The organism is Roseateles agri, assembly GCF_034043675.1.
Taxonomy (GTDB): domain Bacteria; phylum Pseudomonadota; class Gammaproteobacteria; order Burkholderiales; family Burkholderiaceae_C; genus KK5.
In genome coordinates, this window is record NZ_JAXCLA010000001.1 from 113,644 (window position 1) to 225,312 (window position 111,669).

At 67.9% G+C, this 111,669-nt stretch carries 108 protein-coding genes and 1 tRNA gene (2 of these 109 cut by a window edge); 48 read left to right on the forward strand and 61 right to left on the reverse strand.

Annotated elements, in window-relative coordinates; translation table 11 throughout:
- Positions 1-13, reverse strand: partial view of a hydroxyisourate hydrolase gene (gene uraH / locus SNE35_RS00490; protein WP_320420766.1) — the start only. 344 nt of this gene lie to the left of the window's left edge; 13 of the gene's 357 nt are visible here — the first part of the coding sequence; its start codon is at positions 11-13; its stop codon lies beyond the left edge, outside the window.
- 97 nt (positions 14-110) lie between these two features.
- Here uraH and SNE35_RS00495 point away from each other — a divergent pair, with 97 nt between their 5' ends.
- Genes SNE35_RS00495 through SNE35_RS00515 form a run of 5 tightly spaced genes read left to right on the forward strand, consistent with a single transcriptional unit; the run spans position 111 to position 5,262 of the window.
- On the forward strand, positions 111-803 hold the full coding sequence (locus SNE35_RS00495) for a GntR family transcriptional regulator (RefSeq protein WP_320420767.1): 693 nt from the start codon (positions 111-113) through the stop codon (positions 801-803).
- Positions 800-1,756: an allantoinase PuuE gene (puuE, locus tag SNE35_RS00500; RefSeq protein ID WP_320420768.1), complete on the forward strand. Its 957-nt coding sequence runs from the start codon at positions 800-802 to the stop codon at positions 1,754-1,756. Before SNE35_RS00495 ends, puuE begins: the two co-directional genes overlap by 4 nt.
- A complete protein-coding gene (gene uraD, locus SNE35_RS00505; protein ID WP_320420769.1) occupies positions 1,753-3,525 on the forward strand; it encodes a 2-oxo-4-hydroxy-4-carboxy-5-ureidoimidazoline decarboxylase in 1,773 nt (590 codons plus the stop codon). Before puuE ends, uraD begins: the two co-directional genes overlap by 4 nt.
- Positions 3,522-4,748, forward strand: coding sequence for a M20 family metallopeptidase (locus SNE35_RS00510; RefSeq protein ID WP_320420770.1), 1,227 nt, complete (start codon positions 3,522-3,524; stop codon positions 4,746-4,748). The genes uraD and SNE35_RS00510 overlap by 4 nt, the downstream gene beginning before the upstream one ends.
- Positions 4,749-4,758: 10 nt before the next feature.
- Positions 4,759-5,262: a cupin domain-containing protein gene (locus SNE35_RS00515; protein WP_320420771.1), complete on the forward strand. Its 504-nt coding sequence runs from the start codon at positions 4,759-4,761 to the stop codon at positions 5,260-5,262.
- On the opposite strand, the gene metE is transcribed toward SNE35_RS00515, so the two are convergent.
- Positions 5,232-7,577, reverse strand: a complete 2,346-nt coding sequence (metE, locus tag SNE35_RS00520) for a 5-methyltetrahydropteroyltriglutamate--homocysteine S-methyltransferase (protein ID WP_320420772.1) — start codon at positions 7,575-7,577, stop codon at positions 5,232-5,234. The two genes, SNE35_RS00515 and metE, sit on opposite strands and share 31 nt — an antisense overlap.
- A gap of 100 nt (positions 7,578-7,677) precedes the next feature.
- Here metE and SNE35_RS00525 point away from each other — a divergent pair, with 100 nt between their 5' ends.
- The 4 genes from SNE35_RS00525 to SNE35_RS00540 all read left to right on the forward strand — a co-directional run bounded on the left by SNE35_RS00525 (position 7,678) and on the right by SNE35_RS00540 (position 11,937).
- Positions 7,678-8,601 (forward strand): LysR family transcriptional regulator, encoded by a 924-nt coding sequence (locus SNE35_RS00525; RefSeq protein WP_320420773.1) that lies wholly within the window; start codon positions 7,678-7,680, stop codon positions 8,599-8,601.
- Between the two features lie 49 nt (positions 8,602-8,650).
- Positions 8,651-9,031: a DUF2946 family protein gene (locus SNE35_RS00530; protein WP_320420774.1), complete on the forward strand. Its 381-nt coding sequence runs from the start codon at positions 8,651-8,653 to the stop codon at positions 9,029-9,031.
- A gap of 67 nt (positions 9,032-9,098) precedes the next feature.
- Complete coding sequence (locus SNE35_RS00535; RefSeq protein WP_320420775.1) at positions 9,099-11,429, forward strand: TonB-dependent receptor; 2,331 nt, start codon at positions 9,099-9,101, stop codon at positions 11,427-11,429.
- A gap of 10 nt (positions 11,430-11,439) precedes the next feature.
- Positions 11,440-11,937, forward strand: a complete 498-nt coding sequence (locus tag SNE35_RS00540; protein WP_320420776.1) for a YcnI family copper-binding membrane protein — start codon at positions 11,440-11,442, stop codon at positions 11,935-11,937.
- Between the two features lie 42 nt (positions 11,938-11,979).
- On the opposite strand, the gene SNE35_RS00545 is transcribed toward SNE35_RS00540, so the two are convergent.
- Positions 11,980-13,038 (reverse strand): lysylphosphatidylglycerol synthase transmembrane domain-containing protein, encoded by a 1,059-nt coding sequence (locus SNE35_RS00545; RefSeq protein WP_320420777.1) that lies wholly within the window; start codon positions 13,036-13,038, stop codon positions 11,980-11,982.
- Between the two features lie 98 nt (positions 13,039-13,136).
- Here SNE35_RS00545 and SNE35_RS00550 point away from each other — a divergent pair, with 98 nt between their 5' ends.
- Both SNE35_RS00550 and SNE35_RS00555 read left to right on the forward strand, forming a co-directional pair.
- The gene (locus SNE35_RS00550) at positions 13,137-13,970 is read left to right on the forward strand and encodes an urease accessory protein UreD (protein ID WP_320420778.1); all 834 of its coding nucleotides are present in this window, start codon (positions 13,137-13,139) and stop codon (positions 13,968-13,970) included.
- A gap of 292 nt (positions 13,971-14,262) precedes the next feature.
- Positions 14,263-15,939, forward strand: coding sequence for an MFS transporter (locus SNE35_RS00555; protein ID WP_320420780.1), 1,677 nt, complete (start codon positions 14,263-14,265; stop codon positions 15,937-15,939).
- Here SNE35_RS00555 and SNE35_RS00560 read toward each other — a convergent pair.
- Positions 15,936-16,847 (reverse strand): LysR family transcriptional regulator, encoded by a 912-nt coding sequence (locus SNE35_RS00560; protein WP_320420781.1) that lies wholly within the window; start codon positions 16,845-16,847, stop codon positions 15,936-15,938. The two genes, SNE35_RS00555 and SNE35_RS00560, sit on opposite strands and share 4 nt — an antisense overlap.
- A gap of 122 nt (positions 16,848-16,969) precedes the next feature.
- On the opposite strand from SNE35_RS00560, the gene SNE35_RS00565 reads away from it, so the two are divergent.
- The gene (locus SNE35_RS00565; RefSeq protein WP_320420782.1) at positions 16,970-17,872 is read left to right on the forward strand and encodes an aldo/keto reductase family oxidoreductase; all 903 of its coding nucleotides are present in this window, start codon (positions 16,970-16,972) and stop codon (positions 17,870-17,872) included.
- Here the strand turns inward: SNE35_RS00565 and urtE are convergent.
- The 7 genes from urtE to SNE35_RS00600 all read right to left on the reverse strand — a co-directional run bounded on the left by urtE (position 17,850) and on the right by SNE35_RS00600 (position 25,966).
- Positions 17,850-18,566, reverse strand: a complete 717-nt coding sequence (gene urtE, locus SNE35_RS00570) for an urea ABC transporter ATP-binding subunit UrtE (RefSeq protein ID WP_320420783.1) — start codon at positions 18,564-18,566, stop codon at positions 17,850-17,852. The genes SNE35_RS00565 and urtE overlap by 23 nt on opposite strands.
- A 7-nt stretch (positions 18,567-18,573) precedes the next feature.
- Positions 18,574-19,452 (reverse strand): urea ABC transporter ATP-binding protein UrtD, encoded by an 879-nt coding sequence (urtD, locus tag SNE35_RS00575; RefSeq protein WP_320420785.1) that lies wholly within the window; start codon positions 19,450-19,452, stop codon positions 18,574-18,576.
- A complete protein-coding gene (gene urtC / locus SNE35_RS00580) occupies positions 19,449-20,576 on the reverse strand; it encodes an urea ABC transporter permease subunit UrtC (RefSeq protein ID WP_431312691.1) in 1,128 nt (375 codons plus the stop codon). The genes urtD and urtC overlap by 4 nt, the downstream gene beginning before the upstream one ends.
- Before the next feature lie 604 nt (positions 20,577-21,180).
- Positions 21,181-22,764, reverse strand: coding sequence for an urea ABC transporter permease subunit UrtB (gene urtB, locus SNE35_RS00585; RefSeq protein ID WP_320420786.1), 1,584 nt, complete (start codon positions 22,762-22,764; stop codon positions 21,181-21,183).
- Between the two features lie 16 nt (positions 22,765-22,780).
- On the reverse strand, positions 22,781-24,043 hold the full coding sequence (gene urtA / locus SNE35_RS00590) for an urea ABC transporter substrate-binding protein (protein WP_320420787.1): 1,263 nt from the start codon (positions 24,041-24,043) through the stop codon (positions 22,781-22,783).
- A 139-nt stretch (positions 24,044-24,182) separates the two neighbouring features.
- Positions 24,183-24,650 carry a nuclear transport factor 2 family protein gene (locus SNE35_RS00595; RefSeq protein WP_320420789.1) on the reverse strand — a complete coding sequence of 156 codons (468 nt, stop codon included), beginning with the start codon at positions 24,648-24,650 and terminating at the stop codon, positions 24,183-24,185.
- Between the two features lie 59 nt (positions 24,651-24,709).
- Positions 24,710-25,966 carry a class I SAM-dependent methyltransferase gene (locus SNE35_RS00600; RefSeq protein ID WP_320420791.1) on the reverse strand — a complete coding sequence of 419 codons (1,257 nt, stop codon included), beginning with the start codon at positions 25,964-25,966 and terminating at the stop codon, positions 24,710-24,712.
- A 110-nt stretch (positions 25,967-26,076) separates the two neighbouring features.
- On the opposite strand from SNE35_RS00600, the gene SNE35_RS00605 reads away from it, so the two are divergent.
- The gene (locus tag SNE35_RS00605; protein WP_320420792.1) at positions 26,077-27,009 is read left to right on the forward strand and encodes a prohibitin family protein; all 933 of its coding nucleotides are present in this window, start codon (positions 26,077-26,079) and stop codon (positions 27,007-27,009) included.
- 59 nt (positions 27,010-27,068) lie between these two features.
- Here the strand turns inward: SNE35_RS00605 and SNE35_RS00610 are convergent, their stop codons facing one another.
- The 3 genes from SNE35_RS00610 to SNE35_RS00620 all read right to left on the reverse strand — a co-directional run bounded on the left by SNE35_RS00610 (position 27,069) and on the right by SNE35_RS00620 (position 29,274).
- Complete coding sequence (locus SNE35_RS00610) at positions 27,069-27,554, reverse strand: hypothetical protein (protein ID WP_320420793.1); 486 nt, start codon at positions 27,552-27,554, stop codon at positions 27,069-27,071.
- Between the two features lie 205 nt (positions 27,555-27,759).
- Entirely contained in the window at positions 27,760-28,515 is a 756-nt protein-coding gene (locus SNE35_RS00615; RefSeq protein WP_320420794.1) for a lipoprotein YafT, read from the reverse strand.
- Between the two features lie 87 nt (positions 28,516-28,602).
- Positions 28,603-29,274: a histidine phosphatase family protein gene (locus SNE35_RS00620; RefSeq protein WP_320420795.1), complete on the reverse strand. Its 672-nt coding sequence runs from the start codon at positions 29,272-29,274 to the stop codon at positions 28,603-28,605.
- A gap of 75 nt (positions 29,275-29,349) precedes the next feature.
- Here SNE35_RS00620 and SNE35_RS00625 point away from each other — a divergent pair, with 75 nt between their 5' ends.
- From SNE35_RS00625 to SNE35_RS00635, 3 genes are read left to right on the forward strand one after another with little or no spacing between them, the layout of a single operon-like run.
- Complete coding sequence (locus SNE35_RS00625; RefSeq protein WP_320420796.1) at positions 29,350-30,015, forward strand: ion channel; 666 nt, start codon at positions 29,350-29,352, stop codon at positions 30,013-30,015.
- A 10-nt stretch (positions 30,016-30,025) separates the two neighbouring features.
- Positions 30,026-30,496 carry a GNAT family N-acetyltransferase gene (locus tag SNE35_RS00630; protein WP_320420797.1) on the forward strand — a complete coding sequence of 157 codons (471 nt, stop codon included), beginning with the start codon at positions 30,026-30,028 and terminating at the stop codon, positions 30,494-30,496.
- On the forward strand, positions 30,493-31,161 hold the full coding sequence (locus tag SNE35_RS00635) for an alpha/beta hydrolase (RefSeq protein WP_320420798.1): 669 nt from the start codon (positions 30,493-30,495) through the stop codon (positions 31,159-31,161). Before SNE35_RS00630 ends, SNE35_RS00635 begins: the two co-directional genes overlap by 4 nt.
- 19 nt (positions 31,162-31,180) lie before the next feature.
- Here SNE35_RS00635 and SNE35_RS00640 read toward each other — a convergent pair whose 3' ends face one another.
- The 8 genes from SNE35_RS00640 to SNE35_RS00675 form a co-directional block, all read right to left on the reverse strand.
- Positions 31,181-31,792 (reverse strand): OmpA family protein, encoded by a 612-nt coding sequence (locus SNE35_RS00640; protein ID WP_320420799.1) that lies wholly within the window; start codon positions 31,790-31,792, stop codon positions 31,181-31,183.
- Between the two features lie 106 nt (positions 31,793-31,898).
- Complete coding sequence (locus SNE35_RS00645; protein WP_320420801.1) at positions 31,899-32,621, reverse strand: gamma-glutamylcyclotransferase; 723 nt, start codon at positions 32,619-32,621, stop codon at positions 31,899-31,901.
- Positions 32,622-32,851: 230 nt separating this feature from the next.
- On the reverse strand, positions 32,852-33,922 hold the full coding sequence (locus SNE35_RS00650; RefSeq protein ID WP_320420802.1) for a response regulator: 1,071 nt from the start codon (positions 33,920-33,922) through the stop codon (positions 32,852-32,854).
- A gap of 4 nt (positions 33,923-33,926) precedes the next feature.
- A complete protein-coding gene (locus SNE35_RS00655) occupies positions 33,927-37,256 on the reverse strand; it encodes a hybrid sensor histidine kinase/response regulator (protein ID WP_320420804.1) in 3,330 nt (1,109 codons plus the stop codon).
- 729 nt (positions 37,257-37,985) lie between these two features.
- Complete coding sequence (gene gloA / locus SNE35_RS00660) at positions 37,986-38,525, reverse strand: lactoylglutathione lyase (protein WP_320420805.1); 540 nt, start codon at positions 38,523-38,525, stop codon at positions 37,986-37,988.
- The gene (locus SNE35_RS00665; RefSeq protein ID WP_320420806.1) at positions 38,522-38,878 is read right to left on the reverse strand and encodes a ribbon-helix-helix domain-containing protein; all 357 of its coding nucleotides are present in this window, start codon (positions 38,876-38,878) and stop codon (positions 38,522-38,524) included. Before SNE35_RS00665 ends, gloA begins: the two co-directional genes overlap by 4 nt.
- 12 nt (positions 38,879-38,890) lie before the next feature.
- On the reverse strand, positions 38,891-40,459 hold the full coding sequence (locus SNE35_RS00670) for a GMC family oxidoreductase (protein WP_320420807.1): 1,569 nt from the start codon (positions 40,457-40,459) through the stop codon (positions 38,891-38,893).
- 16 nt (positions 40,460-40,475) lie between these two features.
- Entirely contained in the window at positions 40,476-41,105 is a 630-nt protein-coding gene (locus SNE35_RS00675) for a twin-arginine translocation signal domain-containing protein (protein WP_431312692.1), read from the reverse strand.
- A 193-nt stretch (positions 41,106-41,298) separates the two neighbouring features.
- Here SNE35_RS00675 and ureA point away from each other — a divergent pair, with 193 nt between their 5' ends.
- The 8 genes from ureA to SNE35_RS00715 all read left to right on the forward strand — a co-directional run bounded on the left by ureA (position 41,299) and on the right by SNE35_RS00715 (position 49,552).
- Positions 41,299-41,601 (forward strand): urease subunit gamma, encoded by a 303-nt coding sequence (ureA, locus tag SNE35_RS00680; RefSeq protein WP_320420808.1) that lies wholly within the window; start codon positions 41,299-41,301, stop codon positions 41,599-41,601.
- A gap of 19 nt (positions 41,602-41,620) precedes the next feature.
- Positions 41,621-42,184: a HupE/UreJ family protein gene (locus tag SNE35_RS00685; protein WP_320420809.1), complete on the forward strand. Its 564-nt coding sequence runs from the start codon at positions 41,621-41,623 to the stop codon at positions 42,182-42,184.
- Entirely contained in the window at positions 42,181-42,492 is a 312-nt protein-coding gene (locus tag SNE35_RS00690) for an urease subunit beta (protein WP_320420810.1), read from the forward strand. Before SNE35_RS00685 ends, SNE35_RS00690 begins: the two co-directional genes overlap by 4 nt.
- Positions 42,492-44,213 carry an urease subunit alpha gene (gene ureC / locus SNE35_RS00695; RefSeq protein WP_320420811.1) on the forward strand — a complete coding sequence of 574 codons (1,722 nt, stop codon included), beginning with the start codon at positions 42,492-42,494 and terminating at the stop codon, positions 44,211-44,213. Before SNE35_RS00690 ends, ureC begins: the two co-directional genes overlap by 1 nt.
- Positions 44,214-44,426: 213 nt before the next feature.
- Positions 44,427-45,839 carry a cytochrome c gene (locus SNE35_RS00700; protein ID WP_320420812.1) on the forward strand — a complete coding sequence of 471 codons (1,413 nt, stop codon included), beginning with the start codon at positions 44,427-44,429 and terminating at the stop codon, positions 45,837-45,839.
- Positions 45,840-45,841: 2 nt separating this feature from the next.
- Positions 45,842-46,399 carry a sugar dehydrogenase complex small subunit gene (locus SNE35_RS00705; RefSeq protein ID WP_320420813.1) on the forward strand — a complete coding sequence of 186 codons (558 nt, stop codon included), beginning with the start codon at positions 45,842-45,844 and terminating at the stop codon, positions 46,397-46,399.
- Positions 46,396-48,033, forward strand: a complete 1,638-nt coding sequence (locus tag SNE35_RS00710) for a GMC family oxidoreductase (RefSeq protein WP_320420814.1) — start codon at positions 46,396-46,398, stop codon at positions 48,031-48,033. The genes SNE35_RS00705 and SNE35_RS00710 overlap by 4 nt, the downstream gene beginning before the upstream one ends.
- A 115-nt stretch (positions 48,034-48,148) precedes the next feature.
- A complete protein-coding gene (locus tag SNE35_RS00715; RefSeq protein WP_320420815.1) occupies positions 48,149-49,552 on the forward strand; it encodes a hypothetical protein in 1,404 nt (467 codons plus the stop codon).
- A gap of 12 nt (positions 49,553-49,564) precedes the next feature.
- Here SNE35_RS00715 and fusA read toward each other — a convergent pair whose 3' ends face one another.
- The gene (fusA, locus tag SNE35_RS00720) at positions 49,565-51,673 is read right to left on the reverse strand and encodes an elongation factor G (RefSeq protein ID WP_320420816.1); all 2,109 of its coding nucleotides are present in this window, start codon (positions 51,671-51,673) and stop codon (positions 49,565-49,567) included.
- Positions 51,674-51,734: 61 nt separating this feature from the next.
- The gene (locus tag SNE35_RS00725; RefSeq protein WP_320420817.1) at positions 51,735-52,898 is read right to left on the reverse strand and encodes an MFS transporter; all 1,164 of its coding nucleotides are present in this window, start codon (positions 52,896-52,898) and stop codon (positions 51,735-51,737) included.
- 131 nt (positions 52,899-53,029) lie between these two features.
- Here SNE35_RS00725 and ureE point away from each other — a divergent pair, with 131 nt between their 5' ends.
- The 6 genes from ureE to SNE35_RS00755 all read left to right on the forward strand — a co-directional run bounded on the left by ureE (position 53,030) and on the right by SNE35_RS00755 (position 57,976).
- Complete coding sequence (ureE, locus tag SNE35_RS00730; protein ID WP_320420818.1) at positions 53,030-53,620, forward strand: urease accessory protein UreE; 591 nt, start codon at positions 53,030-53,032, stop codon at positions 53,618-53,620.
- An 8-nt stretch (positions 53,621-53,628) separates the two neighbouring features.
- Entirely contained in the window at positions 53,629-54,324 is a 696-nt protein-coding gene (locus SNE35_RS00735) for an urease accessory protein UreF (RefSeq protein ID WP_320420819.1), read from the forward strand.
- 188 nt (positions 54,325-54,512) lie between these two features.
- Complete coding sequence (locus SNE35_RS00740; protein WP_320420820.1) at positions 54,513-55,010, forward strand: Csu type fimbrial protein; 498 nt, start codon at positions 54,513-54,515, stop codon at positions 55,008-55,010.
- A 103-nt stretch (positions 55,011-55,113) separates the two neighbouring features.
- Entirely contained in the window at positions 55,114-56,676 is a 1,563-nt protein-coding gene (locus SNE35_RS00745) for a methyl-accepting chemotaxis protein (RefSeq protein WP_320420821.1), read from the forward strand.
- 96 nt (positions 56,677-56,772) lie between these two features.
- On the forward strand, positions 56,773-57,531 hold the full coding sequence (locus tag SNE35_RS00750) for an SDR family oxidoreductase (protein WP_320420822.1): 759 nt from the start codon (positions 56,773-56,775) through the stop codon (positions 57,529-57,531).
- 37 nt (positions 57,532-57,568) lie between these two features.
- Positions 57,569-57,976 (forward strand): cupin domain-containing protein, encoded by a 408-nt coding sequence (locus tag SNE35_RS00755; RefSeq protein WP_320420823.1) that lies wholly within the window; start codon positions 57,569-57,571, stop codon positions 57,974-57,976.
- A gap of 96 nt (positions 57,977-58,072) precedes the next feature.
- On the opposite strand, the gene SNE35_RS00760 is transcribed toward SNE35_RS00755, so the two are convergent.
- From SNE35_RS00760 to secA, 6 genes are all read right to left on the reverse strand, one after another.
- Positions 58,073-60,970 carry a S8 family serine peptidase gene (locus SNE35_RS00760; RefSeq protein WP_320420824.1) on the reverse strand — a complete coding sequence of 966 codons (2,898 nt, stop codon included), beginning with the start codon at positions 60,968-60,970 and terminating at the stop codon, positions 58,073-58,075.
- Between the two features lie 76 nt (positions 60,971-61,046).
- Entirely contained in the window at positions 61,047-61,760 is a 714-nt protein-coding gene (locus tag SNE35_RS00765; RefSeq protein ID WP_320420825.1) for a PEP-CTERM sorting domain-containing protein, read from the reverse strand.
- Between the two features lie 265 nt (positions 61,761-62,025).
- Positions 62,026-63,258, reverse strand: coding sequence for a bifunctional glutamate N-acetyltransferase/amino-acid acetyltransferase ArgJ (gene argJ, locus SNE35_RS00770; RefSeq protein WP_320420826.1), 1,233 nt, complete (start codon positions 63,256-63,258; stop codon positions 62,026-62,028).
- A 118-nt stretch (positions 63,259-63,376) separates the two neighbouring features.
- On the reverse strand, positions 63,377-63,970 hold the full coding sequence (locus SNE35_RS00775) for an FxDxF family PEP-CTERM protein (RefSeq protein WP_320420827.1): 594 nt from the start codon (positions 63,968-63,970) through the stop codon (positions 63,377-63,379).
- A gap of 18 nt (positions 63,971-63,988) precedes the next feature.
- On the reverse strand, positions 63,989-64,540 hold the full coding sequence (locus tag SNE35_RS00780; RefSeq protein WP_320420829.1) for an FxDxF family PEP-CTERM protein: 552 nt from the start codon (positions 64,538-64,540) through the stop codon (positions 63,989-63,991).
- A 223-nt stretch (positions 64,541-64,763) separates the two neighbouring features.
- Positions 64,764-67,526: a preprotein translocase subunit SecA gene (secA, locus tag SNE35_RS00785; protein ID WP_320420831.1), complete on the reverse strand. Its 2,763-nt coding sequence runs from the start codon at positions 67,524-67,526 to the stop codon at positions 64,764-64,766.
- 206 nt (positions 67,527-67,732) lie between these two features.
- Between secA and SNE35_RS00790 the strand changes: the two genes are divergently transcribed.
- Positions 67,733-68,071, forward strand: coding sequence for a hypothetical protein (locus SNE35_RS00790; RefSeq protein WP_320420832.1), 339 nt, complete (start codon positions 67,733-67,735; stop codon positions 68,069-68,071).
- 48 nt (positions 68,072-68,119) lie between these two features.
- On the opposite strand, the gene SNE35_RS00795 is transcribed toward SNE35_RS00790, so the two are convergent.
- From SNE35_RS00795 to petA, 6 genes are all read right to left on the reverse strand, one after another.
- Positions 68,120-68,195 (reverse strand) — tRNA-Thr (locus SNE35_RS00795).
- Between the two features lie 50 nt (positions 68,196-68,245).
- Positions 68,246-68,794, reverse strand: a complete 549-nt coding sequence (locus SNE35_RS00800; RefSeq protein WP_320420834.1) for a ClpXP protease specificity-enhancing factor — start codon at positions 68,792-68,794, stop codon at positions 68,246-68,248.
- A 13-nt stretch (positions 68,795-68,807) separates the two neighbouring features.
- On the reverse strand, positions 68,808-69,425 hold the full coding sequence (locus SNE35_RS00805; RefSeq protein ID WP_320420836.1) for a glutathione S-transferase N-terminal domain-containing protein: 618 nt from the start codon (positions 69,423-69,425) through the stop codon (positions 68,808-68,810).
- Positions 69,426-69,575: 150 nt separating this feature from the next.
- Complete coding sequence (locus SNE35_RS00810; protein ID WP_320420838.1) at positions 69,576-70,355, reverse strand: cytochrome c1; 780 nt, start codon at positions 70,353-70,355, stop codon at positions 69,576-69,578.
- A gap of 25 nt (positions 70,356-70,380) precedes the next feature.
- Positions 70,381-71,793: a cytochrome b gene (locus SNE35_RS00815; RefSeq protein WP_320420840.1), complete on the reverse strand. Its 1,413-nt coding sequence runs from the start codon at positions 71,791-71,793 to the stop codon at positions 70,381-70,383.
- Positions 71,794-71,841: 48 nt separating this feature from the next.
- Positions 71,842-72,438 carry a ubiquinol-cytochrome c reductase iron-sulfur subunit gene (gene petA, locus SNE35_RS00820; protein WP_320420841.1) on the reverse strand — a complete coding sequence of 199 codons (597 nt, stop codon included), beginning with the start codon at positions 72,436-72,438 and terminating at the stop codon, positions 71,842-71,844.
- Positions 72,439-72,607: 169 nt separating this feature from the next.
- On the opposite strand from petA, the gene mscL reads away from it, so the two are divergent.
- A complete protein-coding gene (gene mscL / locus SNE35_RS00825; protein WP_320420843.1) occupies positions 72,608-73,045 on the forward strand; it encodes a large conductance mechanosensitive channel protein MscL in 438 nt (145 codons plus the stop codon).
- Positions 73,046-73,221: 176 nt separating this feature from the next.
- Positions 73,222-75,588 (forward strand): DUF1631 family protein, encoded by a 2,367-nt coding sequence (locus SNE35_RS00830; RefSeq protein WP_320420845.1) that lies wholly within the window; start codon positions 73,222-73,224, stop codon positions 75,586-75,588.
- 1 nt (position 75,589) lies between these two features.
- Here SNE35_RS00830 and pdxA read toward each other — a convergent pair whose 3' ends face one another.
- On the reverse strand, positions 75,590-76,591 hold the full coding sequence (gene pdxA / locus SNE35_RS00835) for a 4-hydroxythreonine-4-phosphate dehydrogenase PdxA (protein ID WP_320420846.1): 1,002 nt from the start codon (positions 76,589-76,591) through the stop codon (positions 75,590-75,592).
- The gene (locus SNE35_RS00840; RefSeq protein WP_320420847.1) at positions 76,588-77,337 is read right to left on the reverse strand and encodes a Nif3-like dinuclear metal center hexameric protein; all 750 of its coding nucleotides are present in this window, start codon (positions 77,335-77,337) and stop codon (positions 76,588-76,590) included. The genes pdxA and SNE35_RS00840 overlap by 4 nt, the downstream gene beginning before the upstream one ends.
- A 19-nt stretch (positions 77,338-77,356) precedes the next feature.
- Here SNE35_RS00840 and SNE35_RS00845 point away from each other — a divergent pair, with 19 nt between their 5' ends.
- The gene (locus tag SNE35_RS00845) at positions 77,357-78,520 is read left to right on the forward strand and encodes a S1C family serine protease (protein ID WP_320420848.1); all 1,164 of its coding nucleotides are present in this window, start codon (positions 77,357-77,359) and stop codon (positions 78,518-78,520) included.
- On the opposite strand, the gene tatC is transcribed toward SNE35_RS00845, so the two are convergent.
- The 12 genes from tatC to argB all read right to left on the reverse strand — a co-directional run bounded on the left by tatC (position 78,517) and on the right by argB (position 85,758).
- Positions 78,517-79,308, reverse strand: a complete 792-nt coding sequence (gene tatC, locus SNE35_RS00850) for a twin-arginine translocase subunit TatC (RefSeq protein WP_320420849.1) — start codon at positions 79,306-79,308, stop codon at positions 78,517-78,519. The genes SNE35_RS00845 and tatC overlap by 4 nt on opposite strands.
- Before the next feature lie 12 nt (positions 79,309-79,320).
- On the reverse strand, positions 79,321-79,800 hold the full coding sequence (tatB, locus tag SNE35_RS00855) for a Sec-independent protein translocase protein TatB (RefSeq protein ID WP_320420850.1): 480 nt from the start codon (positions 79,798-79,800) through the stop codon (positions 79,321-79,323).
- Between the two features lie 14 nt (positions 79,801-79,814).
- Positions 79,815-80,027, reverse strand: coding sequence for a Sec-independent protein translocase subunit TatA (gene tatA, locus SNE35_RS00860; RefSeq protein ID WP_320420851.1), 213 nt, complete (start codon positions 80,025-80,027; stop codon positions 79,815-79,817).
- A 92-nt stretch (positions 80,028-80,119) separates the two neighbouring features.
- Positions 80,120-80,479: a histidine triad nucleotide-binding protein gene (locus SNE35_RS00865; RefSeq protein WP_320420852.1), complete on the reverse strand. Its 360-nt coding sequence runs from the start codon at positions 80,477-80,479 to the stop codon at positions 80,120-80,122.
- A 1-nt stretch (position 80,480) separates the two neighbouring features.
- Positions 80,481-80,804: a phosphoribosyl-ATP diphosphatase gene (locus SNE35_RS00870; protein ID WP_320420853.1), complete on the reverse strand. Its 324-nt coding sequence runs from the start codon at positions 80,802-80,804 to the stop codon at positions 80,481-80,483.
- A complete protein-coding gene (gene hisI / locus SNE35_RS00875; RefSeq protein ID WP_320420854.1) occupies positions 80,801-81,190 on the reverse strand; it encodes a phosphoribosyl-AMP cyclohydrolase in 390 nt (129 codons plus the stop codon). Before hisI ends, SNE35_RS00870 begins: the two co-directional genes overlap by 4 nt.
- A gap of 16 nt (positions 81,191-81,206) precedes the next feature.
- A complete protein-coding gene (locus tag SNE35_RS00880) occupies positions 81,207-81,656 on the reverse strand; it encodes an NUDIX domain-containing protein (RefSeq protein ID WP_320420856.1) in 450 nt (149 codons plus the stop codon).
- Entirely contained in the window at positions 81,649-82,581 is a 933-nt protein-coding gene (locus SNE35_RS00885) for an ATP-binding protein (protein WP_320420858.1), read from the reverse strand. Before SNE35_RS00885 ends, SNE35_RS00880 begins: the two co-directional genes overlap by 8 nt.
- A 33-nt stretch (positions 82,582-82,614) precedes the next feature.
- Positions 82,615-83,265 (reverse strand): nucleoid occlusion factor SlmA, encoded by a 651-nt coding sequence (slmA, locus tag SNE35_RS00890; protein WP_320420860.1) that lies wholly within the window; start codon positions 83,263-83,265, stop codon positions 82,615-82,617.
- A gap of 81 nt (positions 83,266-83,346) precedes the next feature.
- The gene (locus tag SNE35_RS00895) at positions 83,347-84,015 is read right to left on the reverse strand and encodes a response regulator transcription factor (RefSeq protein WP_320420861.1); all 669 of its coding nucleotides are present in this window, start codon (positions 84,013-84,015) and stop codon (positions 83,347-83,349) included.
- Positions 84,016-84,166: 151 nt separating this feature from the next.
- Positions 84,167-84,841, reverse strand: coding sequence for a pyrimidine 5'-nucleotidase (locus SNE35_RS00900; RefSeq protein ID WP_320420863.1), 675 nt, complete (start codon positions 84,839-84,841; stop codon positions 84,167-84,169).
- On the reverse strand, positions 84,841-85,758 hold the full coding sequence (argB, locus tag SNE35_RS00905) for an acetylglutamate kinase (RefSeq protein WP_320420865.1): 918 nt from the start codon (positions 85,756-85,758) through the stop codon (positions 84,841-84,843). The genes SNE35_RS00900 and argB overlap by 1 nt, the downstream gene beginning before the upstream one ends.
- Before the next feature lie 114 nt (positions 85,759-85,872).
- Here argB and SNE35_RS00910 point away from each other — a divergent pair, with 114 nt between their 5' ends.
- Entirely contained in the window at positions 85,873-86,754 is an 882-nt protein-coding gene (locus SNE35_RS00910) for a cation diffusion facilitator family transporter (RefSeq protein WP_320420866.1), read from the forward strand.
- A complete protein-coding gene (gene dtd / locus SNE35_RS00915; protein WP_320420867.1) occupies positions 86,751-87,188 on the forward strand; it encodes a D-aminoacyl-tRNA deacylase in 438 nt (145 codons plus the stop codon). The genes SNE35_RS00910 and dtd overlap by 4 nt, the downstream gene beginning before the upstream one ends.
- 263 nt (positions 87,189-87,451) lie before the next feature.
- On the opposite strand, the gene SNE35_RS00920 is transcribed toward dtd, so the two are convergent.
- A complete protein-coding gene (locus SNE35_RS00920) occupies positions 87,452-88,438 on the reverse strand; it encodes a tripartite tricarboxylate transporter substrate-binding protein (protein ID WP_320420868.1) in 987 nt (328 codons plus the stop codon).
- Between the two features lie 102 nt (positions 88,439-88,540).
- Between SNE35_RS00920 and SNE35_RS00925 the strand changes: the two genes are divergently transcribed.
- Positions 88,541-89,095: a hypothetical protein gene (locus SNE35_RS00925; RefSeq protein ID WP_320420869.1), complete on the forward strand. Its 555-nt coding sequence runs from the start codon at positions 88,541-88,543 to the stop codon at positions 89,093-89,095.
- A gap of 1 nt (position 89,096) precedes the next feature.
- Here the strand turns inward: SNE35_RS00925 and SNE35_RS00930 are convergent, their stop codons facing one another.
- The 8 genes from SNE35_RS00930 to SNE35_RS00965 are packed head-to-tail and all read right to left on the reverse strand — an operon-like array spanning position 89,097 to position 97,564.
- Positions 89,097-90,368: a phenylacetate--CoA ligase family protein gene (locus tag SNE35_RS00930; RefSeq protein ID WP_320421590.1), complete on the reverse strand. Its 1,272-nt coding sequence runs from the start codon at positions 90,366-90,368 to the stop codon at positions 89,097-89,099.
- Between the two features lie 11 nt (positions 90,369-90,379).
- Entirely contained in the window at positions 90,380-90,688 is a 309-nt protein-coding gene (locus SNE35_RS00935; RefSeq protein WP_320420870.1) for a hypothetical protein, read from the reverse strand.
- Positions 90,689-90,707: 19 nt separating this feature from the next.
- Positions 90,708-91,520 carry an ABC transporter ATP-binding protein gene (locus tag SNE35_RS00940; RefSeq protein WP_320420872.1) on the reverse strand — a complete coding sequence of 271 codons (813 nt, stop codon included), beginning with the start codon at positions 91,518-91,520 and terminating at the stop codon, positions 90,708-90,710.
- A 1-nt stretch (position 91,521) separates the two neighbouring features.
- Positions 91,522-92,811, reverse strand: coding sequence for an ABC transporter substrate-binding protein (locus SNE35_RS00945; RefSeq protein ID WP_431312704.1), 1,290 nt, complete (start codon positions 92,809-92,811; stop codon positions 91,522-91,524).
- Positions 92,812-92,852: 41 nt separating this feature from the next.
- Positions 92,853-93,917 carry a branched-chain amino acid ABC transporter permease gene (locus tag SNE35_RS00950; RefSeq protein WP_320420875.1) on the reverse strand — a complete coding sequence of 355 codons (1,065 nt, stop codon included), beginning with the start codon at positions 93,915-93,917 and terminating at the stop codon, positions 92,853-92,855.
- Positions 93,918-93,921: 4 nt separating this feature from the next.
- Positions 93,922-94,854: a branched-chain amino acid ABC transporter permease gene (locus SNE35_RS00955; RefSeq protein ID WP_320420876.1), complete on the reverse strand. Its 933-nt coding sequence runs from the start codon at positions 94,852-94,854 to the stop codon at positions 93,922-93,924.
- The gene (locus tag SNE35_RS00960) at positions 94,854-95,636 is read right to left on the reverse strand and encodes an ABC transporter ATP-binding protein (RefSeq protein ID WP_320420877.1); all 783 of its coding nucleotides are present in this window, start codon (positions 95,634-95,636) and stop codon (positions 94,854-94,856) included. Before SNE35_RS00960 ends, SNE35_RS00955 begins: the two co-directional genes overlap by 1 nt.
- Positions 95,633-97,564 (reverse strand): AMP-binding protein, encoded by a 1,932-nt coding sequence (locus tag SNE35_RS00965; RefSeq protein WP_320420879.1) that lies wholly within the window; start codon positions 97,562-97,564, stop codon positions 95,633-95,635. Before SNE35_RS00965 ends, SNE35_RS00960 begins: the two co-directional genes overlap by 4 nt.
- A gap of 194 nt (positions 97,565-97,758) precedes the next feature.
- On the opposite strand from SNE35_RS00965, the gene SNE35_RS00970 reads away from it, so the two are divergent.
- The 3 genes from SNE35_RS00970 to SNE35_RS00980 all read left to right on the forward strand — a co-directional run bounded on the left by SNE35_RS00970 (position 97,759) and on the right by SNE35_RS00980 (position 99,798).
- Positions 97,759-98,172, forward strand: a complete 414-nt coding sequence (locus tag SNE35_RS00970) for an MbcA/ParS/Xre antitoxin family protein (RefSeq protein WP_320420880.1) — start codon at positions 97,759-97,761, stop codon at positions 98,170-98,172.
- A 160-nt stretch (positions 98,173-98,332) separates the two neighbouring features.
- Positions 98,333-99,019 carry an RES family NAD+ phosphorylase gene (locus SNE35_RS00975; protein ID WP_320420881.1) on the forward strand — a complete coding sequence of 229 codons (687 nt, stop codon included), beginning with the start codon at positions 98,333-98,335 and terminating at the stop codon, positions 99,017-99,019.
- Between the two features lie 56 nt (positions 99,020-99,075).
- Positions 99,076-99,798, forward strand: a complete 723-nt coding sequence (locus SNE35_RS00980; protein ID WP_320420883.1) for a Crp/Fnr family transcriptional regulator — start codon at positions 99,076-99,078, stop codon at positions 99,796-99,798.
- 3 nt (positions 99,799-99,801) lie between these two features.
- On the opposite strand, the gene SNE35_RS00985 is transcribed toward SNE35_RS00980, so the two are convergent.
- Positions 99,802-100,401, reverse strand: a complete 600-nt coding sequence (locus SNE35_RS00985; protein ID WP_320420884.1) for a GNAT family N-acetyltransferase — start codon at positions 100,399-100,401, stop codon at positions 99,802-99,804.
- Positions 100,402-100,638: 237 nt separating this feature from the next.
- Here SNE35_RS00985 and SNE35_RS00990 point away from each other — a divergent pair, with 237 nt between their 5' ends.
- The 8 genes from SNE35_RS00990 to SNE35_RS01025 all read left to right on the forward strand — a co-directional run bounded on the left by SNE35_RS00990 (position 100,639) and on the right by SNE35_RS01025 (position 111,388).
- Positions 100,639-101,925, forward strand: coding sequence for a sensor domain-containing phosphodiesterase (locus SNE35_RS00990; RefSeq protein WP_320420885.1), 1,287 nt, complete (start codon positions 100,639-100,641; stop codon positions 101,923-101,925).
- A 96-nt stretch (positions 101,926-102,021) separates the two neighbouring features.
- Positions 102,022-102,771 (forward strand): translesion DNA synthesis-associated protein ImuA, encoded by a 750-nt coding sequence (imuA, locus tag SNE35_RS00995; protein WP_320420887.1) that lies wholly within the window; start codon positions 102,022-102,024, stop codon positions 102,769-102,771.
- Positions 102,731-104,056 (forward strand): Y-family DNA polymerase, encoded by a 1,326-nt coding sequence (locus SNE35_RS01000; protein ID WP_320420889.1) that lies wholly within the window; start codon positions 102,731-102,733, stop codon positions 104,054-104,056. Before imuA ends, SNE35_RS01000 begins: the two co-directional genes overlap by 41 nt.
- Positions 104,053-107,244: an error-prone DNA polymerase gene (locus SNE35_RS01005; RefSeq protein WP_320420891.1), complete on the forward strand. Its 3,192-nt coding sequence runs from the start codon at positions 104,053-104,055 to the stop codon at positions 107,242-107,244. The genes SNE35_RS01000 and SNE35_RS01005 overlap by 4 nt, the downstream gene beginning before the upstream one ends.
- A gap of 36 nt (positions 107,245-107,280) precedes the next feature.
- Complete coding sequence (locus tag SNE35_RS01010; protein WP_320420892.1) at positions 107,281-108,057, forward strand: substrate-binding periplasmic protein; 777 nt, start codon at positions 107,281-107,283, stop codon at positions 108,055-108,057.
- 1 nt (position 108,058) lies between these two features.
- Entirely contained in the window at positions 108,059-109,276 is a 1,218-nt protein-coding gene (locus SNE35_RS01015; protein ID WP_320420893.1) for a nucleotide disphospho-sugar-binding domain-containing protein, read from the forward strand.
- 44 nt (positions 109,277-109,320) lie between these two features.
- Positions 109,321-110,655, forward strand: a complete 1,335-nt coding sequence (locus SNE35_RS01020; RefSeq protein WP_320420895.1) for a chloride channel protein — start codon at positions 109,321-109,323, stop codon at positions 110,653-110,655.
- 115 nt (positions 110,656-110,770) lie between these two features.
- A complete protein-coding gene (locus tag SNE35_RS01025) occupies positions 110,771-111,388 on the forward strand; it encodes a PEP-CTERM sorting domain-containing protein (protein ID WP_320420896.1) in 618 nt (205 codons plus the stop codon).
- A gap of 18 nt (positions 111,389-111,406) precedes the next feature.
- On the opposite strand, the gene SNE35_RS01030 is transcribed toward SNE35_RS01025, so the two are convergent.
- Positions 111,407-111,669 carry the 3' portion of a carboxypeptidase M32 gene (locus SNE35_RS01030; RefSeq protein WP_320420898.1) on the reverse strand. 1,234 nt of this gene lie beyond the right edge of the window, so the window shows 263 of its 1,497 coding nt (coding positions 1,235-1,497); its start codon lies beyond the right edge, outside the window — the gene reads right to left on this strand; its stop codon occupies positions 111,407-111,409.

Below are 111,669 nucleotides of genomic sequence, written 5' to 3' on the forward strand. Positions count from 1 at the left end.
TGAGCTTGCCCATCGATGGACCCTTTCGTCATTCGCTTGGAAATTTAGCGAAACGCAAACCCCCGAAGGGGCTTTGCGTTTTCAGCAAAGTGTATACACTTCAGCACACAATGTCAGCCACAGCAAAAACGAAAGCTGCCGCTCCGGCCTCGTCGACCGACCGCATCGCCGCCTCGATCACGCAGGCGATCGTCGAGCGACGCCTGATGCCCGGCACCAAGCTCGCCGAGCAGAAGCTCGCCGACATCTTCAAGGTCTCGCGCACACTGGTGCGCCAGGCGCTGAACCAGCTGAGCCGCGACCGGCTCGTCACGCTGACGCCGGCGCGCGGTGCCTTCGTGGCGGAGCCCAGCGTACAGGAGGCGCAGCAGGTCTTCGAGGTGCGGCAGATGCTCGAGTGCGCCATGATCACCAAGCTCGCCAAGACGATCACGCCGGCCCAGGTCGCGCAGTTGCGCAAGCACCTGAAGGACGAGGTCGAGGCGCTGAAGGTCACCGACGTGCCCGGCCGCACGCGGCTGCTGGCCGATTTCCACGTGATCCTCGCTCGCATGCAGGGCAACGACGTGCTGGCCCAGTTGCTGACCGACCTGCTCTCGCGCAGCTCGCTGATCTCGCTGATGTACCAGAGCTCCCACTCGGCGGCCGAATCGCACGCCGAGCACGAGGCCATCGTCGCTGCGCTCGAAGCGCGCGACGCGAAGGCCGCCGTCAAATTGCTGGGCTCGCACCTCGGCAATGTCGAATCCAACCTGAGGCTGAAGCCTCGTGTCGATGACCTGGCAAAGGTGTTGTCCTTATGAGCAGTCCCACGAGCAATCGTTATCCGCGTGACCTGATCGGCTATGGCGAGAACCCGCCCCACGCCCAGTGGCCCGGCAACGCACGCATCGCCGTGCAGTTCGTCCTCAACTACGAAGAAGGCGGCGAGAACTCCGTGCTGCACGGCGATGCCGGCAGCGAGCAGTTCCTGTCCGAGATGTTCAACCCGCCGGCCTTTCCGGCGCGGCACCTGAGCATGGAAGGCATCTACGAGTACGGCTCGCGCGTCGGCGTCTGGCGCCTGCTGAAGGAATTCGAGAAGCGCGCGCTGCCGCTGACGGTGTTCGGCGTCGGCATGGCGCTGGAGCGGCATCCGGAGCTGACGCAAGCCTTCGTCGAGCTGGACCACGAGATCGCCTGCCACGGCTGGCGCTGGATCCACTACCAGAACACCGACGAGCAGACCGAGCGCGAGCACATGCAGCGCGGCATGGAGGCGATCCAGAAGCTGACCCTGAACCGCGCCCTCGGCTGGTACACCGGCCGCGACAGCCCCAACACGCGGCGCCTGGTGGCCGACTACGGCGGCTTCGAGTACGACAGCGACTACTACGGCGACGATCTGCCCTTCTGGCTCAACGTGCGCAAGACCGACGGCAATCTGGCGCCGCACCTCGTCGTGCCCTACACGCTGGACTGCAACGACATGCGCTTCGCGCTGCCGCAGGGCTTCAGCCACGGCGACCCGTTCTTCCAGTACCTGAAGGACAGCTTCGACGTGCTCTACGCCGAGGGCGACGAGGCGCCGAAGATGATGAGCATCGGCATGCATTGCCGCCTGCTCGGTCGCCCCGGCCGAATGCGCGCGCTGCAGCGCTTTCTCGACCACATCGAAAGCCACGACCGCGTCTGGATCTGCAAGCGCGTGGACATCGCAAGGCACTGGCGCGAAACGCATCCGTTCGACGCATCCAAGGCTTTCATCTGGGAATGACGATGAATCTCGACACACTGAACGCCGCGGCGCCGGACGAATTCGTCCGCATGCTGGACGGCACTTACGAACACTCACCCTGGATCGCCGAGCGCGCGGCCGCTCGCCGCCCGTTCGCGAGCCTCGCCGCGCTGAAGCACGCGCTGGCCCAGGTCGTCCGCGAATCGACGCGCGAGGAACAGCTGGCCCTGGTCCGTGCCCACCCGGAACTGGCCGGCAAGGCCATGGTCAGCAAGACGCTGACGGCCGAGTCCACCAACGAGCAGACCAAGGCCGGCCTCACCGATTGCACGCCCGAGGAGTTCGCCCGCATCCAGCAGCTGAACGCCGACTACAACGCGCGCTTCGGCTGGCCCTTCATCCTCGCCGTGCGCGGCCCGCGCGGCCGCGGCCTGCCCAAGGCCGAGATCATCGCCACCTTCGCGCGGCGGTTGGAAGGCCACCCGGACTTCGAGCTGGCCGAGTGCCTGCGCAACATCCACCGCATTGCCGAGATCCGGCTGAACGACAAGTTCGCCACCAGCCCGGAGCTGGGCAATCTGGTGTGGGACTGGGCCGAGGAACTGGCCGTCCACTCCGACCCCGGCTTCAAGGAAAAGGGTCAGCTCACCGTCACCTACCTGACCGAAGCTCACCAGGCCTGCGCCGAGCAACTGCGCCGCTGGATGCTGCACGACTGCGGCTTCGACGAGGCGACGATCGACTCTGTCGGCAACGTCGTCGGCGTCTATCACGGCACCGATCCGAACGGAAAGCGCCTGCTGACCGGCTCGCACTTCGACACCGTGCGCAACGGCGGCAAGTACGACGGGCGCCTCGGCATCTTCGCGCCGATGGCCTGTGTGCGCGAACTGAAGCGCGCCGGCCGCCGCCTGCCCTTCGGCTTCGAGGTGGTCGGCTTCGCCGAGGAGGAAGGCCAGCGCTACAAGGCGACCTTCCTCGGCTCCGGCGCGCTCACGGGTGACTTCGATCCCGCTTGGCTCACGCAGTGCGACGCCGATGGCGTGACGATGCGCTCCGCGATGCTTGCCGCCGACAAGCCGGCCACGCTGGAATCGGTGGCGCCGCTGAAGCGAGATCCGTCCCGCTACCTCGGCTATGTGGAGGTCCACATCGAGCAGGGCCCGGTGCTCAACGAGATTGACCTGCCGCTGGGTATCGTCACCTCGATCAACGGCAGCAAGCGCTATGTCGGCGAGGTGATCGGCCAGGCCTCGCATGCCGGCACCACGCCGATGGACCGCCGGCGCGACGCCGCCGCGGCCGTGGCCGAGCTGATCCTGTTCGTCGAGAAGCGCGCGGCCTCGGTCGAGCATGTGGTCGGCACCGTCGGTATGCTGGAGGTGCCCGCCGGTTCGATCAACGTCGTGCCCGGCCGCTGCAAGTTCAGCCTCGACCTGCGGGCGACGAACAACGAAGCCCGCGACGCGATCGACGCGGACGTGAAGGCCGAGCTGAAAGCCATCTGCGAACGCCGTGGCCTGCACTGGACGCTGACGCAGACCGTCGCCGCCGACGCCGCGCCCAGCGCGCCCGTGTGGCAGGCCCGCTGGGAAGCCGCCGTCGCCGCCCAGGGCCTGCCGATCCACCGCATGCCCTCGGGCGCGGGCCACGATGCGATGAAGATCCACGAGATGCTGCCGCAGGCCATGCTGTTCCTGCGCGGCGGCAACTCCGGCATCAGCCACAACCCGCTCGAAACCATCACCAACGACGACGCGGAGCTGTGCGTCCGCGCCTTCCAGCACCTTTTGGAAAACCTGCAATGAGCAACTACGAACGACTCGACGCCTGGATCGATGCCCACTTCGACGAGGAAGTGAAGTACCTGCAGGCGCTGGTGCAGGTGCCCACCGACACGCCGCCCGGCAATAACGCGCCGCATGCCGAGCGCACGAAGGAACTGCTGGCCGGCATGGACCTGAAGGCCGATGCCTACCCGGTGCCCGCTGCCGAGGTGAAGGCCTACGGCCTGGAGTCGATCACCAACCTGATCGTGCGCCGCCGCTACGGCGACGGCGGCCCGGTGATCGCGCTGAACGCGCACGGCGACGTGGTGCCGCCCGGAGAGGGCTGGACCCACGGGCCCTACTCCGCCGAGATCGTCGACGGCAAGCTCTACGGCCGCGCCGCCGCCGTCAGCAAGAGCGACTTCGCCACCTTCACCTTCGCGCTGCGCGCGCTCGAATCGCTGGGCGCACCGCTGCAGGGCGGTGTCGAGCTGCACTTCACCTACGACGAGGAATTCGGCGGCGAACTGGGCCCCGGCTGGCTGTTGAAGAACAAGCTGACGAGGCCCGACTTCCTGCTGGCCGCCGGCTTCAGCTACCAGGTCGTCACCGCACACAACGGCTGCCTGCAGATGGAAGTCACCGTGCACGGCAAGATGGCCCACGCCGCCATTCCCGACACCGGCGTCGACGCGCTGCAGGGCGCCGTCGCGATCCTGAACACGCTGTACGCGCAGAACACGAAGTACAAGCAGGTGACGAGCCAGGTCGAGGGCATCAAGCACCCGTACCTGAACGTCGGCCGCATCGAGGGCGGCACCAACACCAACGTCGTGCCCGGCAAGGTGGTGCTGAAGCTGGACCGCCGGATGATCCCCGAGGAAGACCCGACCGTCGTCGAGACCGACATCCGCCAGGTGATCGCCGACGCGGCCGCCAGCTACCCGGGCATCACGGTCGAGATCAAGCGCATGCTGCTGGCCCGCTCGCTGAAGCCCTCGCCGGACAACAAGCCGCTGGTCGAAGCGCTGCAGAAGCACGGCGAGGCGGTGTTCGGCGAACCCATCCCCACCTCCGGCACGCCGCTGTACACCGACGTACGCCTGTACGGTGAGGCCGGCATCCCGGCGGCGATCTACGGCGCCGGCCCGCGCACGGTGTTCGAAAGCAATGCCAAGCGCTCGGACGAGCACCTGGTGCTGGAGGACCTGCGCCGTGCGACCAAGGTCGTCGCGCGGATGCTGCTGGACATGCTGAGCTGAAGGAAACGCCATGGGCGCGACGCCGAAGCCGTTCGTGAATCTCGCCGACGTCGAGTTCGACGACATCGAGGACAACGGCTACTACACCTCGCGGCGCGCCCGCTTCAGCACGTCGATCGGCGCCCGCCAGCTCGGCTACAACCTGACCGAACTGCCGCCGGGCGCGGCCCAGTGCCCCTTCCACGCGCACCGCGCCGAGGAAGAGATGTTCCTGATCCTCGAAGGCGAAGGCGAGCTGCGCTACGGCAACGAGCGCCACGCCATCCGCAAGCACGACGTGATCGCCTGCCCCACCGGCGGCCCCGAGTCCGCGCACCAGATCATCAACACCGGCAGCACGACGATGCGCTACCTGGCGCTGTCGAACGTCGCGGCGGTGGAGGTCTGCGAATACCCGGACGGCGGCAAGATCGGCGTCTTCGCCGACGCACCCGGCGCGCAGCACCTGCGCAGCCTGCACCGCGCCGGGGAGGCGGTGGACTATTACGACGGCGAGAGCACGGCCAAGCCTTGAGGTGAGGCCGCGGCCCGCAGCTCGCGCGCCGCCTCCACCATCTCCTTCAACGCCGCCGTCACCTCCGGCCACTGCCGCGTCTTCAATCCGCAGTCCGGGTTGATCCAGAGCCGGTCGGCCGGGATCACCTCGGCGGCCTTGCGCAGCAGGCGCAGCATCTCGCCGCGGCCGGGCACGCGCGGCGAATGGATGTCGTAGACGCCGGGGCCGATCTCGTTGGGGTAGCGGAAGCTGCCGAAGCCGCGCAACAGCTCCATGTCGGAGCGGCTGGTTTCGATGGTGATCACGTCGGCATCCATCGCTGCGATGGCCGGCAGGATGTCGTTGAACTCGGCGTAGCACATGTGGGTGTGGATCTGCGTGTCGTCGCGCACCGGGCTCGCGGCGATGCGGAAGGCGCACGTCGCCCAGCCGAGGTAGGCATCCCACTGCGCGCGGCGCAGCGGCAGGCCCTCGCGGATCGCGGGCTCGTCGATCTGGATCGCGGCGATGCCTGCCTGCTCCAGGTCGGCCACCTCGTCGCGGATCGCTAGCGCGATCTGCAGCGCGGTGTCGGCGCGCGCTTGGTCGTCGCGCACGAAGGACCACTGCAGGATCGTGATCGGCCCGGTCAGCATGCCCTTCATCGGCCGAGGGGTCAGGCCTTGCGCATAGCGGCTCCACTCGACGGTCATCGCGCGCGGCCGCGCCACGTCGCCGTACAGCAAGGGCGGCTTCACGCAGCGCGAGCCGTAGGACTGCACCCAGCCGTTGGCGGTGAAGGCGAAGCCGTCGAGCTGCTCGCCGAAGTACTCGACCATGTCGTTGCGCTCGGCCTCGCCGTGCACCAGCATGTCCAGGCCCAGCTCCTCCTGGCGATGCACGGCCAGCGCGATCTCGCGCTGCATGGCCTCGCGGTAAGCCGCCTCATCCAGCTCGCCGCGCTTGAAGGCGGCGCGGGCTGCGCGGATCTCGGCCGTCTGCGGGAAGGAGCCGATCGTCGTCGTCGGGAAGGCCGGCAGTTGCAGCCGCTCGCGCTGGGCCTGCTGGCGCACAGCGAAGGGCGAAGCGCGGCGATCCGCCTCGGCCGGTAGCGCGCGCAGGCGCTCGGCCACCGCCACGCGGCGCACGCGGGGGCTGGCCGCCCGGGCTGCCCGCGCCGCGCGCGAGGCGGCCAGCTCGGCCGCGACGCTGGCCTCGTCGCCCCACAGCGCGCGCTTGAGCACGCGCAACTCGTCGAGCTTCTCCTCCGCGCCGGCCAGCCAGAGGCGCAGTTCCCCGTCCACCGCTGCGTCGTCGCGCAGGCGCAGCGGCACGTGCAGCAGCGAGCAGGAAGGCGCCACCCAGAGCCGGCCGCCGCGCAGCTCCAGCACCTCGCGCAGCCGGGCCAGCGCGGCATCCAGGTCGGCGCGCCAGACATTGCGGCCGTCGATGATGCCGACCGACAGCACGCGCTCGCGCGGCAGCCGACGGGCCACGTCCAGCAGTTCCTCGGGCGCGCGCACCGCGTCCACGTGCAGGCCGCCCACCGGCAGCTCGCAGGCCAGGGCCAGGTTCTGCTGCAGCGGCGAGAAGTAGGTGGCCAGCAGGAGCTGCTGCTGCGGCTCGGCCGTGGCCAGCCGCGCGTAGGCGCTGCGCAGTGCCTGCTGCCAGCGCTCGTCCAGGTCCAGTCCCAGCACCGGTTCGTCCAACTGCACGCAGGTGACGCCGCGTGCGGCCAGGCGCAGCAGCAGCTGCTCGTAGACCGGCAGCAGCCGCTCCAGCAGGCCCAGGCGATCGAAGCCGGCCACCTTGCTCTTGCCCAGGTGCAGGAAACTGACGGGGCCCAGCAGCACGACCTTCGGGCTCGCCGGCAGGGCGATGGCTTCGCCCACCTCGGCCAGCAGACGCTCGGCATGCAGGCTGAAGGCCGTGGCCTCGTCGAACTCGGGCACGAGGTAGTGGTAGTTGGTGTCGAACCATTTGGTCATCTCGAGCGCCTGCGGGTCGGTGGCGCCGCAGCCGCAACCCTCCGCGTGCGCGTGCGTCGGCGCACCGCGCGCCATCGCGAAGTAGCGCTGCAGCGGCGGCTCGCTGCCGTCGAAGCCGAAACGCGCCGGCTCGCAGCCGAACAGCTGTATCAGGCTGGCGACGTGGTCGTACAGCGCGAAGTCGCCGACGGCGACGAAGTCCAGCCCGGCCTGCTGCTGCAGGCGCCAGTGCGCGGCACGCAGGCGGGCGGCCGTGGCTTCCAGCGTGTCGGTATCGATCTCGCCGCGCCAGTGGCGCTCCAGTGCGAACTTCAGCTCGCGCTGCGCGCCGATGCGCGGGAAGCCGAGGACATGGGTCTTGATCATGGTGTCTTGCGCGAGGCTTTTCATGGGAAGACCGCGATGATCCGGATTCCACCTCTATGATTCAAACGAAAAATTCAATGATTCATTCTGAATTTCTCTCATGCAAACAATCCTCGAACTGCGCCACCTGCGCACGCTGCTGGCGCTGCGCGAGACCGGCAACCTGTCGCGCGCCGCGCAGTTGCTGAACCTCACGCAGTCCGCGCTGTCGCATCAGTTGAAGGGGCTGGAGGCGCACTACGGCGCCGAGCTGTTCGAGCGCAAGTCGAATCCGCTGAGCTTCGGCGTTATCGGCCAACGCCTGCTGAAGCTGGCCGACCAGGTGCTGCCGCAGGTGGACGAGGCCGAGCGCGACGTGGGCCGGCTGGTCGACGGCTCGGCCGGGCAGTTACGCATCGCGGTCGAGTGCCACACCTGCTTCGACTGGCTGATGCCCTCGATGGACGCGTTCCGCCAGCGCTGGCCGGAGGTGGAGCTGGACATCGTCTCGGGCTTCCATGCCGATCCGGTGGGCCTGCTGCACCAGGACCGCGCCGAGCTGGCGATCGTTTCCGCGGTCGATGACGACGAAGCCGATGTAGCCGTCCATCCGCTGTTCGCGTTCGAGATCGTCGCGCTGCTGCCCAACGGCCATCCGCTGCTGGCCAAGCCCTGGCTGGAGCCCGACGACTTCACCGCCGAGACGCTGATCACCTACCCGGTGCCCGACGAGATGCTGGACCTGGTGCGCCAGGTGCTGCAGCCCGCCGGCATCTCGCCGCCACGCCGCACCAGCGAGCTGACGGTGGCGATGCTGCAGCTCGTGGCCAGCGGCCGCGGTCTGGCCGCGCTGCCGATCTGGGCGGTGGAGGGCTATCTGGCGCGCGGCTACGTCGCACGCCAGCGCATCGGTGCCGACGGCCTGACCGGCCGGCTCTACGCCACCAGCACCGCCGCGCTGGCCTGCAAGCCCTTTCTGGCCGACTTCGTCTCCATCATGAGGGAGACCTCGCTGCGCAGCCTGGCCGGCGTACGCTTGCTGTGAGCCTCTAGAATCCGCGCCGACCCCACTGCTTCCACTTCAACCGAAGTCCGTGACCTCCCGCCGCCGCCATCGCCTGCAATCCTGGTTCGCCCTCGCGATCCTGGTGCTGGGCATGCTCGCGCCGGGCATCAGCGCGGCGCTGAGCCACGCGCGCGGCGACTTCGCGCTGCAGGACATCTGCTCGGCCGGCAGCCCCAAGAGCAACAGCAGCGATCCGGTGCAGAACCCGGCGCTGGACATGCTGACCCTGGGCCACTGCGCGATGTGCCACGCCCATGCGGCGGACTTCGCGCCGCCGCCCCTCCCCGCCGCCGCAGCGCTGCTGCGCAGCGACCTGGGCTTCGCGATGCCCGAGCGCTTCTACAGCGCCCCGGTCACCGCCCACGGCTGGCGCACCGCGCCGGCCCGCGCACCACCCGCTTCCGCCTGAGTCCTCCCGGTACCGCGCCTGCCGCCATCGGCAGCGCGCGGCCTGCCCGCACTCATCCGGAAGTCCCATGCAACGACAAGAGAAATTCCCCCTGCGCGCGCTCGCCTGCGCCGCCGCATCGCTGTTCGCCCCTTACGTATTCGCTGCCGACGACGGCGCCGCCGCACCGGTCCGCCAACTGGGCCTGGTCACCATCGAGGGCAACGGCGCCCCCAGCTCGCTGCCGACCAATCTGCCGACAACGATCGAAGGCATCAGCGGCGCCGAGATCGAGCGCAGCATCAATGCGAACGACGCCGAAGACGCGCTCAAGTACCTGCCCAGCCTGCTGGTGCGCAAGCGCTACGACGGCGACTACAACCACGCGGTTCTCTCCACCCGCGCGTCCGGCACCGGCAACAGCGCCCGCTCGCTGGTCTTCGCCGACGGCATCCTGCTGTCCAACCTGCTGGGCAACGGCGCGACCTTCGCGCCGCGCTGGGGCCTCGTCACGCCAGAGGAGATCGAGCGCGTGGATGTGCTCTACGGCCCGTTCTCGGCCGCCTATGCCGGCAACTCGGTCGGTGCCGTCGTCGACTACCAGACGCGCATGCCCCGCGCCTTCGAGGCGCACGTCAAGGCCAGCATCGAACGCCAGCCCTTCGATCTCTACGGCGCGCACGACACCTACGGCAGCCACTCGCTGAGCGCCTCGCTGGGCGACCGCGCCGGCGCCCTGAGCTGGTGGATCAACGTCAACCGGCTCGACAGCGACGGCCAGCCGCTGAGCTTCGTCACCAAGCCAGTTTCGACGACGGCCTACACCGGCTCCACGCCCGTCACCGGCGCGGTCGATGGCGCAGACAAGAGCAACGTCCCCTGGAAGATCCTCGGCACCACCACGCAGTACGACACGGTGCAGGACCACGCGAAGATCAAGCTCGCCTACGACATCGCCCCGGCGCTGCGCGCCAGCCTGACACTGGGCCTGTGGCGCAACGACTCCGCGGGCTCGCCGCAAAGCTGGCTGCGCGACGCCGCCGGCAACGCCGTCTACAGCGGCAGCGTCGGCATAGCCGGCAAGGCCTACACGCTGGCCGCCACCGATTTCGGTATCAGCCGCGAGGCGCTGGAGCACCGGATGGCCGGCATCTCGCTGAAGCAGAACGCGCACGGCGTGTTCGACTGGGAACTCACCGCCAGCGCCTACGACTATGCGAAGGACCAGGCGCGCACGGCGCTCGTCGCACCGCCGGTGGCGACTACGACCGGTGGCGCCGGCCGCCTCACCGACCTCGCCGGCACCGGCTGGACCACGCTCGCCGCACGCGGCGTGCTCCGCCCCGAGGGCAGCGCACACACGCTGGACTTCGGCGCCCAGCTCGATCGCTACCGCTACCGCCAGCGCGTCTCCAACACCGCCGATTGGGACGATGGCACGCCCACCAGCCTGTTCACCGCCTTCGGCGGCGACACCGCGCTGACCAGCCTCTATGCGCAGGACAGCTGGAGCCTGCCGGCCTCCGGCATCAAGACGATGCTGGGCCTGCGCGCCGAGCACTGGCAGGCCGACAGCGGCAGCAAGACCGCGTCCGACGGCCGCACCGTCGGCTTCGCCTCGCGCAGCGAGACCGACCTGTCGCCCAAGGCCGCCATCGGCTGGCAGGCGGGGCAAGACCTGGCCCTGAAGCTGTCCACCGGCCGGGCCGTGCGTTACCCGACCGCCACCGAGCTGTACCAGGGCGGCCTCAGCAGCAGTGGCGCCTACGTGCCCGGCGACCCGGTCACCAACCCCGACCTGCGGCCCGAGAAAGGCTGGACGACCGAGCTGGCCGCGCTGTGGAACATGAGCGGCCAGCAACTGCGCCTGAGCCTGTTCCGCGAGGACACGCGCGACGCGCTGTACTCGCAGTCCACCGTCGTCGGCACGCAGACGGTCGCCAGCGTGCAGAACATCGGCCGCATCGTCACCAACGGCGTCGAGGCCGTGCTGCAGGCGAGCGACCTGGGCGCCCGCGGCTTCGACCTCAGCGCCTCGCTGACCTACGCCGATTCGACGATCCGTTCCAACGACGGCTTCGTCGCCGTGCCCGGCGACACGATCGGCAAGCAGCAGCCACGCGTTCCGCGCTGGCGCGCCTCGCTGCTGGCCAGCTACGCCATCACGCCGGACCTCGACGCCAGCTTCGGCGCCCGCTACTCGGGCCGCCAGTACGGCACGCTGAACAACAGCGACCCGAACGGCTTCGCCTACATGGGCTTCTCGAAGTTCTTCACCACCGACGTGCGCGTGCACTGGCGCATCGACCGCCAATGGAGCCTGGCCGCCGGCATCGACAACCTGAACAACTACCGCTACTGGGCCTTCCACCCCTATCCGCAGCGCAGCTACAACGCCGAGCTGCGCTTCGACCTCTGAGGAGCACACGATGACCAAGCAACAGATCCTGGGCCTCGCCCTGCTCGCCGCCACCGCCGCGCAGGCCCACGTCACGCTGGACCAGGGCGAGGCGCCCGCCGGCTCGTCCTACAAAGCCGTGTTCAAGGTCGGCCACGGCTGCGAAGGCGGCCTCGCCACCCGGCAGATCACCGTCACGCCGCCACCCGGCCTGCGCAATGCCAAGCCGATGCCCAAGGCCGGCTGGACGCTCGCCATCGCAGCGAACGGCGACATCAGCTGGACGGCCCGGACGGAAGCCGACTACCTGCAGGACGCCTGGTACGACGAGTTCACGATCCGCACCACGCTGCCCGAGGAGCCGGGCGTGCTGTGGTTCAAGGTGCGGCAAGGCTGCGTCGGCGGCGAGGCCAACTGGGCCGACGTACCGCCTGCCGGCAGCGACAGCCCCAAGGGCCTGAAGCAGCCGGCAGCGCGGCTGCTCGTCACGCCGCGCGCGGCGGCGATGCCGGAGGGGCATCACCACTGATAGCCCTCGTCGTTCAGGGCCGCGCGCGAGCTTGCGGCGGGCTCAGCCGCAGCCTCTCCTTCGCAACTGGTTGTACTCGAAGGCAAGAATGATGGGGCCGGACATGGCCAGCGGGATGAGCAGGTACAGCAGTCGCCAGACCAGCAGTGCGGCCATCACCGAGGTCGCACCGATGTCCGGCATCAGTGCCAGGAACACGGCCTCCATCACGCCGACCCCTCCGGGGACCTGCGCCACCAGCCCGACGGTGAAGGAGATCAGGAATGCACCGAGCACAACCGGGAAGCCCGGGTTGCCGCTGTGCGGCAGCGCGAAGAAGACGATCGCCGCTGCCGCCAGCAGTTCGATCGGCCCGGCGATCGTCTGCCTGGCGACTACGCCCGGGCTCGGATACGAGATCTCGATGCGACCGATACGCAGCGGCTTCAGGCGCAGCAGAGACCCCAGGATGTAGAGCAGGCAGATGCACAGCAAGCCGCCACCGATCACGCGGATTCCCGGCTCCAGCGTCGCCAGCAGCGGCACCGTCCGAGCCAGTGGGGCAACGAGTTCGGGCGCGAACAGCAAGACCACGCCGAGCAGCAACGCGACGCCATAGCCGAATGTGAAGCTGCCCATCGCCACCAGGCTTGCGACCTCGGTCTTGGCCAGGCCCTTGGCCGAATAGGCTCTCAGACGTACCGCACCGCCGGACAGGACCGATGCGCCGACGTTGTGGCCCAGCGCGTAGGCGACGAACGAGCTGAGGCAGACGTAGGGCCAGGACACGTCCTTCAGCCGGCCGAGGTGCATCAGCGAAATCCGGTCGTACCAGGCCAATGCCGCGTAGGCGACCAGCGTCGCCAGCCCGGAGAAGAGATAGCCCTCCCACGGGATCTGCATAAGCCGGGCGATGATCGCGTCCGAGACCACTCGCATGTCATCCCAGAACGCGCCCTCGGCGAGAGCGGCCCTGACGACCGGATCCGACGAGACCTCGGCCTCCAGCTTGACCTGGAGCATCCAGAGCGACACCGCGATGAATGCCAGGGAAATGACGGGCCAGGCAAGATTGCCGGCGATTTGGCCCCAGGACCGCCCCGAGTTCTTGTCGTTCGACATGCGCTGTAGCTTCCTCGTTCTTCGGCTGTGTGCAGGCCGCTTCGTTCGCGCAGAGGGTATCCCAGGAATCTGCCGCATGCTTCTTGCTACGCTCGGGCATGGCTTGGCATGGACACCTGACCCTCGACTACCGGCTCGATGCCGAAGGCCGCACGACGGCGCACGATCGACATGAGGGGCCGCTGCGCGTGCTGCAGCGGCTCTACCCCGAGGGGCCGGCTGTGTGCCACCACGTGCTGGTGCATCCGCCGGGCGGCATCGTCGGCGGTGACACGCTGGACCTGGACATCCGGCTGGCCGGCGCCAGCCATGCCCTGATCACCACGCCGAGCGCCACGCGCTTCTATCGCAGCGCCGGCGAGACCGCCGTGCAGTCGGTGCGCGCGCGGCTCGATGCTGGCGCGCGGCTCGAATGGCTGCCGCTGGAGGCGATCGTCTACGACGCCGCGCTGGCCGAGAACCGGCAATGCTTCGAGCTGGCGCCGGGGGCCGAGATGATCGGCTGGGATATCGCCGCGCTGGGCCTGCCCGGCGCGGGCAAGCCCTTCACGCGCGGAAGCTACCTGCAGCAGCTGGAGCTGCCCGGCCGCTGGCTGGAGCGCGGCCGCATCGATGGCGGCGACCGGGCGCTGCTGGATTCGCCGCTGGGCTTCGCCGGCCACACGGTGCTGGCGACGATGTGGTTCGCCGGGGGTCAGGACTTGCCCGCCGCAAGGCGCGAGGCGCTGCTGGACGCCGCGCGGCAGTGCTGCGCCGGCCATCCACTGGCCGCCAGCGCCGGGGCGACGGCGCCGCAGGACAGCACCGTCGTGCTGCGCCTGCTGGCCGGGCGGGTGGAGCCGGCCGCCGAGCTGCTCGTCCAGGTGTGGCGCGAGTGGCGCCGGATCGCCTGGGACCTGGCGCCCTGCCCGCCGCGGATCTGGCGCACCTGAGGAGGTCAAGAACCCCTGCGAGCAGTTTTGGCGGTGTTTTGACCGCCAATTAGAAGGCTGGAATCCGCCGCGCTGATCGGCGTTTTGATGCCGGCGGAGCTGCCCGATCATTGCGTCCGTTGCCAAGCGCTAAGCAAAAAGCTCCACACCGCGGCCCCACGTTGCCAGTCAGCCGACGACGACGTCCCGGGCGGTGTCCTGCGCCCTTCCCGGCCCGATGCGATCCATCGGGCCGGGTTTTCTATGGCCACTGTCATAGCCCCCACTCTGCGCCGGCAGAATGGCGCCCACCATGCGCCTGCCCAACCTGCTCGCCACCCGCCGTGGCCGCCTCGCCGCCTTCTTCTGCCTCTACATGACCGAGGGCATGCCGCTCGGCTTCGCGGCCACCGCGGTGGCCACGCAGCTGCGGCGCCTGGGCGTCGGGCCGGCCGAGATCGGCGCCTTCGTCGCCTCGTTCTATCTGCCCTGGGCTTTCAAGTGGGCCTTCGGTCCCTTCATCGACACCTTCGCCTCCGAGCGCCTGGGCCGGCGCCGCGGCTGGGTGCTGGGCACGCAAGTGATGATGGCGCTGACGCTGGTCTCGCTGATCTTCGTGCCGCTGCCCGCGCAGCTGCCGCTGTTCACCGCGATCCTGCTCGTGCACAACACTTTCGGCGCGATGCAGGACGTGGCCATCGACTCGATGGCCTGCAACGTGCTCCCCGAGGACGAGCGCGGCACGGCCAACGGCCTGATGTTCGCCGGCGCCTACACGGGCCAGGCGATCGGCGGCAGTGGCGTGCTGTTCTTGAGCGGCATCACCGGCTTCGGGCCCAGCTACCTCGTGGTGGCGGCGGCGATCCTGCTGGTGACGGCGCTGGTGGTGCTGCCGATGAAGGAAGCCGTCGTCGGCGAAGCGCGGCCCAAGGCGGGTTCGCTGCGCGCGGCGGGTGCCGAGATGCGCGACTTTGCTGTGCAGTCTTTCCGCGCGTTCCTGGGTACTCGTGCCGCCTTCTCCGGCCTGCTTTACGCGCTGCTGCCGGCTGGCGCCATGTGCCTGGGCCTGGCGCTGCAGACCAATCTCAGCGTCGAACTGGGCCTGAATGACAACCAGGTCGCGCTGATGCAACTGTGGAGCACCTTGCTCAGCGCCGCCTTCTGCGTGGCGGGCGGCTGGCTGTCGGACCGATTCGGCCGCCGCCGGATGCTGGCGTTGTTCCTCGCGCTGATGAGCATCCCCGTGGCGCTGCTGGCCCTGCAGATGCAGTCGGTCGGCTGGATCATGCCGCGCGCTGTCGGCCCCGGCAGCGCAGTGGCGCCGGCCGCACTGATCGCCGGTCTGTGGATCGCCACGCTGAGCTACAACGCGTTCCAGGGCTTGATGTACGGCAGCAATACCGCCGTGTTCATGGACATCACCCGCCCCGCTGTCGCGGCCACGCAGTTCACCGCCTACATGGCGCTGTGCAACCTGGCGATCTCGTACAGCGCCGCCTGGCAGGGAGCCGCCGTCGAGGCCTGGGGCTATCCGGTAACGATGGGCATCGATGCTGCGTTCGGCCTGCTCGGCATCGCGCTCTTGCCCCTGATGAAGCGCAGCGGCAAGACCGACGATGCCTTCGACGACGGCCGCGCCGCCGGCCGGGCCCGCATGCTGGCCGGCGTGCTCGCGCTGGGCTGCATCGGCTGGCTGGCGGCGCATGCGGCCGGCCTGGACAAGAACGCGGCCATCGCCGGCACGGCGTTCACGCTGATTTTCGTCGCGAGCGGATTGTTCCTGCTGGCCGGCGCGGCGCTGCTGCGCGGCGGCCGGCCCTGGGCGCGGATCGTGATGGCCCTGCTGCTACTGGCGATGGGCCTGCGGCAGCAGCTCGGCCTCCCGGAGCCGCTGCTGCTGGCGCTGCCGGCAATGGGTGCGGCGATGCTGGCGCGGCTGGCGATGCGGCGCTGGGACGAACTGGCCGTCACCACCGCGGCTGCGGCCTAGGGCTGGGCCGCCTTCACGAACTCGACAAAGGCCCGCAGCGGCGCCGGCAGATAGCGCCGGCCCGGGTAGTACAGGAAGGGCCCGTTGAACGAGAGCCACCAGTCTTCGAACAGCGGCACCAGGGCGCCACTGGCCAGATGCGGGCGCATCCACTCTTCGAAGATCTGGATGAGGCCGCAGCCGGCCACGGCCGCGTCGATCGCCAGGTCCACGCCACCACCGATGCCCACGGTCAACGGCGCCTCGGGCTCCAGGCTGATGACTTCGCCGTCGCGTTCGAACTGGAAGGCAGGCATCGCTCCGCTCGGGAAACGCCCACGGATGCAGCGATGCGATAGCAGATCGCGAGGATGGGCCGGCATGCCGTGCTTCGCGAGGTAGCTGGGCGAGGCCGCCGTCGCGATGCGCTGCCTTCGCGGGCCGATGGGGATGGCGATCATGTCCTGCTCGAGCCGCTCTTCGTAGCGGATGCCGGCATCGCAACCGGCGGCCAGCATGTCGACGAAGCTTTCGTCGACAGTGACCTCGACCCGTATGTCCGGATAGGCCTCCAGGAACGGCGGGATGATCGCCGGCAGCACCAGGCGCGCGGCGCTGGCCGGTACGTTGAGCCGCAGCGTGCCCACAGGGCGATCCCGAAAGCCGTTGACGACATCCAGCGCCGCCTGGACCTCGCCCAGCGCCGGGCCGAGCCTGTCCATCAGCCTCATGCCGGCCTCGGTCGGCGCCACGCTGCGCGTGCTGCGGTTGAGCAGCCGAACGCCCAGTCGCGCTTCCAGCCGCCTCACCGCCTCGCTCAGGCCGGAGGCGCTCTGCCCCAGTTGCCGGGAGGCCTCACGGAAGCCTCCGGCGCGGGCGACGGCCAGGAAGGCCGAGAGTTCACCGAGGTCCGCCGCTGTGTCAGCCATGTTTGCTCACTGTCCTGAATTTCGCACAGCCCGTGCGAATTGAAGGCTCTTATCGTACGAGCCCGGCCTGCCTACATTCCTTCCAACGACACCTCCGCAACGGACATTGAAAGGAAGCACTGATGAGCAACCCTGGCACCTTCAAGATGGGCACGCGTACCGTCAAGCGCATGGGCTACGGCGCCATGCAACTGGCCGGCCCCATGGTCTTCGGCCCGCCGAAGGACCGCGCCGCCGCCGTCGCGCTGCTGCGGGAGGCCGTGGAGCTGGGCATCGATCACATCGACACCAGCGACTTCTATGGCCCCCACGTCACCAACCAGATCATTCGGGAAGCCCTGCACCCGTACCGTGCGGACCTGACGATCGTGACCAAGGTCGGCGCACGTCGCGGCGACGATGCGTCGTGGCTGTTGGCGCAGTCGCCGGAGGAGCTGGCCAGCCAGGTCCATGACAACCTGCGCAACCTCGGCGTGGAGGTGCTGGACGTCGTCAACCTCCGCAGCATGCTGGACGTGCATGGCCCGGCGGAAGGCTCGCTGGAGCCGCAGGTGAACACGCTGGCCGAGTTGCAGCAGCGTGGACTGATCCGCCACATCGGCCTCAGCAACGTGACGGCAACTCAGGTCAGGGACGCACGCAGGATCGTCGACATCGTCTGCGTGCAGAACCAGTACAACCTCGCGCACCGCGGCGACGACGCACTGCTGGACGAACTGGCCAGCGAAGGCATCGCCTTCGTGCCCTTCTTCCCGCTGGGCGGCTTCACGCCGCTGCAGTCGAGCGCCTTGTCGGAGGTGGCGAACGAACTCGCCGCGACGCCGATGCAGGTGGCACTGGCCTGGCTGCTGCAGCGCTCACCGAACCTGCTGCTGATCCCGGGGACCTCGTCGATCGATCACCTGAAGCAAAACCTGCGGGCGGCCGATCTGAAACTTCCGGCGGCGCTCGTGCACAGGCTCGACGCGATGGGCGGTATCGGTATCGATATCGGGCACCAGGTCAAACCGCAATCAGCTGCCTGATGCCCTTTTCCTGCATCTCGCTGCCGCGACCGCGGGCGATGATCTGGCCGCGTTCCATCACCAGGTACTGGTCGGCCAGTTCCTCGGCGAAGTCGTAGTACTGCTCGACGAGGATCACGGCCATGCGCTGGCGCTTGCCGTCGATCTCCAGGCCCTCGTCGGCCAGCAGGCGCAGCACGCGGCCGATGTCCTTGATGATGCTGGGCTGGATGCCTTCGGTCGGTTCGTCCAGGATCAGCAGGCGCGGGCCGGCGGCGAGCGCGCGGGCGATGGCGAGCTGCTGCTGCTGGCCGCCCGACAGGTCGCCGCCACGCCGGTGCAGCATCTGCTTGAGCACCGGGAACAGCTCGAACAGCTGCGGCGGGATGCGTGTGCCGGCCGGCTTGTAGGCCAGGCCCATCAGCAGGTTGTCCTCCACCGTCAACCGGCCGAAGATCTCGCGGCCCTGCGGCACGTAGCCGATGCCGCGGCGCACGCGCTCATAGGGTGTGTCCTTGGTGATCGCCGTGCCGTCCAGGCTCAGCTCGCCGCTCTTGATCGGCACGACGCCCATCAGGCTCTTCATCAGCGTCGTCTTGCCGACGCCGTTGCGGCCCAGCACGACGGTGATCTCGCCTTCCAGGGCCTCGAAGCCGACGCCGCGCAGGATGTGCGAGCCGCCGTAGTACTGCTGGATATCGCTTGCTTTCAGCATGATCGTTTCATCGTCCCAGGTAGACCTCGACCACGCGCTCGTTCGCTTGCACGTCGCTCAGCAGCCCCTCGGCCAGGACCGAGCCCTCGTGCAGCACCGTCACCGTCTTCTTCCCTTCGGTCAGCTGGTCGACGAAATGCATGTCGTGCTCCACGACGACCAGCGAGTGCTGGCCTTCCAGCGAGAGGAATAGCTCGGCGGTGCGCTCGGTCTCTTCGTCGGTCATGCCGGCCACCGGCTCGTCCAGCAGCAGCAGCTTGGGGTCCTGCATCAGCAGCATGCCGATCTCCAGCCACTGCTTCTGGCCGTGCGACAGCAGGCCCGCTTGGCGCTGTGCCTGCTGGCCCAGGTGGATCAAGGTCATCACCTCGCCGATCCGGTCCAACTGCGCGCCGGTGAGGCGGTGCCAGAGGCTGGCGCGAGGGCGGCGATCGGCCTTCAGCGCCAGCTCCAGGTTCTCGAACACCGAGAGCTGCTCGAACACGGTGGGCTTCTGGAACTTGCGGCCGATGCCGATCTCGGCGATCTCGTTCTCGCGCAGGCGCAGCAGGTCCACGTTCTGGCCGAAGCTCACCGTGCCCGAATCGGGCCGGGTCTTGCCGGTGATGCAGTCCATCATCGTCGTCTTGCCCGCGCCGTTGGGGCCGATGATGCAGCGCAGCTCGCCGACCTTGATCATCAGGTTCAGCTTGTTCAACGCCTTGAAGCCGTCGAAGCTGACGGTGATGTCGTCGACGTAGAGGGCCACGCCGGTGCCGAAGTCCGGCGTCAGGCCATGGACCGGCCGGCCGAAGGAGGCACTGCCGCCGGAGCTGTCCTTCTGCACATCCGCTTCCGCATGCCGGGTCAGCGCCTCGGCGCCGGCTTCCATCAGTTCGGGTGTCATGACTGTTGTTCCCCCTTCTTCTTGAACAGGCCCACGATGCCGTTCGGCAGGAACAGCGTCACCGCGATGAACAGCGCGCCGAGGAAGTACAACCAGAACTCGGGGAAGACCTGCGTGAACCAGCTCTTCGCGCCGTTGACGAAGAAGGCGCCGACGATCGGCCCGATCAAGGTCGCGCGGCCACCCACCGCCGCCCAGATCGCGATCTCGATCGACGCGGCCGGGCTCATCTCGCCGGGGTTGATGATGCCCACCTGCGGCACATAGAGCGCGCCGGCCACGCCGCACATCAGCGCGGAGAACACCCAGATGCCCAGCTTGTACGACAGCGGGTTGTAGCCGGTGAACATCACGCGGCTCTCCGCATCGCGGATCGCCTGCAGCACCCGGCCGAACTTGCTGGCGACGATCCAGCGCGCCATCAGGTAGAAGCCGATCAGCACCAGCCCGGTGATGACGAACAGCACCATGCGCGTTGTCGTCGAGGTGGCCGAGTAGCCCAGGATGCGCTTGAAATCGGTGAAGCCGTTGTTGCCGCCGAAGCCCGTCTCGTTGCGGAAGAACAGCAGCATCGCGGCATAGGTCAGCGCCTGCGTGATGATCGAGAAATACACGCCCTTGATCCGCGAACGGAAGGCAAAGAAGCCGAACACCCAGGCCAGCGCGCCCGGCACCAGCAGCACCAGCAGCATCTGCAGCACGAAGGAATCGCTGACGGCCCAGTGCCAAGGCAGCGTCTTCCAGTCAAGGAAGACCATGAAGTCCGGGAGATCGCTCTGGTAGTTGCCGTCACGGCCGATCTGCCGCATCAGGTACATGCCCATCGCATAGCCGCCCAGCGCGAAGAACAGGCCGTGGCCCAGCGAGAGGATCCCGGTGTAGCCCCAGATCAGATCCATCGCCAGCGCGCAGATGGCGTAGCACATGATCTTGCCGATGAGGCCGACGAGGTAGTCGCTGAGATGCAGCGGGCTGCCTTCTGGGATCAGCAGGTTAAGCACCGGCACGAGGACGGCGACGATGAGGATGGCTGCGAGGACGGTGAGCCAACCTTTCGGTGTGAGCAGCGTTGGCCGCTGTGGCAGCAACGCAGGAACTGTGGTGGGTGGGTTCATCATGTTCATCGGGTGCTGCGGTTGTCGATCGCCACGGTGCCGGGACTCGCCCCGGCGGGCGACTCACTTTCTTGGGCGCCCAAGAAAGTAAGCAAAGAAACCGCCCCTGCTGCGTCGCCCTCCGCTTCGCTACGGATCCCCTGCGATGCTCGAAGCCCGGGGCCGCGCCAAACTCGCTGCGCTACGCTCCGCTCAGACAAACGGCGCGAAGCATGTCTACGAAGCGCGCTTCGCTCGCGCCCCGGACTTCTGCGCTTCTCGGCGGCGCAGAAGGGGAACCCCGTAACAGCCGACGGCCGCATACCCGACGAGTCGCCGCGCTTCGTGCATTCGGCTGTTCGGGCCCCTTGTGCAGCCGCCGAGAAGCACAGCGGCTTGGGACCGTGAGCGAAGCGAACCTCGTGATCTGACTTCGCGCCGTCTGTCTGAGCGGAGCGTAGCGCAGCGAGTTTGGCGCGGGGCCCAAGTTGCGAGCATCGCAGGGCACCCGACCGTAGGGAGGGCGGCGGAAGCAGGGTCGCCTTTCTTTGCTTACTTTCTTTGGCGAAGCAAAGAAAGTGAGTCGCCCGCCGGGGCGAACTCCCGGCACCGTAGCGAAAGACAAAAGCAGCATTCATGCTTCCGCGCTCCGCCCCTTCATCGCGAACAAGCCCTGCGGCCTCTTCTGGATGAACACCACGATGAAGACCAGCACCATGATCTTCGCCAGCACCGCCCCGGCCACGCCTTCGAGCAGCTTGTTCAGCACCCCCAGGCCCAAGGCCGCGATCACCGTGCCAGCCAGTTGGCCAACGCCGCCCAGCACCACCACCATGAACGAGTCGACGATGTAGCTTTGCCCCAGGTCCGGCCCCACGTTGCCGACCTGGCTCAGCGCGCAGCCGGCCAAACCGGCAATACCGGCGCCCAAAGCAAAAGCATAGGTATCGATCCGCGCCGTGTTCACCCCCATGCAGGCCGCCATCCGCCGGTTCTGCGTGACCCCGCGCACGAACAGGCCCAGCCGCGTCCGCGCGATCATCGCGGCCACGCCGCCGAGCACGAGGAAGGCGAAAGCGATGATCGCGATGCGGTTGAAGGGCAGCACCAGATTGCTCAGCACGGAGACCCCGCCCGACAGCCAGGCCGGGTTCTCGACCGGCACGTTCTGCGCGCCGAAGGTCGAGCGCACGAACTGCATCAGCACGAGCGAGATGCCCCAGGTGGCCAGCAGCGTTTCCAGCGGCCGGCCGTAGAGCCAGCGGATCACGCTGCGTTCCAGGATCGCGCCGACCAGGGCCGCCGCGAGGAACGAGGCCGGGATCGCGGCGACGACATACCAGTCGAAGGCCCCCGGCAGGTAGTGGCGGAACAGGTTCTGCACGACGTAGGTCGCGTAGGCGCCGACCATCATCAGCTCGCCGTGCGCCATGTTGATGACGCCCATCAGGCCGTAGGTGATGGCCAGGCCCAGCGCCACCAGCAGCAGGATGCTGCCCAGGCTGATGCCGCTGAAGATCAGGCCCAGCCGCTCGCCCCATGCGAGATGGCGGTCCAGTGCGGCGAGCGCGGAGTTCAGTGCGGCCTTGACCTCGGCATCGGGCTCGACGGCGATGCGGTCGATCAGCAGGCTCTTGACAGCTGGATCGCTGGCATCGGCCAGCTGCTGCGCGGCAGCCAGGCGCTTGGCGCGGTCCGGCGAGGCAACGACGAGACCGGCGCGCAGGATGCCCAGCTTGGCCTTGAGCGCCGCGTCGGTCTCCGCCGCCAGGGCCTTGTCCAGCAGCGGCAACTGCGATTCGTCCAGCGCATCCTTGCCCAGCGAGGCCACCGCCTCGCGGCGCTGGGCCACGTCCGGCGAGAACAGCTTCAGCGCTGCCAGCGCCTGCTGCAGCGCGCCGCGCATGCGGTTGTTGTTGACGACGTCCTCGGCCGTCTCCGGCAGTTGTGCCGGCTTCGAGGTGATCGCGTCCTTGACGTTGCCATCGGCGTCCATCACCAGCACCTGCTCGGGCGTCAGCTTGACGGCATCGTCCAGCAGCGCCTGCACGAAGGGCGCCAGCCCGCGCTCGCCGGTGGCGGCCGCGGCGTTGAGCGCGGCGATACGGTCATCCGTCTCGCCGGCAGCGATCGCGCGGGCTTGCGCGGGGGTCAGGGCTTGCGCGTGGCTGCAGATCAGCAGCCACGCGCTTGCCAGCAGGAGCAGGCGCGTGAGCATCTGGACGGACCTTTTCTTACTTCGTTACCGGCTCGTCTTTTTTACCTTTGTTCTCGGGGATGTACGGGCTCCACGGCTGGGCCTTGACCGGGCCCGGCGTCTTCCAGACCACGTTGAACTGGCCGTCCGCCTTGACCTCGCCGATGAAGACGGGCTTGTGCAGGTGGTGGTTCTTCGGGTCCATCGTCGAGGTGAAGCCGCCCGGGGCCTTGAAGGTCTGGCCGGCCATCGCGGCGATCACCTTGTCGGTATCGGTGCTCTTGGCCTTCTCGACCGCCTGCGCCCACATGTGAATGCCGATCCAGGTCGCTTCCATCGGGTCGTTGGTCAGCGGCTTGTCCTTGTGGCCCGGAATGTTCTTGGCCTTGGCGTAGTCGCTCCACTGCTTGATGAAGGCGGCATTGGTCGGGTTCTTGATCGACATGAAGTAGTTCCATGCCGCCAGGTGGCCGACCAGCGGCTTGGCGTCGACGCCGCGCAGCTCTTCCTCACCCACCGAGAAGGCCACGACCGGAACGTCGGTCGCCTTCAGGCCCTGGTTGCCGAGTTCCTTGTAGAAGGGCACGTTGGAGTCGCCGTTGATCGTCGAGACCACGGCCGTCTTCTTGCCTTCGGCCGAGAACTTCTTGATCTTGGCGATGATGCTCTGGTAGTCGGAGTGGCCGAAGGGCGTGTACTCCTCCATGATGTCTTCGTCCTTCACACCCTTGCTGTGCAGGAAGGCGCGCAGGATCTTGTTGGTGGTGCGCGGGTAGACGTAGTCGGTGCCCAGCAGCACGAAGCGCTTGGCGCTGCCGCCGTCCTTGCTCATCAGGTACTCGACGGCAGGGATGGCCTGCTGGTTCGGCGCGGCGCCCGTGTAGAACACGTTCTTGCTGAGCTCTTCACCCTCGTACTGCACCGGGTAGAACAGCAGCGAGTTGGTTTCCTCGAACACCGGCAGCACCGACTTGCGGCTGACGGACGTCCAGCAGCCGAAGACCACGGCCACCTTGTCCTGCGTGATCAGCTGCTTGGCCTTCTCGGCGAACAGCGGCCAGTTGGAGGCCGGGTCGACGACGACCGGCTCGAGCTTCTTGCCCAGCACGCCGCCCTTGGCATTGATGTCGTCGATCGCCATCAGCACGGTGTCCTTCAACACCGTCTCGGAGATCGCCATCGTGCCGGACAGGCTGTGCAGCACGCCGACCTTGATGGTGTCGGCCGCGAAGGCGGGCAGGCCGGCCGTGGCCAATCCGACGGACAGGGCGACCAGGGAACGACGGGAAATCTTGGACATGACGGGGGCTCCTCAGCGGATTTGGGTTGAGTCAGTCGTTGCTTGAACTGCTGGACTCAGTCTGAGGAAGCCCCCCGGAATCAGGAATACGCCAGTTGGCGTAGGTGTCGATCAGGCGCCACGATGCGTGGCGCGGCGATCAGAGCCCCAGATCACTCAGACCGGGATGGTCGTCCGGCCGGCGGCCTTGGGGCCAGTGGAACTTGCGGTCCGCGGCCTTGATCGGCTGGTCGTTGATGCTGGCGTGGCGGTGGGTCATCAGGCCGTTCTCGTCGAATTGCCAGTTCTCGTTGCCGTGGCTGCGGTACCAGTTGCCGGCGTCGTCATGCCATTCGTAGGCGAAGCGCACGGCGATGCGATTGCCCTCGAAGGCCCACAGTTCCTTGATGAGCCGGTAGTCCAGCTCGCGCACCCACTTGCGCTCCAGGAAGGCCTGCGCCTCGGCGCGGCCGCGGGGGAACTCGGCCCGGTTGCGCCACTGGGTGTCGGGGCTGTAGGCCAGCACGATGCGGGCAGGGTCGCGGCTGTTCCAGGCGTCTTCGGCGAGGCGGATCTTCTGGATGGCGGTTTCGCGCGTGAACGGGGGAAGCGGGGGACGGGTTTCCATGGCGAGCTCCTTTGTGAGGTGAAGTTCGCCGCGATTCTGTCGCAAGTAGACAGATCTGTCTACACGGCACAGGCATCCGCAAGCAACAGACTTTCCAGCGCCTGTTCGCTGATCCCGTAGAAGCGCTTGATCTCGGCGATCTGCGCCAGCACCTCGGGCTTCTTCTTCTCGGCCGCGGCGAGCGCCGCGCCCTGCTTCTTCACCGCCAGGATCATCTTGTTCTTGCTGGTGTGCTCCAGCGCGACGAATTCGAACACCTGCGTCTCATAGCCCTCGGCCTCCAGCAGCAGCGCGCGCAGCGAGTCGGTCACCATCTCGGCTTCCTGGCCCAGGTGGATGCCGTGCTGCAGCAGCGGACGCAACACCGGCGGCATCTTCATCTGCGGGCGCACCTGCTTGTGGCAGCAGGGGCTGCACATGATGATGGCGGACTTGGCGCGCAGGCCCAGGTGGATCGCGTAGTCGGTGGCGATATCGCAGGCATGCAGCGCGATCATCACGTCCAGCCGGGCGGGCGTGTAGTGGCGCACGTCGCTCTGGTCGAAGCGCAGCCCTGCCATGCCGTGCTTCGCGGCAGCGGCGTTGCAGAGCTTCACCATGTCCTCGCGCAGCTCGACGCCGGTGACCTCGGCGCGCTTGCCCTGGCTGGTCAGCCAGTCGTGCATCGCGAAGGTCAGGTAGCCCTTGCCCGAGCCGAAGTCGGCGACGAACACGTCCGGGCTCGCGGCGAGCGCCGAGGCCTTCAGCGCCGCACCGAAGATCTCGATGAACTTGTTGATCTGCTTCCACTTGCGCGACATCGCCGGCACCAGCGCGCGCTCGCCGCGCACCTCGTGCGCGACGCCCAACTCGGTCCAGAAAGGCTTGCCGAGTTCCAGGTAGCGCTGCTTTTCCTTGTCGTGCGCCACGGCCGCGGCCGCCTCATCGCCGGCCAGCTTGGTCACCCGCAGGCTCGGCTTGCCCTTGCGGCTGAAGGCGAGTTGCACTTCCTCCGACGGCGTGTGCAGGTGTGCATTCTGGAACTGCGTGCCGAGCAGCCCGGCGATCTCCGTAACGCCTTCCTTCAGCGGATGGTTCTTCGTCACGTCCTTGGTCTGATGCCGCCACAGGAAGGACAACTGACGCTCACCGCGCAGCGCCACTTCGCGCACCGTCAGCCGCTCGACGCTCTTGTCCTCGCCGCTGGGCTTGCTCAGCAGCAGCTTGACGAGGCGGCCCTCGGCCAGCGCGGTATCCAGCAAGCGCAGGAAGCGGGCCGCGGCGTCGGGCTTGTTGTCGCCTTCATTGGCGGCAGGAATCAGGTCGGTGAACAGCATCTTCCAATTTTCGCAGTGTTCCTATTCACACAGGGCCGGCCGGGATCCTGATGCTTTCCATACAGGCGGGGCGATACAAGGTGCGCACCTTCACTTCAAGGCAAGGAATCATGCTTTTCAAGAGTCTTTCGTCGGACGCAGGAATGCCGGACCGCCGCCCCGCACTGCTGGGCAAGCTGGCGCTGGGCCTGATCGTGCTGCTGCTCGTCGCCTTCCTCTGGCCGCTGCGCACGGTGCCCACCGGCTCGCGCGGCGTCATCACCGTCGGCGGCGCGATCAAGGGCATCGAGGCCGAGGGCTTCCTGCTGGTCGCGCCGTGGCAGAAGCTGAACATCTTCAGCGTCCGAGCCGAGGAAGCCACCGTCGAAGGCGCCGAGGGCAGCACCAGCGACACCCAGCCGGTCAAGGTGAGCCTGACGGTGCGCTACAGCATCCAGACCAACCGCGTCGCCGAGGTGTTCGAGAAGTACAGCCACGACGGCAATCTGCAGAGCTACGTGCAGACCGCCACGCAGGAGGTGTTCAAGGCGGTGACCGCCCGCTACAACGCGCCGGACCTGATCGCCAAGCGCGCCGTCGTGTCGGGCGACATCCTCACCGCGCTGCGCACGAAGCTGGACCTGTACGGCGCGCAGGTCATCAACGTGGACATGCGCAACTTCGCCTTCAGCCCCAGCTACATGGCGGCGATCAACGACAAGGTGACGCAGGAGCAGCTGCGACTGGGCGCCGAGAACAAGCTGAAGACCGTCGAGGCCGAGCAGAAGCAGAAGGTCGCTGTGGCCGAGGCGGACGCCTCCGCCGCGCGTGCCACCGCCGACGGCCAGGCCTACGCCCAGCTGAAACTGGCCACCGCCCAGGCCGAGGCCCTGAAGGTGCAGAACGCCGCGCTGGCGCAGAACCGCGACGTGCTGGAGCTGCGCCGCATCGAGGTGGAACGGGTCAAGGCCGAGAAGTGGAACGGTCAGCTGCCGACGGCGATCTACGCCGGCGCGCCGATTCCGTTCTTCAATCCGCAGGGAGCTTCGAGCGGGAAGCAGTAGGCAGACGAGGGGGAGCGCTCCCCCTCGCGCGAAGTAGCCGTCAACGCGGGATCCTGGATCTATTTCGGACCGAAACGTTCCAGGGACAAGCGCTCGAAGCACAGCAGGCAGCTGAACTCGAACAGCAAGACACCGAGCAGCCCGAGCCCCGCCAGCAGGGCCAGGTACATACCTGCGGCAAAGTACTCCGCGCCACTCTCCGTATGCGAGGTCATCAGTGCTCGCATCAGCGGACGGCTCGCCCAGCTCAACGCCGTCCCCAGCGCGCCGACATAGAGGGCAAACATGCCCAGCTTGCGCATGAGCGATGCGACGCCTGATGCAGCAAGCGAGCCGAGCGTGGTGGGGAAGCGCGCGACGAGATAGACGCGATAGCCGCCGATGACGAGCAGAAGGAGCGGACCGACGAACGGGATAACGCTGAGCAAGCCCGGTCCTCTGGCCATGGCGACCCAACTCGATGCAGCCACGCCGACGGGCAAGACGGCACCGAGGACGACAACGCAATACGCGACTCGTAGCGCCAATGACGGCATCTGGAACATCAATTACTCCCTCTCGGCCCGGCCCCCTATGCCTGACGATGGATCAGAGGGGCTCAGACTCGCGGCCGATTATGGATGGCCGACTTCCTCGCAAGGCTCGAAAACGCCTGAGTCACTCTTTTGGGTGAGTCGGCCCGATCAAGCAGGTCGCCTGTCGACGCTGCTCGTGCGTGGCGCCCAGATCGGGCCGGAAGGGCTACGCATCTCAACGCTCGAAGCGTTGCCTCAACGACTCGACCGCCGTGGCATAGCCTCGGTCCTTGAGCTGCGCGACCAGCGTCTGATCGACGTCGCGCCGGCTGAGCACGCTGGAGAGCGCATCGTCTGCGACCGGCGGCGGCTCCAGCATCTCCCACTGGCCGCTGGCCACGTCGATCAGGGCCAGGCGCAAGCGGATGCGCATGTGTTCGCGCTCGTCGGGCAGGACCCAGCCGATGACAGGCACCCAGGACACGTTCGAGGCGACGTTGTTCTTCCGCGCACTCTCCAGCACGCCCCAGTAGACCAGCACCTTGTCGAAGCCGCCCTGGGCCGCGGCCAGGCGCATCGACCGCGCATAACTGACAGCATCGACGACATCAGCGGTCGACCCCTTCGCCTGCCAGGGCCGCATGCCGGAAAAGCTGCCCACCGTGTAGCGCGCGGCCAGCGCATCCCGCATCGGCGCGTCCGGGAAGGCCGAGCCGGACTGGATCAGCAGCAAGCGGCTGGCGTGGTCCAGCCTCAGGACGCGCGGGCGGGCCAGCGCGGCGGCGATGTCGGCATCGTTGGGCCGTGCATCGCGCGCTATGCCGAGTACGTCGAACTCACTCAATTCCGCGGGCGCGTTCGCCTCGCAGCCGTAGCTGCGGCTGGAATCGCAGCCGGCATTGGAGATCGAGCGCGTGGCGCAGCCACCCAGCACCAGCATCAGACCGAGCAGGAGGGTGCCGAGAGATCTCGTGCCTGTAGTTCTGTTCATCCCGGCATGCTGCGCATGGCGGGACCTACGGTCATCGGCGAATACCCCGCCGGAACCGCCCCAATGGTGATCAGTTGTTACCGCGACTCAGGAGTAGCTCACCATCGCCGCGCCCTCGACCGAGTCCAGGTGCGGCAGCGTGTTGAAGGTCACCAGCATGTGACGCTTCGGCGTGAACGCGAACTCGGTGACCGAGCTGTTGCGGATGCGCAGGTTCAGCTCGATCGTCATGTCCGGCGGGGTGTGCAGCACCTGGCCCACCGCCGTCGAGATCGGGCCGCCGCTCGAGACGATCAGCACCGAGCCGCCGTGGTGGTGCTGCCGCACATGGTCCAGCGCCGCCGCGATGCCGGCCGAGAACTCGGTATAGCTGGGCATGCCGACCGGCTGCGTCGCGCCGCGGATCCAGGCCTGCAGGCCCTCGCGCAGCAGGCGGAAGTGGTGGCGGTATTCCTCGGGGCCGTTCGGCTTGCCCAGCGGTTCGGGATGGATCGCGCCGATCACCGCGTGGCTGTCGTACTCGTTGAGGCCGGGCCACACCAGCGGCTGCGGCACCTCGCCCAGGCCCTCGGCGATGCCCGCGAAGGACTGCGCATGGCGCTTCAGCGAGCCGGTCAGCACCGCGTCGAACTTCAGGCCGCGTGCGCGCCAGTACTGGCCCAGCGCAACGCACTGGCGGTGGCCCAGTTCGCTGAGCTGGTCGTAGTCCTCGGCTCCGAAGGAGGCCTGGCCGTGGCGGACGAGATAGAGAGTACCCATGGCCGGCATGATGCCAGCGCCCACGCGCCGGGATCTGTCGCGCGGGCGACCGCCGGCACGGACGAGAATGCCGCCATGTTCCGCTACCTCGCCCTCACCCGCCGCCATCCGTCGGCGATCCTGCTGGTCGTGCAGCTGGTCGGCCTGCTGCTGTACCCGCTGCTGGAATCGACGCGCGCCGGCCCGCTCGCCTTGAGTGCCTTCGGCATCGCGGTGCTGGTGTTCACCACGCGGATGGTGCGGCGCACGCCGGGCCTGACCTGGCTCAGCGTCGGCATCGCGCTGCCGGTGATCGTGCTGCTGCTGATGCAGGCGATGCTGGACATGCCCTGGCTGCAGCCCTGGTCGGCGGGGCTCGAAGCGGTCTTCTACTTCTACGCCGCGGGCAGCCTGGTGGCCTACATGATGGCCGACCTGCATGCGACGACCGACGAACTGTTCGCCGCCGGCGCCACCTTCACCTTGCTGGCCTGGGCCTTCGCCTACAGCTTCGTCGTGCTGCAGCACCTGCAACCGAACAGCTTCGCCGCGGCCGTCGATCCGCAGCTACCTCGCACCTGGACCGAGCTCATGTTCCTGAGCTTCGCGCTGCTGTCGTCCACCGGCATCGGCGACGTGATCCCGGTGCGGCCGATGGCACGCGCGCTGTGCACGCTGGAGATGTTCGTCGGCGTGATGTACCTGGCCGCCGTCGTCTCGCGCCTGATCGGCCTCACGCTGATCCGCCGCGAGAACACCTGACAATGCGCCGATGAACGATCGCTTCTGCCTTCGCCTGCTGACGCCCGCCGATCTGCCCGAGATCTGGCGCGTGCGCCACGCAGTGCAGGAGAACAGGCTGGCGCCCGACCACACGATCACCGTTGCCGACGTGATCGAGCGGATGGCGCCTCCCGGCCGCGGTTGGGGCGTCGAGCTACCCGGCGGCAAGCTGGCCGGATTCGCGATCGCCTGCGGCGCCCGCGAGGGCGCGGACGCCGGCCGCATCTGGGCGCTGTTCGTCCACCCCGATCACGCCGCCCAGGGCCACGGCCGCCGGCTGCACGACGAGATGGTCGGCTGGCTGCGTGGCCAGGGCCTGACGCGCCTGTGGCTCAACACGCAGCGCGGCAGCCGCGCCGAAACTTTCTATCGCCTGTCGGGCTGGGTCGATTGCGGCCCGCGCGCCGATGGCCACGACGACGAAACCCGCTTCGAACTCCCTCTTACAACCGCACCATGAGCACACTGCTGCAAACCGTCGAAATCGAAACCGCGCCGAACCCGACCGCCGCGATCATCGTCCTGCACGGCCTTGGCGCCGACGGCAACGACTTCGTGCCGATCTGCAATGAACTGGACCTGGACGCCGTCGGACCGGTCCGTTATGTGTTCCCGCACTCGCCGCACCGGCCGGTGACGGTCAACGGCGGCATGGTGATGCCCGCCTGGTACGACATCAAGGGCTTCGGCCTGGTCGACCAGGAGGACGAGGCCGGCCTGCGCCAGTCGCAGGCGCAGATCTCGGCGCTGATCGAGCGCGAGATCGCGCGCGGCATCCCGCCGCAGCGCATCGTGCTGATGGGCTTCTCGCAAGGCTGCGCGATGACCCTGATGACCGGCCTGCGCTACCCGGAGCGGCTGGCCGGCCTGGTCTGCCTCTCAGGCTACCTGCCGCTGGCCTCGAAGCTGGCGGCCGAGCGCCATGCCGCCAACGCCGACGTGCCGATCTTCATGGGCCACGGCCGCATGGACCCGGTCGTCCAGATGGCCCGCGGTACCGCCACCCGCGACGCGCTGGCCAAGCTCGGCTACGCGGTCGAGTGGCATGAGTACCCGATGCAGCACTCGGTGCATCCGCAGGAGATCGCAGACTTGAATCGCTGGCTGGTGGCCCGCTTGGGTTGAGGCCACCGCCGCCGATCGTTCAGCGCATCACGATCAGCTGAACACGCCGGTTCGTGCTGCGGCCTTCGCGCGTGTTGTTGTCGGCCAGCGGCGCGGTTTCGCCATAGCTGATGGTGCTCATGCGCGCCACGGGCAGGCCGGCGCGGGCCAGGTACAGGCGCACCGCTTCGGCGCGCTTGAGGCCCAACTGCTGGTTCACCGCATCGCTGCCCGTCGCGTCGGTGTGGCCCTGGATTTCGATGAACACCGGCTGGTTGTCGGCCTTGAGCTTGGCGACGAACTGATCGAGCTCCTGGCCGGCCTGGTCGGTGAGCTGGGCGCGGCCCGAGCTGAACTTGATCTTGTCGTCGGTCAGCAGGGTGGTCATCAAGAGGGTCGGCGGCGCCGGCAGGTTCTTGGCAGCCTGGGCTCGCGCCGCAGCCTCCTGCTCCAGGGCCTGGATGCGTGTCTCGCTGCCTTGCACCCGGCCATCCAGCGCCTTGAGTCCATCGTCATGCGCCTGCACGCGGGTGCCAAGGCCGTCCACGCTGGTCTGCACCGGCGCGACGGTCTCTCTGACGAAATCCTGAGTGGCGCAAGCGCTCAGCAGCACGACGCTGCTGGCAGCGATGAGGGGCAGAAGTTTTGTCATCGGTGGACTCGTGAGAAATAAGGATGTGCGACTCTAGGCAGTCCTTCACGGAAGGTCGTAAGGGGCTGTAAGCAATCCTTGCGTCATTAACAGGTCGAACAAAGCCTTACCGTTCTGCACTGCCTTGCACTCGAGAACGGCAGCGATATGCCGGCGGCACGGCCTTCTGCGATGACCCGAACTTCTCCGCGTGCAACGCGTTCACCAATGAGGCCAGACGCTCCAATTGGGGGTCATGGATGCCGTTGGCATGCAGGCTATCGCGAGTGCGGAAGAGGTAATCGGCGCAGCTTCCAAGGCCGCCAGAAGCCGTCGCCAGCCTGCGTACTGCGACGGCTTCGTCGAGGCCACCGGCGTACTGCGGATGATCGGCATCGATGGTGAATGCGATGGCCCAGCCGAACGGCTCGCTCTCGTTGTCCTTGAGCTGGACCCAGCGCGGCACATACGCACCGCAAGCCATTTCCCTGCGCCAGAGCAACTGCAACTCGCACTCGACATCCTCTTCCGCAAGCCGGTAAGCGGCGCCGTGGCAGGAGCCGCCGCGATCCAAGGCCAGCATGAGACCGGGACGATCGACCGTGCCCCGCAAGGCAGTGATCGAGAGACAGAAAGATCGATGCCAGCCGTCGATCCTCGCGATACGCCTTTCCAGCGAGTCGATTGCCGAATTCCAGATCAGCGATCCATAGCCGAAGACCCAAACATCGCCCGGCGGCCGAGTCGCCAGCATCTCGCGAAGTGATGCCATGCGTTGCGCCTCGGTAAGAAGCTCCAGGCCGGGCGAGTCAATGGCAATCAATGCCTCGATGCTGGCTCTCTCCAGCATTTGCCGGTTCATCACTGGCGCTGAACCGTGTCCTTCGCTGGGAGCCGAGCTTCGCGGCGAAGAAAAGATAGTGGCCATGTCACCTCATCGGTACTTTCGGCCATGCGCGTAAATCTGGCCGGCGCTTTGCCGCGACTTTGCCGATGAGGTCGCGCCCGGCCACCCCGGTTCTTGCGACCGAAATCAATAACTTCGTCGGCAAGCGCCATGGCGGCGCGATCGAGCGGCGATCAGCGGCCCGCTTCGAGCCCCCGCACCTTCCCCATCGCCATCGCCGCAGCGGCCGTGCGGGTCTCCACACCCAGCTTCTCGAACACATGCTCCAGATGCTTCTGCACCGTGCGCGGGCTGCTGCCGAGGATGTCGCCGATGTCGACGTTGGTCTTGCCCTTGACGACCCAGTAGAGCACCTCGGCCTCGCGGGCGGTGAGCTTGAAGCCGTGCATCAGGCCGTCCATCAGCGCGGCGTCGTCGGCCTCGCGCATCACGATCAGCCACTGGCCTTCGCCGAGCGCGTCGGGGTCGACGGCGTGCAGGGTGAACGAGAGCCGCTTGGCGCCGCGCGCCATCACGGCGCTGGCCGATACCGGCTCGCCGCCCTTGGGCGGCGGCAGCACGGTCAGGCCGGCGGGCTCGGCGCCGGCGCGGCGGCGCAGCGCCTCGCGGTGCAGCCAAAGCATCATCTCGGGCGGCAGCCGGCCGCGCTCGAAATGGCCGCCGCTGAAGTATTCGGCCATCAGCGAGCGGGCCAGCGCGGTCTGCCAGACGCAGCGGCCGCTGAGCTCGTGCACGGCCATGCTGGCGTGGCCGAAGGCATCCAGCGCGTTGCGGGCCTGGCGCTGCGCGCGGGCGCCGCGCAGGTGGGCGGCGATGCGCGCCAGCACCTCGCGCGGGCGGATCGGCTTGGTGACGTAATCGACGCCGCCGGCGGCGAACGCAGCCTCGACGTGCTCGGTGTCCGACAGGCCGGTCATGAAGATGATGGGCACGGCCGCGGTGGCGGGGTCGGCCTTCAGCCGGCGGGCCACTTCGAAGCCATCGATCTGCGGCATCAGCGCGTCGAGCACGACGACGTCGGGATGGATCTCCGCGGCGATGCGCAGCGCGGCCTCGCCGCTGGTGGCAACCAGCACCGTGTAGCCGGCCTCGTCCAGCGCGTCGTGCAGCAGCGCAAGGTTGTCCGGCACATCGTCGACGATCAAGACGCGCTCGGCATGGCTCGCGACCGGCGGGCTGGCCGGCAGCGCGGCATCGATCTCTTCGTGATGGGGGTGACGCTCGACGGCGGGAGGGCTGGGCATGTGCTCAGTCAGCTTGCAAGGCGCGTGCCACGAGACGCTCGATCGCCTGCAGCTGGAAATCGCGAGCCAATCCGCGCAACTCCGTCACGAACGGCTCGCTCGCCGGCCCGGTTTCCAGCATGCGATCGAGCTGCTGATGGATGCCCTTGACGTGGCCGCGCCGCGCGAATTGCTGCAGGATTTCCAGCTGCTCGCGCGGCGGTGCGGGCCACGCTGGAACTGGGGCCGGGGCGGCCACCACAGGCGGCGCTGCGGTCTCCTCCTCGTGCTCCCGCAGCCGCCAGCGCAGGTCGAGCCGGCGGCCCAGCCAGTCCAGCAGTTCGTCGGGCCGCACCGGCTTCAGGATGAAGTCGCGCGCCTCGATGGCCAGGCCGTTCTCGAGGCCGCGGTCGAAGGCGTTGGCCGAGACGATGGCGGCCGGCATGCCGGGGCTCAGCCGGCGGATCGCGGCCAGGGTCTGCCAGCCGTCCATGCCGGGCATGGCCAAATCCAGCAACACGGCGTCGGGCGGCCAGTCGGGGATCAGCGCCAGCGCCTCGGCGCCACCGGCCGCCGTGCGCACCTCGAAGCCCAGCGGCTCCAGCAGCGCTCGCATCAGCTGCCGGTCGGCTTCCTGGTTGTCCACGGCCAGCAGGCGGCGCGCCGGACCTTCGAAGCCGATGCGGGCGGCGCGGCGTTGCTGCTGCTCGATCGCGCCGGCGTGCAAGGTCGGTAAAAACAGCAGCAGCTCGAAGCGCGTGCCCTGCCCCGGCCGGCTCCAGACCTTCAGCTCGCCGCCCATCAGGTCGGCCAGCATCTTCGAGATGGTGAGGCCCAGGCCCGTGCCGCCGCTGGTCTCGGCGGCGGCGCTGCCGCGCTCGAAGGGCTCGAACACGCGCGCCAGTTCCAGCTCGCTCATGCCGGGCCCGGTGTCCTCGATCTCGAAGCGGGCCATCTCGCGCTGGTGGCGGATGCGCAGGGTCACCGTGCCCTCGGCGGTGAACTTCACCGCATTGCCGACGATGTTGATCAGGATCTGCTGCACCCGTTTGGCGTCCGCCCGCACCCATTGCGGGAGCCTTGCATCGGGCTGGTAATCGAACGCCAGGCCCTTGGCCGCCGCCTGCGGGCCGAGCAGGCCGGCCAGGTCGTCCATCGCCTCGGCGAAGGCCCAGGCCTTGGGCTCCAGCTTGAAGCGGCCGGCCTCGATGCGCGCCAGGTCCAGGCTGCCTTCGATCAGCGACAGCAGGTGCTCGCCGCCGCGGCGGATCACCTTGATCGCCTGGCGCCGGTGCTCGGGCATGCGGGCATCCTCGTCCATGATCTGCGCGTAGCCGAGGATGGAGTTCAGCGGCGTGCGCAGCTCATGGCTGATGCTGGTGATGTAGCGGGTCTTGGCCTCGTTGGCGGCATCGGCCTGGCGCTTGGCGAGCTGCAATTGCGCGTCGGTCTCCTTGTGTGAGGCGATCTCGGAGAACAGCGCCTGGCTCTGGCGGCGCGACTCCTCCTGCGCCACCTGCCGGCTCTTGTGCGTCAGCACCAGCCACCAGCCGACCACGCCCGACAGCAGCAGCAGCACGACCAGCGAACGCGCATAGAACAGCAGCGCCAGCACCGGCATCACCAGCGCCATCAGGCCCAGGTACTGGACCAGCCCGTTCTCCAGCAGCGGATGGAAGCGCGCCGGCACGAGCCGGTGCAGCAGCGCGCGGCTCTGCGCGCCCAGCCGCGCGTGCGGCTTGCAGAGGTCGTCGCAGCGGGCGTCCAGCGAGCAGCACAGCGAGCAGATCGGGCCTTGGTAGGCGGGGCAATGCGCCATGTCGGCGCCCTCGTACTCGCGCTCGCAGATGCAGCAGATGCGCGCCTGGCGGACCTGCACGTCGGCCTGCCGGGCGATGTAGTAGCGGCCCTTCGTGGCCCAGGCGATCAGCGGCGAGCAGACCATCGCCGCGACCAGTGCGATCAGCGCCGAGAAGGCCTGCGCCATCGGCCCGAAGAAGCCCAGGTGCGCCGTCACGCTGAGGATCGACGCCATCGCCATCGCGCCGACACCCACCGGGTTGATGTCGTAGAGGTAGGCGCGCTTGAACTCGATGCCGGGCGGCGACAGGCCCAGCGGCTTGTTGATCACAAGGTCGGCCACCACCGTCATGATCCAGGCGATGGCGATGTTGGCGTACAGGCCCAGCACGCGGTCCAGCGCCTGGAACAGCTCCATCTCCATCAGCAGCAGCGCGATCAGCGTGTTGAACACGACCCAGACCACGCGGCCCGGGTGGCTGTGCGTCAGCCGCGCGAAGAAGTTGCTCCAGGCCAGCGACCCGGCATAGGCGTTCGTCACGTTGATCTTCAGCTGCGACACCAGCACCAGCAGCGCCGTCGCGGCCACCGCCCAGCCGGGCCGGCTGAACACGGTGTCGAAGGCCACCAGGTACATCTGGTTCGGATCGACCGCCCGGTCGGTCGGCACCATCAGGCTGATCGCCAGGTAGGCCAGCAGCGCACCGCCGAGCATCTTGGCCACGCCCGGCACCACCCAGCCCGGACCGCCGGCGAACACCGCCGCCCACCAGCGCCAGCGGCGGCGCCCCGGTTCCGGCTCGGGCATGAAGCGCAGGTAGTCGGCCTGCTCGCCCATCTGCGTGATCAGCGCGATGCCCACGGTCGTCGCCGCGCCGAACAGCGGCAGCTTGAACTCGCCACCGGTCCCGTGCACGCCCGGGTAGCCGCGCACCTGGGCCACCAGATCCGGATAGCGCGTGAACACGAAGCAGTAGGGCAGCACCAGCAGCGCCAGCCACAACGGCTGCGTCCAGGCCTGCAGCTTGGCGATGGCCGTGACCCCGTGCGTCACCAGCGGCAGCACCACCAGCGCGCAGAGCAGGTAGCCCCAGCCGGGTGGGATATCGAAGGCCAGGTCCAGCGCGTAGGCCATGATGGCGGCCTCCAGCGCGAAGAAGATGAAGGTGAAGCTCGCGTAGATCAGCGAGGTCAGCGTGGAGCCGATGTAGCCGAAGCCGGCACCGCGCGTCAGCAAGTCCATGTCCACGCCATAACGCGCCGCATAGACGGAGATCGGCCAGCCGGCCAGCAGGATCACCAGGCCGGTGGCGAGGATCGCCCAGAAGGCGTTGACGAAACCGTACTCGACCAGCAGGGTCGCGCCGACCGCTTCGAGCACCAGGAATGACGCGGCGCCGAAGGCGGTGTTCGCCACTTGGCGGCCGGACCAGCGGCGGGACGCATGGGGCGTGAAACGCAGCGCGTAGTCCTCCAGCGTTTCGCTGGCGACCCAGGCGTTGTAGTCGCGGCGGATCTTGATGACGCGCTGGACGGGTTCGGTGCTGGTCGACATGGTGCGGATGCACCATCAAGAAGCGTGCCGGTGGGGATGGGGCTTGATCTTTCGTTTCCGGCTCACGCTCGGGGCATGGATGCACCAATTCGTGTTGTTAGCGCGCGCTTCCGGTGCTTGTCTTCTTCCACGGTGCCGGGATTCGCCCCGGCGGGCGAGTCCCTTTCTTGGGCGCCCAAGAAAGGAACCAAAGAAACCGCCCCTGCTGCGCCGCCCTCCCTTCGGTCGGGTGCCCTGCGATGCTCGAAGCCCGGGGCCGCGCCAAACTCGCTGCGCTACGCTCCGCTCAAACAGACGGCGCGAAGCATGTCTACGAAGCGCGCTTCGCGCGCGCCCCGGACTTCTGCGCTTCTCGGCGCCGCAGAAGGGGAACTCGATTCGGCTCGCTGCGCATCGCCTTGGTGGGGCACTCGCGCAGCGGCGCCCTTGGAGGCGATGCGCAGCGAGCCGTTCAGGCTGACCCCTTGTGGCTTCGCCGAGGAGCGCAGCGGCTTGGGACCGTGAGCGCAGCGAACCTCGTGCACTAACTTCGCGCCGCATGTCTGAGCGGAGCGTAGCGAAGCGAGTTCGGCGCGGGGCCCAAGTCGCGAGCACCGCAGGGCACCCGCAGCGCAGCGGAGGGCGAAGACAGTAGGGGCGGTTTCTTTGCCTACTTTCTTGGGCGCCCAAGAAAGTAGGTCGCCCGCCGGGGCGAGTCCCGGCACCGTCCCACCAAACAAACGCTACACATCACCGCCCCAACTGCTTCAAGCGCCCCGGCTCCACGATCTCGATCCAATACCCATCCGGGTCCTTGATGAACGCCACATCCTTCATCTTCCCCTGCTCCGGCCGCTTCACGTACACCACGCCATGCGAGTCGAACCAGGCCACCGCAGCATCCAGGTCCGGCACCGAGAAGCAGATGTGCCCGAAGCCCTGCGGCTGCGCATTGCCGTCGTGGTACTTGAACTCCGGATCCGACTCCGTACCCCAGTTGTGCGTCAGCTCCAGAATGCCGCGCTGCGAGAAGGTCCAGGCAGTGCGCTCGCCGACATCCTCGGGCGCGTCAGCCACGTCGCGGGCGAGGAAGTACAGCGAGAACTTCATCTCCGGAAAGTCCAGCTTGCGCAGCACACGCATGCCGAACACGCGGGTGTAGAAGTCCAGCGAGACCGCCGGGTCCTTCACGCGCAGCATCGAGTGGTTGAAGACGAAGCCGCGCGTCTCTTCGGCCGGCGGCTCGGCGCTGACGCCGGGGTGGCGTTCGGTGTCGAAGCTGCCACTCATGACACGGCCCTGCGCAATGCCGGCATTGGCAGCACCCGCGCCGGTTCCGGCTCGACCGACGGGTCGCGCTGCAACTGGCGTTCGGCCTCGTTGGCGCGGCGCTGCAGGTAGCGCATGCAGGTCACGCGCAAGAAGGAGGCGAAGTTCGGCACCTCCCCGCGGTGGGCCAGGATCTCGTCGTGGAAGGTCGAAATCAGCGCGTTGGTCGTGCAGCCCTCGCGCTCGGCCATCTCGGCGAGGATGTCCCAGACCATGTTCTCCAACCGCAGGCTGCTGAGCACACCGTGCATGCGCACGGTGCGCGTTCGCTGCTCGTACTGGATGGGGTCGGCTTTGACGAAGAATTCGCACATGGGGCATTCCTCCTAGATTGCTCGGGCTGTCATCTGCTGCGCGATGTACTCGGCCTGGCGGATCGCCAAGGTGACGATCGTCAGCGTCGGATTCTCCGCCCCGCCCGACGTGAACTGGCTGCCGTCGGAGATGAAGAGGTTCGGAATGTCGTGCGTCTGGCCGTGCGCGTTGCAGACGCTGTCGGCGGGGCTGGCACCCATGCGGCAGGTGCCGAGGTTGTGCGTGGACGGGTATGGCGGCGTGCGGAAGCTCTTGATCGCGCCGGCCGCCTCGTAGACACGCTGGCCCTGACGGAAGGCGTGCTCGCGCATCGCGAGGTCGTTCGGGTGGTCGTCGAAATGGACGTTGGGCACCGGGTTGCCCCAGCGGTCCTTGACGCTTGAATTCAGCGTTATGCGGTTGGTCTCGCGCGGCATGTCCTCGCCGACCAGCCACATGCCCGCCAGGCGCGTGTAGTTGTCCATGTACTCGGTGAACTCGCTGCCCCAGCCGCCCGGGTTCAGGAAGGCGGCCATGAAGGGGATGCCCAGCGACAGCGTCTCCATCTCGTAGCCGCCGACGAAGCCGCGCTTGGTGTCGTGCACGGCCTCGTCGCGGATGATGCCGGCCATGGTCGTGCCGCGGTACATGTTCACCGGCTGCTTGAACATCGCGTAGACGGAGCCGGTCATGTGGCGCATGTAGTTGCGTCCGACCTGGCCGGAGCTGTTGGCCAGGCCGTCCTTGAACATGCTCGACGCGGACAAGAGCAGCAGCCGCGGCGTCTCGATCGAGTTGCCGGCCACGCAGACGATGCGGGCCTTCTGGCGTTGCTCCTGGCCGGCCTTGTCGCGGTAGACGACACCGGTGACGCGGCCCTTGGCATCGTGCTCGATGCGGGTGACGTGGCTCTCGGGCCGCAGGTCCATATTGCCGGTAGCCTCGGCCTTGGGTAGCTCGGTGTAGAGCGTCGACCACTTGGCGCCGCTCTTGCAGCCCTGGAAGCAGAAGCCGAGCTGCATGCAGCGGCCGCGGTCGTCGCGCGGCTGGCTGTTGATGGCCATATTGCCGGTGTGCACTTCGCGGTAGCCGAGCTTGGTGGCGCCGGCGTACATCACCTTGAAGTTGTTGTTGCCGGGCAGGCCGGGGATGCCGTTAGTGCGGGTGACGCCCATCTTGTCCTCGGCGCGGGCGTAGTAGGGCTCCAGCTCCCTGAGCGTCACCGGCCAGTCCATCAGGTTGGCGCCAGCGAGGCCGCCGTAGGTAGTCTTGACCTTGAACTCGTGCTCCTGCAGCCGCAGCGAGGCGCCCGCCCAGTGGGTGGTCGTGCCACCCACGGTCTTACAGATCCAGGCCGGCAGGCCCGAGAAGTCCTTCGCCACGCGCCAGCTGCCGCTGGTGGTGCGCGGATCCAGCCAGGCGAGCTGGGAGAAGGATTTCCACTCGTCGTTGATGAAGCTCGCGTTGCTCTGCATCGCGCCGGCCTCCAGCACGACGACCTTGATGCCCTTCTGGCAGAGCTCGTTGCACAGGGTGCCGCCGCCGGCACCGGAGCCGATGATGAGGACGACCGAGTCGTCGTCGAAGTCGAATTTGGCCATGGATGTTCTCCTCGGTTCAGCCGAAGTACGGCGGTGGGCTGGCTTCCGCGGGCGGGGCGGGCAGCCAGCTCAGGTCCTGGAAGCCGCGGGTGATGTAGCCGCCCTTCTCCCAGGCCGAGCCGGGGTAGCCGAACACGGCGAAGGCCATGTCGTTGTCGTACAGCGAGGTCACGCACTGGCCGCGCACGGTGGCGAAGAAGGGCTGGCCTTCCATGGCCTTCACGATCTGCAGCTTCTTCGCGGCGCTGGCCTTGCGGAAGCTGCCGCCGGCCGCCTTGTCGAGCGCGGCGATGCCTTCGCTCTGTTGCGTGGCGGCGGCCGGGTCGGCGGAGGCCTTGGCATCGAGGTCCTTGGCCAGCAACGCGTAAACCGCATCCGGCAGCTTCTTGTGCGGGAACAGCGTGCGGCCCATGGCCATCAGCGTCTCGCCCTGGGCCTTGGTCAGCGTCTTCAGCGGCAGTGCCCAGGCGGTGGACGGCGCCAGCGCCGCCAGCACGCTGCCGGCGGCCAAGGTGCCCACCAGCACGCCGGAGCCCTTGAGGAAGCCGCGCCGGGCCAGCGGCAGTTGGCTCATGTCCGGCACGTGGCCGTCGTACTCGTCTCCGCAACCGGACGTCTTCGCCGGCGCGATCGGAATGGTGCGCATGGTGCTTGTCTCCTGTCGTTGTCGGCGGGTCCTTGGCGCCCGTCGTGAATCCAGTGTTGCACCGGGCCTCCTGCACCGGGTGATAGCGGCTTACCTACAGGGAAAGCCCCTGGTCGGTGCATGCACAGGCCTCCGAAGATCGGCGGGCATGGCTTTTGCGCCAAGCTGACCAACAAGGATTGAGTGGAGCGAAATGGACTTATCGCCAAGAGACAAGGACAAGCTGCTGATCTTTACGGCGGCGTTGCTGGCCGAGCGCCGCAAGGCCCGTGGCCTGAAGCTCAACTACCCCGAGGCGGTGGCGCTGATCAGCGCCGCCATCATGGAAGGCGCCCGCGACGGCAAGACCGTCGCCGCGCTGATGAGCGAGGGCAAGACGGTTCTCACGAAGGCCGATGTGATGGACGGCATCGCCGAGATGATCCCGGAGATCCAGGTCGAGGCCACCTTCCCCGATGGCACCAAGCTGGTGACCGTGCACCAACCGATTGCATGAGAGAAAAGGACGCACCGAGATGAAGAAAAACAGTCTGCTGATCGCACTGGCTCTTTCCGTGGCCAGCGGCCTGGCCTCGGCCCACGTGGGCACGGATGGCGCGGCCCACCACCACGGTTTCGTCGACGGCCTGGTGCACCCGTTCACCGGCGTCGATCACCTGGCCGCGATGCTGGCCGTGGGCATCTGGAGCGCCGGTGCCTCGGTGCAGCGGCGCTGGACCGCTCCGCTGATGTTCGTCGCCATGCTGCTCGTCGGCGCGCTGCTGGCGCGGGCGGGCGTGGTCTTCCCTGCCGTTGAGACGATGATCGCCGGCTCGCTGCTGGCCGCCGGCGCCTTGCTGCTGGCGCCGAAGCAGCTGCCGCTGGGCGGCCTGGTGATGGGCGGCTTCGCCTTGTTCCACGGCGCGGCGCATGGCGTCGAGCTGGCAGGTGATGCGGCGCTGGGCGGCATGGTCATCGGCACGGCCACGCTGCACCTGCTGGGTATCGGCCTCGGCCTGCAGATGCGCCGGCACTCACTGCTGTTGCCGCGAGTGGCCGGTGCCGCTATCGCACTGCTGGGCCTGGGGCTGCTCGCATGACCCCGGGCGAACTGCTGATCGACGACGAGTCCGCGGTCCATGTCCTGAACCCCGGCCGTCGCACGCTCACCCTCGTCGTCGAGAACACCGGCGACCGCCCGATCCAGGTCGGCTCGCACTACCACTTCGCCGAGACCAATGCCGCCCTGAAGTTCGACCGCGCCGCCGCGCGCGGCATGCGGCTGAACATCGCCTCCAGCCTGGCCGTGCGCTTCGAGCCGGGCCAGCAGCGCACGGTGGAGCTGGTCGATTACGCCGGTGCCCGCGAGGCCTGGGGCTTCCGCGGACAAGTGCAAGGAAAAATCTGATGGCAACGTTTGGACGGCGTGCCTACGCCGAGATGTTCGGGCCCACCGTGGGCGACCGGCTGCGGCTGGCGGATACCTCGCTGGTTATCGAGGTCGAGCAAGACCTGACCCTGCGCGCGGGCGGCTACGGCGAGGAGGTGAAATTCGGCGGCGGCAAGACCATCCGCGACGGCATGGGCCAGAGCCAGCGCGCGAACGGTCCCGGGCCCGGCGACGCGATGGACTGCGTGATCACCAACGCGCTGATCGTCGACCACTGGGGCATCGTCAAGGCCGACATCGGCCTGCGCGGCACCCGCATCGCCGCCATCGGCAAGGCCGGCAACCCCGATGTGCAGCCGGGCGTGGACATCGTCATCGGCCCCGGCACCGAGATCATTGCCGCCGAGGGCATGATCGTCACCGCCGGCGCGGTGGACACACACATCCACTTCATCTGCCCGCAGCAGATCGAAGAGGCCATGATGAGCGGCGTCACCACGATGATGGGCGGCGGCACCGGCCCCGCCACCGGCACGCTGGCCACCACCTGCACGCCGGGCCCCGAGAACATCAAGCGCATGCTGCAGGCGGCCGACGCGTTCCCGATGAACCTGGGCTTCCTCGGCAAGGGCAACGCCAGCCGACCCGAGGCCGGGCTGCAGCAGATCGGCGCCGGCGCGATCGGCCTGAAGCTGCACGAGGACTGGGGCACGACGCCGGCGGCCATCGACATGTGCCTGCAGGTGGCTGAGCAGACCGACACACAGGTCTCCATCCACAGCGACACGCTCAACGAGAGCGGCTTCGTCGAGGACACGATCGCCGCGACGAAAGGCCGCACGCTCTGCGCCTTCCACACCGAGGGCGCCGGCGGCGGCCATGCGCCGGACATCATGCGCGTCGTCGGCGAGGCGAACTTCCTGCCCTCGTCCACGAACCCGACCATGCCCTACACCGTCAACACGGTGGACGAGCACCTGGACATGCTGATGGTCTGCCACCACCTGGACGCCAGCGTGGCCGAGGACCTGGCCTTCGCCGAGAGCCGCATCCGCCGCGAGACCATCGCCGCCGAAGACGTGCTGCACGACATGGGCGCGATCTCGATGTTCTCGTCCGACAGCCAGGCCATGGGCCGCGTCGGCGAGATGGTGCTGCGCTGCTGGCAGACGGCGCACAAGATGAAGCTGCAGCGCGGCGCCTTGCCCGGGGACAGCGAGCGCAACGACAACGAAAGAGTGAAGCGTTACATCGCCAAGCTGACGATCAACCCGGCGTTGTCGCATGGTGCGGCGCACGAGATCGGCTCGATCGAGGTCGGCAAGTGGGCCGACATCGTCTTGTGGCGCCCTGCCTTCTTCGGCGTCAAGCCCAGCCTGATCCTGAAGGGCGGCTTCATCGCCGCCTCGCTGATGGGCGACGCCAACGCCTCGATCCCGACGCCGCAGCCGGTCCACTACCGGCCGATGTTCGGCGCCTTCGGCGGCGCGCTGCACGCGGGCTCGCTGACCTTCGTCTCGCAATCGGGTGCCGCTGAAGTCGAGGGTTACGGGCTGAAGAAGCAGATCGCCACCGTGCGTGGCAACCGCAAGGTGACGAAGCGGGACATGGTGCGCAACGCCTATCTGCCGAAGATGGAGATCGATGCGCAGACCTACGAGGTGCGAGCCGACGGGGCTTTGCTGACCTGCGAGCCGGCCAAGGAATTGCCGCTGGGACAGCGCTACTTCCTGTTCTGAGCCATCTGGCGAACAGTGCCGGGCGCCCACCGCGCCCCGCACTGTTCGCAGCACCGCAACGCGCGTTGCGCGCACGCCGGTTTTTCTTGCGGGCCGCCCGGCATACATTGCTGGCGACGATCTACCGCACGGGCAGTCACGCTGCCCACAAGCCCCGACCCGCCGAGCGCGCGCGCTTCGGGGCGTCAACCAGGGCACGCAGTACGGGCCACGATGAAATCCCCCAAAGTTCTCTACATTGCCATGCGGCTTCTCCAGTCGGCCGCCCTGGCGGCCCTCGGCGTGGCCGGCTCCGCGCAGGCCCAGGGCAGCGATGCCGCCCTGATCGAGCAAGGACACCGGCTCGCGATTGCCGCCGATTGCGCGGCCTGCCACACGACGCCCAAGACCGGCGCAGCCTTCGCGGGCGGCTACCCGATCGTCTCGCCGCTGGGCACGATCTACGCGTCGAACATCACGCCGTCGAAAGCGAACGGCATCGGCGACTACACGCTCGAGGAGTTCCAGGCCGCGCTGCGCCAGGGCGTCCGCAAGGACGGCGCGCATCTCTACCCGGCGATGCCCTACACCTCGTACACGCAGCTCAGCGATGCGGACACCGCGGCGCTCTACGCGTACTTCATGCACGGCGTGAAGGCGGTGGACCAGCCGGCGCCACAGACCTCGCTGCCCTTCCCGTTCAACCTGCGCAGTTCGATGGCGGTGTGGAACGCGATGTTCCTGAAGGACTCTCGCTTCGTGCCCGATGCATCGAAGAGCACCGAGGTGAACCGCGGTGCCTACCTGGCCGGCGCGCTGGCGCACTGTAGTGCCTGCCACACGCCGCGCAACGCGCTGATGGCCGAGGACGGCACGAAGCCGCTGGGCGGCGGTTCGCTGGGCCCGTGGTTCGCGCCGAACATCAGCGCCGATCCGAACAGCGGCATCGGCGCCTGGACCGAGGCGGAGCTGGTGCAGTACCTGAAGACCGGCCGGGTGCACGGCAAGGCCCAGGCCGCCGGCCCGATGGCAGAGGCGATCGAGCACAGCCTGCAGTACCTGCCCGACGAAGACCTGAAGGCCATCGCCGTCTACCTGAAGCAGACCGCGGCCATCTCGGACGGTCAGTCCAAGCCGCGCTTCGACCATGGCGAGGCGTCGGCGAGCGAGACCGAGATGCGCGGCCGGGCGACCGATGTCGACGCCGGCTGGCGCATCTTCAGCGGCAGCTGCGCCGCCTGCCACCAGGCCAATGCCACCGGCACGGGCAACGAGGCCTATCCCTCGCTGTTCCACAACACGACCACCGGCGCCGACCGGGCCGACAACCTGATCGCCACCATCCTGTTCGGCGTGGACCGCACGGTCGACGGGAAGCCGCATTTCATGCCGGCCTTCGGCGATGCGGCCTCGTTCACCGACCGACTGGGCGACCAGGAAGTCGCCGACGTCGCCAACTACGTGCTGAGCCACTACGGCAACGCCGCCGTCAAGGTCAGTGCGCAGGACGTGCAGACCGCGCGAGCCGGCGGCAAGGCGCCGCTGCTGGCGACCTTGCAGCCCGCCATCGCCCCGGCGCTCGGCGTCGTGCTGATCGTCCTCATCCTTCTCGTCGTGCGTGGCTCGCGGGCCCGCAGGAAGCACTGACCATGTCCCACCTCCTGAACGAATCACCCGGGCTCTCGCGCCGCACGGTGCTGGCCGGCGCCATCCTGACCGGCGGCGCGCTGGCCCTCGGCGGGGCGGCGGTGTTCGGCAGCCGCGGCGCCTTCGCGGCCGTCGCCTCGCCGGCCGACTTCCAACGCCTGTCGGAGTTCCTCACCGGCGGCCAGCCGCTCGCCACCGGCCTCGCGGCGCGCTTCCAGGCGGCGCTGGCCCGCCGCGACACGAGCTTCAACGACAAGGTCCAATCGCTGCAGGCCTACGTGGACGCGGCCAAGGCGCCGTCGATCGACGATTTGCTGGCGCGCCCGGACCTCTCCGAGCCGCTGCGCAAGACCATCACCCAGATCGTCTCGGCCTGGTATCTGGGCATCGTTGGCGATGACGACAAGACCGAGCTGGTCAGCTACGCACAGGCCCTGATGTACCGGCCGACGCAGGACGTGCTGGTCATCCCCACCTATGGCGGCGGCCCCGATTCCTGGGGCGAGAAGCCGACGCCCGCGCCGACGCCGGCACCTACGAACGAGAAGCAAGCCGCATGAGCAGCAGTACCGAATTCGATGCAGACCTGATCGTGATCGGATCGGGCGTGATGGGCGGCCTGGTCGCCAGCCGCCTGGCCAAGGCGGGCAAGTCCGTCATCATTCTCGAAGCCGGGCCGCGCGTGCGCCGGGCCGACATCGTCGAGACCTTCCGCAACGCGCCGGTCAAGCTCTCGCTGGCGAACATGAAGGCGCAGGGCGCCGGTTCGCCCTTCCCGAACCCGCCGCACATCCCGTCCACCTACGGCAAGTACCTGAAGCAGACCGGGCCGGTGGCCTACCCGGCCAAATACCTGCGCGTGGTTGGTGGCACGACCTGGCACTTCGGCTCGGCGCTGTGGCGAATGATCCCGAACGACTTCAAGCTGCGCACCTTGTACGGCCGCGGCCGCGACTGGCCGATCGGCTACGACGAGCTGGAGCCCTACTACTGCGAGGCCGAGGCCGAACTGGGCGTCTCCGGCGTCGACGGGCAGGATGAGAGCGGCCACGGCGGCGAGGCCTGGCCGCCGCGCTCCAAGCCCTTCCCGATGAAGGGCCTGAACGAGCCCTACTTCATGAAGCGCGCCGCGGAGATGCTGGCCCCGGGCGGCTACCACCCGGTCATCGAGCCGCATGGCCGCGCAAGCCGCCCCTACGGCAACCGGCCGGTCTGCGCGGGCAACAACAACTGCAACCCGGTCTGCCCGATCGGCGCGAAGTACGACGGCTCGATGCACATCGACGAGGCCGAGCGCCACGGTGCCAAGCTGCTGGACAACGCGGTCGTCTACAAGATCGAGGCCGGCGCCGACGGCAAGATCACGCGAGTCCACTACAAGACGCCGGACGGCAGCTCGCACCCGCTGACCGCGCGTCACTTCGTGCTGGCCGCCTATGCGATCGAGGGACCGAAGCTGCTGCTGATGTCCACGTCCGAGAAGTACCCGAACGGCATCGCCAACTCGTCCGACCAGGTCGGCCGCAACCTGATGGGCCATACCGGCATCAGCGCCAACGTGATGATGAACGAGGACGTCTGGCCCGGCCAGGGCCCGACCGAGCTGCTGGTCTACCTGAACTACCGCGACGGCGAATTCCGCAAGGACATCCCGAGCTACAAGACCAAGTTCCGCAACACCGTCCCCACCTCGCAGATCGCGTCCGACCTGCTCGCCAAGGGCTACCTGGGCAGCAAGCTGGATGCCGAGATCCGCCGCCAGTCGGCCCGCTCGCTGAACATCGCGGTCGACCTGGAGACGGAAGCGCAGCCGCAGAACCGCATCGTGCCGAGCAAGACGACGGTCGACGCTCTGGGCCTGCCGGTGCCGGAGATCTACTACAGCGTCAACGACTACTGGAACGCCGGCCGCGACTTCGCGGTGAAGGACCTGACGAAGATGGCTGGGCTGATGAACGCCGACATCCTGAAGATGGACACCGGCCACCAGGATCGCCAGCACATCATGGGCACGACGATCATGGGCGACGACCCGAAGAACTCCGTCGTCGACCGCGACTGCCGCACCCACGACCACCCGAACTTCTTCATCGCCGGCACCGGCGTGATGTCTTCGGCCTCCTGCATGAACCCGACGCTGACCGGCGCAGCGCTGAGCCTGCGCATAGCCGACACCTTGCTCAAGGAAATGTGATCGCGCGCGGCAGTAGTAGCCGCTGAATCCTGGCGTTATTCTTCGGACCGCAGCCTGTGTGAGGGCTGCAAGATCGAGGCCGCAAAGCTCCGACCGAAAAGACAAGCCGCCACTCATGGATCGCCTTCCCGAGCAAGTGGTGACCTGGCACAACCAGCACCCGCTCGCCAAACGCATCAGCATCTACGACGTCCACACGATTGGCGTTGTGGCGCTGCCGTTCATGCGCAGCGGCCCGCCCCCGCGCGGGCCGGTGGAGCCGGTGCTGACGGACGAGGTGTCCGACGAGAGCCTGGCTGCCTGGGGCAGCGAGGACAGCACCGTCGCCGCGAACACAAACGCGGCCCACCTGGACGCCCTGGCCGACCAGGAAGACGTGGAGACGCCGCCCTCGGCCGCGCCGGGCCGGCCCGGTTGGCGCGAGCGCCTGATGGGGCTGCTGGGCTTACTGGGACGAGGCGGCAAGGGCAAGACACCTGACGAGGGCTGGCCGGCCTTCAGCGAGCGCTTCATCGACGGCCTGTCGGCCCGGCGCGTTGCCCGCTTCGCGCTGGAGCACGGCTACAGCGCCCGCCCCGGCGACGAGAGCTGGCCGCATCGCGTGATCCCGATCGACGAGAAGAAGATGAGCGGCGACGGCGTGGCCGGCGGCGCCTGGCCCTTCGAGATCTACCTGGTGAGCACGGCGATCGACGCCGGCAGTTCGCGCAGCCGCATCCTGGCCGGGCGCAGCGCCGGCGCCGCGCTGCCACCGATGCTGGGCAAGCGCTGCCTGGATCCGAAACGCGTGGGCGTGGCGGCGCTGGTACCGCTGTGCATCGTGGCGGCGGCCGGGGGGCTGCTCTGGCACCGCAGCGCGCCGGACGGCGCGACGCTGGAAGCCGCGGCCGGCGCAGCGTCGGCACCGCCGCCGGCGAGCAGCGGCGCGGCGAGCGGCACGGTCATGGTGGCCACCGCGCCGGCTTCGGCAGCTTCAGAAGCGGAGCCGGCGGCGGCGAGCGCGCCGATGGCGGAGTCACATGTAGCCGAGGCCGAGGTCGCACCCGCCGCAAGCGCGGCCGCGTCGGAGCCGGTGATCGACATCCGGCCAAAACTGGTCGAGGGCGGTGCCAGCAGGCCTGCGGCGCCACCGCTGATGGCGCAAGTCAGCAGCGCCCCGCCGCCAACAGCCGCGCCGGCCCCCCCGGTCCCGACAGCGGCGGCATCCGAGACACCGACGCTGCCAGTCGCCAGCGTCCGGCCCGACCTCAAGCAGGCGGCGCAGAAGGGCACGCCGGTCGTCGCCCTGGTGGCGCCGCCAACGCGCAACAAGGCCGAGGCCGAGGCGATGCTGGCGAAGATGCAGGAACTGGTGAAGCCGCTGCAGCCGAACGATTCGGCGACGATGCAGGCGCAACTCTTCGAATCACCGGAGGGCTGGCGCGCCGCGATCTGGCCTTTCGGCAGCCGCGTCGAGGCTCAGATCATCAACGCGACGCTGGTCGCCCGCGGCCTCCATACGAAGGCCGTGGACTTCTGACGGGACTGTTCGTCAGCCCTTCGAGCCGCGCGCCGTGATGATGGCGTCCGCCACGTTCTTCGGCGCTTCGCTGTAGTGCTTGAACTCCATCGTGTATGTGGCACGGCCTTGCGACATCGAACGCAGCGTCGTCGAGTAGCCGAACATTTCCGACAGCGGGACTTCGGCCTTGATGACCTTGCCGCCACCGACCATGTCGTCCATGCCCTGCACCATACCGCGACGGCTGGACAGGTCGCCCATCACGTTGCCGGCGTAGTCTTCAGGCGTCTCGACTTCCACGGCCATCATCGGCTCCAGGATCACCGGGCTGGCCTTGCGGCAAGCTTCCTTGAAGCCCATCGACGCAGCCATCTTGAACGCGTTTTCGTTCGAGTCGACCTCGTGGTACGAGCCGAAGGTCAAGGTGACCTTGACGTCCACCACCGGGAAGCCCGCGAGCACACCATTCGGCAAGGTGTCGATGACGCCCTTCTCGACCGCGGGAATGAACTCACGCGGCACGACGCCACCCTTGATCGCGTCGACGAACTCGAAGCCCTTGCCCGGCTCCTGCGGCTCGACGGTAAGCACGACGTGGCCGTACTGGCCCTTGCCGCCGGACTGGCGCACGAACTTGCCTTCGACGTCGGTCGCGGTCTTGCGGATCGTTTCGCGGTACGCAACTTGCGGCTTGCCGACGTTGGCCTCCACGCCGAACTCACGCTTCATGCGGTCGACAATGATTTCCAGGTGCAGCTCGCCCATGCCGGAGATGATGGTCTGGCCCGACTCTTCATCGGTGCGCAGGCGGAAGGAAGGGTCTTCCTTGGCCAGGCGGCCCAGGGCGATACCCATCTTTTCCTGGTCGGCCTTGGTCTTGGGCTCGACAGCCTGCGAGATCACCGGCTCCGGGAACACCATCTTTTCCAAGGTGATGATCGAGTCCGGATCGCACAGCGTTTCACCGGTCGTCACGTCCTTCAGGCCCACGCAGGCGGCGATGTCTCCGGCCAGAATTTCCGAGATTTCTTCACGCTGGTTGGCGTGCATCTGCAGGATCCGGCCGATGCGTTCCTTCTTGTCGCGGATCGGGTTGTAGACGCTGGCACCCGACTGCAGCACGCCCGAGTAGACGCGCACGAAGGTGAGCTGACCCACGTACGGGTCCGTCATCAGCTTGAAGGCCAAGGCGGAGAACTTCTCGTTGTCGTCGGCATGGCGCACGACTTCCTTGTCGTCCTCGTCATGGCCGGGCACCGGCGGGATGTCCACCGGCGAGGGCAGGAAGTCGATCACGGCGTCGAGCATGCGCTGCACGCCCTTGTTCTTGAAAGCGGTGCCGCACAGCATCGGCTGGATCTCGCCAGCAATGGTGCGCAGGCGCAGGCCCTTGATGATGTCCGCCTCGGGCAGGTCGCCGTTCTCCAGGTAGGCGTTCATCAGGTCTTCGTTCGCCTCGGCGGCGGACTCGACCATCTTCTCGCGCCATTCCTCGGCCGAGGCCTGCAGCTCGGCGGGGATTTCCTCGTAGTTGAACTTCATGCCCTGCGAGGCTTCGTCCCAGTAGATGGCCTTCATCTTCAGCAGGTCGACGACGCCGGTGAAGGCATCCTCGGCGCCGATCGGCAGCACCACCGGCACGGGATTGGCGCGCAGGCGGTCGACCATCATCTGGCGCACGCGGAAGAAGTCGGCGCCGATGCGGTCCATCTTGTTGACGAAGGCCAGGCGCGGCACCTTGTACTTGTTGGCCTGGCGCCAGACGGTCTCGCTCTGCGGCTGCACGCCGCCGACCGAGTCGTAGACCATGACCGCGCCGTCGAGCACGCGCATCGAGCGTTCGACTTCGATGGTGAAGTCGACGTGCCCGGGCGTGTCGATGATGTTGAAGCGGTGCTCGGGGTAGTTGCGCTCCATGCCACGCCAGAAGCAGGTGGTGGCGGCGGAGGTGATCGTGATGCCGCGTTCCTGCTCCTGCTCCATCCAGTCCATCGTGGCGGCGCCGTCGTGCACCTCGCCGATCTTGTGGTTGATACCGGTGTAGAACAGGATGCGCTCGGTCGTCGTCGTCTTGCCCGCGTCGATGTGGGCGGAAATGCCGATGTTGCGATAGCGCTCGATGGGTGTTTTGCGGCTCATGATGTGCTCCGGGTCAAGCCGGTGAATGTAGCCGGCAAAGGTGAGGTCTGCATGACTGAGTTCAAGCCGGCTCGACGACAGCGCGGGGTTTCGCGCCGATCAGCAGCAGAAGCAGTAGTGCGCCCGCCGCCAGCAGCCCGCCGGCGATGGACACGGCCGGGTAGCCCCAGCCAGCCGCGATCACGCCGCCGCCCAGCGCCGCGCCGAGCGCGTTGCCCAGGTTGAACGCGCCCACGTTGACCGAGGACGCCAGGCCCGGCGCCTCGGCCGCGGCCGCCATCACGCGCATCTGCGCCGGCGGCACGATGGCGAAGGTGGCCGCGCCCCACAGCAGCAAGCCCGGCAGCGCGCCGTATTCGCTGGCCAGCAGCCAGGGCAGCACGAACATCACCAGCGCCAGCGCGCCCAGCAGGATCAGCGAACCCTTTTCCAGCGACCAATCCGCCAGCTTGCCGCCGGCCCAGTTGCCGATCGTGAAGCCCAGCCCGATCGTCACCAGCGCCAGCGTGACGAAGCCTTGCGAGGCGTGCGCCAGATGCGCCAGCGCCGGGGCGACGTAGGTGTAGAGCGTGAACATTGCGCCGGAGCCCAGCACCGTCGTCAGCATCGCGACCAGCACCTCCTGGCGCGTCAGCACGCGCAGTTCGCGCCGGATGTCCGGCATGCGGCCGGCCTCGCCGCGCGGCAGTGCCAGGGCCAGCGCGGCGATGGCCAGCACGCCCAGGCCGGCCGTGCCGGCGAAAGCCATGCGCCAGCCGATCTGCTGGCCGATCCAGGTGGCGGCCGGCACGCCGCCGATGTTGGCGATGGTCAGGCCCATCAGCACGGTGGCGACGGCGCTGGCCTGCTTGTCGCGCGGCACCAGGCTGGCCGCCACGACGGAGCCGATGCCGAAGAAGGCGCCGTGGTTGAGGCTCGTGATGAGGCGCGCGGCCAGCAGCGTCCAGTAGTCCGGCGCGATGGCCGACAGCAGGTTGCCGAGCACGAAGATCGACATCAGCCCGATCAGCGCCGTCTTGACCCGCGCCCGGGCCAGCGCCAGCGTCATCACCGGCGCGCCCAGCATCACGCCGATCGCGTAGGCGCTGACCAGCAGGCCGGCCGTGGGGATCGACACGCCAACGCCGTCGGCGATCACCGGCAGCAGGCCCATCGGCGCGAATTCGGTGGTGCCGATGCCGAAGGCGCCGACGGCCAGGGCCAGCAAAGGCCAGGTCGATTTCATGTTCTTGGATCCCGTACGGAAATATTGCAGCGCAATGTATCTGTGGCTCAAAGGGCTTGCCGGCTCAAGGCCATCGGCAGGCACGGCATTCGCTACAGTGCGGGCTTCCCTTTGCAAGCGCCGTGCCGCCCATGCTCACCGTCAACAAACTGATCCAGCGCGGCCAAGGCCTCGCCCCCGTGCTGCTGAAGCGCGCCGCCACCGTCTCGCTCGATTGGGACGTGCGCCAGAAGAGCCGCTTCGACCTCACCGACAGTCTGGGCCGGCAGGTCGGCGTGTTCCTGCCGCGCGGCACCGTGGTGCGCGGCGGCGACGTGCTGGTGCTGGTCGAGGACGGTTCGCTGGTCGCCGTGCAGGCCGCGCCGCAGCCGGTGCTGGAGGTGCGCGCCTGCGCCGAGCACGGCAGTCCCTTCGACCTGCTGCGCGCCGCCTACCACCTGGGCAACCGCCATGTGCAGCTGGAGCTGCAGCCGGACCGCCTGCTGCTGGAGCGCGACCACGTGCTGGCCGACATGCTGCGGCAGATGCACCTGATCGTCACCGAGACCGAGGCGGCCTTCGAGCCCGAGGGCGGCGCCTATGCGGCCGAGGGCCATGCGCATCATGGCCACGGGCACGACCATGGGCACGGGCATGGCCACTCTCACGCCGCGCCGGGCAAACCGGTCGGCATCCCCGTGGCCGCCGCGCCGCACGTGCACGGCCCCGGCTGCAAGCATTGACGCCGGCGATGGTGTCGCCGTCCGCCTGGCTGCAGCTGATGCAGCTCGCCTCGCCGGCGCTGCCGGTCGGAGGATTCAGCTATTCCGAGGGGCTGGAAGCGGCCGTGGACTCCGGCCGCGTCACCGACGAGGCCCAGGCCCTCGCCTGGCTGCTGGACCAACTGCGCCTCTCGCTCGCCCGCGCTGACCTGCCCGCCTGCGCCGCCGCGGCACAGGCCTGGCGCGATGGCGACCTGGCCCGCGTCGCCGCGCTGAACGACTGGGTGCTGCAGACCCGCGAGACCCGCGAGCTGCGCCTGCAAGCCGAGCAGATGGGCCGCTCGCTGCTGGAGTGGCTGAAGAACAAGGCCGCGCTGAGCGAAGCCCAGCGTGACCAACTGAAGGCCCTGGCCGCGCTGCAGCCTGCGCCGAGCTGGCCGGTCGCCTTCGCGCTGGCCGCCGCGCAGACCGGCGCACCGCTGCGCGAGGCCATGCTGGCCCATGCCTTCGGCTGGGCCGAGAACATGGTGGCAGCGGCCGTCAAGGCCGTGCCGCTGGGCCAGAGCGCCGGCCAGCGCATCCTGGAGGCGCTGAGCGAAGCGATCCCTCCCAGCGTGGATCAGGCCCTGGCGATGGGCGATGGCGAACGCCAGGCCTTCGCGCCGATGCTGGCGATCCTGTCGGCGCAGCACGAGACGCAGTACTCCAGGCTGTTTCGCTCCTAGAACCCGCAAAGCGCGGCACAAGTCACGACTCGAAGCCCGTGTAGGCAAGTTGCCTACGCGGGTTTGCTGTTTTGCAGGCTCGCGACTGCCAGCTTCGACCGCTGCTCCGCTCGATCGCTTTCCGGAACCATAACGGTCATGGAAACGGGCAAGCCGCCCGGTCCGGAACGCCAAGGGAGACAAGGATCATGAACACCAAGAGCCTTCTGCTGATCGCCGCACTGCTTGCTTCTGGCGCCGCCCAGGCCGTCACCGCGAGCAACACCTTCCAGGTCACGGCCACCGTCATCAGCTCCTGCACCGTCTCCGGCACCGCCCTGAACTTCGGCAACACGATCGACCCGCTGGCCGCCGCCGTGCCGCTGGACGCCACCTCCACGCTGAGCGTCACCTGCTCGAACACGACACCCTACACCGTTGCGCTGAACGCCGGCAGCAACGCCGGCGGCGCCTCGAACTTCAGCGCCCGCGCGATGAAGGCCGGCAGCCGCTCGCTGGCCTACCAGCTCTACCTGGACACCGGCCGCTCCAGCGTCTGGGGCGACGGCACGGCCAGCAGCGCCACCGTGGCCGGCACAGGGACCGGCAGCGTCCAGACGCTGAGCATCTACGGCCGCCTGCCTTCGCTGGCGAACGTGGCGCCGGGCGCCTACACGGACACCGTCACTGTCACGATCACGTATTAATCCGGTCACAAACAGCGGGCGCATTCCGCACGGGTGCGATGCCGCGTGTACATTCGACTCAAAAGGGAGCCACATGAATGGCCGACTGGCGAGGAGACATCTCGTGACCGTGCTGACCCGTTTGAAGATCGGCCCCCGGCTGCTGCTGGGTTTCGCCTCCGTGCTGGCACTTGCCCTGCTCGTCGGCGTGTTCTCCATCAACCGCATCGGCAAGGTGAACGACGCCACCACCGATATGGCGACCAACTGGCTGCCGGCCACGCGGGCGCTCGGCGAGTACCAGGGCGTGCTCTCCGCGATGCGACGGGCGGAAGCCCGATTCGTGATGTCCAGCGAGCCGGAGAAATACCAGTCGCAGGTCACGCGCGTGCAGGACCTGAAGCTCAAGGCGCAGGCCGCCTGGAAGCGCTACGCGGCGACGGACGCGAACGACGAGGAGCGACGTTTCCGTGTCGCCATCGAGGCGGCCCAGGGCGACTACTTCGCCAACGTCGACCGCCTGATGGCCTTGCAGCACAGCGATGCCGGATTCGACACGGCGGGCCGGGCGCAGTACGACAAGGGTCTCGCGCCGTTCAACATCATCATCGACACACTAGCCCAGGACGTCGACCTGCAGACCAAGGGCGGCGACGTGGCCTACCAGGCCTCGCAGAGTGCGTTCGAGCAGACGCGCTGGGCGGTGATCGTGCTGCTGGTCGTGGCGCTCGCACTGGGGGGCGCGCTAGCGCTGCTGATCACGCGCTCCATCACCCGGCCGATCGCCGTGGCGGTGAGCGTCGCGCGGACCGTGGCCGCCGGCGACCTGACCGTCGATGTCATGGTGGACAGCGATGACGAGACGGGCCAACTGCTGGACGCGCTCAAGCAGATGAACGGCAGCCTAGCGACCATCGTCAGCCGCGTGCGCAACAGCTCGGACTCGATCGCCACCGGCTCGGCCGAGATCGCCACCGGCAATGCGGATCTCAGCCAGCGCACCGAGGAACAGGCCAGCAATCTGGAGCAGACGGCCGCGTCGATGGAACAGCTGACCGCCACCGTCAACCAGAACGCCGACACGGCGCGCCAGGCTGCCCAGCTCGCCGGCGGCGCCACCGATGCGGCGATGCAGGGCGGGCGCGTCGTCGACCAGGTCGTCTCGACGATGAACGAGATCACCGACAGCAGCCGCCGGATCGTCGACATCATCGGCGTCATCGACGGCATCGCCTTCCAGACCAACATCCTGGCGCTGAATGCCGCCGTCGAAGCGGCGCGGGCGGGCGAGCAGGGCCGCGGCTTCGCGGTGGTGGCGTCGGAGGTGCGCAGCTTGGCGCAGCGCTCGGCCAGCGCGGCCAAGGAGATCAAGTCGCTGATCGGCGCCAGCGTGCAGAAGGTGGAGACCGGCTCCAAGCTGGTCCACGAGGCCGGCCAGTCGATGGGCGAGATCGTCTCGCAGGTCAAGCGCGTCAACGACCTGATCAGCGAGATCAGCGCCGCCAGCATCGAGCAGAGCAGCGGCATCGGCCAGATCGGCGATGCGGTCAATCAACTGGACCAGGTCACGCAGCAGAACGCGGCGCTGGTCGAACAGAGCGCCGCCGCGGCCGAGAGTCTCAAACACCAGGCCGCCGATCTGGCGCAGACGGTCGCGGTGTTCAAGCTGTCCGGCCGGGGGATCTGAGCCGGCGCGTCACAAGCCGGACCTTCCAAACGTCTTGCTGGGTAGGGACGGCCCATTCCGGTGCCGTCCGACCCGTCAACCGCGGAAGGACCGTGCATGAACGTGACGATCATCGGAGGCAGCGGCCTCATCGGCAGAAACCTCGCCCCGCTGCTGGAGGGCGCCGGCCATCGCGTGACCGTGGCTTCGCCCCCGCAAGGCGTCAACACCCTCACCGGCGAAGGCCTGGCCGGCGCGCTGAGCGGCGCGGACGTGGTGGTGGACGTCAGCAATTCCCCCTCGTTCGAAGCGCAGGCGGTGCTGCAGTTCTTCCGCACGTCCACGGCGAATCTGCTGGCTGCCGAGGCAGTGGCCGGCGTCGGCCACCACGTGGCCTTGTCCGTCGTCGGAGCCGATCGGCTGACCGACAACGGCTATATGCGCGCCAAGATCGCGCAGGAAGCGCTGATTCGGGAAGGCAAGGTGCCTTACACGATCGTGCGCGCGACCCAGTTCTTCGAGTTCCTGAGCGCCATCGCCAGTGATGGCGGTGCGGACGGCCGGGCCGCCCACGTTTCATCGGCTCGCTTCCAGCCTATTGCCGCCGCAGACGTGGCGCAGCTCCTGGCCGGCGTCGTGTCGCAGGCGCCGCGCAACGCGGCCATCGAGATCGGCGGGCCGCAGCGCCTGCCGATGAACGAAGCCGTGCAGCGGGCGCTCGACGCCCAGGGCGACCCGCGCCGCGTCGTCGCGGATGCGCAGGCCCCGTACTTCGGCTCGGTGCTGGACGACCACGCGCTGGTCACGGCAGCCGAGGCGGCAATCGGCACGATCACGCTCGATGCCTGGCTGGCCAAGGCCGCCCAAGCCGTCTGATACGGCTTCACCCTTTTTTTGACACAGAGGAAGACCCATGAACACCCGATCTCTCGCATCGCTCGCCGCGCTCGTCTGCTGCACCCTGCTCGCCGCCCCGGCCCATGCCACCGAGGTGAAGCAGCTGATGGCAAAACCACTGCCTGAATACCCGGGCAAGGAAGCCGTGATGCTCGAGGTGTCCTACGCGCCGGGCGCCAAGGACATGGAGCACCGGCATGACGCCCATGCCATGCTCTACGTGCTGGAAGGCACGGTGCAGATGCAGCTCAAGGGCGGCCCGCTGGTCACCTTGAGGGCCGGTGACACCTTCTACGAAGGCCCGAAGGACGTCCACATCGTCGGCCGCAATGCCAGCGATACCGAGCCCGCGCGCTTCGTCGTCTTTCTCTTGAAGGGCCAGGGCGCGCCGATCCTGACGCCGGTGGACGGCCACAAGCACTAGGAATCGCCGCACGAAGAAAAGCGGGCGATGTTGCCATCGCCCGCTTGGGTTCGCGCGCCATCGTGATGACCGGCGCCGCGTGGGAGTTTCAGCGCATCAAGGCAGCGGTGCGTTGACGGCCTTCACTGCGTCGATGAAGCCGAAGCCATCGAGGAAGGAGTAGCCCGTACCGATACGGTTGGCCAGCACGCCACTGAAGGTCGAGCCGTCCGACATCGTGCCGGTGAAGGTGATGCCACCGCTGGCCAGCGTGCCATCCGGCTGGCGGATCACGCTGCCGGCCAGGTCGCCGGAGTTCGCCGTCGCCGATGTTCCGTTCGGCGGCAGAGAGGCCGAGCGATACATGGCGCGGCCGACACCGAAGCGCAGCGCCTTGCCGGTCGTGAACGAGCCCGAGCTGAAGTCAAGCTTCAGCTTGAAGAACATGTTCGTAGCGGCCGGCGACGGTGCCTGCGACGAAGTCGTCGCGGTCACGTTCGCTGTGGTCAGACCGACGCTGCCCGAGCCCACCACGAAGGGCTGGCCGGCCGTGCGCACGTCGAACACCAGGCCCGGCGTGCTGGGCACGCTGACGTTGCCGCCGCCCGGGTTGGCGGTGGTGCCGTCGAAGGTGATGCTGGCGATGCTGCCGGGGCCCGTGTAGGCGACCGTGAACGCATTCGGGTCGGTCCGGGCCAGCGTCGAGTTGTCACCGTTCAGCGACACCGTCACGCGGCCTCGGCTGGTGGTCGTCGCCGTGCCCGTCGCGCTGTACGGATCCAGGTCGTGCTGCAAGGTCGAGTTCTGCAGGATCGTGCGCATCTGCATCGGCGTCACCGAGCCCGGGCCCCCCTTGTTCTGCAGCACCAGTGCCGCGATGGACGCTGCCGTCGGGGCCGCCGCGCTGGTGCCAAAGAAGTTGGGGAAGGTGTCCAGATCGCGGTTGGTATCGCTGGTGAAGAAGGTCGTGTTGCCACCGTCCATCGCCGCCAAGTTAGGCCTCAGGCGAACCTGCTGGTCTTCGGGGATCCGGTTGTTGTTGCGGTCCCAGACGATGCGCACCGGGCCGGTGGAGGTGAAGTCCTCCGGAATGGCCGGCTGGAACGGGCTGTAGGCCGCGACGCCGTTGGCACCGGCGGCCGAGTTGTGGCCATAGGTGATCGGGGTGCTGTACGAGAAGTACTCGGCCGGCAGCGACGGGTTGCCGCCGTTGTTGGTGACGTAGCGGAAGCGGTTGGCCGGTTGCGGTGCGGTGGGCACCGCCGCGCGGGCGATGACCATCTGCACCTGCGTGTTGCCGGTCGGGAACTGGATGCCGACCGATTCCAGCGGACGGTTGGACGCGATGTTGTTCTCCGAGGCCGCGCCCAGGAAGGCACCGTTGCTGGTCTTGAAGAACAGCAGGTTGTAGTCCGTCGTGACGCGCTGCGTACCGGCCACGTTGTTCACGGTCACCGTGACCGTGCCCTTGTCGCTGTTGTAGCCCGTCGTGCGGATCGTGTAGTTGCCGGCCTGGCTGGTGAAGAAGGTGAAGGTCTCGGACGTGCCGGTGTCCACCGTCTGGACCACGCTGCCGTCCGGCGCGAGCACCGTCACGATGGCATCGAAGTTGCCGACACCGCCGGTGGTGGAATCGCCACGCACGTCGATCTGGTAGGCCGCACCCGCGGTCGGATTGCTCAGGGTCGTGTCGAATTGCGAGACGGTAGCGCTCAGCGTGCCCTGCGTCTGCAGCACTTGCGAGCCCACGACAGCCGGGGTGGTGTCGTACGGGTCATCCCACTGGAACATCATCTGCAGCACGCGAGCCGCGCCGGCAGAGGAGGTGCCGAGCGTGATCGTCTGGGCGATGTCTTGCGTTCCGTCGGTGCGGAAGTTGTGGAAGCCGCCTTGGTACAGCGCGGGGTCCACGCCAGCCAGGTTGATGTTGGTGCCCGTCGTGGCGCCGGCCACCGGTACGTAGCGGAAGTCGGAGCCGTAGCCTTCGGTCGGCGGCGTGTTGCCGGCGGACGAGAAGTAGGAGACGCCCAGGGCCGTCACATCATCCACCGCCTGTGCGACGATGGTGTCGGCGAACATGCCTTCGTCGTAGTACTGCACGTCGTCGACGATGATCTGCGCGGCGAAGTCCGGACGCGAATTGGGCAGGCCTTGGATGCCGGCCAGCGCGCGGATGTTGTTGGCAAAAGCCAGTTCGCCGTCGAAGGCGGTGGCGAAGCCGAGGCGGGCCTTGGGCGCCGCATCGTGGATCAGTTGGGCCATGCCGCGACCTTCGTCGTAGGTCGACGAGTTCGGGTAGGTACCGGCGTCCTTCAGCACGACCACGGGCTGGGTGTTGCCGCAGGGATTGGCGGCGCCCGGCAGGTCGCAGCTCGCGATGTCCTGCGCTTCGCGGATGGTCAGGCTGCCGCCGGTGGCCAGCGAAATGCTGGCGGTGTTGTAGGAGTCGGACAGGATGCCGATCGTGATGCCGGTACCGTTCAGGTTGCTCGGCAGCTGGTTGATCTTGTGCTGCACCAGGCCCTGGGTGGTCGTGGCGCCAACGTTGGTGTGCGGGCGCGATTGGCCGTGCACCGCCGAGACGCCTGGCGTCTTGGCCAGGGTCACCAGCGAGTCCTCGGTGATGAAGCCTTCCAGCGCGCCACCGCGATAGCGGCGGTCTTCGGAGGTGATGGACATGCCGGGCACGCGGGCGACGGCGGCACGCGCCGCGTCGAAGGACTGGCGGCCGTCCAGCAGGATCGTCACGAGCACGCGGCTCGATGCGTCACGCAGCAGCGTCTCCGAGGAGATGTCGACGGTGGCGTCGCTCTCGGTGACGGCCAGCGAACGGTTGCGGGTCAGGATGCCGGCGGCCGAGAGCTTCTTGGCGACCAGTTGGTGGAGCGGGCCATTCAGGTTGGCCGGGATCGGGCTGCCGGCATTGGCAGCGCCGACCGTCATCAACACTGCGCCGAGCGCGCATGCGCGCAACGCGAACTTTCGGGGAACCAGCGGAAACGAATTGGATTTCATGACGTGCTTGCTCTTGTGGCGAATCTTGTGGATTCGAGTTGTTCTTGCGAAGGGCCCGCAGCGCGGACCCGGCTCCTCAGACCGAGGTCTTGGTCGAGGAACGTTGGCGACGGGAAGCGCTCAGGCCGCAGATGGCCAGGCCACCCAGCATCAGCGCGACGGTCGCAGGTTCCGGGACGGCCGAGACGGCTGCAGCGCCAGTCAGCTTGATGTCGTACGCGCCGAAGTTGGGGTCGAAGGCGCCGTTGTCGGTGTAGCCGGCCAGCGCGAAAGCGGAATTGGGACCACGCACGCTCTCCTGGCCATTGTTCGGCGCGAACAGGAGGACGTTGTTGGCATCCACCGGGTCGTAGAAGCCGCTGCCAATGCCCAGCAGGTACTGGCCGTTTCCGAGGCTGCTGCCGCAGCTGCCGGCGCCCAGCAGCGACTGGAAGCCACCGCCAGAGTTGTCGTTGGCGCACACGGCCTTGCCGCTGGTGGTCAGCAGGAACAGCTGCGTGTCCAGGAAGGCGTCGGTGCCGCTGTTGACCGTCGAAGCCGAGAACGCGGCGAAGTTCGTGATGTTGATCAGGTACAGGTCGACGTCATGCACGTCGCTGACCGACCCGAAGATGTCGGTCAAGGCGCCGGTGCCGACGGTGGACTGGGCCGTACCCAGCAACTGGCCGGCATCGCCCACTTCGGTGTAGCTGCCCGCCAGTGCGGAGGTGGTGAAGCCCATCGTGGCCAATGCAAGGGCCGTGAGCGAACGGGGCAGGAATGCCCGGGAAGTGGATCGCGAAATCGCCATGTTGACTCGTTACCAGTTGGAGTTAAGAAGAGCGACGTCACAGGGTCCCTGATCAGTCACTGACCAATGTGTAAAGATTACGTAACTGGTTTATCTCACGCGCGTTGCGCGGCGTGGATACATGGATTCCGCGCCCCCGAGATGGGGGGATAGGGGGTTGTTGCTGATTGCCAGGCAGGAGTCGACCCGCCGCACCCGGAGTCCATCACACCATTGGAATCAGCGGCAGCAGGCTCCCGCCGCGGCCGCGCGCGTCAGCGCTCGCTCAGGAGCGGTAATCGGCGTTGATGCTGACGTAGTCGTGGCTCAGGTCGCAGGTCCAGACGGTCGTGCTGGCCGTCCCGCGATTGAGGTTCACACGCACGGTGATCTCGGCCTGCTTCATCACGCGCTGGCCGTCTTCCTCGCGGTATTCGGTGCGCCGGCCGCCCTTGGCGACGACGTGGACGTCGTCCAGGTGCATGTCGATCAGCGTCTGATCCAGGTCCGCGATGCCCGCGTAGCCGACCGCCGCCAGGATGCGACCCAGGTTCGGATCGCTGGCGAAGAAGGCCGTCTTGACCAGCGGCGAGTGGGCGATGGCGTAGGCGGCGAGTTTGCACTCGGCCTCGTCCCGGCCGCCTTCGACGACGACGCTGATGAACTTGGTGGCACCCTCGCCGTCGCGCACGATCGCCTGGGCGAGCTGCTGCGAGACGGCGATCACGGCGTCGCGCAAGACCCGACCCTCGGCACTGTCCAACGCTTCGATGCGCGGGTGCGCAGCCTTGTGCGTGGCGATCAACACAAAGGAGTCGTTCGTCGAGGTGTCGCCGTCGATCGTGATGCGGTTGAACGAAGCATCGGCCGCCTCGGTCACCAGGGCCTGCAACAGGCCGGGAGCGATGTTGGCGTCGGTGGCGACGTAGCCGAGCATCGTCGCCATGTTCGGGCGGATCATGCCGGCACCCTTGCTGATGCCGGTGACGGTGACGGTCTGGCCACCGATCTGCACCTGGCGCGAGGCAGCCTTGGGCAAGGTGTCCGTCGTCATGATGCCGGCGGCGGCTTCGGCCCAGTTGTCGGCCTTCAGCGCGGCGATTGCGCCCGGCAGGCCCGCGACGATGCGGTCCACCGGCAGCGTTTCCATGATCACGCCAGTCGAGAACGGCAGGATCTGCTGCGGCTTCAGGCTCAGCGCATCGGCCAGAGCCTGGCAGCCCTGGCGAGCGCGGGCCAAGCCGTCTTCGCCGGTGCCGGCATTGGCATTGCCGGTGTTGACGAGGATCGCGCGGATCGCATTGCCATCGACCGCCAGATGCTCGCGGCAGACCTGCACCGGCGCTGCACAGAAGCGGTTGCTGGTGAACACGCCGGCAACCGACGAGCCCTCAGCCAATTCGATCACGCTGAGGTCGCGCCGGTTGGCCTTGCGGATGCCGGCCATAGTCACACCCAGACGGACGCCGGGCACGGCATGCAGGGCGGCGGGATCGGGAGCGGTGAGATTGACGGGCATGGCGGACTCGCGGGCTGCTGGGAAGAAGATGGCCCGGATTGTAGGGATCCGACATGACGCACCGCGCCAAAAAGCAAAGGGCGCCCGAAGGAGCCCTTGCGATGGCTAACGCTGAGTTTCAGCGCACGGCACGACGGCGGGCAATGAAGCCGATGGCACCCAGGCCGGCGAGCAGCAGGGCGTAGCTTTCGGGCTCAGGCACGGCGGACGGCATCACGTTGATGCCACCGGAATAGCTGGCAGAGATCGGGCTCCCTTCGCTCCCCATCAGGCCGGCATAGCCGTTGATCACGAGTACCAGATTGCCATCGGCGGGAACTTCAAACAAGCCGGCGCTGCCGTACTGAGTCATGTTCTTGCCGGAGCCGGAGGTCTGGATCGGATCGATGCTCAGCGCCTGGCCATTGATCGTGGCAGACGTGAAGACGATCTGTTGCGTGGCCAGCTTGCTGCTTTCAGCGACGGTATTCAGCCAGACGTCAATGGTCGAACCGCCGGTGAAGCTGAAGGTAAACGTATCGGTAAACGCGCCGGAGACGGTGTGGTTCACTTCGGTGCCGGTCGGGTCGCTGAGGCCAGCGCTGTAGCCGGTAATGGACGAACCGGTCAACCCGATGGTGTTGACGACGTTCATCGCCTGGGCGGAGGTCCAAGCACCGAACGTCAGCGCGGCGAGCAGGGTGAGCTTCTTGATCGAGGATGCAGTGGTCATCGCGATGTATCTTTCTTCTTAGCGGCTATTGCGGCGGCGTGTCGCCACCCCTGCGGCGCACAGGCCGATGGCGGCGAGCGCCAGGCTGGCGGGCTCCGGCACAGCACTCATGTTGACGGACCCGGAGTAAGTTGCGTTGATCGCGGTGCCGTCGGCCAGACCGTCGCCGGCATGCCCCGTGATGATCAGCGTGAACGGCGAGCCGAGTTCGGCGCCGTCGAAGTTGCCGCGCTCGAAGAAATCAGCGATACCGCTACCAGCACTTTGCGTCAGCGAGAAATTGACGCCGTTGATGCTGGCGCTAAAAAAATCGATACCGAAGGTGTTCTTGCCCGAAGTCATCAGACTGCTGGTGATGGTTGCCCATCCGCTCAAGCCGTTCAGCTGGTACACGTCGGTGAAGTCGCCAGCCACGGTGATCGTGTGCGAGATACCCGCGGAAGCGCCGCCCTGGCCGTCCAACACCATCGTGACGGGACCGGGACTAGACACCACTGGCCCTGCGTAAGCACCCAGAGCCGAGACGAGCAGCACGCCGAGGCTGAGGATTTTTGCGATTTTTGTTTTCATCGAGACTTGATCGGGTAAGCCCGGGCGGCTGCCTTTGAGCGATGTAGCCACTCTATCGATCCATGGGAGCGTGCCCCACCCCCCATCCATGTGAGCCCGCATGGATTGCTGCGACTTACCGCACATAACCCCTCGAATGAGCGGGGTCAGTGGGTGCCCCGAATGAACAAGGCCGCGAGATCTTGCGATCTCGCGGCCTCTTGATCGGGGACGCGACGAGTCGTCAGGCCAGCTTGCCGTGGCAGGACTTGAACTTCTTGCCGGAGCCGCAGGGGCAGGGATCGTTGCGGCCCACGTGGCCATACTGCTGGGCCAGGTTGGCGGCGCTCTGCGCGGCCGGCGGGGCCTGGTCTTGCGAGACCGAGCCGTCCTCGTTCGGATGGGTGTAGGTGACGTTACTGACCGCCTCGGCACGCTGCTCCATCGCGGCGGCCGCGGCGTCAGCCTCTTCCTGCGTCTGGATGCGCACGTTCAGCAGCGTGCGGGTCACCTCCAGGCGAACGACGTCCAGCAGGGCCGAGAACAGCTCGAAAGCTTCGCGCTTGTATTCCTGCTTCGGGTTCTTCTGGGCATAGCCGCGCAGATGGATGCCCTGGCGCAGGTAGTCCAGCGAGGCCAGATGCTCACGCCAGTGCTGGTCGATGTTCTGCAGCAGCACCATGCGCATGAAGGGCGTGAACTGCTCGACGCCGACGCGCTCCAGCTTGCCGGCGAAGGACTCGTCGCCAGCCTTGACGACGGCCTCGACGATCTCCTCGTCGGTGATCGAATCGCTCTTCTCGACCATGCCGCGCAGCGAGACGTCGAGCTGCCATTCGTCCTTCAGCACGCGCTCCAGCGCGGCCAGGTCCCACTGTTCCTCGACGCTGTCGCTCGGCACGTAAGTGCGTACGACTTCGGTCAGCGCGGCACCGCGCAGGTTGCCGATCTGCTCGTCCAGGGTCGCGGCATCGAGGATCTCGTTGCGCTGCTGGTAGATGACCTTGCGCTGATCGTTCGAGACGTCGTCGTACTCGAGCAGCTGCTTACGGATGTCGAAGTTGCGGCCTTCGACCTTGCGCTGCGCCGACTCGATCGAACGGGTGACGATGCCGGCCTCGATCGCCTCGCCCTCGGGCATCTTCAGGCGGTCCATGATCGCGCGGACGCGGTCGCCGGCGAAGATGCGCATCAGCGAGTCGTCCAGCGACAGGTAGAAGCGCGAGGAGCCCGGGTCGCCCTGGCGGCCGGAACGGCCACGCAGCTGGTTGTCGATGCGGCGGCTCTCGTGGCGCTCGGTGGCGATGATGCGCAGTCCGCCCTCGGCCTTGACCTTGTCGTGCAGGCCCTGCCACTCGTCGTGCAGCTGGCGGATGCGCGCGGCCTTGTCGGCCTCGGGCACGGCCTCGTCGGCCTCGAGGAACTGCACCTGCTTCTCGACGTTGCCGCCCAGCACGATGTCCGTGCCGCGGCCGGCCATATTGGTCGCGATGGTGATGACGCCCGGACGACCGGCCTGGGCGACGATCTCGGCTTCCTTCGCATGCTGCTTGGCGTTCAGCACGTTGTGCGGCAGCTTGGCCTTGGTCAGCAGCGCCGAGATCAGCTCGGAGTTCTCGATCGAGGTGGTACCGACCAGCACCGGCTGGCCGCGCTCGTGGCACTCGCGGATGTCGGCGATGACGGCGTCGAATTTTTCCTTGGAGGTCTTGTAGACCAGGTCCAGTTCGTCCTTGCGGATGGTCGGGCGATTCGGCGGAATCACGACCGTCTCGAGGCCGTAGATCTCCTGGAACTCGTAGGCTTCCGTGTCGGCCGTGCCGGTCATGCCGGACAGCTTGCCGTACATGCGGAAGTAGTTCTGGAAGGTGATCGAGGCCATCGTCTGGTTCTCGGCCTGGATCTGCACGCCTTCCTTGGCCTCGACGGCCTGGTGTAGGCCATCGCTCCAGCGGCGCCCGCTCATCAGGCGGCCGGTGAACTCGTCGACGATGACGACCTCGCCGTTCTGCACGACGTAGTGCTGGTCCTTGTGATACACGTGGCTGGCACGCAGCGCCGCGTACAGGTGATGCATCAAGGTGATGTTGCCGGCGTCGTACAGGCTCGCGCCCTCGGCCAGCAGGCCGGCCTCGGCCAGCAGGCGCTCGGCGTTCTCGTGGCCGTCTTCGGTCAGCACGATCTGGTGCGACTTCTCGTCGACGGTGAAGTCACCCGGCTCGATCACGCCCTCGCCGGTGCGCGGGTCCTCTTCGCCGATCTGCTTCTTCAGCTTCGGCGCGACCTTGGCGATGGCGATGTAGATGTCGGTGTGGTCTTCGGCCTGGCCGGAGATGATCAGCGGCGTGCGGGCCTCGTCGATCAGGATCGAGTCCACCTCGTCGACGATCGAGTAGGCCAGGCCGCGCTGCACGCGGTCACCGGTCTCGTAGACCATGTTGTCGCGCAGGTAGTCGAAGCCGTATTCGTTGTTGGTGCCGTAGGTGACGTCGGCGCGGTAGGCTTCCTGCTTCTCCTCGCGCGACATCTGCGGCAGGTTGATGCCGACGGTCAGGCCCAGGAAGTTGTACAGCTTGGCCATCCACTCGGCGTCGCGCCGGGCCAGGTAGTCGTTGACCGTCACGACGTGGACGCCCTTGCCGGTCAGCGCGTTCAGGTAGACCGGCAGCGTCGCCATCAGCGTCTTGCCTTCGCCGGTGCGCATTTCAGCGACCTTGCCGGCATTGAGCACCATGCCGCCGATCAGTTGCACGTCGAAGTGGCGCATCTTCAGCGCCCGCTTGCCGCCCTCGCGGCAGACCGCGAAGGCCTCGGGCAGGATCGCGTCCACGGTCTCGCCGCCAGCGATGCGCTGCTTGAACTCTTCCGTCTTGCCGCGCAGTTCATCGTCGCTCAGCGCCTCGAACTGCGGCTCCAGCGCGTTGATCTTCTGAACGACGCGGCGGTATTCCTTGAGCAGACGCTCATTACGGCTACCGAAAATCTGGGTAAGAAGCTTGGGCAACATGCAGCGTGGTCGATCTGATTTTTCGTGGACGGCGCCGCGGCGGATGGACAAGCGGGACGCCGTCCATCCAGACCGTTAGCTCTCGATATGAGGCAAGCCGGCAGCAATGCAAGCCCCGCCTGGCGGGACCGCGCGCAAAACGCGGCAGTTTAGCACCCGGCCCTCGGCGATGCCGGGGGCCATGGTCGACCACTACACTGCCGGCCATGCGCGCCCCTCCACGTCCTGCGTCCCGCAACGCGCCCCAGGTTCCCGAACCGCTACCGATCGCCCGCGCGCTCGGCGGCCACGAGGCGCTGGCGCGGCTCGGCCGCCTGATCCGCGAATCGAACCGACGCATGGAGATCGTCGCCCCCTGCCTGCCCGGCGCGCTGACGCGCTTCGTCCAGGCCGGCCCGGTCGACGAGGAAGCCTGGACGCTGCTGGCCGCCAACGCCGCGGTGGCCGCCAAGCTGCGGCACATGCAGCCGCGAATGGAAGAACTGCTGGCCGAGCAGGGCCTGCAGCCCACCCGCGTGCGGGTCAAGGTGCAGAAGCAATCCTGAGGCAGCAAAAGAAAAGCCTCCCGATTTCTCGGGAGGCTTTGCATTCCGTGGTGCCGGCTATCGGATTCGAACTGATGACCTACCGCTTACAAGGCGGTTGCTCTACCAACTGAGCTAAGCCGGCACGGGAGGCGCATTGTAGGGGCAAATGGAAGCCGCCCCGTGAATGCACTTCTACTTGATTCGCTTCAGCGAGGGGCGGCTGCCGCCGGGGTGCGGGCCATCGCCGTCGTCATCGGGCGAGTCGGAGGCCGGCGGGGCTTCCTCTTCTTCGGACTCCGGTGCCGTCGGCGCCAGGCGCAGACCGCGCAGGGGCGTCGCCGGCCGTGCCTCGGCAGCAGGTGCGGCTGCAGCGGCTTCGTCGGTGGTGGCCGCGGAGGCCGCCTCCGGCGCCGGGAAGGCCATGCCCTGCCCATTCTCGCGGGCGTAGATCGCCACGACGTGATCGATCGGCACCATGATGTCGCGCGCGACGCCGCCGAAGCGGGCCTTGAAGCGGATCACTTCGTTGCCGAGGTCCAGGCCGCTGGTGGCGTCGAAGCCGACGTTCAGCACGATCTCGTTGTTGCTGACGTACTCCATCGGCACCTGCACCGAGCGGTCGACGTGGACCGCGATGTAGGGCGTGAAGCCGTTGTCCGTACACCAGTCGTGCAGCGCGCGGATCAGGTAGGGCCGGGTCGAGCTCGACCCGTTGCTGCCGCTTCCAGAGCTTTGATCCATGCCGGAGGCCACCTTACTTGCGCATCACCTTTTCGGACGGCGTCAGCGCCTCGATGTAGGCCGGGCGCGAGAAGATCCGCTCGGCGTACTTCAGCAGCGGCAGCGCGTTCTTCGACATGTCGATGCCGTAGTAGTCCAGGCGCCACAGCAGCGGGGCGATGGCCACGTCCAGCATCGAGAAATCGTCGCCGAGCATGTACTTGTTCTTCAGGAAGATCGGCGCCAGCTGGGTCAGGCGGTCGCGGATCTGGGCGCGGGCCTTCTCGAGCTGCTTGTCGGTCGCCTTGACCGTCATGCTGCGGCCTTCGAGGATGTTCACGTGGGCGAACAGTTCCTTCTCGAAGTTCAGCAGGAACAGGCGGACGCGGGCGCGGGCGACCGGGTCGCCCGGCATCAGCTGCGGATGCGGGAAGCGCTCGTCGATGTACTCGTTGATGATGTGCGACTCATACAGGATCAGGTCGCGTTCGACGAGGATGGGCACCTCGTTGTACGGGTTCATCAGCGCGATGTCTTCGGGCTTGGCGAACAGATCGACGTCGCGGATCTCGAAGTCCATGCCTTTTTCGAACAGCACGAAGCGGCAACGGTGCGAATAGGGGCAGGTGGTTCCAGAGTAAAGCACCATCATGGCGGCGGGCTCCCGAAGAAAAGCAGGGTCAAAAAACGGCGAGGCGTGAGTGTGAACTAAACGCCTCACAAAAAGCAAACGCAGTGGCGGGCTCGGCGAGCGCCCCACTGCGTTTTCTGCGCCCACTCAAGGGCGCGTCAGATGGCGAGTTTACTTGACGTCTTTCCAGTACGCCGCGTTCAGGCGCCAGGCGAACAGCGTCAGCACGCTCAGGAACAGCAGCACGATCACGCCGAGGCGGAAGCGCTGGCCCTGGGCCGGCTCGCCCATCCACTGCAGGTAGGCGACCAGATCGGCCACCGCGTTGTCGTACTGCGCCGGGGTCAGCTTGCCGGGGGTGACCTGGTCGAAACCCTTGAACACGTGGACCTTGACGCCCTCTTCGTGCGGATCCTCGATCTCGACGAACTTGGCGGTGCGCACGCCCTGCAGCTCCCACAGCACGTGCGGCATGGCGACGCTCGGGAAGGCCAGGTTGTTCCAGCCGGTGGCCTTGGTCTCGTCGCGGTAGAAGGTCCGCATGTAGGTGTAGAGGTAGTCCGCACCCGAGCCGCCTTCGCCGGCGCGCGAGCGTGCGATCACGCTCAGGTCCGGCGGCACGGCGCCGAACCATTCCTTGGCCTGCTTGGGGTCCAGCGAGGTCTTCATCAGGTCGCCGACCTTGTCGCTGGCGAACAGCAGGTTGTCCTTGATCTGAGTTTCAGACAGGCCCAGGTCGCGCAGGCGGTTGTAGCGCATGAACGCGGCCTGGTGGCAGTTCAGGCAGTAGTTGACGAACAGCTTGGCACCGTTCTGCAGCGCTGCCACGTCTTCCATCTTCTCCACGGGGAAGCGGTCCCAGTGGATGCCGCCTTCGGACGCTTGCGCGCCACCCGTCACACCGGCTGCCAGGCCCAGGCCGATCAGCAGCGTAGCGATGAGCTTCTTCATTCTTGTGACTCCGATGCTTTCAGGCTTAGTGAGCGTGGAAGGTGACGCGATCGGGCGGCGTCTTCGCCTTGCCCTTCTGGCTCCACCAGGGCATCAGCAGGAAGAAGCCGAAGTAGAACAAGGTGCCGACCTGCGCGACGAGCGTGCCCGCCTCGGTGGGCGGCTGGATGCCCAGATAGCCCAGCACCAGGAAGTAGATGACGAAGATCGTGTACAGATAGCTGTGCCAGCTCGGGCGGTAGCGGATCGACTTGACCGGGCTCTTGTCCAGCCAGGGCAGGAAGAACAGGATCACGACCGCACCGCCCATCACGACGACGCCCCAGAACTTGGCGTCGAAGGTCTTCAGCGCGAACGCGACGATCAGCGCCAGCACCGTGATCGCGATCTTGGCGCCGCCAGGCAGACGCGACTTCAGCCAGGTGCCGACCACGGCCAGCGCCAGCACCGCCACGAACACGTTGACCATCACGTCGGTCGTCGCGCGCAGCATCGAGTAGAACGGCGTGAAGTACCAGACCGGCGCGATGTGCAGCGGCGTCTTCAGCGGGTCGGCCGGGATGAAGTTGTTGGCTTCGAGGAAGTAGCCACCCATCTCCGGCGCGAAGAACACGATGGAGGTGAACACCATCAGGAACAGGCAGACGCCGTAGATGTCGTGCACCGAGTAGTACGGGTGGAAGGGCACGGCGTCCAGCGGGTGACCGGCAGCGTCTTTCGGTGCGTTCGGGCCCTTGATCTCGATGCCGTCCGGATTGTTCGAACCCACTTCATGCAGCGCGATGATGTGCGCGACCACCAGGCCCAGCAGCACCAGCGGCACGGCGATCACGTGGAAGCTGAAGAAGCGGTTCAAGGTGGCATCGCCGACGACGTAGTCGCCGCGGATCAGCAGCGCCAGGTCCGGGCCGACGAAGGGCACGGCGCTGAACAGGTTCACGATCACCTGCGCGCCCCAGTACGACATCTGGCCCCAGGGCAGCAGATAGCCCATGAAGGCCTCGGCCATCAGGCACAGGAAGATCGCGCAACCGAAGATCCAGACCAGTTCGCGTGGCTTGCGGTACGAGCCGTACAGCAGGCCACGGAACATGTGCAGGTAGACGACGACGAAGAAGGCCGAGGCGCCGGTGCTGTGCATGTAGCGGATCAGCCAGCCCCAGGGCACGTCGCGCATGATGTACTCGACCGAGGCGAACGCGAGGTTCGAGTCGGGCTTGTAGTGCATCACCAGGAAGATGCCGGTGACGATCTGGATCACCAGCACCAGCAGCGCCAGCGAGCCGAAGACGTACCACCAGTTGAAGTTCTTCGGAGCGTAGTACTCCGACATGTGCTCCTTGTACAACTTCGACGCCGGGAAGCGGTTGTCCACCCAGGTCATCAGCCGGGTGCCCATCGGCGCGCCAGCGGGAGCTTCTTTGAATTCAGCAGCCATGTTTTGCCTCTGTCCTTCTTATGCCGGTTGCCTGCAGCAGCGGCTCACTTAAGCCTTCTTGTCTTCGCCAATCAGGATCTTGGTCTCGGACAGGTACATGTGCGGCGGCACCTCGAGGTTGTCCGGCGCGGGCTTGTTCTTGTAGACGCGGCCGGCCAGGTCGAAGGTGGAACCGTGGCAGGGGCAGAGGAAGCCGCCCGGCCAGTCGTTCGGCAGCGAGGCCTGCGGGCCGGCGACGAACTTGTCGCTGGGCGAGCAGCCCAGGTGGGTGCAGATGCCGATGACGATCAGGTACTCGGGCTTGATCGAGCGGCCTTCGTTCTTGGCGTACGCCGGGATCGGGTAGGCGGTGCGGGCCGATTGCGGATCGGCCAGTTGCCCGTCGAGCTTGGGCAGTTCGGCGATCTGCTCGGGCGTGCGGCGCAGGATCCACACCGGCTTGCCGCGCCACTCGACCGTCATCTTCTCGCCCGGCTTCAGCGCGGAGATATCAGCCTCCACCGGCGCACCGGCTGCCTTGGCGCGCTCGGACGGCGCAAACGTGCTGACGAACGGTACGGCAGTGGCGACGCCGCCTACGGCGCCTGCACAACTGGTGGCGATCAGCCAGGTGCGCTTGCCTTGGTCCACTTGGTGGTCACTCATGAGGGTCCTTGACAAATATCAGAATCGCGAGCTTCGATCGGGGGGCAACAAATCATTCTAGCGGCAAGGCTGCGGCTCTCCTGCGAGCACGAACCCAGGGTCAGCCCCAGGTGCAAGGTGTTATCGTTTTGTGATCGAGTCACTGTGCAACAACAAGAGGAGCCGCCACATGGGATTTGCATCGGAGTTCAAAGAGTTCGCGGTCAAGGGCAACGTCATGGACCTCGCGGTCGGGGTCATCATCGGCGGCGCCTTCGGCAAGATCGTCGACTCGGCCGTCAAGGACCTGATCATGCCGCTGGTCGGCAAGGTCGTCGGCGGCTTGGACTTCAGCAACTACTTCGTCAAGCTCTCCGCGACACCGGCGGACTTCAAGGGCCCCGAGACCTACGAAGCCCTGACCAAGGCCGGCGTGCCGCTGTTCGCCTACGGCAACTTCCTGACGATCCTGCTGAACTTCATCATCCTGGCCTTCGTGATCTTCATGATGATCAAGCAGATCAACCGGCTCAAGCGCAGCACGCCCGCGCCGGCGCCCGAGGCACCTGCCGCGCCGCCCGAGGACATCGTGCTGCTGCGCGAGATCCGCGACTCGCTGAAACGTTGAGCAATGCACGACACACGGCCTTCACGGCCGTAAGCAAAGGTTTCGACCGGCCTGCGCGTTAGCTAGTTGGCACGCGGAGGCCCGGCGCTTCCGCCACCCGCCCTTGTCTGGCGGGCTTTGGCGCGATACTTCGCTTCGAACGGTTGTCAATCCCCCTCAAGTGACCGTTCCTAGAGATGAATTCGCCCGACTACCGACTCAATCCGCATCTTGAAGCCGCCCTGCAGCGCGTGCGCACCGCCGCCGAGCAGGCCGCGGAGCGCTGCGCGGAGGGTCTCGGCCTGTCGGCGCTTTCCGCCGGGCAGATCAAGCGCCGCGACGCGCTGCTGTCCGCCCAGTTCCTGTTCCGCAAGCAGCAGGCCAATTTCTCGATCCGCTTCTATCAGAGCCTGCGCGCGCAGGTGGCCGGCGAGCAGACGCAGCAACAGCCCCGCGAGCACGCGCCGGCGGCAAAGAAGAAGGACTGGACCGAGCTCTCGCTGATGGACGACGACGCGGTTGACGCGCTGGTCGCCGCCGATCGCATCGGCCTGGCCATCGGCCATCACAGCGAGTGGGAGCTGCGTGAAGTCGAGTCCTACGTCGGCGGCCTGTCGGCCGGCGGGCGCAACCCGCTGCGGCCCGAGTTGATTGGCCAGGCACTGCTGGAAGGCGTGCAGGCCGTCACCGAAGACAGCCAGGCCCGCGAGACGCTGACCGACGAGCTGACCCGCGCGCTCGCGCAAGAGATGCGCGGCTGCTACGCCGACATCGCCGAGCTGTTCCGCAGCCGCGGCCTGCGCCCGCAGGATCTGCGCGTGCGCGGTTCCGGCGGCCATTCGATGTCTGGCCACAGCCTGCGCGGTGAGCCCGACAGCGGTCATGGCGGCCGCCCTCAGGCGCCAAGTAGCGGTCACGGCAGTTCCGGCTACGGCAGCGGCCACAGTGGCTATGGCTCCGGCGGTGGCAGTGCCCGCGGCGGTCTCGGCCAGGTGGACGCGCAGATGATGGACCTGCTGCGCCGCCTCTCCCAGTTGCCGGCCGGCGGCTACACGCAGCCGGGCGAACTGGGCAGCACGGGCGCGCCCGCCTACGCCGATCCGGGCCGTGGCTGGAGCGAGCCGGGAGACTGGCAATCCGCCCCGCTGCCGCCGAACCTGATCCAACTGCACCGCGACGAATTGCGCCAGGCTTCCACCGGCCGCCTGGACCACATGGTGATCGACGTCGTCGGCAGCCTGTTCGACCAGATCCTCTCCGATAACAAGGTGCCGCCGCAGATGGCGCGCCTGATCGCGCGCCTGCAGTTGCCGGTGCTGCGCGTCGCGCTGGGCGATCCGAGCTTCTTCTCCTCGCGCCGCCATCCGGTGCGCCGCTTCGTCAACCGCATGGCCTCGCTGGCCTGCGCGTTCGACGACTTCTCCGAGAACCCCGGCAAGGACTTCCTCAGCCATGTGCGGGAGCTGGTGCAGGACGTGGCCAACGGCGACTTCGACCGGATGGACGTCTACGAGGCCAAGCTCGACGAGCTGGAGCGCTTCATCGCGACCCAGACCGCGCAGGCGCTGAAGAGCGCCAGCGGCGCTAATGGCGACATCGCCGAGCTGCTGGCCCGCAAGGAAACCGACCTGCGCCTGCAGCAGCGCTATGCCCAGCAGCTGCAGACCTCGTTGGCCGCCGTGCCGATGGACGATTTTCTGCGCGAGTTCCTGGCCCAGATCTGGAGCCAGGCCATCGTGCTCGCCTCGCGCGAATGGTCGGCCGATCGCGCGTTGCACATCCGCCAGCTCGGCCGCGAGCTGGTGATGAGCGTGCAGCCCAAGGGCGGCACCAACGCGCGCAAGGCCTTCCTGGGCGAACTGCCGCAGCTGATGCGCACGCTCAACGACGGGCTGGACCTGATCGCCTGGCCCGAGTCCGCGCGCAAGAGCTTCTTCGGCCTGCTGCTGCCGGCCCACGCCGAATCACTGAAGGGCGCGGCGCCGAGCGCGCTGGAGACCAATCTGCTGGTCAAGCAGCTCGACCAGGTGTTCGGCTGCGCGCCGCCGGCCGAGCAGGATCTCAAGCCCTCCGACGCGCCGATCACCGTGCCCCAGGAGCTCGACCTGGGCGCACGCCTGAGCCCTGCCGAAGCACGCAGCCTGGGCCTCGTCGACGAGGCGGGCGTGGACTGGAACGGCCAGATCGACATCGATCTCGGTGCCGAGTCCCACCCGCCGCTGCAGGCGGTGGACATCAGCATCGATGGCCTGCCCGCCGCCACCGAAGCGCCCGAACCGGCCGAGGGTGAACTGCTGATCGACCATCTGCAGCTCGGCTTCGCCTACCAGATGAACACCGGCGAGGCCTGGAACAAGGTGCGCCTGGCCCACATCAGCGCGGGCCGCAGCTTCTTCATCTTCACCCAGGGCCACAAGCAGCAGGAAACCGTCACGATGACGGCCCGCATGCTCAAGCGCCTCTGCGCCAGCGGCCGCCTGCGCGCCTTCGAGAACGCCTACCTGCTCGAACGGGCAACCGCCCGCGCGCGCAAGCAGCTCGCGGCACTCACCGCGAAGGCCTGATTCAGCCGGCGAGCCGCCGCGCCATCCGGATCGCGGCGCGCATGCTGGACGGGTCGGCCACGCCGGTGCCGGCGATATCGAACGCGGTGCCGTGGTCGGGGCTGGTCCGCACGAAGGGCAGGCCCAAGGTCACGTTGACGCCCTCCTCCACACCGAGGTACTTCACCGCGATCAGGCCGTGGTCGTGGATCATCGAGACGACCAGGTCGAACTCGCCCTGGCGAGCCCGCATGAACACGGTGTCCGGGGCAAAGGGGCCGCGGGCGTCGATGCCCTCGGCTCGCGCCGCCGCCACGGCCGGCACGATGTGATCGATCTCCTCGCTGCCGAACAGGCCGCCCTCGCCCGCATGCGGGTTCAGGCCCGCCACCGCGATGCACGGCTTGGCCGTGCCGAAGCGCTTCATCGCCGCGTCGGCGATGCGCAGCGTCTGCAGCACGCTGTCCTGGTTGATCTGCTCGATCGCCTGACGCAGCGAGCAGTGGATCGTCACCAGCACCGTCTTCAGTTCCTCGTTCGCCAGCATCATCCGCACCGGCGGCATCACGCCGTGGCGCGCGGCCAGCGCCTGCAGCATCTCGGTGTGGCCGGGAAAGCCGATGCCAGCCTCGTACAAGGCCTCCTTGTGGATCGGCGCAGTGACGATGCCGGCGGCCTCGCCGGCCTGCACCGCCTGCACGGCCGCCTCGATGCAGCGTGCCGCCGCGGCGCCGGCAGCGGCGTCGACGCGCCCCAGCGGCAGCGCGGTCAGGCCCGCCGGCAAGCTGTCCGGCTCCCACACGGGCAGGCAGTTCGGCGGCACCGCATCGAGTTCGGCCGGCGAGTCGATGCGTGCCACCGGCAGGCTCAGGCCGAGCCAGCCGATCGCGCGGCGCAGCACCGCGGCGTCGCCGACCACGCAGAGATCGCCGCGCTGCTCGGCCCGCCAGGCCGCGGCAATGATCTCGGGGCCGATGCCGCAGGCATCGCCCATCGTGAGGAGCAGGCGTTGCGTGTTGCTCATGCGGGGTTCGGGATGTCGATGAACTGCTGCGTCAGGCCCAGCGCCTCGGCCGCCTGAGCGGCCACCGCCTGCACGCCGTAGCGCTCGGTCGCATGGTGGCCCGCGGCGATGAAGGCCACGCCGGTCTCGGCCGCGTAGTGCGCCTGCGGCTCGGAGATCTCGCCGGTCACGTAAACGTCCGCACCGGTGGCGATCGCCGCCTCGAAGAAGCCCTGCGCGCCGCCGGTGCACCAGGCCACGCGGCGCAGCGGCCGGCCGTCGCCCGGCACGGCCACGACATCGCGGCCCAGCACACCGCTCATTTGTGACGTTAGCGAGGCGAGCGTCTGCGGCTCCGCCAGCGGGCCGGTGAAGCCCAGGTCCTGGTCACCGAAGCGACCATCGGCCCGCCAACCGAAGCGCCGTCCGAGCTGGGCGTTATTGCCCAGCTCCGGGTGCGCATCCAGCGGCAGGTGGTAGGCGATCAGGTTGATCTCGTGCAGCAGCAGCTTGGCCAGGCGCTGCTTCATCCAGCCGGTGACGCGGCCGTCCTGCCCGCGCCAGAACAGGCCGTGGTGGACCAGGATCGCATCAGCTCCGGCGACGATGGCCGCATCGATCAAGGCCAGGCTCGCGGTGACCCCGCAGACGATGTGCCGAATCTCGCCGCGTCCCTCGACCTGCAAGCCGTTCGGCCCATAATCCTTGAAGCGATGGGCTTCCAGCAGTGTGTCCAGGTGGCGGACCAGTTGAGGCGTCGTCGTCATGTGGGATCGGAGTTCCTGAGTGCGCAGACTATGGCTGATTTTTGCCCAGGCGACCACGGTGGCGCTGGCGGTGGTCTTCGTGCTGCAGACACTGAAGCCCGGCTGGCTGGGCGAGCGCCCTTCCCACCCGCAGATGGTGCAGACCGTGCTGACCAGCGCGCCGCCGCCCGAGCAGGCCGCCAGCGGTGTCGCCCACCCCGGCTACGCCCTCGCCGCCCGCCGCGCGGCACCCGCGGTGGTCTCCATCACCACCAGCAAGCTCGCGCGCTCCCAGGCCGATGAGGAGACCTTGCGGCGCCTGCACCGTGGCATCCTGCCGCGCGACTCGCGCAAGCTGAACCAGGGTCTGGGCTCCGGCGTGATCGTCTCGCCCGACGGCTACCTGCTGACCAACAACCACGTGATCGAGGACGCCGACGACATCGAGGTGCGGCTGACCGACGGCCGCCAGATCCGCGCCACGCTGATCGGCTCGGACCCGGAGACCGACGTCGCCGTGCTCAAGATCAAGCTGGACCGTCTGCCGGTGATCCGCCTGGGCAATGCGGATGCGCTGCAGGTCGGCGATGCGGTGCTGGCCATCGGCAATCCGTTCAACGTGGGCCAGACGGTCACCTCCGGCATCGTCAGCGCGCTGGGCCGCTCGCAGCTGGGCATCAACACCTTCGAGAACTTCATCCAGACCGACGCGGCGATCAACCCGGGCAATTCGGGCGGCGCGCTGGTCGATACCGAGGGCAATCTGATCGGCATCAACACGGCGATCCTGTCGCGCACCGGTGGCTCAAACGGGGTCGGCTTCGCGATCCCGATCACGACGGCGCGCCAGGTGATGGAGGCGCTGCTGCGCGATGGCCAGGTGGAACGCGGATGGATCGGCGTGCAGACCCGCGAGCTGACGCCGGAGTTCGCCGAGGCCTTCAAGCTGCCGGTCAGCGAGGGCGTGCTGGTCAGCGGTGTGCTGGCCGGCGCGCCGGCCGCCAAGGCGGGCGTGAAACCGGGCGACGTGCTGACCAAGATCGGCTCTCGAGCGGTGATGACCCCGGCGGACCTGCTGAGCGCTGTAGCTGCCCTGAATCCGCAGAGCGATGCAGTGGTATCGATCCAGCGCGGGGCGGAGCAGTTGCAGTTGCACCTCACCGTCGGGCTGCGGCCGCACCCCACGGAACCCGAACCGGATTAAGCCGAGGTCGATTCCCCGGTTTCGTCCGGCGCCTTCGAATACTTGACGAAGTAGCCCGCCGCCCACAGGCCCAGCTCGTACAGCAGGCACATCGGGATCGCCAGCGAGAGCTGCGAAACCACGTCAGGCGGTGTCAGCACGGCAGCGACGATGAAGGCCACCACGATGAAATAGCCGCGGAACTCGCGCAGCTTCTCCACCGTGATCAGGCCCATGCGCACGATCACGACGACGATCACCGGCACCTCGAAGGCGGCGCCGAAGGCGATGAACATCGACATCACGAAGCTGAGGTAGGCCTCGATGTCCGGCGCGGCGGTGATGCTCTTGGGCGCGAAGCTCTGGATGAAGGTGAAGACCTTGCCGAACACGAAGAAGTAGCAGAAGGCCACGCCGGCGAAGAACAGCACCGTGCTGGAAATCACCAGCGGCATCACCAGCCGCTTCTCGTGCGAATAAAGGCCCGGCGCCACGAAGGCCCAGACCTGGTAGAGCACATAAGGCAGGGCCACGAAGAAGCCCGCCAGCAGGGTGATCTTCAGCGGCACCATGAAGGGCGAGATCACGTTGGTGGCGATCAGCTTGGAGCCGGCCGGCAGGTGCGCCACCAGCGGCGCGGCCAGCAGGTCGTACAGCGCGCCCGGGCCGGGGAAGAAGGCCAGCACGCCGAAGCAGATCATGACCGCCAATGCCGCGCGCAGCAGACGGTCGCGCAGCTCGATCAGGTGGGAGACGAAAGGCTGCTCGGTGCCGGCGAGTTCGTCGTCGGGCTTCTTGTCATCGCTCATGGGGGAGTTCGATCAGGCTCGCTGGCCCGGCGGCCGGAAGCGCGCGACGCGCGCTGCGCCCGATTGCACGTTGCGTCGCACGCCGTTGTGCTGCTTGTACCACTGCGGCGTGGCACCGCGCTTCAGGCGCCAGTTCTTCTTCGGATGCTTGTAGCTGGGTGCCCAGGCGGAAGCATGGTCGTTCTCGGAGCCGTTCATGCCGTCGGTCGCGTCGGCCCAGGTCTGCTCGAAGGCCTGGCTGGCGCTGTGGATCTCCTGCTGCACGGAACTCGTCATGTCCCGCGCGGCGGTCTCCATCGTGGTCTTCATCTTGTTGAGCTCTTCGAGCTCGATCGAGCGGTTGACCTCCGCCTTGACGTCGGCCACGTAACGCTGCGCCTTGCCCAGCAAGGTACCGACCGTGCGTGCCACACGCGGCAGCCGCTCCGGGCCGATCACGATCAGCGCGACGGCGCCGATCAGCGCCATCTTGTCCAGGCCTAGATCCAGCATCGCGGACGCTCAGCTCAGGACTTGGTCTTCGCGTCGACGTCGACGGTGTTCGGATCGGCCGCGACCTGCTTCGGCGCGTCGCCAGTGGTGCCGTCCTTCATGCCGTCCTTGAAGCCCTTCACCGCGGCGCCCAGGTCAGAACCCACGTTCTTGAGCTTTTTGGTACCGAAAATCATCACCACCACCAAGAGCACGATGAGCCAGTGCCAGATGCTGAAGGAACCCATAGTCTTCTCCTCGAAACGAATCGCCCATTCTAGAGGGCGCATATGTCCATTCCAGGTCGGGCCCCGTCATATGCGGGTCCGACCCCGGCTCTTCAACCCTTGAGCCACGGCCGCGGGCCGCCCATCGCATGCAGGTGCAGGTGGTAGACCTCCTGGCCGCCGTCCGGGCCGGTGTTCATGACCGTCCTGAAACCATTGGTGACGCCGAGCTGCTTCATCAGCTCGGGCACCAGCGCGTTCATGTGGCCCAGCAGCGGCGCGTGCTCGCGGGTGACCTCCGCCATCGTCGCGATATGTTGTTTCGGAATGATGAGAACGTGCACCGGCGCCCAGGGATGGATGTCGTGGAAGACCAGCACCTGCTCGTCCTCGTAGACCTTCTTGGACGGAATCTGGCCTGCGACGATCTTGCAGAACAGGCAGTTGGGGTCGTGGCCGGGTTCGTGGCTCATGTCATTTTTCCTTGCGCTGGGCAAATTCCTGCAGGCCGGACAGGCCCTCGCGGCGGGCCAGTTCGTCCAGCACGTCCTGCGGGCCGAGACCGAAATGGGCCAGGGCCACGAGGCTGTGGAACCACAGATCCGCCGTTTCGTAGACGATCTTCTGGCGCTCGCCATCCTTGGCCGCCATCACCAGCTCGGTGGCTTCCTCGCCCACCTTCTTCAGGATCGTGTCGGTGCCCTTGTCGAACAGCTTGGCCACATAGCTCTGCGCCGGGTCGCCACCCTTGCGGGATTCGATGACCGCCGCGAGCTTCAGCAGGGTGTCGTCGCTCATTTGTAGATGCTCTCCGGATCCTTCAGCACCGGCTCCACCGCCTTCCAGCCGCCGTCTTCCAAGCGCTGGTAGAAGCAGCTGTGGCGGCCGGTGTGGCACGAGATTCCCGGTTCATGGCCGTGCTGGGTGATCTTCATCAGCACGACGTCGTTGTCGCAGTCCAGGCGCAGCTCGTGCACCGTCTGCGTGTGGCCGGACTCCTCGCCCTTGTGCCACAGCTTCTTGCGGGAGCGGCTCCAGTAGACCGCCTCGCCCAACTCGGCCGTGCGGGCCAGCGCCTCGCGGTTCATCCAGGCGAACATCATCACGTCGCCGCTGTCGCGTTCCTGGGCGATGACGGGCACGAGGCCGTCGGCATCCCACTTGATCTCGTCGAGCCAGTTCATAGTGATTTCAGTGTACTCAGCCGATGTGCGTGGGCCCGGTGTGGGCTCTTTCCGCAGCGAACCACTGCAGCACCGGGATCGTGCCCGGCAGCACCGGCTGCTGCTGCACCGGCAGGTTTTCCCAGGCCATCGTCTGCTGCTCGCGCATCTCGAACTCGCCGCTCCACTCGAACACCTTGCAGAAGTGCAGGCGCACGCGGGCGTGCGGATAGTCCATCATCTCGATCTTCCACGGGTGCGCCGCGCCGATCGTGATGCCCAGTTCCTCATGCAGCTCGCGCTTGAGCGCCTGCTCGACCGTCTCGCCGGCTTCCAGCTTGCCGCCCGGGAATTCCCAATAGCCCGCGTAGACCTTGCCCTCCGGCCGCGAGGTCAGCAGGAAGCGCCCTTCCCGCCCGGCCGCATCGCGCTCCACCAGCACGCCGACGGCCACGTCGACCGGCACGCGTTCGACAGCCTCAGACATGGTCCAGCCCCTCCGGCGGCAAGCCGTCTCGGTCGGCGATCGGCGCGGGCGTCTCGGCCACGGTGCCGCGGCCGGCCATATCGCGCGCGAACTGGTAGGCCACACGGCCCGAGCGCGAGCCGCGCTCCAGCGCCCAGACCAGCGCCGGCTGGCGGGCAGCCGCAATGTGCGCCTCGGCCACGCCGAAGAAGCGCAGCCACTGCGCGGTGATCGCCAGGTATTCCTCCTGGCTGAACGGGTAGAAGCTGATCCACAGGCCGAAGCGCTCGGACAGCGAGATCTTCTCCTCCACGGCCTCGCCGGGATGAACCTCGCCGTCCTCGGTGTGCTTGTAGCCGAGGTTGTCCTTCATCTGCTCGGGCAGCAGGTGGCGGCGGTTGCTGGTCGCGTAGATCAGCACGTTGTCGCCGGCCACCGAGACGGAGCCGTCCAGCATCGACTTCAGCGCCTTGTAGCCCAGCTCGCCCTCGTCGAAGCTCAGGTCGTCGCAGAAGATCACGAAGCGCTCGGGCCGCTGCGAGACCAGGTCGACCAAGTCCGGCAGATCGACGAGGTCGCCCTTGTCGACCTCGATCAGGCGCAGGCCACGGCCGGCGAATTCGTTCAGGCAGGCCTTGATCAGCGAGCTCTTGCCAGTGCCGCGGGCGCCGGTGAGCAGCACATTGTTCGCGGGCCGGCCGCTGACGAACTGCTCGGTGTTGCGCAGCAGCTTCTCCTTCTGCGGCTCGACCTCCTTCAGGTCCTGCAGCCGGATGCCGGCGACGTGGCGGACCGGGTCCAGCACATGCCGCCCCAGGCGCTTGCGATAGCGGAACGCGACCGAGGCGCCCCAGTCCGGTTCAGGCATCGCCTGGGGAATGACGGATTCGAGGCGGCCCAGCAGCGCTTCGGCGCGGGCGATCAGGTGTTCGAGGGCGGGCGGCATAGTCCGCCCAGTTTATCGGCCGTGCGTGAGGGCTCAGGCGGCGAGCATTCGCAAGGCGGCATCCAACTGTTCGCTGGGCAGGCGCTTGAAGCCCGAACGCGCATAGCGCTGCAGCCGTCCGATGATGAAGCTGACGAGCACCGAGGCCTTGGAATTGGCGTCCACGGTCGGCGTCGTCGAGCCGCCGGCTTCGGCCGCGGCGCGCAGCACCTGACGCAGCGAGGATTCGATGCGATCGAAGAACTGGTTCATCCGCGCCACCAGGCGCTCGTTCTCGTAGACCAGCGCATCGCCGACCATCACCCGCGTCATGCCGGGATTGCGCTCGCCGAACTGCAGCAGCACGGAGACGATCTTCTGCGCCTGCGCGGCACCATCGCCGTCGCGTTCGACGATCTGGTTGATCAGCGTGAACACGCTGCTCTCGATGAACTCGATCAGGCCCTCGAACATCTGCGCCTTGCTGGCGAAGTGCCGGTACAGCGCCGCCTCGCTGACATCCAGCTTGGCCGCCAGCGCGGCCGTGGTCACGCGCTCCGAGCCGGGCAGCTCCAGCATGCCGGCCAGCGTCTGCAGGATCTGCACGCGGCGCTCGCCGGGGCGCGGCCGTTTGCGCGGCGGTGTGGCGCTACCCCCCTCGGCTTCGACGGCGACGGGCGATTCAGGCAGTTCTTGTGCAGGCATCGGCGTGAGGGGGCGTCGGAGGGATAAGGCTCGCCGATTCTGGCACAGGCCCGATGACACTCCCCAACACCCTCCGGCGCCTCAGTCCCTCAGCCAGCCGAGGCGGCGCGCCTCGTAGATCGCCTCGACCTTCGAGCGCACATGCAGTTTGCGGTAGACGCGCTTGACGTAGGTCATCACCGTGTGCGGCGAGACTTCCATGAAGCGGGCGATCTCGTCGAAGGTGAAGCCCTTGGCCGCCAGGTGCAGCACGCGGGATTCCTGCTCGGATAGCGCGACCACCTCGTCGTCGACGATGAAGGGCGGCTGCTGCGCATGGGTAGGCACCTTGGCCAGCCGGGCCAGCAGGCGCCGCGCGATGAGCGGGCTGATGGGGCTGCCGCCCGCGCGCAGCGCCCGCAACTGGGCCGGGAGATCGAGCGCCAGCGTGTCCTTCAGCAGGTAGCCGGTGGCGCCGGCCTGGATGCTGCTGAGCACATGCGACTCGTCGCCGAACACCGAGATCACCATCACGTCGCATTGCGGCCGGGTGCTCGCCGCGTGGCGGATCAGTTCGACGCCGCTGCCGCCGGGCAGGTCCAGGTCCACCAGCATCACCTCGGGCTGCATCTGGTCGAACATCATCCGGCCCTGCGGCAGGTCGGGCGCGATGCCCAGCAGTTCGATATCGGCCACGCGGGACAGCGCATGATGGAACGCGTCCCGGAAACGGGCCTGGTCCTCGACGATCAAGACGGAGAAGCTGGACATGGGTGCGGCGGTCCGGGATCACCCGCGCCGTCGGCGCCCGCGAGGGGTCAGGTCTTGACCGGAACAGCCGGGCAAACGACCTGAGGGGGTCTGCGGATTCTGCGGTCCGTCCGCCGCCTTGCGGAAAAGTCTGGGACCTAAAACGTGGGATTCACCGGAGCAGCGCGGCGAGCTTGCTGACCCGGCGGCCGACGTAGACGGGTCGTCGTCGCAGGCCCGGATGCGCCGCGCCGCGCGACCAGCGCTGCATCCAGACCGTCTTCATGCCCAGGCCGCGCGCGGCCTTCTGGTGCTCCAGCGTGTCCTCGACCAGGATGCAGCGGGAAGGCATCAGCTTCAGCCGCGCGAGCAGGTGGCGGAACATCCGCGCGTCGGGCTTGGGCCGCAGTTGGCCGAACATCGCCATTTGCTCGACGGCGATCACCGCCTCGAAGCAGCGCTCCATGCCCAGCGCGGCCAGCACGCGGCGCGCGTAGGCCTCCGGCGCGTTGGTCAGCAGGAACTTGCGGCCGGGCAGGCGGCGCAGCGCGGCCAGGTCGTGCGCATGGCCGTGGACCATGGCCTCCAGGTCATCGAAGCGGTGCGTCTCGCGCAGGAAGTGCGCGGAGCTGACCTCGTGGTGCCGCACCAGGCCCAGCATCGTGTTGCCGTAGAGGCGCACGTAGAGCTGGCGCAGCCGGCCGGCCTCCTCGGCGTCGACCCCGACGTGCTCGACCATGTAATCGGCCATCGCCGTGCGCATCTGCGGGAAGATCCGCGCGGACGCGTTGTGCAGCGTGTCGTCAAGGTCGAAGAACCAGACCGGGCCGCCCTTCAACGCGCTCATCAATGCGAGCGGATCATCGTTCCGTAGGCCTGGTCGGACAGGATCTCCAGCAGCATCGCGTGCGGCACGCGGCCGTCGATGATGTGCACCGCCTTCACGCCGCTCTTGGCCGCGTCCAGCGCCCCGGCGATCTTCGGGATCATGCCGCCGCTGATCGTGCCGTCCTCGATCATCTCGTCGATGCGGCGCGGCGTCAGCTCGGTCATCAGCTCGCCTTCCTTGTTCAGCACGCCCTTGATGTTGGTCAGCATCAGCAGCTTCTCGGCCTTCAGCACGGTCGCGAGCTTGGCGGCGACGACGTCGGCGTTGATGTTGTAGCTCTCGTTGTGTTCGCCGAAGCCGATCGGGCTGACGACCGGGATGAACTGGTCGTCCTGCAGCGCCTTCACGACGCTCGGGTCGACGGACACGATGTCGCCGACCTGGCCGATGTCGTGCTCCTTGGCCGGGTCGTCCTTGTCCACCATCTTCAGCTTCTTGGCGCGGATCATCGCGCCGTCGCGGCCGGTCAGGCCCACGGCCTTGCCGCCCACGGCGTTGATCAGGCCGACAACGTCCTGCTGCACCTCGCCGCCGAGCACCCATTCGACGACGCTCATCGTCTCCTCGTCGGTGACGCGCATGCCCTGGATGAAGTGGCCCTTCTTGCCGAGCTTGTTCAGTGCGTCCTCGATCTGCGGGCCGCCGCCGTGCACGACCACCGGGTTCATGCCGACCAGCTTCAGCAGCACCACGTCCTCGGCGAAGTCCTTCTGCAGCTCCGGGTCGGTCATCGCATTGCCGCCGTACTTGATGACGATGGTCTTGCCGTGGAACTCGCGGATGTAGGGCAGGGCCTGCGAGAGGATCTCGGCCTTCTCGCGCGGCGCGATGTGCGAGACGTCGGTCGTGGTCGGGGCGGCGGAGTCGGTCTTCATGGCGTGGGTGGGGTTAGGTTGGTGCTGCGCGATTCTAGGGTTAGCGTTCCAAGCCCATCGCGAGATGGGCTTGGCTGCCGCTGGAAGAAATTCTGCTCGGCAGACAATGGGAGGATGCAAGCAAGTTCCTACCTCAAGCTGTCCGTCCTCGTCGCCCTGCTGACGATCGCGATGAAGACCGCCGCCTGGTGGTGGACCGGCTCGGTCAGCCTGGCCGCGGACGCGCTGGAATCGCTGGTCAACCTGGCCGGTGCGGTGTTCGCCCTGGCCATGTTGACCCTGGCCTCCAAGCCGCCGGACGACAACCATCCGTTCGGCCACCACAAGGCCGAATACTTCTCCGGCGGCTTCGAAGGCGTTCTGATCATGCTGGCCGGCCTGGGCATCGCCTGGGGCGCGGGGCACCGGCTGCTGGCGCCACAGCCGGTCGGCGGTCTCGACATCGGCATCGCGCTGACGGTGCTCAGCTCGGCACTGAACGGCGGCCTCGCCTGGGCCATGCTGCGCAAGGCGCGCGAGCTGGGTTCGGTCGCGCTGGAGGCCGACGCGCGCCACCTGATCACCGACGTCTGGACCTCCGCCGGCGTCGTCGCCGCCCTGATCGGCGTGATGCTGACCGGCTGGCTCTGGCTCGATCCGCTGGTGGCGCTGGCGGTGGCGCTGAACGTGCTGCGCGAAGGCGTGCACCTGGTGCGACGCGCCACCTCGGGCCTGATGGACGAGGCGCTGGACGCCGAGTCGCTGGCCGCCATCGACGCGGCGCTGGCCAGCTTCCGCCAGCGCACGATCCGCTTCGACCACCTCGCCAGCCGCAGCGCCGGCCAGCGCCGCTTCGTCGACCTGCACATGCACATGCCTGCCGACTGGAGCCTGGGCCGCGCGGCCACGGTACGTGACGAGGTCGAGCAGGCGCTGATGAATGCCGTACCGGGGCTGCGTGCGACGATCCAGCTGCTGCCGCTGGGCGTCGAGACCCGCCAGGAGCAACAGCCATGATCGCCGTGCTGCAGCGGGTGCGCAGCGCGCGGGTCGAGGTGGCCGGCGCGACCATCGGGGCGATCGGGCCGGGCCTGCTGATGCTCGTCTGCGCCGAGCCGTCGGACAGCGAGAAGCAGGCCGAGAAGCTCGTCGACAAGGTGCTGAAGCTGCGCATCTTCAGCGACGCGGCCGGCAAGATGAACCTGAGCGTCAAGGACGTTGGCGGCGGCCTGCTGGTCGTCTCGCAGTTCACGCTGGCGGCCGACACCAGCGCCGGCAATCGCCCCAGCTTCACCGGCGCGGCAGGCGCCGAACAGGGCCGGCGGCTGTACGAGCATGTGCTGCGCTACGCGCGGGCGCAGCACCCGGTCGTCGAGTGCGGGGAGTTCGGCGCGGACATGCAGGTGAGCCTCGTCAACGACGGGCCGGTGACGATCCCGATGAAGAGCTAGGGCCTGTTCACGCTACGGCAAGGGGTCGCGTTGTGACCAGAAAGGCCGCAGACAAGGCGCAAACCGCAAGCCGGGCTCGTGCCCGGCGAGGATTTGCAACGCCGGATGCGGTCTTTCTGGTCGCAACCCTTCGGGAAGGCCCGCCAAAGGGCGCCACTCGTCGTTGCAGCCCTTGCCCGCACGCGAGTGCGGGCGGCGTGCCGCGCCTAGATTGGCACCCTTTGGCGGGCCTTCGCGACCCCTTGCAGTAGCGTGAACAGGCCCTAGTCCTCGCCGTAAGGGCCGGCCGCCCGGATGATCGGCGCCCACCGGTGGATCTCCGCGGCGACGAAGCGCTTGTGGCCGGCGCTGGTGAGCCGCGCATCGTTGACCAGCACCGAGCCCAGCGCCTGCTCGCGGCGCATGAAATCCGGGTCGTGCAGCGCCGCCCGCAGCGCCGTGTTGAGCTTCTCGACGACGGCCGGTGGCGTGCCCTTGGGCGCGTACAGGCCGTGCCAGATCGACACCTCGAAGCCTTTGAGGCCCGCCTCCTCCAGCGTCGGCAGCGTCGCGAGCACCGAGCCCGCCAGGCGCTGCCGCGTCGTGACCGCATAGGCGCGCACCTTGCCGGCGTTGATCATCGCCGTCGTGTTGGTGGTCTGGTCGCACAGCAGGTCCACGTTGCCGGCCAGCAGTTCGGCCATCGCCGGCGCCGTGCCCTTGAAGGACACGGTGTTCATGTCCAGCTTTAAGGCCCGCTGGAACAGCACGCCGCACAGGTGCGAGGCCGCGCCGGTGCCCGCATTGGCCAGGTTGATCTTGCCCTTGTTGGCCAGCATCCACTGGCGCAGCTCGGCGAAGCTGCCGGCCGGCAGGCCGGGCCGGCCGATCAGCGTCATCGGCACCTCGGCGATCAGGCCCAGGTATTCGAAGTCGTTCAGCGTGTCGTAGGGGAGGTTGCGGTACAGCGAGGGCGCAGTAGCCATGCCGATGTGGTGCAGCAGCAGCGTGTAGCCATCGGGCGGCGCCTTGGCGACCTTGGTGGCGCCCAAGGTGCCGCCGCCCGGGCCGCCTACGTTGTCCACCAGCACCTCGACGCCCAGCAGCTTCTTCAGCGCATCGGCCAGGTCGCGGGCCACGGTATCGGTCGGCCCGCCGGCCGAGAAGGGCACGACCAGGGTGATCGGGTGATCCGGATAGGCCGCCCGCGCCGGGCCGGCGATGGCCAGCAGCAGGACGAGGAACAGGCGGCAGATCGGGGCGAGGCGCATCGGCGCGATGCTATCCGAGCTTGCTTATGGCCCTATTGCATAAGCTTTCTGCGACTCTGTATTGGACGGGCATGACGCTGATTCCTAGAGTTAGCACCCATCATGACGACGATCAAGCGCACCCTGCCCGCCGCTGTCCTTGCCGCCCTGGCCCTGCTGGCCGCCGCCGGCACCGCCCGCGCCGACAACCTCGCAGCCCCCGCGGCCGAGGCGGCTCTGGCCCACGGCGCGCTGGCCTGGGACGTGCGCGAGCAGCCCGCCGCCGCCCTGCCCGGCGCCCTGCGCATCGACCCCGCCGCGCTGACGGCCTGGCTGGAGCGGCACGACCTGGTCGCGCTGCGCGGTGCCGTCTCGGCCGCCGGCCTGGACCTGTCGCGAGACATCGTCGTCTACGGCGACGCGGGCGATCCGCGCGCGCAGGCATTGGTCGAGTCGCTGCAGGCGTTGAGCCCGGGCCAGGTGCACTGGTTCGTCGGCGGCGCGGCCGAATGGGCGATGTCGGGCCGCGAGCTGCGCGCCACGACCGGCAGCCGCCTGCCCGTGCCGCAATGGCTGGTCAGCCCCGTGGCCGAAGGCCCGAAGACGATGGCCGCCGCGGCGCTGCGTTCGCCGGCACTGGCCGAAGCCGACCAAGCCCTGGTCGCCTCTGCTCGCTGATTCAGATCGCGCGCCGATCCTCGATCACCCGCCCGTCGTTGGGCAGGCTTCCGGCCTCCAGCAGTTCCACCTCGCCGCGCAGCTTCGTCACCTCGCGCAGCGCGGCCGCAATGCGCTCGGCCAGCCCTTCCGGCGGCGCATCAGTCAATTCCACCCGCAGGCACATGCGATCGTTGGCGAGTTCGCCCTCGACCACCAGCCGCGCGCGGCCGATCTCCGGGAAGCGCCTGACGACCTCGGCGACCTGGCCCGCATGCACGAACATGCCGCGCACCTTGGCCGACTGGTCGGCGCGACCCAGCCAGCCGCGGATGCGGGTGTTCGTGCGGCCGCTCGGGCAGGCACCCGGCAGCACGGCGGAGAGGTCGCCGGTGGCGAAGCGGATCAGCGGGTAGTCCGGGTTCAAGGTGCTGACGACGACCTCGCCGACCTCGCCATCCGGCACCGGGTCGCCGGTGCCCGGCCGCACGATCTCCACCAGCACGCCTTCGTCGAGCACCAGGCCTTCGCGCGCGCTGGTTTCGTAAGCGATCAAGCCCAGGTCGGCCGTCGCGTAGCACTGGTAGGCGGAGACGCCGCGGGCGGCAAGCCAGTCGCGTAGCGCCACGGGAAAGGCCTCGCCGCTGACCAGGGCCTTGGTGATCGAACGCACCGACCGGCCCTGCTCCTCCGCCTTCTCGAGCAGGATCTTCAGGAAGCTGGGCGTGCCGACATAGGCCTGCGGCCGCAGGTCGGCGATGGCCTGCAGCTGCAGTTCGGTGTTGCCGACGCCGCCCGGGAACACGGCGCAGCCCAGCGCGGCAGCGGCGCTTTCCATCATCGAGCCGGCCGGTGTCAGGTGGTAGCTGAAGCTGTTGTGCGCCAAGTCGCCGGCGCGGAAACCGGCGGCGAACAGCGCGCGGGCCAGGCGCCAGTAGTCTGTCGCCTCGCCCTCGGGCTCGTAGATCGGCCCGGGTGACTGGAAGACCTTGCGCGCACCGCGCCGGTACACGAGGCCCGCCCAACCGACGGTGGCATGGCCGCCGAAGGGGTCGCCGCCGCTGCCGCGCTGAGCCTGCTGGCGCGCCAGCAGCTCGGGCTTGCGAGTGACCGGCAGGCGCGCCAGCGCGGCGCGGCTGTTGACCTTGGCAGGTTCCACGCCGGCCAGCAGTTCGGCGAAAGCAGGCGCATGGGCCTGCGCGTGCGCGATCTGGCCAGCCAGCGCCTGCAGCAGCGCCTGCTCGCGCTCGGCCGGGTCGCGCGTTTCCAGCGCGTCGTGAAAGTGCGGTGCCATGGTGGTGGCGCTCACGGCGTCTCGTCGGTCCACAGCCCGACGCGGCGCTTGATCTCGTCGTGCAGCCGCCGCACCTCGGCGGCGTTCTTGCAATCGCGCTTCTCCCACTCGGGGCTGCGCGCCGGGCGCTTGACCAGGCGCGCATGCAGGCCCTGCTCGTCCGCACTGAGTTCCAGCACCGGCTGGCCCTGCAGCTCGAACAGGCCCGGCTTGCCGCCGCGCTCGGCCAGCGGCCGCAGGTCGCGCAAGTTGCGCCGCAGCGTCAACAGCGCCTCGTCGGGCTTGAACGGTGGCAGGGCGAAGAAATCGTCGTTGCTCATTGCGGCATTCCTCCTGGCGTCAGGCTAGCCAACGTTTACGGCGCTTGTAGCTCTTCACGTCGCGGAAGCTCTTGCGGTCGCCCCCGCCCATGCCGAGGTAGAACTCCTTGACGTCCTCATTTTCGGCGAGCTGCCTCGCGGCGCCGTCCATCACGACGCGGCCGTTCTCGAGGATGTAGCCGTAGTCGGCGTAGCACAGCGCCATCGTCGTGTTCTGCTCGGCCAGCAGGAAGGTCGTGCCCTCCTTGGCGTTCAGGTCCCGCACGATCTCGAACACCTCCTCGACGATCTGCGGCGCCAGGCCCATCGAGGGCTCGTCCAGCAGCACCATCTTCGGGTTGGCCATCAACGCTCGGCCGATCGCGCACATCTGCTGCTCGCCACCGGAGGTGTAGGCCGCCTGCGAGGAGCGGCGCGTCTTCAGCCGCGGGAAGTAGGCATAGACCTTCTCCAGCGTCTGCGCCACGGCCGCCTTGCCATCGCTGCGCGTGTAGGCCCCGGTGAGCAGGTTCTCCTCGATGCTCAGGTGCGCGAAGCAGTGCCGGCCCTCCATCACCTGGATCACGCCGCGCCGCACCATCTCGGCGGTGCCGAGCTTCTCGACGCGCTCGCCGCGCAGCGCGATCGAACCCTTGGTCACCTCGCCACGCTCGCCCGCCAGCAGGTTGCTGACCGCGCGCAGGGTCGTCGTCTTGCCAGCACCGTTGCCGCCCAGCAGCGCGACGATGCTGCCCTCGCGCACCTGCAGCGACACGCCCTTCAGCACCAGGATCACGTGGTTGTAGATGACCTCGATGCCGTTGACGTCGAGGAGGACGGCGGGCGCATTCATATCAGGACTGGCAGTCTTCCGGCGTACGCCGCGTGATCTTCTTGTCCGCGGCGTACTTGTCCGCCGCCGCCTTCACCATCGGCTTCAGGATCGCCGTGTCGGCCTCCAGCCAGTCGGAGCTGAAGTTCCACTTCGTGCCGTCCCAGGTCTGCACGCGCGCCCAGGTCGAGCCCATGTGGTCGGCGCAGCTGGTGCTGATCGGCCGCATCACGCCGGCGAAGCCCAGCGCGTCGAGCTTCTTCTGGTCCAGCGCCAGGTTCTCCAGGCCCCAGCGGACCTGCTCGCCGGTCATCACCTTGCCCTTGCCGAAGCGCTCCTGCGCGCGGCGCACCGCCTCGACGCTGAGCATCTGGATGATCATGCCGCGCGTGTACAGCACCGAGCCGACCTCGTCCTTCGGGCCCGTGCCCTGGCCCTTCTCGTGCACGTACTTCAGGATGTCCTGGATCACCTTCGGCTGCTGGCCCGCGCTGTTCAGGTTCAGCGCGTTGTAGCCCTTGGCGCCCTCGCCGACGTCCTTGACGTCCGGCTCCGCGCCGGCCCACCAGACGCCGTACATCTTCTCGCGCGGGTAGCCGGTGGCCTGGGCCTCCTTCAGCGCAGTGGAGTTCATCACGCCCCAGCCCCACAGCAGCACGTAGTCGGGCCGCTGCTGGCGCACCTGCAGCCAGGCGGACTTCTGCTCGACGCCGGGCGCCGTCACCGGGATCTTGACCAGCTCGAAGCCGTTCATCTTGCTGCGCTCCTCCAGCATCGGCATCGGCTCCTTGCCGAAGGGCGAGTCGTGATAGACCAGCGCGATCTTCTTGCCCTTGAGCTTGTCGAAGCCGCCCTCTTTCTTGGCGATCTGCTGGATCAGCATGTCGGCCGCGGTCCAGTAGCTGCCCATCAGCGGGAAGTTCCACTTGAAGACGTTACCGTCCTGCGCGGCGGAGAGGCCGTAGCCCAGGGTCAGCAGCGGGATCTTGTCGACCGGGGCCTTCTCGGTCAGCGCGAAGGTGATGCCGGTGGCCTGCGGGTCGATCATGCTGGCGCCCTTGCCCTTGAGCCGCTCGTAGCACTCGACGCCCTTGTCGGTGGCGTAGCCGGTCTCGCACTCCTCGAAGGTCAGCTTGACGCCGTTGATGCCGCCGTCGCGCGCGTTGATCAGCTTGATGTAGTCCTGCTTGCCGTTGGCCCAGGGCGTGCCGTTGGGCGCGTAGGGGCCGGTGCGGTAGACCAGCAAGGGGAAGAACTGCTCCTTCGCCGGCTGGGCCTGCGCCCCCGCGGCGACCATGACGCTGAGGATCATCGTTAGCCACTGTCTTCTCATGCTTGTCTCCTTGTTGTGGATCAGTGAGGGAAAGGCCAGAGCCGCAGCTTCTCCTTGGCCGTGGCCCACAGCCGGGCCAGGCCGTGCGGCTCGACGATCAGGAAGAACACGATCAGCACGCCGAAGACCATGCTGGTCAGGTGCGAGGACATCGCGGTGGACAGCGGCAGATGCAGCAGCTGCGGCAGGCGCTCCAGCGCGATCGGCAGCAGCACGATGAAGGCGGCGCCGAGGAAGCCGCCCATGATCGAGCCGAGCCCGCCGATGATCACCATGAAGAGGAGCTGGAACGAGCGGTCGATGTTGAAGGCCGCCGGCTCCCAGGCGCCGAGGTGGACGAAGCCCCATAGCCCGCCAGCTACGCCGACGATGAAGGCGCTGACCGCGAAGGCGGTCAGCTTCGCGTGCACCGGCCGGATGCCGATGACGGCCGCGGCCACATCCATGTCGCGCATCGCCATCCATTCGCGGCCGATGCCCGAGCGCACCAGGTTCTTCGCCAGCAGCGCGAAGACGACGGCGAAGGACAGGCACAGCAGGTACTTGGATGCCGGGCTTTCGATCGGAATACCAAACACATTCAGCCCGCTGACGCCGACCGAGCCGGATTCCGAGCCGTTGGTGACGAACTTCAGGCGCAGCGCCGCCCAGTCGACGAAGAACTGCGCCGCCAAGGTCGCCACCGCCAGGTAGAGCCCGCGGATGCGCAGCGAGGGCACGCCGAAGATCACGCCGACCACCGTCGCGCAGCAGCCGCCCAGCAGCAGCGAGACGATCAGCGGCAGGCCCTCGATGCGAGCCTGCGCGTTGTAGGCCGCGTAGGCGCCGACGGCCATGAAGGCGCCGGTGCCCAGCGAGATCTGGCCGCAGTAGCCGACGAGGACGTTCAGGCCCAGCGCGGCCAGCGAGAGGATTAGGAAGGGAACGAGGATCGCGCGCAGCAGGTACTCGGGGGCCGCGAGCGGCACGATCACGAAGGCCGTCAACAAGAGCAGCGCCATCGCGATGCGGTCCTGGCGGATCGGCAGGATCTGCTGGTCCGCGCGGTAGCTGGATTTGAACTGGCCGTTTTCTCTGTAGAGCATGGCGTCAGACCCGGTCGATGATCTTCTCGCCAAACAGCCCCTGTGGCCGCACGAGAAGGAACAGCAGCGCCAGCACATAGGCGAACCAGATCTCGATCCCGCCACCCAGCATCGGCCCGATGTAGATCTCCGATAGCTTCTCGCCGACGCCGATCACCAGCCCGCCGACGATGGCGCCCGGGATCGAGGTGAGCCCGCCGAGGATCACCACCGGCAGCGCCTTCAGCGCCACCAGCGACAGCGAGAACTGCACGCCCAGCTTGCTGCCCCAGATCACGCCGGCCACCAGCGCGACGAAGCCGGCCACGCTCCAGACGATGATCCAGATCGTCGACAGCGGGATGCCGATGGACTGCGCCGCCTGATGGTCGTCGGCCACCGCACGCAGCGCGCGGCCGGTCGCGGTCTTCTGGAAGAACAGCGCCAGCAGCGCGACCAGCACGGTGGCGATCAGCGCCGAGTAGAGGTCTTCCTTGCTGATCAGGATGCCGCCCTGGAACAGCGACTCGGCGACGATGACCGGATCCTTGGGCATGCCGACGTCGATCTTGTAGATGTCGTTGCCGAACAGGGTCTGGCCCAGGCCGTCGAGGAAGTAGGTGAAGCCCAGCGTCGCCATCAGCAGCGTGATGCCTTCCTGGTTCACGAGGCGCGAGAGCGCCAGCTTCTCCACCGCGATCGCGACGAGCACCATCACCGCCAGCGCCAGCGCGAAGGCCAGCACGTTGGCGACAATCGGGTTGGCCAGCGCCGGCACCCACTGCGGAATCCACTCGGCGAAGCGCGCCATCGCCAGCGCCGCGAACAGCACCATCGCACCCTGCGCGAAATTGAACACGCCGCTGGCCTTGTAGATCAGCACGAAGCCCAGCGCGATCAGCGAATAGAGCATGCCGGCCATCAGACCGCCGATCAGGGTTTCGAGGAAGAAGCCCATCAGTGAGAGGTCCCCAGGTAGGCCTTGATCACTTCGGGATTGGCGCGCACCTCGGCAGGCGCGCCGTCGCCGATCTTGCGGCCGTAGTCCAGCACGACGACGCGGTCCGAGATGTCCATCACCACGCCCATGTCGTGCTCGATCAGCACGATGGTCGTGCCGAACTCCTCGTTGACGTCGAGGATGAAGCGGCACATGTCCTGCTTTTCTTCGACGTTCATGCCGGCCATCGGCTCGTCCAGCAGCAGCACCTGGGGCTCCATCGCCAGCGCCCGGCCCAGGTCCACGCGCTTCTGCAGGCCATAGGGCAGCCGGCCGACCGGCGTCTTGCGATACGCCTGGATCTCGAGGAAATCGATGATGCGCTCGACCTTCTCGCGCTGCGCGATTTCCTCGCGCTCGGCCGGGCCGAAGCGCAGGGCCTGCCAGAACAGGTTGCAGCGCATGTGCAGGTTGCGGCCGGTCATGATGTTGTCCAGCACGCTCATGCCCTTGAACAGCGCCAGGTTCTGGAAGGTGCGCGCCACGCCCATCTGCGCGACCTGGCGCGAGTTCATGTGCCGGAAGGTCTGGCCGCGGAAGGTGATCGCGCCCTCGCTGGGCTGGTAGACGCCGTTGATGCAGTTGAGCATCGAGCTTTTTCCCGCGCCGTTGGGACCGATGATGGCGCGGATCTCGTGCTCGCGGACGTCGAAGGAAATGTCGCTGAGCGCCTTGACGCCGCCGAACTGCACGCTGATGTTGCGCACGTCGAGGATCACCTCGCCCACATCTCTTTTCATGCGCTCACCGCCTCGACGTCGACGATGCGCAGGTCCGCCGCCACCGTGCCGCTGCGGCCGTCCTCGAACTTCACCGCGGTCTGGATGAATTGCGAGCACTTGCCGCCGTACAGCGCGTCGATCAGCACGCCGTACTTGTCGGCGATGGCGCCGCGGCGGACCTTGCGGGTGCGGGTCAGTTCGCCGTCGTCGGCATCGAGCTCCTTGTGCAGGATCAGGAAGCGGCTGATCTGGCTGCCGGCCAGCAGCTTGTCGCGGGCCAGGTCGGCGTTGACCTGGCGCACGCACTCGGCGATCAACTCGTAGACCTCGGGCTTGGCGGCCAGGTCGGTGTAGCCCGCATAGGGCAGGTTGCGCCGCTCGGCCCAGTTGCCGACGGCGTCGAAGTCGATGTTGACGAAGGCGCAGACCTGCTCGCGCCCGTCGCCGAAGGCCACGGCCTCCTTGATGTGCGGAAAGAACTTCAGCTTGTTCTCCACATACTTGGGCGCGAACATCGCGCCGCAGCGCATGCGGCCGACGTCCTTCGCGCGGTCGATGATCTTCAGGTGCCCGTCGCCGTCGATGAAGCCGGCGTCGCCGGTGCGGAACCAGCCCTCGCCGTCCAGCACCTCGGACGTCGCGGCCTCGTTCTTGTAGTAGCCCTTCAGCAGGCCGGGCGAGCGGATGAAGATCTCGCCGCCGTCCGCCAGCCGCAGCTCGACGCCTTCGATCGGAACGCCGACGGTGTCGGAGCGGGCCTGATCGTCCGGCTGCAGGCAGACGAATACGGCCGTCTCGGTGGAGCCGTAAAGCTGTTTCAGATTGATGCCGATGCTGCGGTAGAAGCTGAACAGGTCGGGCCCGATCGCCTCGCCGGCCGTGTAGGCCACGCGCACGCGCGACAGGCCCAGCGTGTTGCGCAGCGGGCCGTAGATCAAGGCATTGCCTAAGGCGTATTTCAAGCGGTCCGCGGTGCCGACCGGCTTGCCGTCCATCAGCGCCGGGCCGACTCTGCGCGCCAGCGCCATGCAGCGCTCGAACAACCAGCGCTTGGGCGCGGAGGCGTCTTCCATGCGGATCATCACGCGCGTCAGCAGGCCCTCGAACACGCGCGGCGGCGCGAAGTAGTAGGTCGGGCCGATCTCCTTCAGGTCGATCTCGACGGTGCTGGCCGACTCCGGGCAATTGACGACGTAGCCCACCGCCAGCCACTGCGCGTAGCTGAAGATGTTCTGGCCGATCCAGGCCGGCGGCAGGTAGGCGAGCACCTCCTCGCGCTCGGTCAGCTTGTCGAAGCGCTGGCCAGCCAGCGCGCGGTCGATCAGGCTGGCGTGCGTGTGGACGACGCCCTTCGGGTTGCCGGTGGTGCCGGAGGTGAAGAACAGTGCGGCCACGTCCTCGGGTCGGGCGGCGGCGATGCGCTCTTCAACATACGCCGGATGACCGGTGGCATGCCGGCGGCCCTCCTCGCGCAAGGTGTCGAGCGCGGCCAGGCCCGGCTCCTCGTACTTGCGCAGGCCGCGCGGGTCGTCGTACCAGATCCGCGCCAGGCCCGGGCAGTGCTCGCGGATCTCCAGCAGCTTGTCCACCTGCTCCTGGTCCTCGACGACCGCGAAGGCGATCTCGGCGTTGTTGATCGGGAAGACGAATTCGGTGGCCACCGCATCCTGGTACAGCGGCACGGGGATCGCGCCGAGCGACTGCGCGGCCAGCATCGAGGCATAGAGCCGCGGGCGGTTCTCGCCGATCACGACGAGGTGCTGGCCCGCACCCAGGCCGGCGGCGGCAAGGCCGTGCGCGAACTCGCGCACCAGCGCCGCCAGCTCGCGCCAGCTGAGCGTCTGCCAGATGCCGTACTCCTTCTCGCGCAACGCCGCGGCGTCGGGACGCGCCGCCGCGAGGGCCAGCAGAAGCCGGGGAAAGGTCGTGGTCGCCAGGTGATCCATGGTCGCCGCCGTGTTATGTCTCCTGCGAGGCATGGTAGGCGGCGCATTGACGCCTCGTTGTCGTTGCAACGACATTCCTAGGGTCAATGCCGGGCGCACTTTCCCGCAAGCAGAAAGTCCACTTTCGTACCATTTAATTGAATTAGTTCTTAAACGGTCTAGAATGACAAGCATTGCACGACTGGAGTTCCGCCATGTCCGCCGTCCTCGCCCACCGCTCGCCGCCCGTCGATCTGCAGACACCGGCCGCCGCCGCCGCGGCCCTGCGCACCTTCTTCAACATCGCCGCTGCCTGGGATCTCAGCAACGCCGAACAGCAGCGCCTGCTGGGCTGCGGGCGCACGGCCTTCTTCGACTGGAAGGCGGGCCGCGTCAAGTCGGCGCTGGACGGCGCTACGCTCGAGCGCCTGTCGCACCTGTTCGGCATTTACGGCTCACTGCAGATCCTGCTGCCGCTGCCGGAGCGTGCGAACGCCTGGATCAAGAAAGCCAACAGCGCACCGCTGTTCGGCGGACGCTCGGCCTTAGACAGGATGCTCGGCGGCCAGGTGTCCGACCTGTTCGTCGTCCGGCAGTACCTCGACGCGCAACGCGGCGGCTGGGCTTGACATAGAGCCCCTCGCCCAGTCCCGCCGCGCTGGACGCGGGCGGGTCTGGGCGGTCCCCCAAGGGGACGGCGATGCCTGCGGCGTCGAGCCGCAAGCACATCGCCAAGTGGGCCGGCTTGGGGCGGCCCGGCGCTCGGCCCGAATACGAATACACGCTGACATGACTACGACAACGAAGCTCGATTGGCCCGACGCCTGCCGCCTGATCCCGAGCCGCTTTCCGCCGATCTCGCTGTTCGAGCGGGTGGTCGAGCCGGCCGATCTCGACGTGGTGTTCGCGATCGAGGCGCTGGGCAATCCGCGGCTGCGCGACGAGACGGGCGAGCTGTCGCTGGTCCCGCCCGAGCACCGGATCAGCGGCCCGGGCACCGGCGCGATCATGGCCGCGTTCACGCATCTGAATCCTGAGGGCAGCCGCTTCAGCGATGGCAGCTACGGCGTCTACTACGCGGCGAACGATCTCGACACGGCCGTGGCCGAGGTCGGCCACCACCGCACGCTGTTCCTCACCCGCACGCGGGAGCCGGAGATCGAGATCGACCTGCGCTGCTACCGGCTCCGTGTGAAAGCGGCGTTATGCGAACTGCGCGGAGGCAAGGCCGAACATGCCGCGCTGTATGCCCCCGACAGCTACGCCGCCTCGCAGGTCTTCGGCCTCGCACGGCGCACGGCCGGTGACGCAGGCATCGCCTTCGACAGCGTGCGCCGGCCCGGCGGCGAATGCGTGGCCCTGTTCACACCGCGCGCCACCGTGCCGCCGGCACGCCAGGCGGAGCACGTGACCCTGCGCTGGAACGGCGAGCGCATCAGCGAGTGGTATCTGAAGTCCGAGGCGCACAAGCTGTAGACGCGGATTGCGGTGGCTGCTACCTTGCGCCGGAATCGTACGGACCCACCTGCCGCATGAACACCTCCGCTCCTGCCACGCCACTGCGGCTGCGCGCCCGCGCGGCCAGCCACGAGGAACTGGACGCGATCCCCTGGCTCGCCCTGCTGCCGCCGGAACAGCGAGCCACCGCCATCGCGCAGCTGCAGGTGGCCGAGGCGCAAGTGGGCGAGCGGGTCTGCCGTTTCGGGCGGCCGGCCAACTACTGGTTCGGCGTCGTCGACGGGCTGCTGAAGATGAGCAACGACGATTCCACCGGGTTCAGCATCACCTTCACCGGGCTGCCGCCGGGCGGCTGGTTCGGCGAGGGCACGCTGCTCAAGCGCGAGACCTACCGCTACAACATCCAGGCGCTGCGCCGCAGCGTCGTCGCCGGCCTGCCGCTCGAAACCTTCCATGCGCTGCTGGACCAGAGCATCGCGTTCAATCGCTTCATCCTGAACCAGCTGAACGAGCGGCTCGGCCAGTTCATCGCCGCCCGCGAGATCGATCGCATCTCCGATCCGGACATCAAGGTCGCCCGCAACCTCGCGGCGATGTTCCATCCGCTGCTCTACCCGGGTGTGGGCAGCATGCTGCGCATCACGCAGCACGAACTGGGCTATCTGGTGGGCCTCTCGCGCCAGCGGGTCAATCAGTCGCTGAGCACCCTGGCCGCGGCGAACCTGATCGCGGTGGAGTACGGCGGCGTGCGGGTGCTGGATCGGCCGGGGCTGCAGGCCTACCAGGGCGGTGCGTAGCGTTCAGGCGCCGAACGGGGTCGGCGCCGGCGTCGTCCTGGGCATCTGGGCGAAGCGCTCGGCCGTCATCTCGTAGACCAAGCTTGCCACCTGGCTCGGCCAGTCGGTGGACGAGGTCTTGAGCAGCATGCCAATGCGCTCCAGCGTCTTGCGCGAGGGCGTGTTCGGCGCCAGCACGACGGCGAACACCGACGGCGCGTGCAAGGTGTCGAAGGCCAGTTCCAGCGCCGCCAGCGCCATCTCCGACGCGAAGCCCTGCCCCCAGGCCTGCGGCTGGAAGCGGAAGTACAGGTGCAAGCCGCTGACGCCGGCGACGGTGCGGCTCATCACGCCGCCGAAGCCGATCACCTGCTCGGGCTGCTCGCGCGAGGCGATCACCCAGTAGCCGTAACCATGTTCGCGCCAATGGGCGAGCCAGCCTTCCAGCAGCTCGGCCGAGGCCTCGCGGGTGGGCGTGGGGCCACTGGCGCTGAAGCGGTTGGCGATCGGGTCGGCATGCAGTTCGAACACCGCCTGCAGGTCGTCAGCGGTGGGTGCGCGCAGCAGCAGGCGCGCGGTTTCCAGTGGGCGGTGCGCCAGAACGGAATGCTCGCTCAATGCCATGAAATATCGGTCCTAACGCTGAAAGCTCGCCGACCCGGTAAAAACCCTGATTCTGATCCAATTTAGCGAGCCGGCACGCCAGCGCAAGCCTCAAGTGCGGGGATGTTGTGCGTTTGTCGCACCGTCCGAAATATTGCGTCTAACCTCGAATTTCATCAGACTCCGATCACAACAACCGGGCCGACCCGGGCGCTTGCTGCGCCGTATCCGCGCGCAAGCAGGCATCAAGGAGGATCTATGGACGACAACCGCGGCGCGGTATCGCATCGTCGCCCGCTCGCCGGACTCGCGGCCCGCCAGCAGCCCTGGCAGGCCTCCGAGCTTCTGCTGCGCAGCCTGCACACGATCCGGCGGCATCTCGGCATGGAGATCGCCTTCATCTCCGAATTCATCGAGGGCCGGCGCGTGATCCGCCATCTCGACGCGGAGTCGGCCGATCCACCGATCCGCGTCGGCGGCTCCGATCCGCTCGAGGACAGCTACTGCCAGCGCGTCGTCGACGGCCGCCTGCCCGAGCTGATGACCGATGCCTGCAAGAACGCCGAGGCGCTGACGATCCCCGCCACGCGCGCGCTGAACATCGGCGCGCACCTGAGCGTGCCGATCCGCCTGGCGGACGGCCGCGTCTTCGGCACCTTCTGCTGCTTCAGCAGGCGGCCCGACGAAGGGCTCAGTGCGCGCGACCTGGTGACGATGCGCGTGCTCGCCGACGTGATGGCCGAGCACTTCGACCGCGAACTCGCGGGCCGCGACATCACCGGCGTGATGCATCGCCGGATCGAGCTCGCGCTGCAATCCGGCTGCATGCGCTCGGTCTACCAGCCGATCTTCAATCTGCCCAAGGGCCGGGCCGTCGGCTTCGAGGCGCTGACCCGTTTCGACTGCGAGCCGCGTCGCCCGCCCGACCAGTGGTTCAACGAGGCGGCGCAGATCCAGCGCAATGTCGAACTGGAGTTGCGCGCGATCGACCTCGCACTGGACGGCCTCGACGAGGTGCCGGACGGCCTCTACGTCACGATCAACGCCTCGCCCAACACCATCCTCGACGGCCGGCTGACCGAGCTGCTCGGCGGCTACCCACTCGAACGCATCGTGCTGGAGGTCACCGAGCATGAAGAGGTGGAGCAGTACAGCGAGATCGCGCGGGTGGTGAATCCGCTGCGGATGGCCGGCCTGCGCGTGGCCGTGGACGATGCGGGCGCCGGCTTCGCCTGCTTCAAGCACATCCTCAATCTCTCGCCCGACATCATCAAGCTCGACAACAGCATCACGCGCAACATCGATGCCGACCGTAACCGCCAAGCGCTGGCCGCCGCGCTGGCCCGTTTCGCCGAGACAACCCAGGGCAAGCTGGTGGCCGAGGGCGTGGAGACGGCCGAGGAACTCGCAACCTTGCATCGCATCGGCATCGAGTTCGCGCAGGGCTACTCGCTGGGCCGGCCCGGGCCGCTGCAGGCCACGCTGGCGCAGGCCCGCGAGACGGCCGCACGCCTGCGCAGCGAGAGGGCGACCCTGCCGCATTGAGCGGACTTCTGCACGTTCCGGCACCCCTGCTGACAAGTTCCTGCTTGCGTCCGTGGCCTCGGTCTTTATACTGTTTATTCATACAGTATTTTGGCCATGTCTTCCCCTTGCACAACACCACCCGCCCCGGAGGAACTGCACGCCCAGGTCTGGCGCGCCAGCAGCCTGGGCGGCAGCGCGAGCGCCTGCGTGCCGAGCGGCTTCGCGGCGCTCGATGCCGAGCTGCCCGGCGGTGGCTGGCCGACGCGCGGGCTGAGCGAGATCCTGCTGCCGCGGCCGGCGGTGCTGGAATGGCGGCTGCTCGCGCCGGCGCTGCGCGGGGCCGGCACCAGCAAGCCCCTGCTGCTGATCAACCCGCCGCTCGTGCCGCATCTCGCGGGCCTGCAGGCCTGCGGGCTGCCGCCCCAGCAGCTCGTCTGGATCCGCGCCGAAACGCCGCAGCAGCAACTCTGGGCGGCCGAGCAGGCGATCAAGTCGAACGCCGCTGCAGCCGTCCTCGCCTGGCTGCCGCAGGCGCGGCCTGAGCAGATCCGCCGGCTGCAGACCCATGCGCTGTCGACCGAGGCACCCGTCTTCGTCTTCCGGCCGCTGCAGCAGGCACGGCGCCAGTCGTCGGCGGCGCCGCTGCGGCTGGCCGTGGATGCCGTCGACTGGGCACTGCAGCTGCGCATCCTGAAGCGGCGCGGGCCGGTGTTCGACGGCGTGCTGAACCTGCCCGCGCTGCCCACCGATCTCGCCCGCGTGATGACGCCGCGGATGCTGGCGCCGCAGTCCGCCCCCGCCCTCGATCCCGTGGAGCACAGCCATGCACTGGCTCGCCCTGCTCAGCCGCTCGCCGTCCCCTGAGGATGACAGTGAAGCCCAGGCTGCAGCGCGACAACAGGCCCTGGCCTGGTGGGCGCTGCAGTTCTCCCCGCGCGTGGCGCGGCTGGAGGAGGCGGTGGTGCTGGAGGTGCAAGGCAGCCTGCGCCTGTTCGGCGGCGCCGCGCGCCTGCACGAGCGCATCTGGCGCGGCGCGAAGCAGGCCGGGCTGGCGCTGGCCGGCATCGCCTGGGCGCCGACCGCGCTGGGCGCGCTGGCACTGGCGCGCGGCAGCATCTGCGACGGCCTCTCGCGGCCGCTGACGCCTCTGCTCGACGCCCTGCCGCTGCACACGCTCAGCGCCGTGCAGGCGCATGCACCGATGCTCGCCCGGCTGGGTTGCCGCACGCTCGGCGAAGTGCGGCGGCTGCCGCGCGCCGCCTCGGCCCGCCGCTTCGACCCGGCGCTGCTGCTCGCGCTGGACCGGGCACATGGCCACATCGCACTGGCGCACCAGTGGGAGATCGCGCCCGAGACCTTCGCGGCCCGGCTGGAGCTGCCGCAACGCGTCGAGCATGCGCCGGTGCTGCTGCATCACGTACAGCTCTTGCTGGCGCAGCTGTGCGCCTGGCTGGCCGCGCGCCATGCCGGCCTGCGCGCGCTGACCCTGCATTGGCAGCACGACGCAATGCGCGCCCGCGACGTCGATGCGCGCGGCAGCCTGCACTGGCGCACGGCCGAGACGACGCGGGATTTCGGGCACCTGTCGCGCCTGCTGTCCGAGCACCTGGCCCGCACCGAGCTGGCCGCACCGGTCGACGAGATCAGCCTCGCTGCCGACGAGGTGATGCCCCTGGTCGAGGACAGCCTGAGCCTGCTGCCGCAGTCGCCCGACCAGGCGCGCGAACCGCTGCAACAAGTGCTGGAGCGGATCGCCGTGCGCCTGGGCCCGGACAACGTGCGCGTCGGCCGCCTGCAGGAAGACCACCGGCCCGAGCAGATGCAATGCTGGGAGGCCTGGCCGGGCACGCCCCAGCCCCGCACGCCGGCCCGCGTGGCCGACTACCCGCAGCCGAGCTGGCTGCTCGATCCGCCGCTGCGGCTGGAGAGCCGCGCCGACCAGCCGCTTTACCTCGGCGCGCTGCAACGCGTCGCCGGCCCGCAGCGCGTCGAGGAAGGCTGGTGGCAGGCGCGCGATGACGGCTCCAACGCCCACGTCCAGCGCGACTACTACGTCTACCGCAGCGAGCAGGCCGGGCTGCTGTGGGTGTTCCAGCAGCGGCTGCCCGCCGACGAGGGCGCGTGGTTCCTGCATGGGGTTTATGCATGATCCCTGACTATGCCGAGCTGCATTGCCTCTCGGCCTTCTCGTTCCTGCGCGGCGCGTCCGAGCCGGGCGAGCTGTTCGAGCGTGCCGCCGCACTCGGCTACGAGGCGCTGGCGATCACCGACGAATGCTCGCTGGCCGGCGTCGTGCGCGCCTACGCGCAAGGCCAGCGGATGCGTCGCGCCTACCAGGAGATCCACGGCCCCGACGCCGAGCCACCGCTGCCCCAACTGCTGATCGGCAGCGAGTTCCGGGTCCGCGACGATGCCGATCAGGAGCGCTACAAACTCGTCGTGCTGGCGCAGAACCTCGAGGGCTACGGCAACCTCTGCCAGTTCATCACCCGGCTGCGCTGCAGCGCGCCCAAGGGCACCTATCTGCTGCGCGCCAGCGACATCCGCCCGGCCGAGTTCGACGACTGCCTGGTGTTGATGGTGCTGCCACGCGAGGCCGGCGATGACGAACTGCTGGCGCCCGCGCGCTGGCTGCTGCAGCACTTCATGGGCCGCGCCTGGATCGCCGTCGAGCTGCTGGAGGAACTGGGCGACGAGCTCTGGCTGCACCGGATGCGCGCGCTGTCCGAAGCCACCGCGCTGCCGCTGGTGGCCGCCGGCGACGTCCACATGCACCTGCGCTCCCGCAAGGCTCTGCAGGACGTGATGACCGCCACACGCCTGGGCAAGCCGATCGCCGACTGCGGCTTCGACCTGCAGCCCAATGCCGAACGCCACCTGCGCAGCCGACTGCGACTGGCGCAGATCTATCCGGAAGACCTGCGCGAGCAGACGCTGGTCGTTGCGGGGCGCTGCAGCTTCAAGCTCGACGAGATCAAGTCCCAGTATCAGTACCCCAGCGAGGTCGTGCCGGCCGGCACGACGCCGGCCGCGCACTTGAGGCGACTGACCTACAAGGGCATGGCCGAACGCTGGCCCGACGGTGTGCCGGACAAGTGGCGCAAGCGGATCGAATACGAGTTGGCGCTGATCGAGGAGCTGCAGTACGAGCACTACTTCCTAACTGTCGCGGACATCGTTGCCCACGCCCGCTCGATCAAGATCCTCTGCCAGGGTCGGGGCTCGGCCGCCAACAGCATCGTCTGCTACTGCCTGTATGTCACGTCGGTGAATCCGGACCACAGCACGCTGCTGTTCGAACGTTTCATCAGCCGCGAACGTAACGAGCCACCGGACATCGACATCGACTTCGAGCACGAGCGCCGCGAGGATGTGATTCAGTATCTGTACGACAAGTATGGTCGCGATCGTGCGGCGCTGACCGCCGTCGTCATCAGCTACCGATCACGGAGTGCGATCCGCGACGTCGGCAAGGCGCTGGGCATGGACGAGGCGCTGATCGAGGCGCTGGCGAACGACCATCATCAATGGTCCAGCGAATCACTGCCACCGGACCGGTTGCAGGCGCTGCAAACCGAACTGGGCATCCCCGTCGACGACCTAAAGCTGAACCAGCTCGTGCGCCTGACACGGCAATTGATGGGCATGCCGCGCCACCTGAGCCAGCACGTCGGCGGCTTCGTGCTGACCCAGGGGCCACTATCGCGCCTGGTGCCGATCGAGAACGCGACGATGGAGAAACGCAACGTCGTTGAATGGGACAAGGACGACCTGGACGAGCTGGGCCTGATGAAAGTCGACGTGCTGGCGCTGGGCATGCTTTCGGCGCTGCGGCGGTCCTTCGATTTCTACGAGGCGCTGCGTGGCAAGCCGATCGAGCTGGCGACCATTCCACCTAACGACACGCCGACGTACCAGATGATCTGCGAGGCCGACACGGTCGGCGTGTTCCAGATCGAATCGCGCGCCCAGATGTCGATGCTGCCGCGGCTCCGGCCCGAGCGCTTTTACGACCTTGTGGTCGAGGTAGCCATCGTGCGCCCCGGCCCGATCGAGGGCGGCATGGTGCATCCCTACCTGAAGCAACGCGAACGCGCCCGCCGCGGCGAGACGATCACCTACCCCAAAGGCCTGGACGAAGCGCTGAAGCGCACCTTCGGCGTCCCCATCTTCCAGGAGCAGGTGATGCAGGTGGCGATGATCGCCGCCGATTTCACCGCCGGCGAGGCCGACCAACTGCGTCGCGCAATGGCAGCCTGGAAACGCCCCGGAGACCTGGCCCGCTTCCACGCCAAGATCGTCGAGGGCATGCGCAAAAACGGCTACGACGACACCTTTGCCGAGGCGATCTTTCGCCAGATCAAGGGCTTCGCCTCCTACGGTTTCCCGGAATCCCACGCCGCCAGCTTCGCCCTGCTCACCTATGCCAGTTGCTGGCTCAAGAAGCACGAGCCCGCCATCTTCCTCTGCGCCCTGCTGAACTCCCAGCCGCTGGGCTTCTACACACCCAGCCAGCTGGTGCAGGACGCGCAGCGCAAGGGCAAGGTCGAGGTGCGGCCCGCCGACGTCAGCCTCAGCGATGCGCTCAGCAAGCTGGAGCCGCGCGAAGGCGCCGGCCCGCAGGAACAGCCCGCCGTGCGCCTGGGCCTGCACCTCGTCGGCGGGCTCGGCCGCGAGGCGGCCGAACGCATCGCCGCAGCCCGCCAGGAACGCCCCTTCGCCAGCCCGCAAGACCTGGCTCTGCGCGCGGGGCTCGACCAGCGCGACATGCAACAGCTGGCCGCCGCCGATGCGCTGGCGAGCCTGGCCGGCCACCGCCGCCAGCAGGTCTGGCAGGCCTCGGCGCTGCGCGCGATGCCACCGCTGCTGCACGGCGCCTCGGCCGAGGAGGAGACCCTGGACCTGCCTGCGGCGCCCGAGAGCGAGGAGGTGCTGTGGGACTACGCCTCGCTGGGCCTGACCTTGCGCAGCCACCCGCTGGCGATCCTGCGCGAGCGCCTGGCGCGCCAGGGCCTGCTGAACGCCGCGCAGCTGGCGGACTGGCCGCGCGGCCGCATCGCCAAGGCCTGTGGCATCGTCACCGTGCGCCAGCAGCCGCAGACGGCCAAGGGCACGATCTTCATCTCGCTGGAGGACGAGACCGGCAGCGTCCAGGTGATCGTCTGGCCCGCCGTGTTCGCCGAGTACCGCAGCACCATCCTGCGATCGCGCCTGCTGGCCGTGCAGGGCGTCTGGCAGCACGGCGACGGCGGCGTCAAGAACCTGCTGGCCCGGCGCATGCACGACCTGACCCCACTGCTGGGTCGGCTGACGACGGAGAGCCGCAACTTCCACTGACGCAAGTTGTTACCTTGGCATGCCATGATGGTGGACATGCCCTTGCGCCGCCCGCTGTCGTCGTTGCTGCTGTTCGCCGTCGCCACCTTGCTGGCCGGCCGGTCGAGCGCGGCCGAGGCAGCGGCGCCGCTGCGCATGCTGATCCTGTCCAGCGCCGCGATGCCGCTGGCCGAGATCCGGGACGACCAGGTCGAGGCCGGCCTGCTGAAGGACCTGGGCGAGCGGATCGCCCGCGAATCCGAGATGCCGCTGAAGCTCGTCGTCATGCCGCGCAACCGTGTCGCCGAGGCCTTCGAGCACGACCAGGCCGATCTCTATTGCGACACCCTGCCCGAATGGCTGCCCGCGCGGCTGCAGCCGAGGCTGCAATGGAGCGTGCCGGTCAACAGCAACCCGCAGTACGTCGTCAGCGCCGCGCCGCGGCCGGCGCCGCAGCTGTGGCAGCAGATGCACGGCGCCACCGTCGTGACGCTGCTGGGCTTCGAATACCCGAAGCCGCCGGAGCTGGCCCAGGGCTTCGCCGAACACCTGTGGGAGCGCAGCGACGCCGTCACCGAGGAAGCCATGCTGCGCCGGCTGCTGATGGGCCGCGGCGATTTCGGCATCGTCGGCGCGCAGTCGCTGAACTGGTTCCTGCGCAACAATCCCCGGGCCCGCATCAACATCGGCATGACCCTGGTCAGCGAACCGACGCGCTGCGCGCTGACCCGGCGCGCGGGCTTCCCGGGCGAGCGCGTGCTGCAGGCGATCAAGCGGCTCGGCGACCATGGCGAACTGCAGCGCCTGCAACGCAACTACCAACCCCGACCCTGATATGGCGAAATTCCTGATGGGCTGGGAACTCGGTGACGGCCTCGGCCACGCCGCCCGCATCAAGCCGTTGGCGCAGGAACTGCAGCGGCGCGGCCACGAGACCTTGCTGGTGCTGCGCGACCTGGTCCAGCCCGCCGAGATCCTGCAGGACCTGCAGGGCACGCCGCGCCTGCAGGCGCCGCACTGGCAGCACCAGACCCGCGGCCTGCCGCAGCCGCTGGCCAGCTTGCCGGAGATCCTGCTGAGCCAGGGCTGGCTGCTGGCCGCGCATGCGCGCGCGCTGGTCGAGGGCTGGCTCGCCGCGATCCGCCTGAGCGGCAGCCAGGTGCTGGTGGCCGACTACGCGCCCAGCGCCGTGCTGGCCGCCCGCATCGCCGGCATCCCCTGCGCGACGATGGGCATCGGTTTCTACATGCCGCCGGACACCACGCCGCTGCCCAGCATCCGGCCCGAGCTGAACATCCCGACGCAGCGCCTGCTGGACACCGAGCGGCTGGTCCTGGCGAACGCCAATGCGGTGCTGGCCGCCCACGGCAAGCCGCCGCTGGGGCGGCTCCACGAGCTCTACACCGGCGACCGCCCGCTGCTGTGCACCTGGCCCGAGCTGGACCACTACGGGCGGCCCGAAAGCGCCGCGCAAGGCTGGTTCGGCCCAACCTTCCTCGCCGATGCCGACAAGGGCGAGCGCCCCGCCTGGCCCGCGGGCACCGGGCCGCGCGTGTTCGCCTACCTGAAGTCCGGCCACCCCGACCACGCCGCCTGGCTGCAGGCGCTGGTCGACAAGGGCTGCCGCGTGATCTGCTACCTGCCCGAGGTGGCGGCCGGCAAGCCGCCGCCGCTGCGCTCGCCGCTGCTGCACTACGCGGCCCGGCCGGTCAGCCTCGGCGCGGTGCTGCCCGACAGCGACCTGATCGTCTGCCACGCCGGCGAAGCCACCTTGGCCCAGGGCCTGCTGGCCGGCGTGCCCCTGCTGCTGCTGCCGATGCAGGCCGAGCAGGCGGTGATGGCGCGCGTGGCCGCGGCGCGCACCGGCGCGGCGATCAACGCGGCCGAGCTGCCCCGCCCGTTGCCGATGGCCGCCACGCTCGGCCGGCTGCTGGACGACGGACGGATGCGCGAGAACGCCGTCGCCTTCGCGGCGCGCTACCGCGGCTTCTCGCACGCCGGGCAAACGACGCGGATGGTGAACGAATTCGAGGCGCTGCTTTCGCGATCCTGAATTCATTTGTTCAAATATAGGTTCGTACGCTCCCCCGACGATCCATGAACCCGAACGATCCGCAGCAGCAACCCGACTTCCTGACCGAGATGCGCCAGGATCTGTCCGACTGGCGCCAGTGGCTGGCCCGCGCCGTCGTGCTGGTCTATGCGGTGACGGCGGGTCTCGCGGTCGTCGCGTTCACCTGGCTGTCCGAGCACGCGCTGGCCGGCTTCGACCTGCTGCGGCACTGGCAGCCGCTGGCGCCGCTGGTCTGGACGCCGGCCTGGACGGCGGGCATGGCCTGGCTGACCTTGCGCTGGTTTCCCGGCGCCTCGGGCTCGGGCATTCCGCAGGTGATGAGCGCGTTGAACACCGGCCTCGCGCCGGAGCAGCGCTCGCGCTTCGTCTCGTTGCGCCTGAGCGCGGCCAAGCTCCTGATGACGGCGGGTGGCCTGCTCGGCGGCCTGGCGATCGGCCGCGAGGGGCCGTCGGTGCAGATCGCGGCCGGCATCATGCACGACGCGCGGCGCTGGCTGCCGGCCCGCTCGGCCATCAACGAGCACGGCCTGCTGGTGGCCGGCGGCGCGGCCGGCATTGCCGCCGCCTTCAATGCGCCGCTGGCCGGCGTGATGTTTGCGATCGAGGAGTTGACGAACCGCATCGAGCAGCGCTCCAGCGGCCTGGTCATCGGGGCCATCGTGCTGGCCGGCCTGATGGCCGTGGCCGTGTTCGGCAACGCGTCCTACTTCGGCGTGATCCGCGTGTCCGCGCTGGACTGCGGCTTCCTGCTGCCGGGCCTGCTGGTGATCGTCGCCTGCGGTCTGCTCGGCGGCGGCTTCGCGCGGCTGCTGCACGCCAGCATCGTCGGCGGACGCGACCGCTTCAGCGCCCTGCGCGCGCGCCATCCGGTGCGCTTCGCCGCGGCCTGCGGCTTGGCCATCGCACTGCTGGGCCTGGCCAGCGGCGGCACCACCTTCGGCAGCGGCTACGACACCACGCGCAGCCTCGTCGAAGGCCAGAGCAGCACGCCGCTGCTGTACGTCACGCTGCGCATCGTCGCCACCTGGCTGGCCGTGTGGTCCGGCGTGCCGGGCGGCATCTTCGCGCCCTCGCTGGCGATCGGTGCCGGCCTCGGCCACGACATCGCGCTGCTGACGCATATGACCGGCTCGACGCCGCTGATCGCGCTGGGCATGGCCGGCTTCCTCGCCGCGGTGACGCAGGCGCCGATGACCTCCTTCATCATCGTCATGGAGATGGTGGACGGCCACCAGATGGTGCTGAGCCTGATGGCTGCCGCGCTGGGCGCGAGCCTGATCTCGCGCTGGATCTGCGTGCCGCTGTACGGTGCGCTGTCGCGCGCGCAGTTGCAGAAGCTGCAAACCCACGCACCGTGATCTGCTGCACGGATGGGGCCACGAACCCCTCGCTCCTCGGGGATGCCAGCTAGCGCCATCTCCAAAACAATGGTTTCCATCGCAACCGGCATCGCTGCCAAGCCCTGGAAACCCGATGAAAAAGCTTCTCGCCGCCACCCTGCTCGCCACCCCGCTGCTGGCCCTGGCCGCCCCGGCCAATCTGCTCAGCAATGGCAGTTTCGATGGCGACAGCGTCGGCGCCGACTCCTGGATCACCAGCATGAGCCCGCAGGGCTGGAGCACCGCCAGCGCCGGCCTCGAACTGCGCAACAACGTCGTCGGCACCGCCTTCGACGGCAACAACTTCGCCGAACTCGACACCGCCGGCAACAGCTTGATCAGCCAGACCGTCGGCACCGTGATCGGCCAGTGGTACACGCTGAGCTTCGAATACTCCAACCGCGCCGGCACCGATGTGTCGACCAACGGCCTGGCCTGGAGCTTCGGCAATGTCAGCGGTGTCGCGCCGACCCTGGCCCAGAACACCAGCGGCGACAACCAGTGGAACCTGTTCACCACCACTTTCCAGGCCACCGCCACGCAGACCACGCTGAAGCTCTGGGCCACCGGCACCAGCGACGGCCTGGGCAGCTCGCTGGACGCCGTCTCGCTGACGAGCGTCTCGGCCGTGCCTGAACCGCAGAGCTACGCCATGCTGGGCGCCGGCCTGCTGGTCGTGGCCGCGATGAAGCGCCGCCGCCAGCCGCGCTGATTCGTCAACCGAGATTCATCAGCCGAGGTAACGCGCCTCCAGATGGGCGCGGAAATGCGCCGGGTTCAGCGAGTTTTCACCGCTGGCCCGGCGCGCCAGTTCCGGCGTCTCCCAGCGGCTGCCCTGGCTCCAGATCCGGTCCTTCAGCCAGCCGAACACCGGGGCCAGATTGCCGGCGGCGATCTGCGCGTCGAGCGCCGGGTTCTCGCGCCGCATCGCGGCGAACCATTGCGCCGCGTACATCGCACCCAGCGTGTAGCAGGGGAAGTAGCCGATCAGGC

Coding starts and splice junctions, on each gene's coding strand:
- dtd (WP_320420867.1), top strand. CDS start 86,751: ATGATCGCCGTGCTGCAGCGGGTGCGCAGCGCGCGGGTCGAGGTGGCC.
- urtB (WP_320420786.1), bottom strand. CDS start 22,764: ATGCTCACGCGCCTGCTCCTGCTGGCAAGCGCGTGGCTGCTGATCTGC.
- SNE35_RS00560 (WP_320420781.1), bottom strand. CDS start 16,847: ATGGCTGACACAGCGGCGGACCTCGGTGAACTCTCGGCCTTCCTGGCC.
- SNE35_RS00740 (WP_320420820.1), top strand. CDS start 54,513: ATGAACACCAAGAGCCTTCTGCTGATCGCCGCACTGCTTGCTTCTGGC.
- SNE35_RS00610 (WP_320420793.1), bottom strand. CDS start 27,554: ATGTTCCAGATGCCGTCATTGGCGCTACGAGTCGCGTATTGCGTTGTC.
- SNE35_RS00950 (WP_320420875.1), bottom strand. CDS start 93,917: ATGCTCTACAGAGAAAACGGCCAGTTCAAATCCAGCTACCGCGCGGAC.
- SNE35_RS00940 (WP_320420872.1), bottom strand. CDS start 91,520: ATGAATGCGCCCGCCGTCCTCCTCGACGTCAACGGCATCGAGGTCATC.
- SNE35_RS00865 (WP_320420852.1), bottom strand. CDS start 80,479: ATGAGCCACGAACCCGGCCACGACCCCAACTGCCTGTTCTGCAAGATC.
- SNE35_RS00920 (WP_320420868.1), bottom strand. CDS start 88,438: ATGCGCCTCGCCCCGATCTGCCGCCTGTTCCTCGTCCTGCTGCTGGCC.
- petA (WP_320420841.1), bottom strand. CDS start 72,438: ATGAGTGACCACCAAGTGGACCAAGGCAAGCGCACCTGGCTGATCGCC.
- urtE (WP_320420783.1), bottom strand. CDS start 18,566: ATGCTGAAAGCAAGCGATATCCAGCAGTACTACGGCGGCTCGCACATC.
- SNE35_RS00565 (WP_320420782.1), top strand. CDS start 16,970: ATGAGCAACCCTGGCACCTTCAAGATGGGCACGCGTACCGTCAAGCGC.
- SNE35_RS01020 (WP_320420895.1), top strand. CDS start 109,321: ATGAACCCGAACGATCCGCAGCAGCAACCCGACTTCCTGACCGAGATG.
- SNE35_RS00810 (WP_320420838.1), bottom strand. CDS start 70,355: ATGAAGAAGCTCATCGCTACGCTGCTGATCGGCCTGGGCCTGGCAGCC.
- SNE35_RS00760 (WP_320420824.1), bottom strand. CDS start 60,970: ATGAAATCCAATTCGTTTCCGCTGGTTCCCCGAAAGTTCGCGTTGCGC.
- SNE35_RS00555 (WP_320420780.1), top strand. CDS start 14,263: ATGCGCCTGCCCAACCTGCTCGCCACCCGCCGTGGCCGCCTCGCCGCC.
- SNE35_RS00990 (WP_320420885.1), top strand. CDS start 100,639: ATGGACGACAACCGCGGCGCGGTATCGCATCGTCGCCCGCTCGCCGGA.
- ureC (WP_320420811.1), top strand. CDS start 42,492: ATGGCAACGTTTGGACGGCGTGCCTACGCCGAGATGTTCGGGCCCACC.
- SNE35_RS00710 (WP_320420814.1), top strand. CDS start 46,396: ATGAGCAGCAGTACCGAATTCGATGCAGACCTGATCGTGATCGGATCG.
- SNE35_RS00650 (WP_320420802.1), bottom strand. CDS start 33,922: ATGCCCAGCCCTCCCGCCGTCGAGCGTCACCCCCATCACGAAGAGATC.
- SNE35_RS00705 (WP_320420813.1), top strand. CDS start 45,842: ATGTCCCACCTCCTGAACGAATCACCCGGGCTCTCGCGCCGCACGGTG.
- SNE35_RS00925 (WP_320420869.1), top strand. CDS start 88,541: ATGACGACGATCAAGCGCACCCTGCCCGCCGCTGTCCTTGCCGCCCTG.
- SNE35_RS01025 (WP_320420896.1), top strand. CDS start 110,771: ATGAAAAAGCTTCTCGCCGCCACCCTGCTCGCCACCCCGCTGCTGGCC.
- SNE35_RS00775 (WP_320420827.1), bottom strand. CDS start 63,970: ATGACCACTGCATCCTCGATCAAGAAGCTCACCCTGCTCGCCGCGCTG.
- SNE35_RS00675 (WP_431312692.1), bottom strand. CDS start 41,105: ATGCGCACCATTCCGATCGCGCCGGCGAAGACGTCCGGTTGCGGAGAC.
- SNE35_RS00755 (WP_320420823.1), top strand. CDS start 57,569: ATGAACACCCGATCTCTCGCATCGCTCGCCGCGCTCGTCTGCTGCACC.
- SNE35_RS00780 (WP_320420829.1), bottom strand. CDS start 64,540: ATGAAAACAAAAATCGCAAAAATCCTCAGCCTCGGCGTGCTGCTCGTC.
- SNE35_RS00600 (WP_320420791.1), bottom strand. CDS start 25,966: ATGCTGTTCACCGACCTGATTCCTGCCGCCAATGAAGGCGACAACAAG.
- urtC (WP_431312691.1), bottom strand. CDS start 20,576: ATGAACATGATGAACCCACCCACCACAGTTCCTGCGTTGCTGCCACAG.
- SNE35_RS00545 (WP_320420777.1), bottom strand. CDS start 13,038: ATGTCGAACGACAAGAACTCGGGGCGGTCCTGGGGCCAAATCGCCGGC.
- SNE35_RS00975 (WP_320420881.1), top strand. CDS start 98,333: ATGACTACGACAACGAAGCTCGATTGGCCCGACGCCTGCCGCCTGATC.
- slmA (WP_320420860.1), bottom strand. CDS start 83,265: ATGCCTGCACAAGAACTGCCTGAATCGCCCGTCGCCGTCGAAGCCGAG.
- tatC (WP_320420849.1), bottom strand. CDS start 79,308: ATGAGCGATGACAAGAAGCCCGACGACGAACTCGCCGGCACCGAGCAG.
- SNE35_RS01010 (WP_320420892.1), top strand. CDS start 107,281: ATGCCCTTGCGCCGCCCGCTGTCGTCGTTGCTGCTGTTCGCCGTCGCC.
- secA (WP_320420831.1), bottom strand. CDS start 67,526: ATGTTGCCCAAGCTTCTTACCCAGATTTTCGGTAGCCGTAATGAGCGT.
- metE (WP_320420772.1), bottom strand. CDS start 7,577: ATGATCAAGACCCATGTCCTCGGCTTCCCGCGCATCGGCGCGCAGCGC.
- SNE35_RS00495 (WP_320420767.1), top strand. CDS start 111: ATGTCAGCCACAGCAAAAACGAAAGCTGCCGCTCCGGCCTCGTCGACC.
- SNE35_RS00615 (WP_320420794.1), bottom strand. CDS start 28,515: ATGAACAGAACTACAGGCACGAGATCTCTCGGCACCCTCCTGCTCGGT.
- SNE35_RS00870 (WP_320420853.1), bottom strand. CDS start 80,804: ATGAGCGACGACACCCTGCTGAAGCTCGCGGCGGTCATCGAATCCCGC.
- SNE35_RS00640 (WP_320420799.1), bottom strand. CDS start 31,792: ATGACAAAACTTCTGCCCCTCATCGCTGCCAGCAGCGTCGTGCTGCTG.
- SNE35_RS00900 (WP_320420863.1), bottom strand. CDS start 84,841: ATGAGCGCGTTGAAGGGCGGCCCGGTCTGGTTCTTCGACCTTGACGAC.
- uraD (WP_320420769.1), top strand. CDS start 1,753: ATGACGATGAATCTCGACACACTGAACGCCGCGGCGCCGGACGAATTC.
- SNE35_RS00635 (WP_320420798.1), top strand. CDS start 30,493: ATGAGCACACTGCTGCAAACCGTCGAAATCGAAACCGCGCCGAACCCG.
- argJ (WP_320420826.1), bottom strand. CDS start 63,258: ATGCCCGTCAATCTCACCGCTCCCGATCCCGCCGCCCTGCATGCCGTG.
- SNE35_RS00815 (WP_320420840.1), bottom strand. CDS start 71,793: ATGGCTGCTGAATTCAAAGAAGCTCCCGCTGGCGCGCCGATGGGCACC.
- SNE35_RS00790 (WP_320420832.1), top strand. CDS start 67,733: ATGCGCGCCCCTCCACGTCCTGCGTCCCGCAACGCGCCCCAGGTTCCC.
- SNE35_RS00935 (WP_320420870.1), bottom strand. CDS start 90,688: ATGAGCAACGACGATTTCTTCGCCCTGCCACCGTTCAAGCCCGACGAG.
- SNE35_RS00515 (WP_320420771.1), top strand. CDS start 4,759: ATGGGCGCGACGCCGAAGCCGTTCGTGAATCTCGCCGACGTCGAGTTC.
- SNE35_RS00930 (WP_320421590.1), bottom strand. CDS start 90,368: ATGGCACCGCACTTTCACGACGCGCTGGAAACGCGCGACCCGGCCGAG.
- tatA (WP_320420851.1), bottom strand. CDS start 80,027: ATGGGTTCCTTCAGCATCTGGCACTGGCTCATCGTGCTCTTGGTGGTG.
- SNE35_RS00700 (WP_320420812.1), top strand. CDS start 44,427: ATGAAATCCCCCAAAGTTCTCTACATTGCCATGCGGCTTCTCCAGTCG.
- hisI (WP_320420854.1), bottom strand. CDS start 81,190: ATGAACTGGCTCGACGAGATCAAGTGGGATGCCGACGGCCTCGTGCCC.
- SNE35_RS00945 (WP_431312704.1), bottom strand. CDS start 92,811: ATGATCCTCAGCGTCATGGTCGCCGCGGGGGCGCAGGCCCAGCCGGCG.
- SNE35_RS00535 (WP_320420775.1), top strand. CDS start 9,099: ATGCAACGACAAGAGAAATTCCCCCTGCGCGCGCTCGCCTGCGCCGCC.
- gloA (WP_320420805.1), bottom strand. CDS start 38,525: ATGAGTGGCAGCTTCGACACCGAACGCCACCCCGGCGTCAGCGCCGAG.
- SNE35_RS01005 (WP_320420891.1), top strand. CDS start 104,053: ATGATCCCTGACTATGCCGAGCTGCATTGCCTCTCGGCCTTCTCGTTC.
- SNE35_RS00685 (WP_320420809.1), top strand. CDS start 41,621: ATGAAGAAAAACAGTCTGCTGATCGCACTGGCTCTTTCCGTGGCCAGC.
- SNE35_RS00965 (WP_320420879.1), bottom strand. CDS start 97,564: ATGGATCACCTGGCGACCACGACCTTTCCCCGGCTTCTGCTGGCCCTC.
- SNE35_RS00980 (WP_320420883.1), top strand. CDS start 99,076: ATGAACACCTCCGCTCCTGCCACGCCACTGCGGCTGCGCGCCCGCGCG.
- SNE35_RS00830 (WP_320420845.1), top strand. CDS start 73,222: ATGAATTCGCCCGACTACCGACTCAATCCGCATCTTGAAGCCGCCCTG.
- argB (WP_320420865.1), bottom strand. CDS start 85,758: ATGAAGACCGACTCCGCCGCCCCGACCACGACCGACGTCTCGCACATC.
- SNE35_RS00540 (WP_320420776.1), top strand. CDS start 11,440: ATGACCAAGCAACAGATCCTGGGCCTCGCCCTGCTCGCCGCCACCGCC.
- tatB (WP_320420850.1), bottom strand. CDS start 79,800: ATGCTGGATCTAGGCCTGGACAAGATGGCGCTGATCGGCGCCGTCGCG.
- SNE35_RS00750 (WP_320420822.1), top strand. CDS start 56,773: ATGAACGTGACGATCATCGGAGGCAGCGGCCTCATCGGCAGAAACCTC.
- SNE35_RS00955 (WP_320420876.1), bottom strand. CDS start 94,854: ATGGGCTTCTTCCTCGAAACCCTGATCGGCGGTCTGATGGCCGGCATG.
- SNE35_RS00800 (WP_320420834.1), bottom strand. CDS start 68,794: ATGGATCAAAGCTCTGGAAGCGGCAGCAACGGGTCGAGCTCGACCCGG.
- SNE35_RS00645 (WP_320420801.1), bottom strand. CDS start 32,621: ATGCTGGAGAGAGCCAGCATCGAGGCATTGATTGCCATTGACTCGCCC.
- pdxA (WP_320420846.1), bottom strand. CDS start 76,591: ATGAGCAACACGCAACGCCTGCTCCTCACGATGGGCGATGCCTGCGGC.
- ureA (WP_320420808.1), top strand. CDS start 41,299: ATGGACTTATCGCCAAGAGACAAGGACAAGCTGCTGATCTTTACGGCG.
- SNE35_RS00665 (WP_320420806.1), bottom strand. CDS start 38,878: ATGTGCGAATTCTTCGTCAAAGCCGACCCCATCCAGTACGAGCAGCGA.
- SNE35_RS00595 (WP_320420789.1), bottom strand. CDS start 24,650: ATGGAAACCCGTCCCCCGCTTCCCCCGTTCACGCGCGAAACCGCCATC.
- puuE (WP_320420768.1), top strand. CDS start 800: ATGAGCAGTCCCACGAGCAATCGTTATCCGCGTGACCTGATCGGCTAT.
- SNE35_RS00620 (WP_320420795.1), bottom strand. CDS start 29,274: ATGGGTACTCTCTATCTCGTCCGCCACGGCCAGGCCTCCTTCGGAGCC.
- ureE (WP_320420818.1), top strand. CDS start 53,030: ATGCTCACCGTCAACAAACTGATCCAGCGCGGCCAAGGCCTCGCCCCC.
- SNE35_RS00715 (WP_320420815.1), top strand. CDS start 48,149: ATGGATCGCCTTCCCGAGCAAGTGGTGACCTGGCACAACCAGCACCCG.
- fusA (WP_320420816.1), bottom strand. CDS start 51,673: ATGAGCCGCAAAACACCCATCGAGCGCTATCGCAACATCGGCATTTCC.
- SNE35_RS00725 (WP_320420817.1), bottom strand. CDS start 52,898: ATGAAATCGACCTGGCCTTTGCTGGCCCTGGCCGTCGGCGCCTTCGGC.
- SNE35_RS01000 (WP_320420889.1), top strand. CDS start 102,731: ATGCACTGGCTCGCCCTGCTCAGCCGCTCGCCGTCCCCTGAGGATGAC.
- SNE35_RS00880 (WP_320420856.1), bottom strand. CDS start 81,656: ATGTCTGAGGCTGTCGAACGCGTGCCGGTCGACGTGGCCGTCGGCGTG.
- SNE35_RS00885 (WP_320420858.1), bottom strand. CDS start 82,581: ATGCCGCCCGCCCTCGAACACCTGATCGCCCGCGCCGAAGCGCTGCTG.
- SNE35_RS00840 (WP_320420847.1), bottom strand. CDS start 77,337: ATGACGACGACGCCTCAACTGGTCCGCCACCTGGACACACTGCTGGAA.
- SNE35_RS00550 (WP_320420778.1), top strand. CDS start 13,137: ATGGCTTGGCATGGACACCTGACCCTCGACTACCGGCTCGATGCCGAA.
- SNE35_RS00765 (WP_320420825.1), bottom strand. CDS start 61,760: ATGGCGATTTCGCGATCCACTTCCCGGGCATTCCTGCCCCGTTCGCTC.
- mscL (WP_320420843.1), top strand. CDS start 72,608: ATGGGATTTGCATCGGAGTTCAAAGAGTTCGCGGTCAAGGGCAACGTC.
- SNE35_RS00525 (WP_320420773.1), top strand. CDS start 7,678: ATGCAAACAATCCTCGAACTGCGCCACCTGCGCACGCTGCTGGCGCTG.
- SNE35_RS00910 (WP_320420866.1), top strand. CDS start 85,873: ATGCAAGCAAGTTCCTACCTCAAGCTGTCCGTCCTCGTCGCCCTGCTG.
- SNE35_RS00970 (WP_320420880.1), top strand. CDS start 97,759: ATGTCCGCCGTCCTCGCCCACCGCTCGCCGCCCGTCGATCTGCAGACA.
- SNE35_RS00670 (WP_320420807.1), bottom strand. CDS start 40,459: ATGGCCAAATTCGACTTCGACGACGACTCGGTCGTCCTCATCATCGGC.
- SNE35_RS00690 (WP_320420810.1), top strand. CDS start 42,181: ATGACCCCGGGCGAACTGCTGATCGACGACGAGTCCGCGGTCCATGTC.
- urtD (WP_320420785.1), bottom strand. CDS start 19,452: ATGACACCCGAACTGATGGAAGCCGGCGCCGAGGCGCTGACCCGGCAT.
- SNE35_RS00605 (WP_320420792.1), top strand. CDS start 26,077: ATGCTTTTCAAGAGTCTTTCGTCGGACGCAGGAATGCCGGACCGCCGC.
- imuA (WP_320420887.1), top strand. CDS start 102,022: ATGTCTTCCCCTTGCACAACACCACCCGCCCCGGAGGAACTGCACGCC.
- SNE35_RS00655 (WP_320420804.1), bottom strand. CDS start 37,256: ATGTCGACCAGCACCGAACCCGTCCAGCGCGTCATCAAGATCCGCCGC.
- SNE35_RS00985 (WP_320420884.1), bottom strand. CDS start 100,401: ATGGCATTGAGCGAGCATTCCGTTCTGGCGCACCGCCCACTGGAAACC.
- SNE35_RS00895 (WP_320420861.1), bottom strand. CDS start 84,015: ATGTCCAGCTTCTCCGTCTTGATCGTCGAGGACCAGGCCCGTTTCCGG.
- urtA (WP_320420787.1), bottom strand. CDS start 24,043: ATGTCCAAGATTTCCCGTCGTTCCCTGGTCGCCCTGTCCGTCGGATTG.
- SNE35_RS01015 (WP_320420893.1), top strand. CDS start 108,059: ATGGCGAAATTCCTGATGGGCTGGGAACTCGGTGACGGCCTCGGCCAC.
- SNE35_RS00510 (WP_320420770.1), top strand. CDS start 3,522: ATGAGCAACTACGAACGACTCGACGCCTGGATCGATGCCCACTTCGAC.
- SNE35_RS00960 (WP_320420877.1), bottom strand. CDS start 95,636: ATGAAAAGAGATGTGGGCGAGGTGATCCTCGACGTGCGCAACATCAGC.
- SNE35_RS00805 (WP_320420836.1), bottom strand. CDS start 69,425: ATGATGGTGCTTTACTCTGGAACCACCTGCCCCTATTCGCACCGTTGC.
- SNE35_RS00630 (WP_320420797.1), top strand. CDS start 30,026: ATGAACGATCGCTTCTGCCTTCGCCTGCTGACGCCCGCCGATCTGCCC.
- SNE35_RS00735 (WP_320420819.1), top strand. CDS start 53,629: ATGGTGTCGCCGTCCGCCTGGCTGCAGCTGATGCAGCTCGCCTCGCCG.
- SNE35_RS00625 (WP_320420796.1), top strand. CDS start 29,350: ATGTTCCGCTACCTCGCCCTCACCCGCCGCCATCCGTCGGCGATCCTG.